We start from the raw sequence: 115,343 nt of genomic DNA on the forward strand, positions 1-115,343 counted from the left end.
CCACTCAGCTGTTCATCGCCGCCCAAACGCGCGATGGGCTCATTGGCATGTCGATGTGATCCACCGCCTTGCCACCCGAGTTCAGCGCATCCAGCACCGCGTTCACCACTGCGGGCGGCGAACCGATCGCGCCAGCCTCACCACAGCCTTTGACACCCAGCGGGTTGTGCGTGCAGGGCGTTTGGCTGGAGTGGTCGACCGCATAGAACGGAACATCATCGGCACGCGGCATGGCGTAATCCATGTAGGAGGCGCTCAGCAGCTGGCCGTTCTCGTCATATGCGCAGTTCTCTAACAGCGCTTGGCCAATTCCCTGACCGATACCACCGTGCACCTGGCCATCCACAATCATCGGGTTGACGATGTTGCCGAAATCGTCCGCGGCAGTGAACTTTTCGATGCTGACCTGTCCAGTTTCCGGGTCTACCTCAACCTCACAGGCATAGGCCCCTGCGGGGAAGGTAAAGTTGGCCGGATCATAGAACGCGGTTTCCTCCAATCCCGGTTCGACCTCCAGCGGGTAATTGTGCGGAACATAAGCCGTGAGGGTCACATCTCCCCAAGCAACCGATTTATCGGTTCCCGCGACACTAAACTGACCGTCCTTCAGCTCGATATCGGCCTCGGACGCCTCAAGCAGGTGCGCCGCGATCCGCTTGGCTTTCTCGATCACCTTCTCGGTTGCTTTGACCATGGCCGAGCCGCAAACCGCCAACGAACGAGAACCATAAGTGCCCATGCCGAATGGAATCTTGGAGGTATCGCCATGCACGATCTCAACCATCGACTCGTCAATGCCGATCATGTCAGCCACAACCTGCGGAAAGGCGGTTTCATGCCCTTGCCCATGGCTGTGTGCACCAACCATGACACTGATCGAACCGGTCGCGTTCACCCGAACGGTCGCCGCATCATAAAGACCCGCACGAGCGCCAAGCATGCCAACGATGTTCGAAGGCGCGATACCGCAAGCCTCAATATAGCAGTTGATGCCCAAACCTCGCAGCTTGCCCTTTGCCTCGCTTTCCGCACGACGCGCGGCAAACCCTGCAAGATCGGCCGCAGTCTCAAGCTTGTCCATCGTCCCGTTGTAGTCCCCGGTGTCATAGGTTAGCGCCACCGGCGTGTCATAGGGGAACTGGGTGACAAAGTTCTGACGGCGCAGGGCAATCGGATCGACGCCCAACTCGCGCGCAGCCTTGTCCACGACACGCTCCAGTTGAAATGTCGCCTCGGGCCGCCCTGCTCCCCGGTACGCATCCACCGGCACCGTATTGGTGAACATCGCCTTCACGTTCACCTGAATAACCGGCGTCTTGTAATTGCCCGCCATCAGCGTGCCGTGCAGCCATGTTGGAACCGAGCTTGAGAACGTCGACAGATAAGCGCCCAGATTGGCAAAGGTGTTGGTGCGCAGACCGACAAAGTTATTATCTGCATCAAGCGCCAGCTCGATGGTGCTGACGTGATCGCGGCCATGGGCGTCCGACATAAAAGCCTCGGACCGGCTGGACGACCATTTGACCGCACGCTTGCAGGCCTTAGCGGCGAAGGTGCAGAACGCCTCTTCGGCATAGTGGAAAATTTTGGTGCCAAAGCCGCCGCCGACATCCGGGGCCACAACGCGCACCTTATGTTCGGGCAAGCCCAGAACAAATGCACACATCAGCAGCCGGATCACATGCGGGTTCTGTGATGTTGTGTACAGCGTATATTCGTCCGTGCTGCGCTTGTATTCGGCTACGGCCACGCGCGGCTCCATCGGGTTCGCCACCAGACGGTTGTTCACAAGATCCAATGTGGTCACATGCGCCGCATTGGCGAAAACCTCATTTACCTTGGCATCATCAGCCTCACCCAACTGCCAGTCATAGCAGATGTTGTTCTTCAGATCGTCATGAACCAGCGTCGCGCCATCCTGCGCGGCGGCTTTCATATCCATGACGGCAGGCAATTCCTCGATGTCGACGTCAATCGCCTCGGCGGCATCACGTGCCTGTTCAAGACTGTCAGCGACAACCGCCGCAATCGGGTCGCCCACATGGCGTACCTTGCCTTGCGCCAGAATGGGGTGCGGCGGCTCTTGCATAGGCGCGCCATGCTTGTCGGTGACTTCCCAGCCGCAGGGCATCCCCCCCACACCTTCGAAATCTTTACCGGTGAATACCTTGACCACACCGGGCATACCCTCGGCGACCGAGGTGTCGACGCTTTTGATCCGTCCATGCGCGATGTCGGAACGCAGAAAATGTACATAGGCCTGGCCGGCCACGTTAATATCGTCGGTATAATTGCCGTCTCCGGTCAGAAAGCGCACGTCTTCGCGGCGCTTGGAACTGGCTCCGATGCCACTGTCTTTGGGCATTGCTTGTTCTCCTCCCAATAACGGATGCTTATGCACCCTTTGTCATCCCACGGGCGTCTCGCTTACGCCCGTAGCGGCATCATTCGGCAGCGATGCTGCTGACGTCCTGGCCTGACGCGGCCATGATCGCCTTGACGATGTTGTGGTATCCGGTGCAGCGGCACAGGTTGCCTTCCAGATACTTGCGGATTTCAGCTTCGGTCGGGCGCGGATTGTCTTTCAGCAACGCCGCCGTACTCATCACCATGCCTGGCGTACAGAAACCGCATTGCAACCCGTGATGATCCTGAAAGGCCTGTTGGATGGTGTTGAGCGAACCATCGTCGTTGGCCTGCCCTTCAATCGTGCCGACATCTGCGCCGTCAGCTTCCAGCGCCAGCATATTGCAGGATTTGACCGCCTCGCCATTCACATGGACCACACACGCGCCGCATTGTGCAGTGTCGCATCCTACATGCGTTCCGGTCAGCGACAGATGATCGCGCAGAAAACTGGACAGCAATGTCCGGCCCTCGACATCACCGCTCACGGATTTTCCGTTCACGGTCATTGAGACCTGTGTCATTCGCTCCTCCCAAAATGAAACTCCCTGGCCCGAGTTAAACACGGGAATTTTTGTTTGAGAACAAAAATATTTAGCGATTTGTCCAGGAGGTCATTTGGGTAGCCTTCATAAGTATTACGTTGACTCAGAAAGGCAAATTATCGCCGCGATGCCCGCGGTTGCGGCCGCGTCGGAATCTCTTTAAGCAATCCACCCACGCCCATTGCGGCAATGTCTGTTCCGGTCGTGTTGATTCCGCAGGCGACACGGGACAGCACCCAATCGGCCCCGTTCAACGCTGGTGACCGCGCGCATCCCGGCAACCCGATCACCGGTCGCGATCCTAGCGAGCCAAGAAATAGCAGATTGCCCGGATCGACCGGCATGCCGAACCGATCCACTTGCCCACCTGCAGCCCGCACCGCCTGAGGGGCGACATCAGCCACATCCGAGGTGGCCGACCCGGTTAGGATCATCGCTACCTGGCCTTGTATCTCAGAGACAGCTTGCGCAATCGCATCCGTCTGGTGCGGGACGATGCGGACATCGGTCATCTCCATCCCCAGTGCCTCGACCCGGCCCCGGATTGCGGCAATGCCTTTTTCATTCGAGGGCCCGCCAGGAATGTCGGTCACCACCAGCCCGGCTTTTTTGTAAACTGGTGTGGCAAGGCGGATGGCACCCTTTGCCACTTGTGAGGCTTCAAGAACATCCTCGCTTGGAACGGCATAGGATATGACTTTGATCGTCGCGACCATACCTCCGGCGCCCATCTGCTGATGTTGCGGCACGGTGGCAACTGTGATCATTGGGTTGACCTGATTGAACGCCTCAAGCGCTTCAACTTTTAGAACCACAACACCCGGCCCGTCCGCCAACAGGTTCACGCGCCCGGTGAACGGCTGGGTCACCCTTAGCGCGGCAGCTTTCGGATCAGGCGCCAGGGCATCGGCCAGCATTCCAGCGGCCTTGTCCTCATGACAATCTCCGGGCTCCAGCCGGGCGACCGTGACGGCCTCATACCCAGCGGCGGCCAGTTGTTCCTGATGCTCGGGCGTCAGAACGATCCCTTTGCGCAGCTTGGCGTCCTGGACCTGCACGGAATGCGCAAGGATGGCTCCGGCAGCTTGATCGACGGGAACGGGGCCGAACTTCACGCTTTGCCTCGCAGCACGGCTGTCATTTGCGCCAAAATGGCCACGGCGATTTCCGAAGGCCCCGCAGCCCCGATATCCAACCCGATAGGGCCATGAATGCGGGCGATCTGTGCGTCGGTAAAGCCGGCCTCTTTCATCCGTGCCACCCGCTTGGCATGAGTTCGGGTCGATCCCAGAGCGCCGATATAGAACACGCCCGCCTGCAAAGCTGATTCCAAGGCTGGATCGTCCAGCTTTGGGTCATGGGTCAACAGCACCACCGCCGTGCGCGCGTCCAAGCCCAGTTTGGCCACCGCCTCATCCGGCCAATCGGTCAAAATCTTCTCGCCCGGAAATCGTGCGTCCGAAGCAAAAGCGTCGCGAGGATCGATGATAGCCGGGTCATACCCGGCGATCCGCGCCATCGGCACCAACGCCTGCGCAATATGTACTGCGCCAACAATGATAAGCCGCAGCGGGGGATTATGGACCGCGACGAATGTTTGGCCATCTTCCTCAAACCCCGAACGGTCCATACGCAACCGGTCTGCATAAGCGTTGCGGCGCAGGGCTCGATGACTGGTTTCGATGTTCACTTCGTATGCCACGGGGTCACGCCCGGCACGCGCCTTAACCAGCTCACGCAGCATAGGTTCGGGCAGCACGCTGCCCACCGGCTCGACCAGAACCCGGATAGTACCACCACAGGCCAGACCCACGGCAAAGGCGTCCTCGTCGCTGACGCCGAATTCCAACAGGCGCGCTTCGCCTTCGTCGATCGCCTCCAGCGCCTCGACCACAACGGCGCCTTCGACACAACCGCCCGAGACCGAGCCTTCGATCCGTCCATCCGCACCTATGACCAGTTGCGCACCAACACGGCGCGGGGCACTGCCCCAGGTCTCCACCACTGTGGCCAGAGCTGTGGGCTGCCCTTCACTGAACCAGCGCAAGGCCGTTTCCGGGCTGTTGTCGAATCTGTCCATTAACACTCTCCGCCAGCGTTCTGACCCAACATAGGCAGGTTTCGCCATATGAAAAGGAAACCCGGTCATCAACTCTGTGCGTGAGTTCAAAGTTCGGAACCTTCGGCGCAATTTAGCCCGGATACCCGCCATAACCGCAAGGGATTGATTGTCACGGAGCCTGATTCTAGCTTACACGCGCGACTAGTGCATTCTAGTATGCGCATATTTTATTTTCGCAAGGGAGACAGAGACTTGAAACGCATTTTTACACTCGGAACAGCAATTGCCCTGTTGGCGTCAACCGCAGTCAGCGCGGACACATTCCTGCGTTATGGCGAAGTTGAAGGGTGGAAGGTCTTCATCGACCAAGAAAAGAAATCCTGCCTGATCGAGGCCGTAGATAGCGCTGAAAACGTGGTGCAGATGGGGCTGACCGAAGATCGTGGCGTAGGCTATGTGGGCGTATTCACCAAAGCCAAGACCGACATCAAGCGTGGCGAAAAAGAAGCCGTGGCGATTCTGCTGGGCGACAACGTTTATGTCGGCGAAGCCACCGGCATGAAGGGTAACATTACCAAGGGCTATTCTGGCGGCTATGTTCTGTCAGATGATCCCCAATTCGCTGAGGATATCGCAAAACAAAAGGTCATGATCGTGTTCCCGGAAAAGGAATTCGCCTTCACCGTTGATTTGACCGGCACCTACAAGGCCATGGAAATGGCGCGTAAGTGCAACGAAGAACAGCTGGGCTAAGGGTCAGCCGGAAAGCGCGGTCATCAGCCGCGCTTTCTCACCCATATCATCAGGCTTTGAGATTGCGGCGGCTAGGTCTTCCAGTGACGCAATTGAATGACCGGCGCGGAAACTGTCCACATGCGGCAGCATGGCCACCACGCCCTGCGCCTTGGGCATGAACCCATCCCAACGCAACAGAGGATTAAGCCAGATCAGGCGGCGAGACGACAGATGAAGCCGTTCCACCTCTCGACCCAAGGCGTCGGGGTCACCGCGATCCAGCCCGTCTGAGATCAGCAAAACCACCGCCCCCTGCCCCATAACCCTGCGCGACCAATCGCGGTTGAACGCGTGCAGGCATTCTCCGATCCGGGTTCCGCCCTCCCAGTCTTGCGCTTCGGCACCAGCCGCAGCAAGTGCTGCATCCACATCGCGTTGTTGCAAATGACGGGTGATGTTGGTCAGGCGTGTGCCAAAGGTAAAGGCATGCACCTTGGCCCATCCCGCCCCCTTGGTGTTCGAAACAGAGTGCAGGAAGTGCAAGATAAGCCGGCTGTATTGGCTCATCGATCCCGAAATATCACACAGCACCACAAGGTTGGGCCAACGCGGCTTGGGCTTTAGGCGGGCGATATCGCGCAGTTCTCCGCCTTGACGCATGGCCGCTCGTAAGGTCCGCGCACGGTCAATCCGGTGCCCCAGATGGCTGGCTTGCCCACGGCGAGATTCGATCGGCTTTACGGGCAAAGCCAATCGCGCCAGCATGCGTTTGGCCTGCGCGATCTCGGCAGTACTCATCTGTTCGAAATCCAGGCTGCGCAACAATTCCTCGGTCGACGCGGTTTTTGAGGCGTCGATCTCCAGCTCTGTTTCGCCCTCGCCCTCATCAACGTCTGGCGGGTCACGTTCGACTCCGTCCAACAACGCCTCAGCCGCACGCTTTTCGGCGGCGTCGGCCTTGCGTTCCTCTTGCACGCCACGGATCGCGGGCAACATCAAGGACATCATATGTTCAAGATACCGCGGGTCGCGCCAATACAGACGAAAGACCTGCGCGAACACCATGCGATGTTCGGGGCGGTTCACGAAACAAGCGTGCAAGGTCCAGTAGAAATCCTGTTTCTCTGTAAATCCTGCTGCCTGAACGGCACGTATGGCATCAACCACCCGACCTGTCCCGATGGGCAAACCGGCCTTGCGTAAGGCTCGCGCAAAATGAGTGATGTTTTGCGCCAGCTTTGGATCGTCGGGGATATCAAGCGGCAGTTGTTCGGCCATCAGGCCAATTCCAAATCAGCTTTCGCCTGATCCAAAATCCGCTTAGCCTCGGACCCCTGCAGCTTTTGAATGTCGTCTTGGTATTTCAGGATCGCGCCCAGCGTGTCGCCGATCACTTCGGGGCTTAGGTTGATCACGTCCAGCGCCAGCAAGCATTTGGCCCAGTCTACCGTCTCGGCCACGCCGGGTTTCTTGAACAAATCCTCGGTGCGCAGACGTTGGACAAAAGCAACGACCTCACGGCTGAGCGCCTCGGCCGCTTCGGGGGCTCTGGTGTGAAGGATTTCGATCTCACGGTCGAAATCGGGATAGTCGACCCAGTGATATAAGCAACGCCGTTTCAGCGCGTCATGCACTTCGCGCGTGCGGTTTGAGGTCACGATCACGATCGGTGGCTCGGGCGCTTTGACAGTACCCAGTTCGGGAATGGTGACCTGAAAATCGCTGAGCGCTTCAAGCAAAAAGGCCTCAAAGGGTTCGTCGGTTCGGTCCAGTTCGTCAATCAGCAGGACCGGCGCACCATTTTCGTCCGGGCGCATGGCCTGCAGCAATGGGCGCTCGACAAGGTACTCATCCGAGAACAACTCAGACTGCAAGGTCCCGCGATCTGCCCCGCCCGCCGCCTCGGCCGTGCGGATCGCCACCATCTGTGCCGGGAAATTCCATTCGTACACAGCCGAGGACGCATCCAACCCCTCGTAACACTGCAACCGGATCAGGCGTCGGTTCAGTCCGGCGGCCATTGCCTTGGCGATTTCGGTTTTTCCGACCCCGGCCTCACCTTCCAGAAACAACGGCCGGCCCAATTTTAGCGACAGAAACACAACCGTAGCCAAGGCCCGCCCGCAGACATAGCCCTGCGCGCCCAGCATTTTTTGAACGGCGTCGATGGAATCCGGCTGTGTCATGTCAATCTTCTCCTTCGCCTCAACTGGTCATGGCTGTGTACAAGCGTCAAGGCCATAGTCTTTCCAGACATACGGTGATCTGAGTCGTTGACAAGGTCTTTTCCGGCGGCGGGCTCTGTGCTAGCCGGTGCGCCATGACCGATAGCATCACGATCCGCCGCCCCGACGACTGGCATCTGCACTTGCGCGACGGCGCTATGCTGCAGGCCGTCTTGCCCGAAACCGCGCGACATTTTGCCCGTGCCATCATCATGCCGAACTTGGTGCCGCCTGTCGTGCGCGGCGATCAGGCCGCCGCTTATCGCGACCGTATCCTGGCTGCCCTGCCCGATGGCATGAGCTTTGAGCCGCTGATGACGCTGTATCTGACCGAAGACACCGATGCCGACGATGTCGCCGCCGCGCATGCCAGCGGGTTGGTTAAAGCGGTCAAACTGTATCCGGCGGGTGCTACGACCAACTCAGCCTCGGGTGTGCAGGACTTCAACAACGTGCGCCCTGTGCTGGAAAAGATGGCCGAGATCGGACTGCCCTTGTGCGTCCATGGCGAGGTCACCGACCCTGAGGTCGACATCTTCGACCGTGAGGCCGTGTTCATCGACCGTATTCTGGATCCGATCCGCAAGGCGACACCCGGGCTGCGCGTGGTGATGGAACACATCACGACCAAAGACGGTGTGGATTATGTGAAATCGAACGACGCAGATCTTGGCGCGACCATCACGGCGCACCACCTGATCATCAACCGCAACCACATTCTGGTCGGTGGGATCAAACCGCACTACTACTGCTTGCCTGTCGCCAAGCGCGAGGAACACCGACTGGCGCTGCTGGCCGCTGCGACCTCGGGCGATGCGCGGTATTTCCTGGGCACCGACAGCGCGCCGCATACGGATGCCAACAAGGAAATGGCCTGCGGTTGTGCCGGCTGTTTCACCGCGACAAACACAATGTCGCTGGTGGCCGAGATGTTCGAATCCCAAGGTGCGCTGGACAAGCTGGAAGGCTTCGTCTCGCTCAACGGGCCTGCGTTCTACCGCCTACCGGTGAACGAAGACACCATTACCCTGACCAAAGGCGCCCCCGTGGAATACCCGGACAAAATCGAGACCGAGGACGGCCCCGTGACGGTGTTTGAGCCGGGCTTCGCTTTGCACTGGCGCGTGGTTTAACCCGCCAGCATCCGTGCCAAATCGCGGGCGCGACCGCCGGTGCGCAGCATCGACCAGATCACGTCCGCCTCTTCGCCACCGATCAGCTTGCCTGCCTTGCCGCGCACGCGGTCTTCGCGATCAGACAGGGTCATCGGTGCCATCAGATCATGCGTCGCTTCAAGCCGTGCCCCGTCGCGGCGCAGCAGGGTCAGATGCGCCTGCGTTTCCGTCAGGGTCTCATCCGCCTCAACCGCGATCCTGTCGCGTAAGGATATCAGTCGCGGATCAGCACAGACCTTTTCCGAATAGCTGCCCGGCAAGGCCGTATCATGGCCAAGCGCCTGCATGGCGATCACGGTGCGATATGAAAACTTCGCCCCCAGCCCGGTCGTCGGAGACATCTGGTTACAAACGCTCATCCAGCGCGGGTGGGTCTTGATCTTGATCTCGGCCACTTCGGGTTCGGCGATATCCAGATCACGCGCGGCCTCAAGCGCGGCGTGTAGGCCGTGGCAACAGGCGTGGAACTTATGGCTGACTGTTTCGAACAGCCATTCATCGCCCAACCCATCTAAAGCGGTTTGCGCATCCGCCTGGCCGCTGTGGGTCGTACCAAACCCATACTGACCTTCCAAAGCGTTCATGTTCGGCGTGAAGCCTTTAGCGATCAGCAACGCTGCCTCGACCCCGGCCGAGGCCGCAAGCCCCGCATTATAGGGTTTACCCATTGTTCCGAATTGCGTCTTGAGGCCAGCCGCACGGGTGGCCGTCAACCCAAGCGTTTTTTGCATCTGATCCGCGCCGAAGCCAAGGATACGCCCTGCCGCAACAGCCGCACCGAACGCGCCTGCCGTAGCGGTTTGGTGAAACCCCGCCTGATAGTGATCCCGTCCAAGCCACAGCCCGACACGGATCGAAACCTCCATCCCCACCAGCGCGGCCTCAAGGAAATCGACGAGGATGCGGTCATCCCATTCGCTCAGCGCCAGCGCGGCGGGCAGAATCGCAACCGAAGGATGACCGATATGGGCAAAGTGCGTGTCATCGTAATCCAACGCATGCGACACGGTGCCATTAACCAATGCCGCCCCACGCAACGGCGCCGCCTCACCGCCAAAAAGATGCGCCTGCACGGCGCCCTCTTCGCCTAAGACAAGGTCACGGACCGTTTTAGAGACAGGCTCATCAACCCCGGCCCGACCTACAGCAATCCAGTCTAATACAGACAAAGACGTGACGACTCGCGTTTGCATTGTCGTCTCGACGGGTCCGGCAGCAAACCCTGCAAGTGATGTGGAAAAATCGCTCATGGGCGCAGTCTAGCGTGCGCCGTATGCGGGTAAAGACCTAGCCGTACAAATCCGCAGCACGGGTTTCGAACGCCTGCACGATCCGGTGCATGGCCTCGTTGAACACAACACCGATGATACCTTGCAGGATGGCGTTCTTGAATTCAAAATCCACATGGAAGGACACGTTGCAGCCCCCCTGAGGCGCGTCTGCGAACTGCCAATCGGATTTCATGTATTTGAACGGGCCGTCCAGATATTCCGTGTCGATCTTCATCTGATCAGGAAACAGCGTCACCCGGCTGCCAAACCTTTCACGGAAAACTTTGAACGAGATGATCAGGTCCGCCTCCATCACCTGCGCCTCGCCCGCGGCATAGGTCCGGCGAATACGGGCCGCGGCACACCAGGGTAGAAATTCGGGATACTTCGCCACGTCCGCGATCAGGTCGTACATCTGATGCGCCGTATACGGCAGGTGGCGGGTTTCCGAATGAGTAGGCATGGCGTCCAGTATTAACAGGTGACAATGGCGCGTGATTTCGTATGTTGCGCGCCAAAGATCAAGGGGGCAGCGATGAGCGACCGTGCATATGTGATAGATGAGATGATCTCGGCGAAGGCCATCGCCGCCCGGATCGAGGAGTTGTGTCGCGAAATCAGCTCTGAATACAAAGACACCGACAAGCTGGTCGTGGTCGGCCTGTTGCGCGGCAGTTTCGTCTTTATCGCCGACCTAGTGCGCGAGCTGGACCTGCCGATCGAGGTGGATTTCCTTGAAGCGTCATCCTATGGCGATTCAATGGAGAGCAGTCGAGAAGTTCGCATTCTGAAGGACTTGCGCGGCGCTATCGAAGGGCGCGACGTTCTGGTCGTCGAGGATATCGTCGATACCGGTCACACACTGAACCACGTCACCCATTTGCTGCAAAGCCGTAAACCCGCGCGACTGAGATCTATCGCTCTGCTAGACAAACCCAGCAGGCGCGAGGTCGATTTCCGATCCGACTGGATCGGGTTCGAGATTCCGGATGAATTTGTTGTGGGTTATGGAATCGACTATGCGCAGCGCAACCGAAACCTGCCATTCATCGGCAAGGTGCGCTTTACCGAGGATTGAGTTCACTCAACAAATTCTCAATTCGGAATATTAATGGACATTTGGGTGGACTGCGGATTAACCTCGCAAAATTATGGGAGGTTTTCGCACATGAAATTATTGCCAGTAGGTATTCTTGCCGCCAGCGCCGTAGTCCTGTTTTCAGGGTTTGCCGATGCCAAAGACAACAAAGGCAAGGGTAAAGGGGCGGACAAAGCCAAAATCGAAAAGCCGATTAAGTCCAACAACGGGGTCGCTGTTCCACCGGGACAGATCAAGCGGTACACGCGCGGCCAGAAACTGCCTGACGATTTGGATTTCGACTACCTTGATGATTTGAACGGCTGGAAGCTCAAACCTCTGCCCAAAGGGCAACGTTATATTCGTGTCGATGATGAAATTCTCTCGATCTCGAATGATACGCAAACCGTCATCGAAGCGGTTGGAATTGTCAGCGACCTTGTAAACTGAGCGTTCACCTCAGCAGGGATTGGATTGTCGCCACGAACACTGAGACCCCCACCGGTGTGAGTTCATCCGGGAAATCGTAATCCGGGTTATGTAGTTGCGGGTGCTTCTCACCCGACCCCAGCCAGAACATCGCCGCTTTAGCGTCTTTGCCAAACTGTCCGAAATCTTCCGAGAACTTTTGCGGGTAAGGTGTCACTTGACAGTTCACTCCTGCGCGCGCGCAAGACCCGCTTAGGATATCGACGGCGTCAGGTGCGTTCACACAGGCTTCGAACACATCTTCATAGGTGATCTCATATCCCAACCCTTGATCCGAAGCCGCCTGCGCAACCAGCGCTTCGGCCTCATCGATCAGGCTTTGCATCCGCGCATCAGCGACGGTGCGCAATGTCACCCACAGCTCGGCCCGGCCCGGCGCCACGCCAAAGGTCGGTTCACCAAGATTGACATGCGTCACGGTCGTCAGCGCGAAATCGGCGTCCAGCGAACCGTCACTTCCCAGCCCTGCCATTTGCGGCATCAACGCGGCCAGTGCCCCCGCCGGAGAGACACCATCCTGCGGCGCCGCTGCGTGCGAGGTCTTGCCCTTCAGAACAACCTTCATTCCGCGAGACGCGCAGTTTGCCGGACCCTCGCAAAGCAGAACGTCACCCAACGCCAGCCCGGGCAAATTATGCAGGGAAAACACATAATCCGGTGCAATTTCCATAAACTTAGGGTCCGCCCTATAGGCAATGGCCCCTTGCCCGGTTTCCTCGGCGGGTTGGAAGATCAACACCACCCGGCCTAGATGAGGGCGATTCTGGTTTAGATGGTCCGCAACACCCAGAACCATCACCATATGTCCGTCATGCCCGCACAGATGACCCTTGCCCGAAATGCGCGAGGCATAGGCTGCGCTGGACAGCTCTTGAATAGGCAAACCATCAAGCTCGCATCGAATGGCAACTGTCGGCCCGGCCTGCCCGCTGTCGAACACACCCGCCACGCCGTGCCCACCGATTCCAGTCAAAACCTGATCTGCGCCACGGGCACGCAATTCGTCCGCGATCCGAGCGGCCGTCAACTCTTCTTGGCCCGAAAGTTCCGGGGATTGGTGCAGTTCGTGACGCAGGCGGGTAAGCTGCGCGCGTGTGTCAGGTGTCACCCTTGCTCCAGCTTCTTCTGGCGTGCATCGCGCAGGCGGGCAAAATCGTCGCCCGCGTGGTAGGACGACCGGGTCAGAGGCGTTGCCGACACCATCAGGAAGCCCTTGCCAAAGGCTGCTTTCTCATAAGATGCGAACTCTTCCGGCGTGACAAAGCGGTCGACGCCATGGTGTTTCGGCGTGGGCTGCAGGTATTGGCCGATGGTCAGGAAATCGATGTCAGCGGCGCGCATGTCATCCATGACTTGCCGGACCTGCTGTTCGTCTTCCCCCAGACCGACCATGATGCCCGATTTGGTGAAAATCGACGGGTCCAGTTCCTTGACCCGCTGCAACAGGCGCAGCGAATGGAAATAGCGCGCACCGGGGCGCACTTCGGGATACAGCCCCGGGACGGTTTCAAGGTTGTGGTTGAACACGTCCGGCTTGGCTTCGACTACAACTTCCAGAACCGAGGGGTCACACTTCAGAAAATCTGGCGTAAGAATCTCGATCGTTGTCTTAGACGAACGGTGCCGTACGGCGCGAATGGTCTGCGCGAAATGCTCCGCCCCACCGTCGGCCAGGTCATCGCGGTCCACAGACGTTATGACCACATGGTTCAGCCCCAGTTTCTGCACGGCGTGTGCCACGCGTCCGGGCTCAAACGCGTCCAGATCATCTGGGCGGCCAGTGGCAATGTTGCAGAATGTACAGCCGCGGGTACAGATCTCGCCCATGATCATCATGGTGGCGTGGCCCTGGCTCCAGCATTCGCCCACATTCGGACACCCGGCCTCTTCGCAGACCGTAACCAGATTGTTCTCGCGCATGATTTTGTGAGTTTCAGCATAGCCCTTACCACCGGGTGCCTTTACGCGAATCCACTTCGGCTTTTTCGGTTGCGCATTGTCCTGACGATGCGCCTTTTCGGGATGACGTTGTTCGGGGATCTTCAGATCACGCACGGTTTGCTTTCCTGACTTTGGGTCATTTTGCTTCGACATAATATAAACTGCAGCGGTTAGCTACGCCACCCATGCATAGCTGCCATAACAGCGCACTATGCAATTGCAGAAGAACACCCAGCAAATCCCGACAAAGTTTCATTGAAAACAGCACGCTTTGATGCCTTCACAAGAATTCGCGTTCGCAGCAACAATCACGTTGAAGCCAATTTAGAACTGTTTTAAATCTTCGGCAGTTCACAGATGAATCACAGGAAATTGAGCATGAAATCCGGTACTAAACTGCCTGACGTAACCTTTCACACCCGCGTCCGTGACGAGGCTGTCGAAGGCCCCAACCCGTTCCGTTGGGAAGACAAGACCACTGCAGATTACTTTGCCGGTAAACGGGTGATCCTGTTCTCGTTGCCCGGTGCATTCACCCCCACCTGTTCGACCTACCAACTGCCCGGTTTTGAAAACGGCTATGCCGAATTCAAGGAAAAAGGCATCGACGACATCTATTGCATGTCAGTGAATGACAGCTTTGTCATGAACAAATGGGCACAGGACCAAGGTCTGGAAAACGTCAAGGTCATTCCAGACGGATCTGGAGAGTTCACTCGCAAGATGGGCATGCTGGTCGACAAGGACAATCTGGGTTTCGGCATGCGCTCGTGGCGCTATGCCGCCATCGTCAATGACGGTGTGGTTGAGGCATGGTTCGAAGAGCCCGGCCTGATGGATAACTGCCCCGAAGACCCCTATGGTGTGTCGTCCCCGGACAACCTTAAAAAGCACCTGAACGAAGCCAAAGAGCCCGCACTGGCCTAAGCTTCGCGCTAAATCAAAGCAAAGGCCCGCCAATGGCGGGTCTTTTCATTTCAGGCGCGTGTTGCGGTGACGATGTCCTCTCCGACTTGGCGGATGACCTGAGCCAGACCGTCGAACCAATCCTCGCCCACAGTCGATGCACGCCGGACCAGACCAACCGTTCGCGCCGGTTGCGGCGTGCCAAAGCGCAGCAGTTTCAATCCGGGAACAGCGTCAGATTCCGCGCGCGCGGCCAGTTCGGGCATGAGAGTCAGACCAAACCCCTCAGCCACCAATCGTGACAACGTCGCAAGCGATGACGCACCCATATTGATCAGGCCGCTGCTTCGATCCCGACCGCAGACCTCAAGCGCCTGATCGGTCAGACAGTGACCGTCATCAAGCAACATCAGTTGCGCGGTCTGCAGGTCCAGCGGCCGTAATGCTTCAGGGTTGGGGACCATGCCCTTCAAGCGCGCTGAGCTGCCAGCCAACAGGAAGCGATCCTGAAACAGAGGCAGTTCGAACAACTCACTCCCACCGGCGGGCAAAGCCATGACGCCGGCGTCGATTTCCCCGGCGCGCAGCATAGTCAGCAAACGCTCAGTTCTAGCTTCGCGCACCTGCACGCGCAACGACACATCGGACGATCGCAACCCAGCCAGCACACCCGGCAGTAAATACGGCGCGATCGTTGGGATGATCCCGATCGCCAACGACCTGTGCCCCCCAGAGCGATCCTTGGCAAACTGATCTAACCTGTCCGCCGCTCCAAGAACCTGACGCGCATGATCCAGCACGTCGCGCCCTAGCGGGGTCAGCAGAATATCACGCGCCTGACGTTCGAAAAGCGGACCGCCCAAACTGTCCTCTAACGCCTTGATCTGCACGGACAAGGCGGGCTGAGACACGTGGCACACCTGGGCGGCCCGACCGAAATTGCGCTGTTCTGCGACTGCACTGAAGTATTTCAGCTGTCTAAGGGTAAAATTCATAACCTTTGATTATCATCCATCCACCCAAGTGCAACCAAAACATATCGCGCCGTTAACCGATCATGCGATTGCGCTCGGACTGCCCTTCATAATGTCGCTTGAGCCGCTGCAACGCGATCCGCAACACGATCTTGCCCGAGCGCGCCGACCAGCCCATCCGCTTTTCCGCAAGCTCTAGCCCTTCGAGGTAGCAACAGCAGCGCAAAGCAACATCGCTGAGACCCGGACCCAGATCTGACAAAGCATGTTCAACCCGATCCCGAGCGTCCGACGCCCCGTGCCCAGCATGAGCTTCACTGTTGAAACCACCGCGCCCCCCTGCAGTCAGAAAATGGTCCCAATTCTGTGCGACCTGAGGGCCAATCTGCGCCAGTTCGAAATCCTCACGCAGGCGTTCGCCCGCCGCCACAAGTGTTTCATCAAGAAAAGGCTTTCCATCCCGATCTCGCCGACGTGCCAATGCGATCAGGGGGCTTTCCGCTGCACTATAGCGAATCCGCCGAGGCCGGTCGGGTTTTGCAGTCACGCTCTGACAGGGTGCCATTTGCGCTTGGAACGGCGCTTGTGCATCTGCCATTCCAAATTCACTACGCTCACGCGCTTTGTTCTCGGCCTCGGCAATAAGGCGACTCAGCGCCGTGCGGCCCGACGAAGAAATCCGATACCGCGAAATCCGTCCGGGATTGTTGCAGGAAATCCAGTCTTTCAGTGCCAGTGCCTGCGCAATCTTGCAATCCACAACGGCTGTTCGTGTGGCGCCGCTGTCTCCGGTGTCGCGGACCACCACGGCCTTGTCCATTTCCTCAGCCACCGCAAGCACTGACCCCGTTTCACACAAACGGCGCAATATTCGCAGTGCCTCGCGGTTGAATTCTTCGTCCTTGGCGGCGGCGGTTTCCTGTTCGGTCACAGCCAAGGCCCCGAATTGGATCGGGCCCGTGCCATCGGCTGAATCCGAGAAATGCGTTTCCGCCAGAGATTGCAGCGCGGCATCCACCAAGGGATCGTCCCGTCGCATTTCGATGCGCCTGATTTGTCTTAGTATGGTCGAAGCATGGCACCCTGCGGATCGCGCAATATCGCGGATCGACTGTCCGGTCTCTGTGTGGGCAAGGTATCGTTGTGCCCCCTCAGGTACCCAAGCCGGAATGGTGAATGCCATGTTGTTTTCCATAGTTACTTGCCCTCGTCGACACAACAATCTGTTTTCAATCGCCCCCGATGAATTTGTTAACCAATTCTAACTAGAGTTGCTTTCGTTACTCGTTCGTTAACCCGCAGCGACAAGGACCAGATTTGATTCAAAAACATAAACACTCATGAAGTCAGAGTTCGGCGCGAACCCAATCAAGGCAACACCCGCTTAGGTTGTGTCACACATTCAGGGACGTTCACTCACACAAGGGAACCCCGGAATGCAGGACCTGATGACCATGATTACCACCCTCCGCCGCCCTCGCCTGTTGGCACGAGCCGCGAAACACGGGGCGCAGGACTATGACCGGGATCGGCACCTGCAGCGCATCCTTGGCTATGGATCACTGCCTGGCACGGGTGCGGCACTGATGCGTCTGATGGAAATGGAGCGAGAGGTTAACGCGCAGCGCGTAGAAGAGGACGCAGCCTATTCGCTGGTCCGTCATTTGGACCTGCTGATCGCGTTGTTGGGCGAGGCGCAGCTGTTTCAGGCCAGCCGCGCCGTGCAATATCAGTGATCAGGTAAAGGCATCCGGCATGGATGCTTTTTTCTTGTCAATGTACTCGTTCAGAGCAGCATTGATTGCCGGGTCGAGTTGCGGTTGCTGATAGTTGGCCAGCAGATGCTCGACCCGGGCAGAGGCCAGTTGACGCGTGTCACGCGCGCCTTCATCTTCCCAGGTTTCGAACGGTTTGTAGTCCAGCAATTCCGACTTCCAGAACGCGTCCTTGAAGTTCGCCTGCGTATGCGCACAACCCAGATAGTGGCCGCCCGGACCAACCTCGCGGATCGCATCCATCGCCTGCGCATTCTCGTCGTAAGCCACGCCTTTGGCCAAGCCGTGCAGCACGCCCAGTTGATCCGCATCCATGACGAACTTCTCGAAATCCGCAACCAGACCGCCTTCGAGCCAACCGCAGGAATGCAGCATGAAGTTCACGCCTGACATCAGGCCCATGTTCAGCGAGTTTGCTGTTTCGTAAGCAGCCTGCGCGTCGGGCAGTTTCGAGCCACAGAACGACCCGGCCGAGCGGAACGGCAGGTTCAGGCGACGCGCCAACTGACCCGCACCATAGGTGACCATCGACGCCTCGGGCGTACCGAAGGTCGGCGCGCCCGAGTTCATGTCAATCGATGACACGAAGGCACCAAAGATTGCCGGGGCACCCGGACGGATGATCTGGCTATACGCGACACCGGCCAGAACTTCGGCCAGAACCTGCGTCAGCGTCCCTGCCACCGAAACCGGTGCCATCGCGCCACCCACGATAAAGGGAGAGATAATGCAGGCCTGATTGTTAGCCGCGTAAACTTCAAGCGAACCCATCATCACGTCGTCGAAGGTCATCGGCGAGTTGATGTTGGTCAGCGAGGTCATCACTGTGTTTTCCTGCACGAACTCTTTGCCGAACAGGATCTCGCACATCTCTACCGAATCCTGCGCCCGGCTAGGGTCGGTGACCGAGCCCATGAATGGCTTGTCCGACAGGGTCATGTGCGCCATCAGCATGTCCAGGTGACGCTTGTTCACCGGCACGTCGGTCGGTTCGCACACAGTCCCGCCCGAGTGGTGCAACCACTTGGACATGTAGGCCAGTTTCACGAACTTGTTGAAATCGTCCATGGTCGCATAGCGACGGCCACCTTGCGCGTCGCGCACGAATGGAGGGCCGTAGACCGGCGCCAGCACCAGATTGCGGCCCCCGATGACAACCGATTTCTCGGGGTTGCGCGCGTGTTGTTTGAACTCGCTAGGGGCAGTTTTGATCAGCTCGCGCGCCAGACCGCGCGGGATGCGAACACGTTCACCATCGACATCGGCTCCGGCATCTTTCCAGCGCTGCAGCGCGCCCGGATTGTCGACGAAGTTAACGCCGACCTCAGCCAGAATGGTTTCCGCATTGGTTTCAATGATCTCCAACGCTTCTGCGTTGAGGACCTCGAAATTCGGAATATTCCGTTCGATATATTTTGCAGTTTCGATTCGAACTGCGGTGCGCTCGGCCCTACGGGCGGCACCACCACCGCCTCTGGCTCTGCGTCGGGTGTTTGCCTCTGCCATGAGATAATCCCGTTAGTCATGTTCACGTTGCAAATCGTGTTACCGGAACCGCAGATCACACCAGACGTGGATTACGGCGCTATAGGGGTAAAAGCGACATGATCGCCTATTCGATGTCGTTTGAACCACTAATTCCTGACGCTCATGATAAAAGCATGAAACCGAAATCGCAAAAACCGTCTAACCGCTAGCTGAGCGAAAACTCCTTTACGCGACAGAATTTGGGTACGTTGCATTTCGCAAGATAGTTGTGAGAAATCTAAATTGAGGGGCTGACAAACCTCAAAGGTTTTTACGCATCGCAACCGAATTCCCGGCCACTTCAGTTTCGATCCAGCCGAGATGCGCGTAAATCGCCCTCGTATCCTGCATCAAACGATGGGTGCGCAATTCCATATGGGTGCAGCCAGCCTCGCGCGCTTCGGCTTCGGCGCGTGACAGCAGTTTTCCAGCGACACCTTGCCCTTGGGCCGACGGTGACACGGCCAGATTGATAACCTTCATCACAGCACCCTGTTGCGCAAACACAATCACACCAGCCAACCCATCATCACTGCGGGCCAGGACCACGCGACGTTCCGCAATATCTTGCGCCAAACCACTCGTCACATCAGGCAGATCATCAATAGAACTGCGCGCTTTGGCATAAGCCGCCCTGATGCAGTCTGTGACCGCCTCGACGTCATCCTGCGTTGCATCCGTGAAACGAATGACGGCCATTGATCCCATCTCCTTCCGCATCTGACTGAAATCGCCTTCATAACGCTTGCACATAACCGCCGCGCGACCTAAGAGCCAGTCATGAGCCAGACATCCCATGACCGCCTTCTGATCATCGACTTCGGCAGCCAGGTGACGCAGCTGATCGCACGCCGCCTGCGCGAGTTGAATGTCTATTGTGAAATCCACCCCTATCAAAACGTTACGATGGACTTTGTACGCGAAATGGCGCCCAAGGCCGTGATCTTCTCGGGCGGACCGGACAGCGTGACGCGCGAAGGGTCCCCCCGCGCCCCGCAAGAGATTTTTGACTATGGCGTGCCGATCCTTGGCATCTGCTATGGGCAGCAAGTCATGATGCATCAGCTTGGCGGCAAAGTCGAAAGCGGCCACGGCACTGCCGAGTTCGGTCGCGCCTTTGTCACTCCGAAAAACCAACTGGATATTCTGAACGGCTGGTTCGCGGATGGCGACGAACAAGTCTGGATGAGCCATGGAGACCACGTCAGCGAAATCGCCCCCGGGTTCGAGGTCTTCGGCACCTCACCCAACGCGCCCTATGCGATCACGGCTGATACCAACCGTCACTTCTATGCCGTTCAGTTCCACCCCGAGGTGCACCACACGCCCAAAGGCGCGAAACTGTACGAAAACTTCGTAAAACTGGCTGGCTTCAACGGCGATTGGACCATGGGTGCCTATCGCGAACAGATGATCGAAAAGATTCGCGAGCAAGTCGGCGACAAAAAGGTCATCTGCGGCCTGTCCGGCGGCGTCGACAGCTCGGTCGCGGCGATCCTGATCCATGAAGCGATTGGTGATCAACTGACTTGCGTGTTTGTCGATCACGGCCTGTTGCGCAAGAACGAGGCCGAAGAAGTCGTCGGTATGTTCCGCGACAACTACAACATTCAGCTGATACACGCAGATGAAAGCGACCTGTTTTTGGGCGAGCTGGACGGCCAATCCGACCCGGAAACCAAACGCAAGATCATCGGAAAGCTGTTCATCGACGTGTTCCAGAAACACGCTGATACGATCGAAGGGGCCGAATTCCTGGCCCAGGGCACGCTCTATCCCGACGTGATCGAATCGGTTTCGTTCTCGGGCGGCCCCTCGGTCACGATCAAATCGCACCACAATGTCGGAGGCCTGCCTGAAAAGATGGGCCTGAAACTGGTCGAACCCCTGCGAGAGCTGTTCAAAGACGAGGTTCGCGCACTGGGCCGCGAACTTGGCCTGCCGCAGAGCTTCATCGGGCGCCACCCCTTCCCCGGGCCGGGTCTGGCGATTCGCTGCCCAGGCGAGATCACCCGTGAAAAACTGGAAATCCTGCGCGAAGCCGACGCCATCTATATCGACCAGATTCGCAAACATGGTCTGTATGATGATATCTGGCAGGCTTTTGTTGCCATCCTTCCGGTACGCACCGTCGGTGTGATGGGTGACGGGCGCACATATGATTATGCATGTGCGCTGCGTGCCGTAACTTCGGTCGATGGCATGACCGCCGACTACTATCCGTTCAGCCACGAATTCCTCGGTGAGACCGCCACGCGGATCATCAACGAGGTCAAGGGCATCAACCGATGCACTTATGACATCACCTCGAAACCTCCGGGAACGATTGAGTGGGAATGACAATAAGCCGGGCTTTGACCCGGCTTTTTTGTTTAAGTCCTGCAAGAAACCCATAGGTTTTAAATTAGAATTCCGCGATTCCCGCAGGCAGGTAAATGGACAGCAGCAGACCGCAGATCGGCAAAGCCGCGCTTTGGATGACGGGGGCAATTGCTTCTTTCTCATCGATGGCGGTTGCCGGCCGCGAATTGAGCGTGGCCCATGATACATTCGAAATCATGTTTTACCGCAGCCTCGTCGGCATCTTCGTTGTAGCGGTGATTCTGACCCTGTCGCGCAAATGGGATCAGGTCTCGACATACAGACTGGGGCTGCACGGTGTCCGAAACCTGACGCATTTTATTGGTCAGAATTTGTGGTTCTACGCGGTAACCGTCATTCCTCTAGCACAGGTTTTTGCGCTTGAGTTTACGCAACCCATCTGGGTGATCCTGCTGTCTCCGCTGCTGCTGAAGGAACGGCTAACACCTGTACGCGCGCTGTCTGCCTTGATTGGTTTTGCCGGTGTCCTGCTTATTACCCGCCCCGGTGCCGTGCCTCTGAGCGCTGGTATTTTGGCTGCTGCTTTGTCTGCGGTATTCTTCGCATTTACAACGATTTCCACCAAAACCCTGACCCGTTTTGCAAGCATTGGATGCATCATGTTCTGGCTGACTGTCATGCAGGCTGTCCTGGGATTGATGGCCGCAGGGATCGATGGGCAGATCGCTCTGCCAACCGCGAGCACGATCCCCTTCCTGGTATTGATTGGGTTGGCAGGACTACTGGCGCATTATTGCATCACCAACGCTCTGGCTATTGCGCCTGCGACTGTGGTTGTACCGTTCGATTTTGTCCGCCTGCCCACAATTGCCGTGATCGGAATGATTCTGTACCACGAGCCGCTGGATCACTGGACGCTGCTAGGGGCCGTCGTGATCTTTTCGGGCATCTTTTTGAACGTGCACGCCGAAAATCGTAACAGTTTGGCAACAGTTTCCCGACACACTCACCCTGAATAACGCACCGTCACTAGTTGACGGTAATATAACCCTCAAGAAAGTATCGAGCACCACAAGACAGATCGGCCTTCACCACTCGATAGTCCGGTCTGAATAACAGGACACCTTTTGGGAGGACAGAATGAAAAAAGCGCTTCTACAGGCGTGCGCGGTGTGCGTTGGGACAACAGGAGCTTACGCCGGCGGTCTGGATCGTAGCGGACAGGGTGTCAATATCCTGTTCGAAGAGGGATCAGTTGTACAATTCCGTCTCGGCTATACTGATCCAAGCGTAAGCGGCACTCAAAATGGCGTGGATTCCGGCAATGTTGCCGAGTCATTCTTCACACCGCATTTAGCCTATAAACATGCTTTTACAGACAGGCTGGATTTCGCACTGGTCTATGATGAGCCGTTCGGCGCGGATATCGAGTATCCGTCAAACTACCCGTTGTCGATCAACCCGACAACGCCATTTGGTGGGCGCACAGATGTTCTGCGCGCCAAAGCAGATGTGGACGCAATTACTGCGCTTGTTCGGTATAAATTCGACGGTGGCTTCAGCGCTATCGGAGGTCTGCGCGCGCAACGTTTGAAAGCCAACGTGGCAGTGCCCGCCGCTGCGGGGTACGAAGTCGACACAGATTCTGACATCGCATTTGGGTATGTCGTCGGCGTCGCGTGGGAAAAGCCAGAAATTGCCGCACGTGTGGCTCTGACTTACAACTCAAAAATCACACACGATTTTTCCCAGACAGAGTCATTCAACTTCGTGCCGCCTGTATTCCCGCCTAGTGCGGTACTGGTCACAGCGGAAACCGAGTCTGAGATTGAATCACCTCAATCCATCAATCTGGATTTCCAAACCGGTGTAGCCCCCAAAACATTGCTGTTTGGTTCAATTCGATGGGTGGACTGGCCGCAAACTGTTTTTGCGCCGCCCAACTATGTCAACATTGTCGGGGATAACCTCGTCGACTACGAAGATGATACGTTTACGTATACGCTGGGGCTCGGCTATCAGTTCTCGGAAGAGTTTTCGGGTGCGGTAACTGCTGGATATGAAACATCCACTGGTTCCGAAGTCACAAATTTGGGCCCGACAGATGGGTTCTGGAGCCTTGGGCTCGGTGGAACCTACTCTCTCGAACGCGCTCAGATTTCCGGTGGTGTCCGGTATACAGACATTGGAGACGCCACTACCACCACCGGGGGAGAATTCAGCGGCAACAGCGCTTGGAGCGTCGGCTTCCAAATCACCTACTCGCTGGGCTGATCCGCAACAGAGTGAAACGTTGAACCCCGCCCTGCCGGCGGGGTTTTTCTTTGTGCGTTACCAAGATTTCAATTACCTCGGCCATTGCAGGCGCACAGGAACTTCACCGTGCTGCAACCTTGGGTTATGGACAATCTTCCACTTCCAACGGCGGTGGCGATTTCGGCACCTTCACCGGAGATTTCACTGTCGCTTTGAGCTTCGACAACGGTCTGCATTGGGGTTTGACGCCAAGTATTACAACGCCGATCCCGACAATTTTTCCGGGGATCTTTCCTTCTGAGATCTGGGCGCGACGCTGACTTACCAATTTGATAACTGCGGCGTTCTGGGTGGCTACCTCGACTATGCCGGGCTCGAAGCCTGGATCGGAGACTCGGATACATCCTCAAGCCTGCCAAACGGCACAGATTGGGCCGATTTCTGTGCGAGCTTCCGCTATCAAGTGTCGGACTATGCGGTATTCGGTGGTCACTATGTTCGCAGCGATGTGCCGGGTGGTGGTGTAAACCTTGATCTGTATTGCGTCGGCTTGGGTGGTTACTATTGATTCAACAACGGTTGGGAACTTACGCCAGTCTCGTGCATCAGTCGTTTAGCGACCTCGATTTGGACTCCACAACGCAGGGTATCGGCGCGGACTATAATCTGATTGAGACCAGCGAAGCTCTCGGACAAGTGTCTCTGGAACAGGCCAGAACGGATATCGAAATCGGCCGTGCAAGCGGCGATATCGATACCCTTCGCTTTGGTCTGACATTCCCCCTTAGCGGTCCCACCTCCTCCACTCTGTTCAACAGCGCAGCCCGCGCGTCTTGATGGCATTTGGGATCATAGGGCTGCTGAACATCGCCATTCCGTTTTCCGGGATGATTTGAGAGCAGTTGTATATCGATACCAGCCAGATCTCGTGCTAGAGGGGGCCGGTTAGTTTATTGGGGTGCGACCATTGTCAGGCAGCTGATCCCAAACCGTTCGGACACACGCGATTGACGCCACCCGCTGCCCGTTTTAGCAAGGTCGGAAAAAGGGATGGCGGAAGATGATCTACGGCTCGGCTAAAGACTGGCGCGATGCGGCGCGAAAAAAGGTGCTGTTCTTTGGCATGTCGGGCCTGGGCAAAACCTATGTGTCGAACGTGCTGCGCGACTCGGGCGATTGGTTCCACTATTCGATCGATTACCGCATCGGTACCCGGTACATGGGTGAATACATCGCTGACAATGCCAAAGCCGAGGCGATGAAAGTCCCCTTTCTGCGCGAATTGCTGTTGTCGGATTCGATCTTTATCGGCTCGAATATCTCGTTCGAGAACCTGACGCCTGTCGCCGCCTATTTGGGTAAGCCCGGAAATCCGGCGCTAGGTGGTTTGGAACTGCCCGAATACAAACGCAGGCAGGAACAATTCCGGCAGGCGGAGATTCACGCGCTTCTGGATACCGAGTATTTCATCGACCGGGCACAACGTCTGTACGAATACCCGCATTTTATCTGCGACACCGGCGGGTCGATCTGCGAATGGGTAGACCCGGAAAATTCTACAGATCACGTGTTGTCCGAACTGTCTCGCCAAACCTTGATGATTTGGATTCAAGGGGATGAAGATCACACGGCAGAGCTGATCAGCCGCTTTGATAAAGCGCCCAAACCGATGTCTTATCAGCCCGAATTTCTGGTCCGTGTTTGGGACGCCTATCTGACCCAGCATAACTGCCGATCCGAGGATGTAGACCCCGACGCGTTCATCCGCTGGACTTACGCGCAGGCGCTGGCGCATCGGCAACCCCGCTATCAGGCGATGGCGGACAATTGGGGTGTAACAGTCACCGCTGATGACATGCACAAGGTCCGTGATGCCTCTGATTTCGATGAGTTGATCGAACGCACCCTTGAGACCCGCGCAAACCGGGCTTAATTACCGCCTCTACACTGTAACTCCAAAGGCTTGTACCTGATGCCAATCAAGATCCCCTCTGACCTGCCCGCATTTGACGTTCTTACCCAAGAGGGCGTATCGGTCATGGCCGAGGATCAGGCAATGCGTCAAGACATTCGCCCCCTTCGGATCGGGTTGCTGAATCTTATGCCCAAGAAGATTCAGACTGAAAATCAGTTTGCCCGCCTGATCGGGGCGACTCCGTTGCAGATCGATTTGTCGCTGATCCGGATGACGGAACACCGCACCAAGAACACCGCGGCCGAGCATATGGCCGAATTCTATCGCCCTTTTCAGGAGGTGAAGGACGAGAAATTTGACGGGCTGATCATCACCGGTGCCCCGATTGAACATCTGGAATTCGACAACGTCACCTATTGGGACGAAATGCGCGAAGTGTTCGAATGGACGCAAACCAATGTGCATTCAACCTTTGGTGTGTGCTGGGGTGGAATGGCGATGATCAATCACTTCCATGGCGTCAAGAAACATATGTTGGACGCTAAGGCGTTTGGTTGTTTCCGGCATGCGAACCTTAATCCGGCCTCGCCGTTCCTGCGCGGGTTCTCGGATGATTGCGTGATTCCGGTCAGCCGCTGGACGGAAATGAAACAGAATGAGATTGATGCCGCTAACGGTTTGGTAACCCTGCTGGGTAGCGACGATGTCGGTCCCTGTCTGGTCGAAGATCGGAACCATCGTGCCATCTATATCTTCAACCATTTCGAATATGACAGCGATACGTTGAAACAAGAATACGACCGCGATGTTGCCAACGGCACGCCGATCAACGTGCCCTTGAATTACTATCCGGACGACGATCCAAGCCAGACACCACAGAACAGATGGCGCAGCCATGCGCATTTGCTCTATGGCAACTGGATCAGCGAGATTTATGGGACAACGCCCTATGATATCAATCGGATCGGTGTCGATCAGACCGATCTGAGGGCCTGATCCGGTGATGCGCGTCGGCCTCATAGCTTTGACTTTGCTAGTCTTGCTGTGGGCCCTCGCACTCTGGCGCGCCGGTCGGAATGAAGCCCGTGCCGAAGCCGCCTTTCCCCCCGAAGGTCAAATCGTCGAAGTCAACGGCATCCCAGTGCATGCGGTAGTGATGGGTGAAGGCCCGGATGTTGTGCTGATCCATGGGTCCAGCGGCAACACGCGCGACATGACGTTTGCCTTGGCTCCTATCCTGGCGGAAAACTACCGTGTGATTGTGTTTGACCGGCCGGGTCTGGGGTATAGCGCCAGCTTCAATCCGGACGGTGAAACCATTGAGGAACAAGCAGAAATTTTACAAAAGGCCGCGGCTCAACTGGGTGCGGAAAAACCTATCGTCGCAGGGCAAAGCTATGGCGGATCCGTCTCACTTGCTTGGGCTGTTACGCGGCCAGACAATATCTCGGGGTTGGTCCTGATCGCTGCTGCCGCCATCCCGTGGGAGACGCCTCTGGACGGGTTCAACACATTGGCGGCGACACCCACCGGCAATGTCACCGCCCTGCCCCTGATCACTGCCTTTGTGCCCGAATGGTACGTTGAAAAAGCTTTGGACAAGGTGTTCGCACCGCAGACCGCACCCGAAGGATATGCCGACCATTTCGGCCCCGGACTAACCATGCGCCGGGCTTCGATGCATGCAAATGCCAAGCAGCGCGCCAATTTGCTGGAAGAAGTCCGCGCCCTACAACCGCGATACGGCGAGATCGACGTGCCGACCGAGATCGTCCATGGTACCGCCGATGATACCGTTGGGTTGGGCTGGCATTCACATCGACTGATCGATCAAATCCCCGGCGCGGAACTGATTGAACTGCCTGGAATTGGGCACATGCCACAGGTCGTTGCTGCACCCGAAGTTGCTGCCGCCATCGACCGTGCCGCGCAACGTGCGGGTTTGCGTTAGGCCCGCCGCTAATCCATAGTAGGATATGGATTTTATGGCGAGGTAACACATGGCCCGTTCCGAAAAAGGCTCCATCGAAAAGTACTTTAAGAATGACGCCCCGAAAGAGGTGCGTTCGGCCATCGAAAAGTCCGAAAAAGGCGACATCCTGAACCCCACCTTCCCTTACGACGAACGAATGAAGCGTAAGGAATACGAAAAACAGATGGAAATGCTTCAGATCGAACTGGTCAAGATGCAGTCCTGGCTCAAGGAAACCGACCATCGCATATTGCTTATTTTCGAAGGTCGGGACGCCGCTGGTAAAGGGGGCACGATCAAGCGGTTCCGCGAAAACCTGAACCCACGCGGCGCACGCAATGTTGCGCTAAGCAAACCCTCGGACACTGAGCGCAGTCAGTGGTATTTTCAACGATATATCGCACATTTGCCTGCCGCTGGTGAGATCGTGTTCTTTGACCGCAGCTGGTATAACCGCGGTGTTGTTGAAAACGTCTTTGGCTTTTGCACAGCAGAAGAACGTGAACGGTTTTTCCGACAGGTCCTGCCGTTGGAAACCGGTTTGGTGAATGACGGGATCAAACTGTTTAAATTCTGGCTCAATGTCGGGCGAGCAGAACAGCTCAACCGTTTTCTGGCGCGTGAAACTGACCCACTGAAGCAATGGAAACTCAGCCCGATTGATATCGCGGGTCTGAACAAATGGGATGAATACAGCCAGTCGATCGAAGAAACCCTGACGCGCAGCCACACGGAACACTGCCCCTGGACCATCGTGCGATCCGACGACAAGAAACGCGCGCGGCTGGCGGCCATTCGTACGGTTCTGCACGCGCTGGACTATGACGAAAAGGACGAAGACGCCATAGGCGCGAATGACCCCGATATCTGTGGCGGGCCAGAGATTTGGGATGCGTGACAGGTGGTGGACGAATGTCTTTTCGCGAATTATGTCATGAATTCTATAACTTGAAAAAGGGCACCTGAAGCAGGAATGACAAAACGCGGGTATCACCACGGGAACCTGAAACAGGCTTTGATCGAGGCTGCCCTGTCTCTGATCGAAGAAAAAGGTCCGACCGGCTTTACCCTGTCCGAAGCGGCGAAAACCGCCGGCGTCACCCCCGCTGCGGTTTACCGGCATTTCCACGGGCGCGAAGACCTGATCGCCGAAGCCGCTCGGCAAGGGTTCGAGATGTTCTCGGATCTGATGCAATACGCCTATGACAAGGGCCAGCCCTCAGCGCTCGCCGCGTTCGAGGCGACAGGCCGTGCCTATCTGGCATTTGCCCGCAAACATCCTGGCCACTACATCGCGATGTTCGAAAGCGGGATTTCGATCAATCGAACACCTGAACTATCCTTGGCCGCAAACCGTGCCAAAGCAGTACTGGAGAAAGCGGCGGCTGATCTGTCGCAACACATTCCACCGGAAAAGCGCCCGCCCGCATCCATGTTCAGCGCCCATATCTGGGCCATGAGCCACGGCGTTGTTGAACTTTACGCCCGCAACACTGGCGCCAGTTCCCCATTTTCACCCGAAGACTTGCTGGAATCCGGCATCGGCATCTATTTGCGGGGTTTGGGGTTGGTGCCGCAGGACGACTGACAATCAGAACCTGCTCAGCGGCTGTGGTGCGCTGAGGCCAGAGGTGACGTTAATCAACTCCATTTCCCCCATGCCTTTGATATCCACGCGCCCGATATCCGCGACCTGGAACTCATCAATCAAGGCAAATTTCATCTCTTCTGGGGCGACGATATGCATTGGGTTTGCAAAGACTTGCAGGCGCGAAGCAATGTTCACAGCCGGACCGAACACGTCATAGACGTATTTCTGTATCCCAACGACAGAGCCCACCGCAGCCCCCATGCCCAAGCCGATCCGGGCCTGCCATTTATGCGGATGGCTTTCATTGCGCCGCTCCAGATACCGCAGGAAGCGAACGGCGCAATGTGCCACGGCCGTGGCATGATCCGGTGTCGCGTCAGGCATACCAGACACCGCCAGATAGGCGTCACCGATGGTCTTGATCCGCTCGCATCCGAATTGTTCGACGATACGGTCGAACGCAGTGAAGATGTCGTTCAACTCGCTTAACGTGACGGTTGGATCGGTCTTGGCGGCGAAATCGGTAAAGCCCACGAAATCCAGCATCACCACCGACACCTGATCATATAGCTGCGGCGTAACGACACCGAAGGTCTTGAACTCTTCATACACTGCCCGCGGCATAAGGTTTAGCAGCAACCGCTCGACACGCTCTTTCTCACGCTCCAATTCGCGCGTGTTGCGTTCGACCATTGTCGAGTAGCTATCGATCATGCTTTCCAGCTCGCGGATGCGAGTAATGTTCTGGCATTCCACAACCAAAACCTGTTCAGACAAGCCATTCGCGAGCGATACAGCCGTTGCAAAAATCAGCGTTCTGCGTTTTGGCTTGATCTGCAATTCGACTGTATAGCGAAGCCCCGATTGCTTGACGTCCTCCAATTCACGCTGATCCAAAGATGGGAGCAAATCCAGCAGGGTCTGTCCTTCGGTCGGAACCCCAAACCATTCGGCAAACGGCCCATTGTGAAACACAAAACTCAGGTCTGAGGCACGCACAACAGCCACGCCAACTCCGATCGCCCGCAGCAACTGTTCGTTTATCGCTGAAATACTCATGCGGCGTCACGGGTTACAATAATTGCGCGTTTGGATTCAATGGCGTTCAAGGCGATCTTGATGTGACCGTCTTCCATACCGTGCATAGAAAGGGCCTCGGCAAATAGTTCGGCCATCTCATCAAAATCCGCATGAGAGATATTCAGGTGTCGATGAACCGCCTCAATCCTGTCATCGCTAAAAGAAGCAGGACCACCAACCAGAGAAGACACGAACTTGGTCTGGTGATCGATCAGGCGCGGCATGTCGATGTCTTCGAAATGACCACCGATCTGATCGGAGTCCAATGCCATTTCATAGAACGTCATAACGATCCGACTGATCGTTTTGAATCCGCCGTATCTTTCATAGATTGTCTGACTCACACCGCACACCCAAGCTTCAACCACAAAAACACTGAAAGCTTATATCAAACTGACAGTTTTGTTAACGCTTATGCGAGGGTTACCAGATCAATGGTCACGAACGCCCTTTGGGCGGCGTATGTAACTAGTTAGACGTTCAGGTCTTCGGCGCAGGGAATAAAGCCGGCAAACCCACCCTGTGCCAACAACCTGTCCTGCCCGCCTGCGCGCCAATACAGTTTGCGCCGCGCGGCTTGCAGCTCGCGGCGTATACGGAACCCCAATGGCCCCTTGTCCAACCCGCTGTTGGTTTTCTGATCCTGCGACCGCTCGCTAACCTTTACAGGTTCGGCAGTCTGTTCCTGCTGCTTGGACCACATCATCTGTACCCCCACCGCCGGAAAACACTGACACATGCGCCAGTCGGGACGTGGGAGCGAGATAAAGTCGTCCAGATGGTCCGAATACTCCTCAGACCAGGACAGCAGTTTGCGACAAGCCGCTTGCGTCAGAATGTAGGCAGCAGAACTGGGGGCCATTTCCAACATTGGGCGAACTGGAACGTCTGCAATCGTCTCAAGCGGCCCGAACCGCATGGAACGTGGTGAATAATCCAGCTTGATCAGATCAAAACCCGCATCATCCGCCAGCAAAGCCGCGATGACGGCCCCGGCCTGAGCCGACATTTCAACGTCATCCTCAAAAATCGCAACCTTGCTCAGGTTCTGATCCACAGCAACCCGCCAAACGGCGCGGTGGCTTTCAAAGCAGGCGATTTCGCTTTGTGTAAGCCCCCATCGGGTACCGGAGCCGGGAACGTAGCAATTGTCATCCAGTGCGCCGGGTTGCTGACCGTCCACTGCGCTGAACCGCTGTGCGCCACGCAATCCTGTGTCGGCGAACTGACCTTCCATGAACTCGGCCCGCTCGGGCACCCGATCCAGGTTAATAAAATAGGCAGCAGCTCCCGATGGCAGTTCGTAATGTCCCACGGCGCATCCTTTCAAACACTGTCGTCAGATACACACCGCTGAGCCGGACAATCAACCCCACCAGGGCATGACCACGCTGACCCTTGCCGTCAACGTGAGGCAGGAAAGGCAGATCGCCCTTCCTGCCGATCCGATCAGGTGCTGATCGTGTTGTGTTCGGGGCCATAGGGGAAGCCGGTGATGTTTTCGGCTCCAGAATCCTCGACCACAAGGATGTCATGCTCGCGATACCCGCCTGCGCCTTTCTGGCCTTCGGGGATCCACAGCATCGGTTCAATGGATACGACCATACCGGGCTCCAGCACAGTGTCGATGTCTTCGCGCAGCTCAAGCCCAGCCTCGCGACCGTAATAGTGGCTGAGAATGCCGAAGGAATGACCATAGCCGAACGAGCGGTATTGCAGCAAACCTTCGTCAGCGAAGAACCGGTTGATCTCTTCACAGATTCCAGAGCAGGTCGCGCCAGGTTTGATCAGGCCCAGGCCCAACTCATGCGCAGCGACATTCGCCTTCCAGATGCGCAGGCTTTCGGGGTCGGGTTCACCCAGAAACAAGGTGCGTTCCAGCGCAGTGTAATAGCCCGAGATCATCGGGAACGTGTTCAGCGACAGGATATCGCCCTTTTGCAGCGCCCGTTTTGTGACCGGGTTATGCGCCCCATCGGTATTCAGACCGGACTGGAACCAAACCCACGTGTCGCGATATTCTGCATCCGGATAGGCGCGCGCAATCTCAGCCTCCATCGCGTCGCGACCGGCCATGGCGATCTCAATCTCGGTCGCGCCTTCCTGGATCGCGGCATGAATGGCCGCGCCACCGACATCAGCCGTACGCGCACCACCTTTGATCAGTTCGATCTCTTCAGCCGATTTTACCATGCGCGCGGCCATCGTATCCGGCGCGATGTCCACTAACTCTGGCCCGCCCAACATGTCCAACGCCGTATCGCGCATCGCCAGTGTCATGTGATCGCCCTCGATACCGATCCGTCCCGCAGACCCAATCAGGCCGGCCACCGCACGCCAATAGTTGTTCCGTTGCCAATCGGTATAGATCACATTCTCTTCGACCGAGCGCCGCCAAGGTTGGCCAGCGTCGATATTCGCCGAAACCGTGGTGCAGCTTTCTTGGGTGACAACGCAGCCATACGGGCGTCCAAACGCGCAATACAAAAAGCCCGAGTAATAGGCGATGTTGTGCATCGACGTCAGCAGCACCGCCGGGATATCACGTGTCGCCATCGTCGCACGCAGGCTGGCCAGACGTCGGTCATATTCTGCCTTGCTAAACGGGAGCGGCGCCTTGTCACCATTGTGGCTGGTGAAGAACTCGGGGCGATTGTTCAGGTCTTTCATCATCTCTCTCCTCAATGCCGGACAGGCAAAGCCCGGCCACAAGTCCCGGCGTTCAGGACAAGCGGCCTCGGGAACCGAGAGCCATGCACCCCGCGTTGCGTCACGACGCCATCGTGACCGAGGTGCATGGTGAAATCGCTAAATCAGCTTTCGAGTCGCGTCAAGCCGGGCTGAGACCCCGCAAGCGTTCAGACCGGCGCCGCAGCAGCTCGACCGTGGTCAGTAGCGCAATCGAGATCACAACAAGAATGGTCGCAACCGCCAGAATGGTCGGGCTGATCTGCTCGCGCAGGCCAGTGAACATCTGCCAGGGCAACGTTTTCTGACTGGCCGAACCGACGAACAGAACCACAACAACCTCATCAAACGACGTGATAAAGGCGAACAAGCCACCCGATATTACGCCCGGCAAGATCAGCGGCATCTGGATTTTGAAGAAGGTCCGTACTGGCCCTGCCCCCATATTCGCCGCGGCCCGTGTCAGGGATCGGTCAAACCCGACCAACGTCGCCGTCACCGTAATGATAACGAACGGAATACCCAGAACCGCATGAGCCAGAACAACTTTGATGTATCCGACAAAGTTCTTGTCCATGCCCAATGTTCCCTCCATGAAACGACCGATGTCGCTGTAGAAAAAGAACATACCCGTGGCCGAAATGATCAGCGGCACAATCATAGGCGAGATCAGGATACCCATGATCGCCCGACGACCGGGCACGTGCGACTGGCTGAGACCTATGGCAGCCAGCGTCCCCAGTGAAACCGATATGACGGTCGCGATTGGCGCGATAATCAGCGAGTTTTTGAAACTGCGCTGCCATTCATTGTTGGTGAAGAAATCACGGTAATGCTTGAGCGAGTAGCCTTCGGGGTCCAAACGCAACATCTCAGGCGTGAAGGTAAAGAAGTCCTGCGCGTTGAACGATAGCGGCAAAACCACAAGGATGGGCGTGATCAGGAACACGAAGATCGCGCCGCAGATAACCCGAAACAGGTAATGTCCAAACACCTGCTGGCCCGTCAAATAGGGCAGCAGCCTTTGCCGATAGCGCCCTTCGTACAGCCAGAAGATGAAGAAGGCAAAGAACCAACCGGCCAGCAAGCCGACGATCAACCCCGTGAATCCGGCGAACAGAAAACCGATCACCCCCATCCCAAGAATGGTGATCCAGCGTGCGACACGTTCATTGTCCAGAACCGTGATATAGACCCAGGCCAGCGCCGCCATCAGCGCGGCACCTATCAGGATGCCCAGCAGGGCACTGCCCTGCCCGGCCCCGACGAACATGCCGAGGAAACCTCCGGCGGCGGCGACTGTGGGCAGAACCATCGACAACGGCTTGCGGGATATTGGTGTAAGTGCTGCCATGGTATTTATCCCAATTTCACGTTATCGATGCCCACGATCTTGTCGTAGCACCAGTACAGAAGCATGACGACCGCCAGCAGGATCGTCCCCAACGCCGCAGCCAGTCCCCAGTTCAGCGAGGACGAGATGTGATACGCAATCCGGTTCGAGATGAAGACACCCTTGGTGCCACCCACGATCTCGGGCGTGATGTAGTAGCCAATGGCCAGAATGAACACGAGGATCGAACCGGCCCCAATTCCCGGAATGGATTGTGGGAAGTAAATCCGCCAGAAGGTAGTCCAGTTGGTGGCCCCCATCGACTTGGCCGCACGGGTATAAGACGGCGGGATCGTCTGCATCACCGAATACATCGGCAGAATCATGAACGGCAGCAGGATATGCGTCATCGCGACGATCGTGCCGATCTGATTGTTGATGATCACAAGTCGCGCATCATCTGCGACCAACCCAAGCCAAACCAGAGTTTCGTTAATGACACCTTGTTGTTGCAGCATCACTTTCCAAGCCGAAGTTCGCACCAGAAGCGATGTCCAGAAGGGCAACAGCACCAGGATCATTAGCATGTTCGAAACACGCATCGGCAAATTCGCCAACAGGTAGGAAACCGGATAGGCCAACAGGATACAGGACCCAGTAATGATCAGGGACATGAACAGCGTACGGCCAAACAGCTTTACAAGTATCTGCTTGTCTTCCGGCTGCGCAGCAACGCCGTCGGGCGTCAGCCTTAAATCGACGGCGGCAAGAAAATAACCGGGGGTCACGTTTCGGGAATGGGTCTTGATCACACGCCAGTTTTCGACGTCCCCCCATCCTTTGTCCGCGTCAATAAGCTTTTCTTTGAACGGCGCATCCGCTTCAGGGTCCCATTTCCGGATTTTTCGACCGGATTTACGGAACAGGGACGAGATGCCCGGTTCTTCATAGTTCAACCGTGATCCCAACCGGGTGTGTTTCTTTTCAGCAACCGCAACGATCATATCATTGACAAAGGCGTCATAGACGGCCTCGTCCGGCAGTTCGCCGCTTTTTTCATCCCAATTTTCCAACGCCACGACCGTCAGAGGCAGCGTTTTTTCCACGATACCGTTTTCCACCGAACGGAACAGCATCGACGCAATCGGAATTATGAACGAGAACAGAACGAACAGAAGAAGGGGCGCAATCAATAACAGAGCGCGCAGCTTTTGCCGTCTTAGTGAACGTGCCAGAGATTGCTTGAGCGGCGTTCCATCCGCGGCCAGCATCGGTCCTGCGTTTTGGCTTGCGTCAGTCATCAGTGCCCCTTGGTTTTATGGGTCAAGGGGCAGCGTGCCGCCCCCTGACTGGTTTTTTGAACTTGAAAGGTTACTGCGACAGCCAGGCCTGGAAACGTGCATCCAGATCATCGCGGTAGTCAGCCCACCATTCGTAGTTGTTCACAAAAGTGTTCTTCGCGTTACGCGGATCGGTCGGCATGTGCGGTGCCATGTCGATACCCAGATCGGCATGCTTATCGACCAGAGGCGCCGAGGATTTACGTGCCGGACCATACGAGATGTATTTTGCCTGATCCGCCAGACGCTGTGTATCGGACGAGAACCGGATGTAATCCAAGGCCCGTGCCTCACGCTCAGGGCTCAGACCAGCCGGGATCGCCCAGCCGTCCAGATCAAACATCTGCCAGTCCCAAGCCATGCCAACAGGCTGATTCTGCTCGACAATCATCGAGAACAGACGGCCATTATAGGTGGACCCCATAAAGATCTCGCCATCAGCCAAAAGCTGAACCGGCTCGGCGGCGGCCGACCACCAGATCGTCTGATCCTTGATCGTGTCCAGCTTGGCCAACGCACGTTCAACACCCTCTTCAGTTTCAAGCGTGTCGTATACGTCTTCGTAAGCTACGCCATCACAAAGCAGGGCCCATTCCATATTGGCGATTGGGCGTTTGTTGAGTGCGCGTTTGCCTGGATACTTCTCAAGGTCGAATACATCGCACGCTCCGGTCGGAGGCTCTACACCTTCCGGCACCATATCGGTGCGATAGCCGAAGGTTGTCGAGTATACGATCGTCGGAATATAGCAAGGTGAGACAAGTTGATCACCAAAGTCCTCAGATGCAGGTGTCCCATCGGGCGCAGGAGCCAGATGCACGTCTGGGTCGATTTCAATAATCAGGCCTTCGTCGCAGGCACGAATATTGTCAGCGGCTTCAAGATCGACAACGTCCCACGTGACGTTGCCCGCTTCGTTCATAGCGCGCAGCTTGGCAACACCTTCGGGCGAGCTGTCATCATTCAGAATGGTGACACCAGTCTTTTCCGAATAGGGCTCGTGATACGCTTTCAACTGCGATTTGGAATACGCGCCGCCCCACGAGACGATTGTCATCTCTTCGGCCATAGCGCCACCAGCAATTGCGGCAACCGCACTCGCCAATAGAGTGGTTTTGGTAACTTTCATTGTTAACTCCCTGTTATTCCCGTTAATTTTAGCTTTTCAGATCAGGTCACGGGGTGCCTGATCATCTGATATCCCGCGCGTCCGGGCAGAGCGCGCGGGTATTTCCTTGCTCAGGCGTCAAGCGCCCGGCAATCATGGGCCAGCCAGCCGATTTCAACCTCTTGGCCCGGCTGCAGTTTTACCGCATCCGGCGCGTTTCGGGTTTTGATGATGAAATCGTCGTTCCCCGCAACAGACAGGCGGAAGCGGAACACGTCACCCATATAGATGAATTCTTTGACCGTTGCCTTCAGCGTATGCGCGTCGGCGTGCAGACGATCTTTGTTGAACTCGACCCGTTCGGGGCGGATGGAAACCTTGGTCCGATCTCCCGGGTTGTGGACGTTTACCGGTTTGGCGTCAATCTCAGACCCATCGTCCAAAGCCACCACGCATGAATCGCCGTCGATGGATTTAACAACGCCTTCCAACGTATTGTTTTCGCCAATAAACTGCGCAACGAAGCTATTTTCGGGTTCTTCGTACAGAAGATCGGGTGGGGCCAATTGCTGAATGCGCCCATCATCGAACACTGCGACACGGTCCGACATCGTCAACGCTTCGGTCTGGTCGTGTGTCACATAGACCGTGGTGATCCCAAGCTCATGCGCCAGTCGGGTGATTTCAAACTGCATATGTTCGCGCAGCTGTTTGTCCAGCGCGCCCAGCGGTTCGTCCATCAGCACCAGTTCGGGTTCGAAGACCAGCGCCCGCGCCAAGGCGATACGCTGTTGCTGACCACCCGAAAGCTGCGCCGGGCGGCGGCTGCCAAAGGCCCCCATCTGAACCATATCCAGCGCGCGCTTGACCTTTTCCTCGCGCTGATCCTTGCCCATTTTCCGCACTTCCAAAGGAAAGGACAGGTTTTCGGCCACGGTCATGTGCGGAAACAGGGCATAGTTCTGGAACACCATCCCGATGCCACGTTTATGCGGGGGAATATTGTTGATCGGTTTCCCGTCCAACATGATCTCGCCATGTGTGGCGGTTTCAAACCCTGCCAACATCATCAGGCAAGTTGTCTTGCCAGACCCTGACGGGCCCAACATTGTCAGAAACTCACCTTTTGGTAACGAGAGGTTTAGATCTTTTACAACGAGTATTTCACCATCATAAGACTTCTGGACACGTTGAAACTCGACGAACGCAGCGTCATTGGACATATACCGACTTGGCTCCCTGTGCGGTCTGTTGGTTGCCCGGTTTATCCGGATCTCAAAGACCATTGGGGACATTTAAGGACATGCAGGGCGCGCCGCGCAACCAAAAATATATTTGAAGCACTACAATTTTGGATACGGTCACCCCTTCAATGATGCGAATTCAGTTCCCGCATGTGCCACGCAAGGCTTTGATTGCTGGACAAAACCGGCTTTCCTAACCGCTCCTGAATCTCACGGATCGCATCAAAAGTTCTTAGATTTGTGCAGCTTATAAAAATAGCTTCAACCGAAGAATCAGCACCTAGCTTGAGCGCTGCATCAACCACAGAGCGCCGCGAAATGCGCACAACTTTCGATTCTTCAGCCTCTCCGAACGAGCCGAAAACATCCATGGAAACCCCGTTTTCGGCGAATGCCCGACGTAATGGTTCGTTCACATCTTGTATATATGGCGACAGCAGCGCGAATTTTGAGACTCCCAAATGCGCCGCGCAGGCCGATGCAGCACGCAAGGGATTGGTGACCACACCGGCATTGCAGGTCTCTTGCACCATACGCTCGACCTGTTCGGATCCGATGACGGAACTGGCGGATGTGCATCCATATCCAACCACCTTGTAGGGGCGAATTTTCGGCAGCAAATCCGCCGCTGCGGGCAAAGCCTTTTCCATTTGCGCCAAGGTATCGGTCGTAACCTCTGCCCCACTTGGAATACGCGAGACATAGATCGGATAGGTTCGATCGGCGAAGTAGGCATTGAACTCGGGCTCAATGGTCTCATCCGTTTGCAAAACGATCAGGCCCATTGGTGAGGCAGCTGGATCATCCGCATCCAACGTATAGGGAAGATAGCTCATATCTGGGGCAACTCCGGGCCGACTCTTGGGCTGATAAAGCGCGGTGCGCCTTGCGTGATGACGATATTTTCTTCGTGGACCAGTATTTTATCGCCCACGGCGATGCCTGGCTCTAATGTCAGGACCATCCCGGGTTCCAATACCGTGTGATCTGATGGGATCAGAGAAGGCCATTCCGTCAACGACATGCCAAGGCCATGTCCCAACCTCCCTGCACCAGTGTCTTCGCTGTTTCGGGACAAGATCGCGTTCATTGCTTGGAACAGATCAGCTGCAGTTGCGCCTGGGCGTGCCGCTTCAAACCCCGCATCTGATGCTTCGATCAACGTGGCATAAGCGTCGCGCACTTGCGCCGACGTCTGCCCGACTGACCAATTGCGGTCGTAATCGCAAAAATACCCGTCCCACACCAAACCCGTGTCCAACATTAAAACATCCCCCGGCACCAATGCGGTTGGACGGGCTGGAGAGATCACGTCTGCATACCCGCCCTGCTCGGCCCCGCCAGCCAGATACGGCACCCAATCCGCGCCTTCCTCAAGGCACAGCATCTGAAAACGGCGGAACACCTCGTCCAGAGCAACATCTTCACCGGCGATCTCAGGCACGCGTTGAAAGGCCCTGCCCCCGATTGCGCAGGCGGTTTCGATCTTGGCGATCTCTGCCTCGGATTTCACCATCCGCAGCGCACGGAGAATACCTCCGTCGCTGCCCAGACGACGGGAACCCAACCTTTCCTGCAACCTGTTAAGATCGGCCAAAGGCATGCGAACATGGGTTTCGTGACCGTCCGGCAGACCGATTACCGCATCTGCAGGGCAGATTTCGCACAAAGCATCGGCCATCAGGCTAACACCATCGTCGGTCAAGTCCGGCGCGCTCCAGGTGCGAATGTCTTCGATCCAGGTTGTCGCCATCAATGCCGACCCGATCGAGGGGATGACAGCGATCGGTTTGCCAGTTGCGGGCACGATCAGGTACCACGGGCGCGTCGGGCTTTCCCAAAACCGGGTCAGATACCCTGTAAAATAGCGAACCTCGGGTTCTGTGGTCAGCAACAGCGCCGACAGCCCCTCTTGCGCCATCCGATGTTGCGCACGCTCGGTCCGCGACTGGAATTCGGACGCTTCAAAGCCCCTCATTCGGCAATCTCTGAGATAATGCACAGAACACGAGCATTTGGTTCGATGCCTAGACCCGCCCGCGCATCTGCATTCATCACGGCGGCAACCCCCGCCCCGCCCGAAGCCGTTGTAGCGATGCCAGCATCGGCCATTGCGGGAAGATGTTCAGTCACCTGCTCATCGGTTAGGGTCAGGAAACTGTCGGCATCCCTGGCCAATCCGTTCAAGGCAATCAGAGACGGTTCCTTGCAATCGAGACGCCCCATGACGCTGTCCGGACCATCGGCGAACACGCAGGCGCCAGCCTCAATACTGGCTTGCAAGGCCGGAGCTGCATCGGGTTCGACAACGATGATCTGAGGTTCTTGCCCCCAAGCCGTCCTCATATAGGCTGCGGCCGCTCCGGCCAAACCACCAACACCGGCCTGCAACATGATATGGGTCGGCACTTGCGGGCATTGGCGCACAGCTTCGGCGGCCATCTGCAGGTACCCCTCCATCAGAGTATGCGGCAGTTCGTAATACCCCTCCCACGAACTGTCCGACAGCAATATCCATCCGTTATCCTGTGCTGCTTTACTTGCGGCCTCCATGCTGGCGGCATAGTCCACGCCCTCGCGCACAACATCAGCACCCTGAGCGCGCAGGCGTTCGGCAAAGCTTTCGGGTACGGTGTCTGCGATATAGACGACAGAATTGGCCCCGAAACGGCTCGCACCGGACGCGACACTTAGGCCGTGATTGCCTGCGCTGGCGGTGACATAAGTCCGACCCGCCAGTGTCGAGGCGTCCGGGTTTTCCGCGATATCCGCCGCATGGCGCGCGATGACATAGGCCGCACCCAAGGCTTTGAACGACCCCAGATCCATCCGACCACGTTCATCCTTTGCCCAAAGGTGTGCGACATCGGCCAACCCCTTCACTTCGGTCAGAGGCGTTTCTTTGTCCGACAGGCAGCGTGCTATCAATTCTGAAGCGCGCGCGACATTGGTCGAAGGGTACGGCGCGGCCTCGATCAGTTTCTGGCCGCCGCGATGAGGGTTGGATGTGATTTTCAATTGAGCGTCTTTCCTGAGTTGCCCATTGACGTGATCGGATTCGTCAAGTTCTGTCAACAAAACTCGGTCACCACAGGAGCGTCCCATGGCCCATGCCAATCCGGCATTCAGCCCATCTGAGTATGATCGTCGGCTGGCAAAGACGCGTGCTGCCATGGCAGCAGCCGGTCTGGATGGGCTGTTCATTGAAGACCCGTCTAATATGACATGGCTGACGGGATATGAGGGTTGGTCATTCTACGTGCATCAGGGCGTATTGGTTCTGCATGACCGTGACCCGATTTGGTGGGGCCGCAATCAGGACGCCAACGGCGCGCGGCGCACGGTCTGGATGAAAGACGATCGGATTCGCGGATACGCGGATCACTATGTGCAATCGACCGTCCGCCACCCGATGCAGGACCTTGCGGCTGTGATCCGGGACTGTGGACTGGCAGCGGGTCGGATCGGTGTCGAATTGGACAACTACTATTACTCGGCCAAGGCGCATCTGACCTTGATGGCCGAACTGCCGCAGGCCGAATTGGCCGACGCGAATGGACTGGTGAATTGGCAACGTGCGGTGAAATCGGATGAAGAAATTGCCCTGATGCGCAAGGCCGCGCGGATCTCGGAACATGTTATCGACGGTGTGCTTGACCGGATCGAACCCGGCCTACGTAAGAACGAACTGGTCGCGCAGATTTACCACGATGCGATCCTGGGTGTGGGCGAGGATTGGGGGGACTATGCCGCCATCGTGCCACTGCTGCCTTCCGGCTCGGATGCTGCGGCCCCGCATCTGACATGGGATGGTGCGCCGTTCAAATCCGGCGAATGCACATTCTTTGAACTCTCTGGCTGTTACCGCCGCTACCACACGCCTTTCTGCCGCTCAGTTTTTCTGGGTCAACCACCCGATTATCTGTTGCGAGCCGAAGCGGCGTTGGTCGAAGGGCTAGAGGCCGGGCTGGACGCTGCCCGCGCGGGCAATCAGGCGCGGGATATTGCACTGGCTCTGGCTGCCCCATTGGAACGCGCCGGGATCGAACGCGGTGCGCGGTGCGGCTATCCGATTGGCCTCAGCTATCCGCCGGATTGGGGCGAGCGCACAATCTCTTTGCGCCCCGAGGATGAGACCGTTCTGGAACCCGGCATGACCTTCCACTTCATGCCCGGTCTTTGGATGGACGACTGGGGGCTTGAGATCACAGAGTCGATCCTGATCACCGAAACCGGAGCCGCGGAGTGCTTTTGCAACCGGCCCCGAAAACTGTTCGTAAAGCCATGACCCTGCTAAGAACCAAGGAAATCCTTGCGGACCTGATCGCCTTTGAAACGGTGTCCGCTGACAGCAACCTTGAGATCATCCGCTATTTAACCGAACGCCTTGAAGCTTTGGGCGCGCGCTGTATCGAAACGCGGGATGCAACGGGCAAAAAGGCCAATGTCTTTGCCACGCTCGGGCCGGAAATGGCGGGTGGCATTTTGCTGTCAGGCCATACGGATGTGGTTCCGGTGGCCGATCAGGACTGGACAACGAACCCGTTTGAGATGACCGAAAGGGACGGCAAACTCTACGGTCGTGGCACCTGTGACATGAAAGGGTTTATCGCCGCCGCGTTGGCCTTTGCCGAGACCTTGGACGTAAGCAAACTGACCCAACCGCTGCATTTCGCCTTTACCTATGACGAAGAAACCGGCTGTCTGGGCGCGCAGAACCTTGTCAGTGACCTATCCGAGCGCGGCATAGTGCCAGACATTGCCATCATCGGCGAACCGACCGAGATGCGCGTGATCGAGGGGCACAAGGGCTGCTTCGAATACACCACCAGTTTCGTTGGGCTTGAAGGGCATAGTTCGGCCCCTGATGACGGCGTCAATGCGGCTGAATACGCGGCGCGCTATATCGGCAAACTACTGGAGCTGCGTCATATCTTGAAATCGCGCGCGCCAAAGGGCAGCCCGTTTGAACCGCCCTGGACCACGGTCAATGTCGGGCGCATCTCGGGCGGTGTTGCCCATAATGTCATCGCCAGCAAAGCCGAGGTCGCGTGGGAAATGCGCCCCGTTCAATCCAGCGACGCCGAACTGGTCAGAAGCACTTTGTCGGATTACGTCAAGCACAGCCTGCTGCCTGAAATGCAGGCCGTCCACCCTGAAGCCAGCATCACGCAAGAAGCCGTGGCCGAGGTTGAGGGGCTTGAGCCCATGGACGAAAACGCCGCGCGCGAATTGGTGGCCGAACTGACCGGCGCCAATGGCACTGGCGTCGTCGCTTTCGCCACCGAGGCCGGCCTGTTTCAGCAACTGGGCGTACATGCCATTGTCTGCGGGCCGGGCTCGATCACCCAAGCGCACAAAGCGGACGAGTATGTCGAGATCGAGCAGCTTGATCTGTGCTGCCGAATGCTGAACCGCCTGGGCCGCCGCCTGATCGCTTAACCAGCTCCGTGTGTGCGGTTATAGGCCGAGCGCGCGGGTTGCACATGCGCGGCGCGCGCATCCTCGCCCGGATCATAGACCTCCATCACCAGCGGATAGCAGGCGGCAGCGTCCGAGGAATGCTCCGACGAACAATCCCCTCCGGGACAGGCCGAAAGACCGACGATCAAGTCGATCTCGGCGTAGAACTCAAGATAGTCGCCGGGGCGCACCGGGCTTGCCTTCATGAAATACTGCCCGGTGTCTCGGGTGAACCCGGTACACATGAACACGTTCAGGACGTCATGCACCAGCATCTCGGCCTCGTGCAACGGCAGGTTGCAATGGCTGGCCAGCGCACGGGTCAGGTTGGAATGGCAGCAATAATGGTAATCGTCGCCGGACAACAACCGCCCCGTATAGGGATCGCAGCGCGTGCCGATTACGTCATGGACCGAACCGCCGAACGCGTCGAACCCGTACCAATCCAGCGTATCATCGACGACAGTCGCCATTGGGCGCATGTTGGGAAAGCTCGACCACATGCGATCCCCGGTCGACAGATGGGTGCCGTGCAGAGCGCGGGTTTTGCCGGAATAGAACCGCTCGGACAGGTCGTGCTTGTTCCACATGTTCAGGTCGCCGACCTGCGGACCATCAACAGACAAGACCCGAACAAACGCCCCGGCGGGCACGTCGATACAGGCCGCATCACGCGGGGCTGCGATAGCCTCGGCGGTCTTGCTGGCCCCCTGCCGCAGTTTGGCCAACGCGGTCAGGTCCGGTTGCGTCAACGTCTCGGGCGGGTAGCAGATGACCGGTTGGATGGCCTTGCGATCATCTGCATCCGTTGGTGCCGCGAAGTTCGGGTTTACCAGTTTCATCAACGCTCTCCCCATGCTTTTGCACAGGCTTAGCGCATAATGAACGGGTTCGCCATCGGCTCTTGCGCGGTGTTGATCCAGGTTGTTTTGGTTCTGGTGTAATCCAATATTGCCTCAACCCCGGCCTCGCGCCCATAGCCCGATTGGTTGAACCCGCCAAAGGGCGCAATCGGTGAGATCGCACGATACGTATTGACCCAGCAAATCCCTGCTCTGATCCGTTTCGACACCCGATGCGCCCGCGCGAGATTCTGCGTGAACACGCCTGACCCCAGCCCATAAGGTGTGCTGTTCGCCAGCGCGATCGCTTCATCCTCGGTATCAAACGGCAACAGAGACATCACTGGCCCGAACATTTCGACCTTTAGCGTTTCTGTATCAGCCGAGGCGCACTGAACCAGTGTTGGCTTCATGTAATTCCCCGGTCGATCCGCGATCTCGCCCCCAAAGCGGACCGTCGCGCCCTGCCCGCGCGCTTTGGCCAGCGTTTCCTCGATCCGTCGCACCTGTGTTGCAGTGCAGAGCGGCCCCACATGCGTTTCCGCCTGCAGTGGGTCGCCCAGCCGGATGCCGCTGGCCTTTTGCTCAATCCGTTCGATCAGCGGTTCCAGAATGGATCGATGCACCAAACCTCGTGTTCCTGCTACGCAACTCTGCCCCGAGGCGCCAAAGTTCCCGGCGATCAGACCATTGGCCGCGCCATCCAGATCGGCATCTTCAAACACCAGAATCGGGGATTTGCCGCCCAGTTCCAATGAGGTGACAGCAAAGTTCTCGGCCGAGTTGCGCACCACATGCCGCGCAGTCTCTGGCCCACCCGTAAAGGCAATACGGTCAATATCCGGGTGGCGGGTCAGCGGAATGGCGCAGTTTTCAGCGTCACCTGTGATGACCGAGACGACGCCGGGTGGAAACCCGGCCTGTTCAATCAACCGCGCAAACTCCAGCATCGGCGCAGGCGCAATTTCTGAAGCCTTCAAAACGACCGAGCACCCCGCCGCCAGTGCCGGACCCAATTTGGTCGCCGTCAGGAACATCTGCGCGTTCCATGGCACGATGGCAGCAACAACTCCGATAGGTTCGCGGGTCGTAAAGACGTGCATGTCGGGCTTGTCAATAGGCAGAACCGTTCCTTCGACCTTATCCGCCAGACCCGCGAAATAGCGGTAGTAGTCCGCTACATAACCCGTTTGTGCCGAAGTTTCCGCCAGCAGCTTGCCGCTATCGGTCGTCTCCAGTTCACCCAACTTAGTCGCATGTTCGGCCACCAGATCGGCCAGCCGGTACAACAGCTTGCCTCGCGCAGTCTGCGTCATATCCCGCCACGCCGGATCGTCCAGAACGCGTTTGGCAGCCGCAACTGCGCTATCGACATCCGCGGCCGAGGCACAAGCGAACGTGGCCCATCCCTGCCCCGTCGCTGGGTTTTCTGATGTCATGACCTGTGCGTTTGACCCTTCGGACCATTTGCCATCAATGAACAGTTGAAAATGCGGAAGATTTCCCATGGTGGTCCTCACTGAAAAGCTGGCATAACGTCGTCGATGAACCGCGCCAGAGAGGCGCGTTTACGTTCGTTGGTCATGCCGCTGTCGACCCAGAACGAAAACTCATCATATCCCAGGTCCTCGTACCGTTTGATCCGGTCAATCACCTGCTGCGTGGTTCCTACGGTCAGATCGCGGCCCAGCTTTTCGGTGGTATACATCGGGTTGGCGTCCATTTCGGCCTGCGTGATCGGTTCGATCAAGCCCTGCTGGATTGGTCGTTTATTCAGGAACCACGCACCGAAATAGTTATAGTAGCGCCGCAAATCCTGAATGCCCTGCGCCACGTCGTCATCATCCTTTCCAACATAGGTGTGATGCAGCAACATGATCTTTGGACGCGGCCCCGCATAGGTGTCGCAGGCATCGTTGAACCGACCCATCAGCGTTTCGATCTCCTCCATGCCCTGCCACAGCGGCGTGACCTGAATGTTAAATCCGTTATGGACGCCGAACTCGTGGCTGTTCGGGTCTCGAGCGGCGATCCATATAGGCGGGCCACCATCCTGCAACGGTTTCGGGGCCGAAGTCGTGGCCGGGAAGGTATAGAACTCACCATCATGCGCGCAGTCCCCTCGCCAAATTTGCGGCAATAGTGGCGTAGACTCTCGCATCCTTTGACCGGCTTCCCAAGCGCCCATCTCGGGCATCAGACGCTCGTATTCAAAGGAATAGGCCCCGCGTGCAATGCCCAATTCGATCCGGCCCTTGGTGATCTGATCTGCCGCTGCGGCCTCACCGGCCAGCTTGATCGGATGCCAAAATGGCGCGACCACCGTACCCGTGCCAAGGCGCACATTCTTTGTGTGATGCGCCAGATCGACCAGAGACAGGAACGGATTTGGAGCAATGGTAAATTCCATTCCATGATGCTCGCCCGTCCAAACCGCGCGCATCCCGCCCTCATCGGCCATTTTCACCAGACTAACGAACTCGTCGTACAGAACGTCATGCGGCTGCTCCGGCGTCAGGCGTTCCATATGGGCAAACAGCGAAAACTCCATCAATCGGCTCCTTTAGCGAAAACTGTGAATGTCGCCGCGTTCGGCGTCGCCCAGATACAAGGCGAAATCCCCGGTCTGAACCTCGCGTGCAAAGCGGGTCATCATGTGGTGAATGCCTTGGGTGGCGAAGGTCAGGTTGGGCAGGTTCGCAACCGGTACCCACTGGGCATTCGTAGATGCGCAGGGCTGATCTGCTGACGCCAGGAAAAACGTATATTGCAGCTTGGTCTCGGCGTCATTGAACGACGAATAGACCTGTTCGATCCGCGCATGGATACCGCGTTCCGACAACCCCTGCGCCAGCCTGTTCCGTTGACCACCAGTCTCAGCACCCGAGACTTGAACCGGGCGAAACGCAGCGCCATGGCGTTCCAGAAGCACTTGGTCGCCAGCAGTAATTAACGCACCGCAAACCGTTGGGACTTTGGCGTCCATTTCGGCCTCAAGACCCAGGCTGAAATACGATCCGCCCACATAGCCCAATCCGTCGCCTGCAACGTGTGAGAATTCAAGCACACGGCCCATCAGGATGGTATGATCGCCTGCCGGAATGGCCTGATGGGTTTCGCAACAGAATTGCGCCACCGCTCCGTCGATCAGCGGCAAGTCATGCTCGCCGTTATGATGGGGAACTTTCGCGAACCGGTCGCCTTTATACCCTGCAAAAGTGTTCGAAACCTCTTGCTGACCTTCAGCCAGAATGTTGACGGCGAAATGACGGCAATCGGTGAACACTTCATAGCTGGACAGGAACTTGCCTGGGCACACCAGCAGCAGCGGCGGGTCTAGAGACACCGAGGAAAACGAGTTTGCCGTGAACCCAACCGGCACGCCATTTTCATCGCGGGTGGTCACCACTGTCACGCCGGTCATGAAGCTGCCAAAGGCATCGCGCAGGGCGCGTGGGTCCAAAGTAGTCATGTCAGGCACTCCTGAACAAAGGGCAAGAGCGTGGCGTTGACCTGCGCCGCATGGGTCATCGGCATCATGTGTGCTGCACCGGGGATGATCTCTACCCGCCCCTTTGGTGCAAGGCTGGCCATCTGTAGCGACATAACGGGGGTCGAGTTCGGCTCATCCGCGCCGGTCACAAACATGGCCGGACATGTAACCGCAGCCAACTGCGCTTCGGTCGGGCCGTCGCTTTCGGCAAAGACCGTATAGGCCGCCTTATAGGCGCGTGGATCGACCTCTTGCAGCCATCGCGCGCAGGCATCGCGTTCCGCTGATGCACTCTCTGCAAACCACCGGCGCAGAGTGACCGAGGCGTCGTTCGGCTGCTGCGCATCAAGCGCATGAGCCCGCGACAAGACTGCTTGTCGCGCCGCGAAGGAGCGCTTGTAGATGGCGTTCAGGGCCGCAACCCCTTTGACATTTCGATTGTCCGAGGCCGCTATTTGCGTCGCAATCAGCGCACCCATCGAATGCCCGATCAGCACCGCAGGCTCGTTCAACAACGCGGCAACCGGCGCGGCGTAGCTATTCAGTCCACTTGGCGCGGTAAATGCCGTTTCCCCGTGACCCAGCATGTCCGGGCAAACCACGCGATACCCAGCAGAAACCAAAGGCTCGATCTGCCCGCCCCATGCTTCGGCCCGCAGACCGACGCCGTGCAACAGCACGACCAGAGGCCCCTCGCCCACGTCAATCGCGGCCAGATCATCGAACTTAGACCGAGGCCGGGTTGTCCACGTCATGACCCAAATCCTTCAAGTCCTGATAACGATCCCCAATCCGATGGTGCGGACGTCCCGTCGTCGCGCCGCCCAGCACAATCACAACCTCATCAGCGCGCGGTGCGTCGGGAATGGCGAATTGCAGCGTCAGATAATGCGACCGGCGACCGGCATCGTTCTTGTCCATCAGCGGCACCATGATCGGTGCGTTGGCTGGCCCTCGGGTATTGGTGAAAGACAGGTAGGATTTCGCCCCAACCGCCTGCCGGAAATGATTACCGAAATGCAGCGTGTGGATCAGGCCCGAGGCATGCTCGACCTCTCCGTCCAGCCCGACAACACCGGCCTTACCATAGGCTTCGATTGCATCGCCGCTGCCAGCCAACGCAATCATTCGTCCGGTCAGTTCCTCACCTAAAACAGGGGCAAAGCTCAGAATCTCAGGCCTCAGGTCCTCGACATAACGTCCGGCCCATGGGTTGGTGACCACAGCCGCCACCGCGAACATCCGCCATGGGCGGTCTGCCTTGCGAAACCCTTCAACCAGAACCTCTTCGTCGTAGGTCACGATTTTTCGAATATTTGGCTGCACAAACGCCCCCTGTGATTGATTGGCAAACTATCCTCGGCCAGGGGCTGCTTTGACAAACGAAAGAACTTTGGTCTTAGGTATTAGTGACTCTAATATGTAGGTTACAAATGCCCAAAACCCTGCCCCCGCTCACGTGGTTCAGATCGTTCGAAGCCGCCGCACGACGGCTCAGTTCCACCGCAGCCGCTGATGAGATCGGCCTGACGCAATCCGCCGTCAGCCAACAGATCAGATCGCTGGAAACGCGGTTGGGTGTGGTGTTGTTTCACCGCCACGCGCGCGGCCTGTCGTTGACCGACGAGGGTCGCAAGCTGCTGCCACAGGTCGAAGCCGCGCTGGAGATGCTGCACGCGGCGGCGTCACCGTATCTGGCCGAGGAACGCGCGCGTCACCTTACCGTTGCGGCGTCGGTCAGCGTGCTGGAATGGGTGATATCCCCCGCGTTGCCGCAATTCCGGTCGCGAAACCCGGACACATCCGTCCGTTTTGTCAGCACGATCTGGCCGGATGAATACTCGGCCTCTCGCGCGGACATCGAAATACGGTTCGGATCTGCAAAACAGGTGGGTCGGGACGCAACCGAACTGTTGCCCAATGACCTGATCGCGGTGAAATCTCCCCAGTTGGACGGCGACTTGCCGGACCTGCCGTTGATCGAGGCGGTCGGCACATCCGGCAATTGGTCGTCCTGGTCCGAGGCAACTGGGTACACAATCCCAATCCCCACCTTCTACGTGGATTCTTACGGTCTCGCTCTACAACTCGCCACCACCGGAAACGGGGTGGCTTTGGTCAACGCTTTGGTCGCGGAACATGCATTACGCACCGGTCAGGTCATACGTGCCACCGAAGCTTCGGCCCCCGCAACCGAAGGATATTTTCTGGCGGTCCAACGCCGCTCGCCCGAGGTAGACGCATTTCTGGAATGGTTTTCCGGCGCACTGCCTGAGGTAAGTCGCGTTTAACGTCTGATTCAAACAAGTGGATGTCGCATCTGAGGATATCCAAAGGCCTTATTTTAGTGAATTCTGGCGAAAAAGGTCCGATTCATGCGATATTCCGGCTTCCGAGTCATCAAAGAGGCGCTCACCGGCCACAAAGGGTGGAAACCGGTCTGGCGTGAGCCCGAACCCAAGGCGCATTACGACATCATCGTCATCGGCGGTGGTGGTCATGGGCTGGCAACAGCGCACTACCTGTCCAAGGTCTATGGTCAGCGCAATGTGGCGGTGGTCGAAAAAGGTTGGATCGGCGGCGGCAATGTGGGGCGGAACACGACGATTGTGCGCTCGAACTATATGCTGGACGGGAATGAACCGTTCTACGAGTTCTCAATGAAGCTGTGGGAAGGGCTTGAACAGGACCTGAACTACAACGCCATGATGAGCCAGCGCGGGATCATCAACCTGTTCCACACCGACGGTCAGCGAGATGCTTATACGCGGCGCGGCAATGCGATGATCCTGAACGGTGCGGACGCTGAACTGTTGGACGCTGATCAGGTTCGTAAGGAACATCCCTATCTGAATTTCGACGATGCCCGCTTTCCGATCAAAGGCGGCTTGGTTCAGCGCCGCGCGGGTACTGCTCGTCATGACGCGGTGGCATGGGGGTTTGCGCGATCGGCTGACCTGCACGGCGTCGACATCATCCAGAATTGCGAGGTCACAGGCCTGCGGATTGAGAATGGCAAATGCCTGGGCGTTGAAACGACTAAGGGCTTCATCGGCGCGAACAAAGTGGGCTGCTCGGTTGCGGGCAGTTCCGGCCGCGTGATGGGAATGGCCGGGATGCGATTGCCCATCGAGAGCCACGTTTTGCAGGCGTTTGTGTCCGAGGGTCTGAAACCAGTTTTGCCCAGTGTCATCACCTTTGGCGCGGGCCATTTCTATGTCAGCCAATCCGATAAGGGAGGGCTGGTCTTTGGCGGTGATATCGACGGCTATAACACCTATGCCCAACGCGGCAACTTGCCCGTGGTCGAGGATGTTTGTGAAGGCGGCGTGGCCCTGATGCCCATGATCGGCCGCGCCCGCCTTTTGCGAATGTGGGGCGGTGTGATGGACATGTCGATGGATGGCTCGCCCATCATCGACCGTACGCCGGTCGAGGGGCTCTATTTCAACGGCGGTTGGTGTTACGGCGGGTTCAAGGCAACCCCGGCCTCGGGCCATTGCTTTGCGCATCTGTTGGCGAAGGACGAGCCGCACCCGGTCGCCACCGCCTACCGCCTCGACCGGTTCCAGACGGGCCGGATGATCGACGAAAAAGGCGTGGGCAACCAACCCAATCTGCACTGAGGGGACTGTACAATGATTATCAACCATCCCCTTTTGGGTCCGCGCGATGCCTCGGAGTTCACATATCTGGGTGATGCCTCACTGATCGATCGCCCGGACTGGCAGTCTGAAAACGCAGCTGAGGCGTTCTATGAATACGGCTATGTCCGCGACAACCCGGCCGGTGCGCATCAGGAACTGTGGTATCACGAGGCCGGAGACCGATCCTGGCTGGTCGTAACGCGCAACACGCTGACGCATGAGATTTCAAAGGTGGAACTGGCCCGTGACGTGGCCCGCGCACGGGGGCGATCCAAATGACGCAGACAAACCGGCTGAATGGCGGCCAGATCGACCGCAACACCTCTTTGTCCTTCAAATTTGACGGGCGCAGCTATACGGCGCATCCCGGCGATACTCTGGCCTCGGCCTTGCTGGCCAATGACGTGCGGCTGATCGGGCGGTCGTTCAAATACCACCGCCCTCGCGGGCTGCTGACCGCCGGGTCCGAAGAACCCAACGGCATGGTCGAACTGCGCACCGGTGCCCGCAAGGAACCCAACACCCGCGCCACAACAATTGAAATGTTCGACGGGCTTGAGGCGAAGTCGCAGAACCGCTGGCCCAGCCTGAAATTCGACGCGCTGGCCGTGAACGATATGTTCTCGAACTTCCTGTCGGCAGGGTTTTACTACAAGACCTTCATGTGGCCTGCCGCGTTCTGGGAAAAGCTCTACGAACCGATGATCCGCCGCGCCGCCGGTTTGGGATCGCTGTCGCAAGAGGCTGACCCGGATGAATATGACAAAGGGTTCCGTCACTGCGATCTGCTGATCATCGGCGCTGGACCCTCTGGCCTGATGGCTGCCCTGACCGCAGGACGTGCCGGGGCAGACGTTATTCTGGCGGATGAGGATTTCACCCTTGGCGGACGTCTAAACAGCGAGACCTATGCGCTGGGTGACCACAGCGCCCCGGACTGGGCGGCTCAAGCGGTTGCAGAGCTATCGTCTTTGCCCAACGTCAGGCTTATGCCGCGCACCACAGTCATCGGCGCGTTTGACCATGGCGTCTATGGCGCAGTGGAAAGGACTGGGGATCATTTAGCCACCCTACCAGTGGGCAAACCCCGTCAGATTCTATGGCGTATTTACACTCAAAAAGCACTGCTTTGTGCCGGAGCCACGGAGCGCCCCATCGCGTTCGAAAACAACGACCGGCCCGGCATCATGATGGCCAGCGCATTGCGAACCTATGCCAACCGGTTCGCTACCACCGCGTCGCAACGTGTGGCGATCTTTACCAACAATGATGACGGCCATCGCACCGCAGCCGATCTGCATTCCAAGGGCGTCACAATCACTGCCGTCGTAGATGTGCGCGAGGACGCACCTACCTGCTATGACTATGAGGTCCTGAAAGGCGCACAAGTTATTGATACCAAAGGCCGCCACGGGCTGACCTTTGTCGAGGTCGCCTTGGCTGACGGCTCAACCCGTACTCTGGAAAGCGGGGCGCTGGGCGTGTCCGGCGGCTGGAACCCGAACGTGCATATGACATGCCATCAACGCGGACGTCCGGTCTGGGATGACGCTTTGGCCGCCTTTGTGCCCGGAGAAAACCTGCCCGTCGGCCTGTCGGTTGCTGGTGCTGCAAACGGGGTGATGTCGACACATGGCGCCCTGCAATCCGGTGCGGAAGGCGCGGCCAACGCGCTGGAACTGACAGGTGTCCTGCCCGACTTGCCCGAAGCTGAGGATGCTCCTGTATCGCAAACGCCATTCTGGTATGTGCAAGGATGCAAGCGCGCCTGGGTGGATCAGCAGAACGACGTAACCGTTAAGGACGTCAAGCTCAGCTATCAGGAAGGGTTCCGATCAGTCGAGCACCTGAAACGCTATACCACGCTGGGCATGGCAACGGATCAGGGCAAGACCTCGAACATCACCGGCCTTGCGATCATGGCAGAGGTGGCCGGCAAGTCGATCCCCGAGGTCGGAACCACCATCTTCCGCCCGCCTTACACACCCGTGCCGATTGGCACTTTCGCGGGCCGGATGAAGGGGCAGGAATTTCACCCGACTCGCCTGACTCCCTCGCACTATTGGGCCAAAGAACGCGGCGCCGTGTTTGTCGAGGTTGGCAACTGGCTGCGTGCGCAGTGGTTCCCCCTGCCCGGTGAAACCCATTGGCGGCAGTCCGTGGATCGTGAGGTACGCCAAACCCGCGCCTCGGTCGGGGTGTGCGATTGTACGACACTGGGCAAGATCGACGTTCAGGGCACCGATGCGGCCGAGTTTCTGAACCGCATCTACGCCAATGGCTTCGCAAAGCTGGCCGTAGGAAAAACCCGGTACGGACTGATGTTGCGCGAAGACGGAATGGTCATGGATGACGGCACCGCTGCGCGGATGGCCGAGGATCACTTCGTCGTCACCACAACCACGGCTAACGCCGTAAGTGTCTACCGCCACATGGAATTTGCCCGCCAGTGCCTGTATCCGGACATGGATGTCCAGTTGATTTCAACCACCGAAGCCTGGGCACAGTACGCCGTGGCCGGCCCCAATTCGCGCAAACTGCTGCAAAAGATCGTGGACCCAGAGTTCGATCTTTCAAACGACGCCTTCCCGTTCATGGCCTGTGGCAACGTCACCGTCTGCGGTGGGCTACGGGCGCGGTTGTTCCGAATCTCGTTCTCAGGCGAGCTGGCCTACGAAATCGCGGTGCCCTCACGTTATGGCGACGCGCTGATGCGGCGGCTGATGGCCGAGGGTGAGGAATTTGACGTGGTGCCATACGGCACCGAAGCGCTGGGCGTGATGCGGGTCGAAAAAGGCCATGCCGCAGGAAGTGAACTCAACGGCACCACCACGGCACTGAACCTTGGCTTGGGCAAAATGGTGTCAAAGAAGAAAGACAGCATCGGCTCGATCCTGTCCGAACGCGAAGCTCTGGTCGAACCGGATGTCCTGCGACTTGTCGGGATCAAGCCGGTACAACCCGAGGATAAAGTTACCGCAGGCGGTCATCTGATGAACGCCGATGGCCCGGTCGATGCTGCCCATGATCAAGGGTATGTCACCTCGGCTGTCTACTCGCCGATCCTCAACAGCAATATCGGTCTGGGCCTCGTGAAAAACGGGGCCGAGCGGCTGGGCGAGAAAATGCGTCTGGTCTCACCCCTGACTGACCTGACCGTCGAGGTGGAACTTGTCTCGGCCCATTTCGTCGACCCTGAAGGAGAGCGTCTACGTGCATGATCTTGTTGCTATAACCGCCCTGGGCGGGACTGACCCGCACGTGGAGACCGTCGGAGGTGTCACATGTACCGAAGTGCCCGGCGTGGCGCTGGCTTCGGTCGCGGCCCGGATGGGGCAGGAAGACAATACTGCCACTTCTCTGGCCACGTTGATCGATGCCCCCACCCTCGATATTGGTCGCTGGGCCGGTACAACGATCAGCGCGTTCTGGGCCGGCCCCGGTCAATGGATGATTGAGGCCCCCTTTGACACCCACGAAGCGCTTGCCGAACAGGTCAAAACCGCCACGGGAGATGCCGCGTCGGTCACCGAGCAAACGGACGGCTGGACGCGGTTCGACCTGAACGGAGATCATATTACTGCGGTTCTGGAACTCCTGTGCCAGCTTGATCTGCGCAAGCTTGAACCAGGCAGCGCGGCGCGCTGTTCGATCCATCATATCGGTTGTTTTGTTCTGTGCCGAACACCCGAGAGCTTCAGTTTCTACGGTCCACGATCCTCGGCCGGTTCACTGCATCATGCCCTTTTGACGGCGATGCGCTCGGCACTTTGATCCATCGGTCAGACCGACGGGAGCGGCGCGTTATCTTCAACTCGAAAACGGTTGATTCTGCGGCGATCTTCGCTGGGGCTTAGCCCGAAAGCCGCCCGATAATGCGTCACCAGAGGCGCGACCGAACCGTACCCGACGGCTGAGGCGATCTGGGGTATCGGGTCTTTGGTATAAACCACCATCTGCCGGGCAGCCTTCATACGCATGGCGCGGTAATAGTGGCTGGGACTTTGACTGGTTGCCTGTTTGAAAGCCCGTTCGATCTGTCGGGGCGTCACCCCCATCTGCTGCGCCACCTCTGCCACGGAAATCGGCTCGCTCATATGCGCAGCGAACAACGCAACACTGCGGGAAACCAGAGGCGGCAGGTTATCGCCCGTGTCGGGCGCAGTTGCTCTGGGCACCTGCTGTTGCACACCGGCGCCGCGCATCATCGGGTGCTGGAACCAACAGGCGACTTCATGTGCAACGTCCCCACCCAGCCTATCCTGAATAAGATGCAATGCCAGATCAAACCCTGCCGCCGCGCCCGAAACGGTTGTTCGACTGGCATCTCTGACGATCACTTCACTGCGGGCATCCATGTCAGGGAATTCCGCTTCGAACGCGGCCTCATAACACCAATGAACCGACACCGGATGACCCTGCATGACACCCGACCGAACCAATGGAAAAACACCTGCGCTGATCCCGCCCAGAACCGTCCCGTGGCGGCCTAGACTGCGCAGGGCACCGTTGCCAAAACTCGGGTTGTCGAAGACCGAAGTCGGACTGCTGAGAAGGAAAATAATATCAATGTCCTTGCAGGCTGCCAGAGATCGCTCGGCTTCGAATCCGACACCTGCGCTGGATTGGACCTTTTGGCCATTCTCGGAAATCAGCGACCAGAGGAACGCTTCTTGCCCCGCGATTTCATTGGCCGCCCGCAGCGGCTCGATCACCGAGGTCAGGCAAGCCATGGGAAAGCCATCAAACAGCAAAAAGCCGATCTCGATTCTGTTTTCAGTCCGCATGGACCTGTCCTAGCAGGAAATCCACCGCTGCCCTAAGCGAAGTTTCAAGCCCAACGGATCAACCCGATGATGGCTGATGTTGCGTAAAACCCCTGTAGCAGCAAAAATGTCCAGCGACGGTCGATCACCGCCCAGGCTGTGAACAGACCCGACGACAATAGCAGAAGCGTAAACCCCAACAGCTCAGCCCCGATATTCGAGGCGATCAGCAAGGCATAGGCCATCGCCAACACGGACCCGGTGATTTCAAACACCGTAGTCAGACTGCGACGCGAGGTTTCGAGTTTTTCCATGCTTCACCCCTGTCCTGTCATGCGGTTTATCGGAGCGGGCTCAGTGATAAAAAAGGTCATTTTGGGCCTTTAATGTTTTGTCTTTTCTTGTGACTAGACCAAGATTATCATGTGACTCAAATGAATGATTGTCATTCTGTGATCTTATTTTGTCATATGGTGGAAAGTGAACGAACGCCTAGAAATTGACGCCCTACGCGCCTTGCTGGCCATTGCTGCACATGGTGGCGTGACCCGCGCGGCGGAACATCTGGCGTTGTCTCAATCTGCGGTCAGCCACAAAATTCGTCGGCTAGAGCAGGCGTTGGATTGTAACTTGCTGGCCCGCCGCGCCGGTAGCCCTTTGTTTACCGAGGCCGGTCAACGGCTGTGCGACTATGCGCGCCGGATCACCGATTTGCATGACGAAGCGTTGTCATCTTTGGGCAAGAAAGCTCTGACCGGAACCATCCGCCTGGGCATGACCGAGGACACCGCCACAAGCGACATCGCCCGAATTGTGGGTCGTTTCACGCGGTTGTACCCTGACATTCGTGTCCGCACCCGCACCAGTCAAAGCCTAAACGTGCAGTCCTGGTTGAAAGCCGGAGAGCTGGATGTGGCGGTGATGCAGATCTTTCGTAAGGACATTCTGCCTGACGATTTGATCCTGTTTGAAGACACGCTGCACTGGGTCAAGTCGCCGGAATTTCACCCGGATTTATCCTCGCCTGTGCCTTTTCTATCCTTCGATAGCCAGTGTTTTTATAAACAATGGGGCATGGGACAAAAGCTGCACCAGTTCGATAACGTTCTGGAGTGCCCGAGTGCGGCGGGCATCCAATCGGCGGTGCGGTCGGGTTTGGGTGTCGCATTGTTGAACGGAATGCACATCACTTCGGACATGGAAATCATCGACAAGCTTTTCCCTGTTCCGCCCCGTATCGCCTTTGTCGCGCGCACGCATCTAAAGCGCCGAAACCCGGCTGCAATAGCTCTCATTCAGGAAATCCGTAAAGAGGTTGAGACCACGATGCCTGTGACCGACGCAGGCTGAGTTAACTCGTCCCGAGATTGAACGCTTTGGACATACGTTCCCGGCGACGTTCAATCGACTTGTGAAACGCCAACTTGCTGAACAAAACAAGCGGGAACATCACCCGTTCACCTAGCCCGTCGATGATGACCAGCTTTCCGCCGCGTTCCTGCGCGCGGACGATGTTTTCAAACCCCATGTCACCGACAATGATCTGCCCTTTTTTGAGATCGTCCATCAGTTCCATGAACTCATCATGCAGCCGTTGGCGCGCCTCCCTGTCCGACGCAACCGCACGCTTTTCGGATTGCAGGGTCGGCGCAAGCCCACCATCTGAACCAGTCAGTTTTTCAACAACCAATGCCGGGCCTTGCGACGTCGGCGCATACCCCATGAACCGCGCGAGGCGTTCGATTTCCGGGCAGCCGCGATTCAACGCGGCCAGATATTCGTTCGCTTCTCGATTCCACTGCCGCAGATTGCCATAGCGCCAGGCCGCATATCGCGGAATCGCATGATGTCGAATAGGTTCATCCACCCGAACTTTCAACAACGCGCATTCAATTTCAGGGTGTTGGAAAATCTTGTAGTTGCGGCTTTCGCGCAGCGGGGTGTGGCCGCTTAGGTCAATCATGTCTGTCAGGTCCCAATCATGAGAAACGTGCGCCGCAAGGGCACTTAGTGCTAAAATCAGTGCCCTTCATAGGGCGTTCTGATTTCCGTGACAATTCACCTTTGTTTCAGCCTGAACTAGCGATGACGCTTCCTGAACCTGTTTGATCAACCAGTTCCGAACCGCCTCGGCGACCTTTGCCTGTCTGGGCGTGCGTTGGGTGACGACGTGGTACCCTTCTTGCACCGGGGTTGCAAAAGAAACGGGTTGGCACAAGCGCCCGGCCTCAAGGTCCCCAGCGACAAATTCCCGGTTGGCCAGCGCGATGCCCTGCCCGGCGATTGCAGCATCGATGGCCAGCGAAGTCTGGCTGAACGCCATGGTCTTTAGCCCGGATACAGGCACCTCTCCCAAAGCGGCCTCCAGAAACAGGGGCCACTGGCCATGGGTGTCTTCGAGCAGAACATGGTTGATCAGGTCTGCAGGCGACTGAATGGGGCTATGCCCTGACGCGAGATCAGGATGGCAGACAGCGATCAACTCTGCAGAAAACAAAGGCACGGAGACCAATCCCGGACCAAACGGTGGCTTACCCTGTCGGATCGCAATATCGACCCCGTCCGTCTGGAAATTCGCCAGCGTGTTCGACGCATCCAGACGTAGCCGGATATCGGGATGATCCTGTGCGAAATACCCCAATCTCGGCACCAACCACCGTGTAGCAAAAGAAGGGGTTGAACTGATCGTGGCAACAACGTCTTGCGGTGACAAGTTTGCGGTTGCCTCGGCCATCAAGTCAAAGGCGCGACGGAGCGGTGCAAGATAGGCCCGGCCCTCATCAGTCAGGGACAGCCCTCTGGCCTGCCTGTGGAACAGTTTGATTTGCAATATTTCCTCAAGCGACCGCACCTGTTGGGCCACAGCGCCTTGCGTGACGCCCAACTCATCAGCGGCCCGACTGAAGTTCAGATGGCGCCCTGATGCTTCAAACGCCTTTAATGCGTTCAAGGGAGGTAAATTACGCATGGTTAGGGATTCAACACAATAGATTTTCTACAAGGTTAAGGCAGAATTACTGATTGGTCAAACGTCGCCGCTGACGCCATTTTTCATCCTAAGTAGACACAATGAGGTGCAACATGACGGACAACAAAGTCGCAATCATTATGGGCGGCGGCAGCGGCATGGGCGCGGAAAGCGCCCGTCGTTTGGAAGCTGATGGGTTCAACGTCGCCATCCTGTCATCATCGGGTAAAGGCGAAGCTTTGGCGACTGAATTGGGCGGCATCGGCTTGACCGGCACCAACAGGTCCAGCGCAGACATGCAAAGGTTGGTGGACATGACCATGGACCGCTGGGGTCGCGTTGATGTGTTGGTGAATTCAGCTGGTCACGGCCCCCGCGCCCCGGTCCTCGAGATCAGTGATGACGACTGGCACGAAGGGCTAGAGGTCTATTTCCTCAACGCGGTAAGGGCCACGCGGATCATCGCCCCGATCATGATTGACCAAAAGTCCGGAGCAATCATCAACATCTCGACCTTCGCGGCGTTCGAACCCGACCCGGTGTTTCCAACGTCTGGTGTGATGCGGGCGGGTCTGGCAGCCTACACCAAATTGTTCGCAGACAAACATGCGACTGACAATGTGCGCATGAACAACGTGCTGCCGGGCTTCATTGACAGCCTGCCGGAAAACCCGGACTGGAAGGCCCGCATCCCGATGGAACGATATGGCAAGGCGTATGACGAAATCGCAGCAACCGTAGCTTTTCTAGCGTCGGACGGTGGAGCATATATCACCGGCCAGAACATCCGAGTAGACGGTGGACTGACACGGTCGGTGTAACACCGGCGACCGCCCTGCCCCGGCTCATAACACTGTACGGTCATTTGCTGTTATCCGCCGGGCTCTGGGACTGAGCCTTTTGACCGGCCCAAAGCCCGACATCGTCGCCGTCGATAATGATCGCCAGATCCCAGAATTTTCGGATCTCTTCTTCAGCGAACTGCGCAGCCATCGGTTCATCCGGTACGCGCTCAACGCGGAAGCCGAACTGCTCAAATCCGCTGTAATCTATGCGGCTTAGAATGACCGGATACACCTCGCGCTCCAACGCAGCTGCAGCAAGAAATCTCGCTACATTGTACACTGATTTCATGGGGCTCACGATCCGAACACCGATATGCGTTGGCCCGCCCTCATCCCGCTCCCAAAGAGCAACGGAAGGGATCAGGCCCACTTCAGGAAATACAACATTCCCGTGCGGCTTGGGTTCTTGATCGCCAGAGATCAGATCATCCAATTGAACAGGTCGTTTAGGCGTTGTTCTGCTTAGGATATCGTACCATGAAATATCTGTCATTTTCTGCACTTGGCCTCTGCAATGATTTCGGCCGCTTTCGCCGCCCCCGGTTCTGGCAATTCAATTTTATTCAACGCGGTCCGATAGACCTCCAGATCACCTTGATCCAAGCAGTCTGAAACCGTTCGCTCGAGTTTCATGAACTCTTTTTCGGTGATGATCGCGCACAGGTCGCGGTCAGCCAACGCCTGGGCGCGTCGTTCCTGATTGTCCAGATACGGTGCTGATTGGGGGATCAGGATTGCCGGAATCTTATTGTAAAGGATTTCGAGAACAGAATTATATCCGGCCGCCGAAATGACCAAATCCGCGGCCAGGCAAAGGGTTGTAGCCTCAAAGGTCTGAACAACGTGAGTATTTGACCAACCGAAGGTGGCCGGCTGAACCTTGCTGCCCGGCCAGGTTACGACAAGATGCAAACAGTCTGACCGGTCCTCAAGCATCCCGGAAATTGCCTGAAGTTGCGCCGACCGGTCCGACGCCACGCCGCCGCCTAACATGCTGACAACCAGATGATCAAACTCACGCCCGAACCGTTCAGCCAGCCGACCCCTAAGTCCTTGGCGTTCATCACCCGACTGGACCACACGGCGAAAGATCGGGCCAACGTTGCGAACGTGATCGCCGTAACTGTAGGTGTCGTTTAGCTCTTCAAAGGCTTCGGATGGCACTATGACCTTGTCGAATACGGCCTCACGCTGGAGCATTCTTGGCCTGGACCGCCCATCAGGCCACAACCCACGCCGTATCCAAACCGCCGACAAGTTGCGCTCAAGGATCGTTCGGTAGACGGAATCAAAGACATAGCCGCCGTCAAACACCAACCTGTCATTTTCCTGCAGAGCTGCGCCAAGTCGGCGGTAAGTCAGGATATCGTTGCCATTAAAGTTGGCTGATACTTCAGTCCGCTGAACCAGAGGGATACTGTCCATGCCTTCGCGGCGCACAAGTGGAACGCAGCTGGGAAAGGCCGCAAAAATCGGGGCTATATCATCCGGCAATTCTTTGGCAATGATAGCGCATCGCTGAGCGTGTCCCAATCCAACCCCGTTGGTTGGAAAAAACACTGTTCGCTGTGCCGTTCGAATAGGTTCGCGTTTTTGGGGCTTTAGGTCTGCTGCCTTTTCCAACCGGGAAATGTCCACCGAATGCAGCCACTGGGATTTTGTCGCCTGTTCAGCCACCCCGGCAAGGTTCTCAAGTATCTTCCCTGTGAGGTACCCGTCCAGCGCAAGCGGCGTTTTGGGCCCGATCAAAGCCGGGGCGCCGGAGGACACAATGGCCTCATCATCCGTGCAATCTATCGCGACCCCACCAGTGGCGATCAGCTCGACTGCAAGTGCGGCCATGCGAACCCCGGCGACACCATGACCAAACATCACCAGGACATCTGTCGTTTTTGCCAAAATACGGGCGGAAAGATCGGTATACAAAATAGTCGGCAGATCATGAAAGGGCGACTCATTGATCACCTTGTTCTGCGCCCCGTTGACGATAAGTTGCAGAGTATAGTCACTGCGATTGCTCATCCGGGCCAAGCAAGAGAGCGTCTCGGGCGCGTCAAGTTCCATGGACCCCAAGACCACGGCAACATTTGGCTTTTCGACTGCCAAACGAGCCGTTGGCCGAATGTCTGCGACCAAGGGACAGGCCGCCGAAGGTAACATCGAGCGCGGCTGGAAATCCGAAAGGTCCAACACCGTGGCTTCACGCCCAAGGGCATATGCCAGACGCGCCTTTGCACCGATATAACTTTGCTGCGTTTCGAAACGGCCCGTGGCAACCACTGGTACGTTTGCCGCCAGTTGCCTTTGCCGCAGGGACGCAAGAAGAAGATCATCAATCTCCTCGGCGCCAAGCACAAATACCCTTTCGACCTCATGCTCGCCCGGATCGACCAAAAACTTGGCAGCATCGTAAACCCGGCCGCGACCTGCGTCTTTCGGCAAGTATTCGGCATCGATACACACGTTAAAACCGCGTGCGGTCAGCTGATCGGCAAAGATCAATTGCGCATCAAAGGTCCGCAGCGAGCGCGTGCCAGCCTCAATGAAAATCATTTCATAACCCCGCTGTCTGCGGTCAGGACATTTGACAACATTGCCCTGAAACTCTCTGCCGAGTAACGCTCCAGCACCTTTTGCGACCGTGAGACCTGTTCATGATATCGCTGCGGGTCAGCGACCAGATCAGATATGACCCGGTCCACGTCGCCCGGATGACACGTAAGGACACCATCGCCGAAATTTGCCCCGGTTTCCGGATTGGTAAGAACCACTTTGCCAGCGGCCAGCGCTTCGGTCACGACGCGACCAAAGCTTTCTTGCCAGGTCGGCGCTGTAAAATAGACGTAGAAATCGATCATTCCAAAAAACTCGTCCACACTAATGGCGTCAAAAGGCAGCAAGGTCCAATGGGCCCGAAGAACACCCGCGTTCAGCATGGCATCAGCACCCAGAATGACATTGCTTTGAGAATGCTCGGGAAAGCACATGTCGAGGTCGGAAAGCGATGGGAACTTTTCAAACCCCGGTCGTGAATGCCTGCCCCGACGGTCCTGTGGCTTTTCGCACGGAGGACTTACATCCGTATGGCAGATGTTGAACCAGTCGGTGTCCCGAACCCTCCACTGCCTTGCTAAGCGCGAGCTGTCCAACCAATCGTTCACGGTCTTGCGATTATGGGGTGAAATCGGTGCCAGGGTTCGCTTCAGCACAAAAGATGACGCCTCAATCTGGTTCAGGCAGCCGGAAACGTCGAACCCTTCCTCGCCGCCCGGACGCAAGAAATTTTCATGCGTCACAACGATCAGATCACGGGCAAAAACTTTGGTGTTCAGTGCCTCGTTGAACTTTAGAAACGATGGATTGTGCAGGATCACGTAATCCGCACTAATACGCGGCGCATCCCAAATCAGCGGGATATGCAATTCGTCCAACACCTGCCGAAGTGCCGGCGCAACAGATTGATTTTCGCCAAAAGTTCGCGAAGTTATCGCGTGCACCTCTAGCGTTCCAAAGTCCACAGCCACCCGCAGTTCGGCCGCAACCGCTGCTGACGTTCCACCGGAAAACCGCGGTTCAATGATGTAGGCGATCTTTGGACGCACTGAGCAATTGATGGCCTCGAGCGCCGTCATAAGCTTTAATGCGCCAGCTCGTTGTCGGTCGCAGCAGCCGCGGTACCGGCTGTCGGACCGGCGGTATAGCCAAAGTTTAAAGTGCCCGTGGACGCGGCCTCGTAAAAGCTGCGCAATTCGACCGACAGTTCATCGGTTCCGGTCAGCAATCCGGGATTTCTTTCCAGATACGAGCGTAGCGCCTGGGTGTCATTGGCCGACAAGAGTTGATCGATGGCAAGGAGATGCTCAAGCGTGATCTCAGCGCGCGCATCCTGCGCCGTCGTTAGAAATAGTAGCGCGGTTACTATGCCAATAAGTCTGCTTTCAGTCATTTTACAAAAACCCGTCGATACTTTTTAACTTTTCACAATTCAACTTAGTCCTTCGCACTTACCCTATAATAGCGCCATTAGTTTGTCGTTGTCCTGAGTTTTTTCAGAACCTGACTTTTAAGGCGGTTAACCGGGCTACTTTGGGTTGTGGTCCGGCGGCTTTTCTTGGCCACCCGTTTGACCGGAGCTTGGCCAAGACCTTCGCCGGCCAAATACAATTCGATCACCCCGGTGGGTGTTTTGGATTTCGATCCCGTGAAATCGCGCAACAAGGCGCCTGCGTCCTTAGCAAGGGCGGCAGCTTTGGCCGCATCCTGTCTGTGATAAAACCGCACATTGGATTGGGATACTTTGTAACCAACGCGCGCCGTTCCGCTAAGTTCATGCCCTGTCGTTGTTAATTCAGCAACAAATGAGTCCACAGCATCATTGGGAATCTTGTTTGGCGCGTAGAGCCTGAATGACGCGCCGCCACCACTTGCACTCGGATTCGATGGCTTGGCGTCTTCGCTCGGTAGGGCCGCAATATCCTCGGTAGGCAATGCCGCGGGTGTGGCCGAATCCTGCGGGTTTGGAGTCTGTTTCAAAGTAAGCGCCTGTGGGATTGGCGGGCTAAGCGCCACGTCTTCCAGCAAGATCGAAGGATCAGATGAAACGACTTTCAAAGGACGCTCAGCAGGATTACCCGCCAAAGGACGATCTGGCTGAGGTTCCAGGATCCGAATTGACGGCAACTGGTGATCTTCTGCGGCTTCCAAAGCCACCGGAGATTGCAACGACACAAGCTGTGAAGACACGCTGGGCGCGCGCTGCGGGGGAATGATCTGGTCGATCGAAATCGTCAAAGGATCAATTTCTGTGGAAATCTCATCCACCAAGGCAATCCGCGTGGCGAAAAGCTCTGGTTCAAGTTCATAAGGCAGAAAACTCGGGTTTGCCTCTTGTTTTGGTAGGTCACCAGCCCCGCCCACCGGCAACAGCGGTGGTTCAAGCGCCGCAACAAATGACAAGACGCTAGGCGGCACGCTTGAGGTGCTGGGCTCAACAACCTCGGTGCTAGAAGAAACAGTAGTCTTACGCCGCGAGGGCGGGATCGGGTCAATCGAAATCGCCACTGGATCAAAGCCTGCAGAAACTTCGTCCAGCAAAGCGATCGACGTAGTAAAGAACTCTGGTTCGAACTCATAAGGCAGGAAACTGGGATTAGCCTCTCGTCTCGGCAAATAGCCAGCGCCGCCTACCGGTAGTAACGGTGGTTCAAGCGTCGGAACATACGACAGAACGCTAGGGGCCAGACTTGGAGTGCCGGGATCAACGATCTCGGCCGTTTCCGCCAACTCGGACTGAAGGGGCGCTGATGAGGCAAGATTGCTCAAATCCTGCGTCTCTTCCAATTCTGCGCCGGATGACGACGGCAATGATGACGCGTCGAACAAATCGGCGGAAATGACAGTTTCGCCCCCTGCTCCACTCGGCACATCAGGTTGCGATGGTCCGGTTTGGCCAAAATCGTCTGCCGCTGCACCATCAGTAGACCCAATAGCCGCGCTTTCAATCGGGTTCGATACACCCAATCCGAACAAAGTCAGAAATATCGAAGACGAAGCAACCACACCGATGGAGCATCCAAGGGCCACCAAGCTCCACCTGATCCTGCGCCGCGTCCGTTGGTGATCTTTCAGCTGTTGCAGGAGCTTTTTGGACAGGCGATGATCAACTTCCTCGGAAGACAGTATTAAACTTAACTCTGCCCTCGTCAGCGCGCTTAAGGACGCGTCTTCGCTGACCAGAGCGTCATCAGACGGGCCCGGCCTCCCTGCGCCCTTTTCTTCCAGAACGCTCTTGGCTGTTGCTTGGTCTGGTTTAGCAGCTGCACGATCAGTCTGTTCACGATTGGTCGGCTTGTCTTCCTGTCTCGGTGTCCGTGTAGAGGTTGCTTTGTCTCCGCCTTGCAGATCTCCCTGACGGGCCTCAGGACTACTGGGGTCTGCTTTTTTCGACTCGGCTGCACGACGGGCAAGCACTTCATTTCTTTTGTGTCTTGCTTCCTCTACCTGAGCGGACCATGGCTTTTGCTTGCTTTGGGCACGCTCATTTGTGGTTGATTGGTTGGTCCTACGGCGAACCGGTTTGGGTTGTTGACCCTCTTTGTTTTGCTGCGCAGGCGCCGAAAGGTTTTTTTCTCGTTCTACCCGCGCTTTTTCAAGCACCTTCTGCCACTCGGGGGATTGCACAAAATCATAGATATCCGCCGTTTGATTGGCAGTTTTCTTGGCAACTTTAGGTCGAGTTCTTGGGCCGTTAGCCTTTGTCATAAATTCCCCCGACTGGCCGCCGAAACAGGCCCTATTTTATTGTAAATTCGACAAACCGGTTACGCCTTAGCGCCGAAAATTCTAAAAGATTATGTTTAAACTATAAAAAGATGGCCACTCGAAAACAAGTCGACCGAACCCGCAATCGCCCTGTCACATAGGCAATTGGCCTTGTGAAATGGGTTCTCAGGTATCCGAAACCGTCCACCAAAGCGCCATTGATGCCTAGTGTTCCAAAAAATTTTGTTCCAATTCCTATTTCAAGCTAGGCTGTGGAAAATTGGTGGGGGCCACAGGACCACTCTGGTCGCACTGTCGGAGGAACTTAGCTAAACGCTTGGATTTTAATGGAAGATATCCAGAACCATCCGGACCTATTTACTCTGATTGACCACCCCGATCCTGCGTGTGGCAACATGGTCGTGGTGGACTGGACGCTCGGGAATTCGTGCAGCTATGCGTGCAGTTATTGCCCAAAGGCTTTGCACGACGGTTCGCTTGAGTGGCAGAAAACCGATGACGTTCTGAATCTGTACCGTCAATTAAATCGACACTATGTGGATGAATTAGGCAAGATTGTCTGGCTGCAGTTTACAGGCGGCGAACCCACAATGCATCCTCGCATCATTGATCTGCTAGGTCATGCGTCCGATATAGGGTTCAAGGTCAGCCTGATCAGCAATGCGTCGCGCACACTTCGGTTTTGGGAGATGATCAACAGCCGCCTGAACAGCGTTATCCTGACCTATCATGCCGAATTTGCAGAGCTGAGCCATTTTATCCAAGTGGCGGGTACGATGACTGACCGTATCACCGTTCATATTAACGTGACGATGCATCCAGATCGTTTTGATCAGACGCTTGAAGATGCGCGAGAATTACGCGCGGCGCTGCCCACCGCTTCGATTTCCTTGAAACCGTTGCGGAAAGATTTCGGAGTGCAGCTGTACGATTACACCGACGACCAGTTGCAGGTTCTCGCGGTGGGTTTGCCCTCGGACAGGGCCCCGGTTGGTGAAGAACCTCGATCACTGATGCGCGCAACCACGCGGTCGGGCCACACTGAGATACTCCGCCCCAATGACTTCCTTCTTAGGGATATGAACCGCTGGCGTGGATATAAATGCAACGTAGGGCTTGAATCCCTTCGGGTCCGGGGGAATGGCGAAATCTTCCGGGGCGTCTGCGGCGTTGGGGGCAAAATAGGGACTCTCGGCGACGCGCTTGACCTGCCTCGCGGTCAAATTCGATGCACAAAAGACGCATGCTCTTGTCTGGCCGACATCCTGATCCGTAAGGAGATATAACTTCCGCGCAATTAATAGGTCAAAGTTCAAATGCGGAAATCAGGTAAGGATGGCGGAGAGACAGGGATTCGAACCCTGGAGACGGTTTCCCGCCTACACACTTTCCAGGCGTGCGCCTTCGACCACTCGGCCACCTCTCCGTGCGCGCGATATTTGGACCATCGCCGGGGGATTTGCAAGGGGCGATTAAAGCGAAAATTCAACCTTCCGCAGTTCCGCCACAAACCCCGTTACAGCTCATCCCCATCACCGTCTGCAAGATCGGCCTCGGTCATGTCCGCAGGCTTGGAAGACAGGGGTTCGGTAGGTGTTCTTTCCGTTGCAGGTTCGGTTTTTTGCGCACGCCCCTGCCCTTGCAGCGTCTCAGGATTGCGCAGCCAGACATCGCGCTGTGCGAAGGGGATTTCAATACCTTCTTCGACAAACCGGCGGTTGATCTCGTGGTTCATATCCGATTTCACCGAAAGCACCCAGTTCACGTCGCGCAAGATGGCGCGAATTTCAAAATCCAGCGAATCCGCACCAAAGCCCTGAAACACCACGCTGGGCGCTGGATGCGCCAGAACCATCGGATGGGAATTGGCAATCTCACCTAAAATCTTCTCGACCACGCGGGTATCCGTGCCGTAGGCCACGCCAACCGGCACGATAACGCGCCCGATCGTGTTGCCCCGCGTGTAGTTCGTCACCACCCCGCTGATCAGGTCCGAGTTGGGAACGATCACATCAGTTCGGTCAAAGGTTTCAATCCGGGTCGACCGTACCGAGATATCGCGCACATAACCCATCATCCCATTCACATCGATCCAGTCCCCCTTGGAGATTGGGCGCTCGACCAGCAGGATGATCCCCGACACAAAATTCGACACGATGGTCTGTAGTCCAAAACCGATACCAACCGACAAGGCACCCGCGACAATGGCTAGCGAGGATAGATCAAATCCCGCCAACATGATGGCCACCAGCGCGGCCAGGAAAATCCCCACATAACCGGTGCCAGCAGCAATAGCGTTCTGACCGCCCGGATCGATACTGGTTTTGGGAAGCAACGAATTCCGCAGCCCGCTTTGCAGCAGCCGGGTCAGTCCGTAGCCGATGACAAACACGATCAGGAAGGTAAAGAAGTTTCTGGGCGAAATCGTAACGCCGCCAATGTCAAAACCAAGCAGCAAACGCGACCAGACTTCAAGCAAGTCAGTCTTTCGTGCGCCCCAATACAGCGCCAGAACCGGCAAGGTCAGAATGGCGATTATAAACCCGGCCAACACCGAAAACAGTGAGTCCCGCGCCGACTCACCTTGCCCGCTGAGCCAGCCGTAAACCGAGGTGATAAAGCGATGAAAGATCGTCAAAGCCGCAAACAGAACCAGCGTTTTCACCGCCGGGAAAACGATCCCCTCGGCTGCGTTGGTATATCCAATAGCCGCCAAAATCGGGCTCGCGATCCCCAGCAAAAAAATCGCCTTGCGCAGAAAGTCCATCAGCTGGGTCAGCCCGGCACTTCGCGGCGTTTCACCAGATTGCCCATCTTCGGCTTCCGGTTTTGAGGTCTGAATCCGGCGGATACGCAGAAGAACCAGCGCGGTTCCCACTACCACAGGAAAGCCGATAACGGCCCGGGTCGCGTCCGAAATGTTTTCGATCTGATCAAACAGCAGCCCGAATTCGTACACGATCAGGAAGATCGCCAGAATATCCAAGTATACCCGCAACTGCGTGACACTCTTGCGGGATAGCCGGTTAAAGTTCTGTGCCGCCTGCGAGATGTGAACCTGACGCCCGATCCAGTCGTAATAAAAGATAATCGCGGCCCAATAAGGAACATTCTGGATTAATAGCGTTCCGCGCAATCCCGGCAGGCCAGTCATGATGATCGCCTGAACCAGCAACCAGACACCCAGCCATGGCAGCAGAATCCGCAGCAGTGAAACCAGAAACGACCACACGCCGCTGCCCCGGCCGCCCAACTGCCGCAGATATTCACCGGCAGCCTCGGACCAGTAACGCCCGTAATACAGCAAAACCCCCGCAGCGACGGTTAGGAAGAAAATGCCCAGCCCGCGCTCTTTCAGGTGTTTTTGAACGATTTTGGTTTTCAGGTTCAGCGCAGATTCATTGATCAGGCCTCGCACAGCCTCGACAATATCGACCCAGGCTGGGCCCCAATAGACAGGGTTAAGCGGCGATACACCGCGTTCTAAAAGCTCTTTTGTCTGCCGCTCGCGCAACAGGCTGTCTATCTCGCTGATCAGGCCGTTGGCGCGGCTGAACGCTTCTTCCGAGATGATTTGCGGCACCTGCAGGCTGGTCAGTTGGTTTTCCAGATGCTCGCGAAGCTTGGCAATCTCTTCGGGTTCGGTCGCATCCCCTTCGGGGGCTGGTCCCAACGCCTTGATCTGCGCGTCCAGCGTCTGGATACGGTCGGTATTGGCGCCACGTGCATTGTTGAAATCCTCACGATAGTTGTGGATTTCAGCCCGCAGGTTTTCCAAAGCCGCGTTTGACGTGCGATCGGATTCGATATCCTTCTCGGCGCGATCCGCCGTCTCAAGCCAGTTCTGGTAATATTCGCTTTGCCGATCAGTCAACTGGGCGGCAACGGGGCCGCCCAGCATGGCAAAACAAACCAGAAGAAACGCAAGAAACAGGCGAACCTGCCGCAGCATCATACGTCCTCGAATACGCCAGGAATGCTGCGTGGGGCTTCGGTCATCCAATCTGGCACCGGCAGTTCCTTTTCACGCAGGAATTCGGGATTGAACAGTTTGGACTGATAGCGCGTGCCAAAGTCGCATAGGATCGTCACAATGGTGTGGCCCGGCCCCAGATCCTTGGCCAGACGCACCGCGCCCGCCATGTTGATCGCGGTCGACCCGCCCATAACCAGACCCTCCTCGCGCAGCAGATCAAAGATGTATGGCAGCGCCTCGTTATCGGTCATCTGGTACGAGAAGTCTGGCTTGAACCCTTCAAGGTTCTTGGTAATGCGCACTTGACCGATACCTTCGGCGATCGAGCTGCCCTCCATAGCGATCTCACCAGTGGTGTAGTACGAATACAGTCCTGCCCCCATCGGATCGACCAGAGCGATCTTGACGCCCTTGGGCTGCAACGCGTCGGCCACGCCGGCCAGCGTACCACCCGAACCTACAGCGCTGACGAAGCCATCAACCTTGCCGCCTGTCTGCTCCCAAATCTCGGGGCCGGTGGTTTCCACATGGGCCTGACGGTTGGCAACATTGTCGAACTGATTGGCCCAGATCGCGCCATTGGGTTCAGTCTGCGCCAGTTCCTCGGCCAGACGGCGCGAATAATGCACAAAGTTGTTGGGGTTGCGATACGGGGCGGCCGGAACCTGAACCAGTTGCGCGCCCGCCAGACGCAGCATGTCTTTCTTTTCCTCGGATTGGGTTTCCGGGATCACGATCACCGTTTTGAACCCCATCGACGCGCCCACCAATGCAAGGCCAATACCGGTGTTACCGGCCGTGCCTTCGACAATGGTTCCGCCGGGCTTCAGCTCACCGCGCGCAATTGCGTCCTTGATGATGTAGAGCGCTGCGCGATCCTTGACCGATTGCCCCGGGTTCATGAACTCGGCCTTCCCGAGAATCTCGCAACCGGTCTCTTCACTGATGCGCTTCAACCGGATCAGCGGTGTTTTCCCGACTGCGTCGGCAAGGTCTCGTGCAATGCGCATGGCGCCCTCATTTCATTACGTATCAACGAAGATTTACAGATGCCGTGCGACAACCACAAGCGGCGATAGTTAACCGCGCAAACGATCGCGATGCCGGGCCAGCCAATTTGCCATCATCAACAGGGGCAAATCCTTGAATTCGTTGTTGTCGACCTTTTGAAGGAACGCGTCATATGGAAGGATTTGTGTGCGAATATCCTCACCTTCCGTAGCAACTCCACCATTGTCGATGGTCCGGGTCAAATCAGCCAACCCAACATAAAGGTAGACATACTCGGTCGATGACCCGCTCGAGGAGTAGGCACCGCCCGCATATTCCAAGGCGCTCAAAGACACTTGCGCCTCTTCCTGCACTTCGCGATGGGCGGCCTGATCCGGCGTTTCACCGGGGTCGATCATGCCTGCTACCGGCTCCCACATCCACGGTTCGGGATCGTCGATCAGAAAAACCGGCGCGCGGAATTGTTCAACCAAAAGAACAGTGTCGCGCACCGGGTCATAAGGCAGAACAACGACGGCGGCCCCCTGCATCAATCCGCTCCGGTGCAGCACGGGACCCATCGTTCCGTCATGCTGGCGGTGCTGCACATCCAATTCTTCCACACCGAAATAATTGACATAGGCCCGCCGATGGCTTTGCACGATCACGTCTTTTGCGACGTCACGCGGATCGCCCGTCTGGCGTTTTCGCGCAGCCAGCTTAGCCCAAGCCCGGGTGCGGATCGGCGCAAAGTTACGAGCGATCGTGGTTGCGTCGACCTTGCCGTAATAGGCCAGCTCTTCTTGTGCAGCCAGCAAGGTCACTTCGGACCATTCATCAACCCAGGCCTGCAACGACCACGGCTTGTCTGGTGTCCACAATTCGGGTTCGGGAAAGAACACACTAGCCTCGGCGCGTGAGCCGTCAGCAACGTCCACACTGTGCGGGCTGAGATCATAGTCGAACCCACCTTCGTAAAAAGCCAATCGTTTCAGGTCTTCGGGGCTGAAACCCTGAACCAACAACCCCATGGCCTGACTGCCCTTTTCTGGAACAATCATCGGGAAAGCCTGCCCTGCCACGCCATAAACCGCATGGTCCGGCAAACTGGCCTGAGATATTTTTATTTGTGACAGCGGGTGGCCAAGCACACATTCCAGCAGCGGCAAATGCCTGAGCGTGCCGTAAAAAAACAAATCGGACACTAGAGTAAAGCTCGTCTAAATTCTGGTGAGTTATCGCCAGCGACGGCCGGCTTCTTCGGTTGCAAGCCCTGCGATAAGAGCTCCGATAGCCAAAGTCCACAGAATTTCCGGAACGATGAGCAGTTTGCCGTACTCCACACCAATCTGGAAAATGGCCGTGAGCGCCTCGAACGGGCCGTCATAGCGATGACGCATGGCCAGTCGGAACATCTCGTAGCAGCCCTGAACAAAAAGGGCCCAGAATACCAATGATACAACCCCAGCGATGCCATTATTGACCGCAGCGGTCCAGCCGCGACCAACGCGCTTTCCCATCACCTTCCAACCACAGGCCACCGCAATAATCATGTTGACATAGGTGAACCAGCCATAGTCCTTGCCCTCTTCGCCGTTGCTGATGATCATGCTCGACACGATAAAGGCCACTGCCAATAGGCATAGTGAAGCAACAAGTCGCGGCGCAGTGGGCATTCGGAATTTCCCTTTGTTAACTGGGTTTTGCTATAGTGATCTGTGTCACATCGCAGTTGCCAGTGTCAAAGGCCGCGCCACACGCGGTTAAATAATAGTTCCACATGCGCCGGAAACGCTCGTCAAAGCCCATTTCCGAAATTTCGTCCCATTTGTCGTTGAACGTCTCGTACCAACGACGCAATGTCAGGTCATAACTTTTTCCGAATTCCCGCGATTTCACGACGTTCAATCCTGCCTCTGCCACCTGCTGTTTCAGGATCGTCGGCGCGGGGAGCATTCCGCCGGGAAAGATATATTTCTGAATGAAATCAACGCCGTTCTTGTAAATATCCCAACGGTGATCGGCAACGGTTATGATTTGAAGGGTCGCGTGCGCACCGGGTTTTAACCGATCACGCACAGTCTCAAAGTAAACCGGCCAATATTTCTGTCCGACGGCTTCGAACATCTCAATCGAGGCGATGCCGTCATACTGGCCACGCTCGTCGCGATAATCTTGCAATTTGAACTCAACAAGGTCAGAAAGTCCTGCTTTTTCAATTCTTTGCCGCGCAAAGTTTAACTGTTCCTGGCTGATCGTCAAACCTGTGACCCGAAGGCCACGCTCTTTTGCGGCATATTCAGCGAAACCGCCCCATCCGCAACCGATCTCAAGGATGTGGTCACCGGGATTGGCACCCATTTCATCGACTAGGCTAGCATATTTCGCAGTTTGCGCTTTTTCCAGGCTTTCCTGCCCTGTTTCGAACAGCGCGCTGGAATAGGTCATCGTTTCATCCAGCCACAGCCTGTAGAAATCGTTCCCCAAATCGTAATGGTACGAGATGTTCTTCTTTGCTTGTCGACGGTTGTTGTTGTGCAACCAAAATCGAAGCCGTTCATAGGCTTGCACCAGGAACCTTCCGGTGAAATCGTCATACACCGTCTCGGTCCCTAAATGCACCAGATCCATGAACGATCGCAGGTCGGGCGTGCTCCACCCACCTTCTAGGTAAGAATCCGAAAAACCCAGCTCACCCTCTCGGATCAAACGCGCAAATACGTCGGGATCGTGAATGTCCACGCGCGCCACTGGCCCCGGCTTGGCACCTTCGGATCGGAACACGCGCCCATCGGGCAAAGCGATATCCATTCGCCCCGAACCCATCCGGTTCAACATTTTGAACACTTGAGCAAAGTATCTGGGCAGGTCTTTTTGCCCTTCAGTTGTCGTCAGGATCATCCGCTCTCCCCTGTGCGGCCGCAGTTAAAAGCTAGGCCGAGTTTGTGTTTCTGGCAAGTTTTCAGTTCCTTACCCGGTTTTTCGGCCTTCATAAGCCGCCAAGGCCCGTGCTCGGCCAGTGGCCAGATCAACCACTGGTGAAGGGTAATTTTCCGCCGGATCAAGCGCCCACGAATGCGGTACCGCCCGGAAATAAGCCACCGCCGTAGCCGAAGGCACGGTCTGCCCTTCGGCGATCCAGTGTTTTAGATAAACACCATCAGGATCAAATTTTTCCTGCTGTGTCAGTGGGTTAAATATCCGAAAGAACGGTGATGCATCGGGACCCGAGCCTGCAACCCACTGCCAACCCATAGCATTCGCCGCCGGGTCCCAGTCGATCAGGCAGTCGGCAAACCATTTCATTCCGATTTTCCAGTGCGTCATCAGATGCTTGGTCAAGTAGCTTGCGACGATCATGCGCGCCCGGTTGTGCATACGACCGGTCACATACATTTGACGCAACCCCGCATCGACAACAGGAATACCGGTGCGGGCCTGTCGCCAAGCAACAACTGAGGGATGATCGGCGTCCGTGTTCCACGGAAACGTATCCCATTCCGGTTTCCAGTTCCCGCTGAGCAAACGCGGTGTGTGATACACCAAGTGGTACGCAAACTCACGCCAAACCAATTGGCGCAAATAGGCGTCTGTCCCTTGCGTACCGTTCATCGCGGCCCGCTGAACCGCATGCCAGACACTGCGGGGGCCGATTTCGCCAAGCGATAGGTATTCGGACAGATCCGAGGTGCCCTCCAAATCCAAACAGTCCCGATCGTGCGAATAGTCTTGGATTCGGTCCAGAAACTCGTGCAAAGCCTCAAAGGCGGCATTCTCGCCGGGGCGGACAAAAGGTGCGACCACGGCTGCACCCCGGTTCATTGCCGCACCCAGGTTCCAACCGGTCAGGTTTTCCGAAGTCGGCCAATTCAAGGGTGCTTTGATCGACGACACGCCTTCAGGCGTGGCAACTTCTCGGCCTTGAACGGATCGCCACATCGGTGTGAACACACGAAACGGCTGGCCTGTTTTGGTTGCTACGGTCCAGGGCTCAAACAGTAAGTGACCCGCAAAGGATTTGGCCTCTACCCCCTGCTCTGCCAAAGCAGACTTGATGCGTGTGTCACGGTCGATGGCATCAGGATCATACGCTCGCGTCCAATAGACGCCGCTGGCTCCGGTTTCTGCGATAAGGTTCTGCAAAACAGTCAGCGCGTCCCCGCGCCGCAAGATTAACCGGCTGCCAATGTGCGACAGAGATTGCGCGAAGGCCTCAAGCCCCAGCCCAAGCCGCCATTTCGGCGCGGCACCGAGCGCTTGAGCCAAATCATCCAGAATGAAAACCGGCAGAATAGGACGACCCGTTTGGGCCGCTGCACTTAGAGCGGGATGGTCCGACAGGCGTAAATCCCGCCGGAACCACATGATGATCGGTGAATGTTTGTTTTCCATGACCGCCCGGATGTTTTCTTTGCATTACGAAGCCGAGCAGAAACCGGATCACAAAACGGCGTCAAGTGCGTCCAATAACTGATCAATTTCCTGTTGAGAGGTATAGTGCGTAAAGCTGACCCGCAACACGCCCTGATCCAAATCCACACCCATCGCCTGCAACGGGCGCACGGCGTAAAAATCGCCGCCTCCTGCCATGATCCCGTGTTCAACCAGATCGGTGGCCACGGCTTCAGCATTCCGGCTCAGCGATAACGCTACGGTCGGAGCGCGACGTGTAGCATCTGAGGTACCGATCAAGCGTACGGCATTTCGATCCTTGACCGCGTCCAATACGGGCTGCAGCAGCGCAACCTCCTGCCCGCGCATCAGGTCATGCACAAAGGCTCCACGTTCGGTTGCGTTACCCTTGGGGCCATTATGGTGGTCGCACAACAGATCAACGTAATCCGCCATACCTGCACTGGCCGCGATCTGAGCGTGATCCGGGCCCGCCGGGGTGAAACGCTTGTACAGCGCGTCTGCATTAAAATAGTGCGCCTGGTTTGGCAGCAGCTCACCAAGCGCACGCCTGATCACCATGCAACCCTGATGAGGACCGTAGGTTTTATAGGCCGAGAACAGATAGATATCCGGCCCCAGATCGCCGACATTTGGGAACCCATGTGGCGCGTATGAAACGCCATCTACACAGACAAACGCTCCCGCCGCATGGGCAATGGCGGTGATTTCGGTGACCGGGTTAATCTCTCCGACCACGTTGGAACAATGCGGGAAACAGACCAGACGCACCTTCTCGTCCAGCAGGTTCTCAAGATCCTGCGGGTTGAGCGAACCGGTTTCCGGGTCGATCTGCCATTCGCGGATTTCAAACCCGTCCTTGGCCAGACGCCGCCACGGTCCCGAGTTGGCCTCGTGATCCTGATTGGTGACAACGATGGCATCGCCCGGCTGCATCCATTGGCGAAATGCCTGCGCCAAAACATAGGTGTTCTGAGTGGTCGAGGGGCCAAAGCTCAGCTCATCTGTGTTCACGCCCAGAATCGCAGCCATGCGTGCGCGGGCTTCATCCATCTCTTCGCCTGCCAGACGGCTGGCGTCATAGGGGCCGTAGGGCTGCACTTTGCGTTGAGTATAGTAGCGCGTCAGCCGGTCCAGCACCGGCTTACAAGTGTATGACCCGCCTGCATTTTCAAAGAACGCCTGACCTTGCAGGCAGGGCTCGGAAAAAGCCGGGAACTGCGCCCTAACGAAATCGATATCAAGAGTGCCCATGGCACGTCGCTCCTTGCTCATGCTGCTTGTTCCGATGACGTGCCCGCGCATGATTTCGGACAACTCGGAAATCACGGCAGGTCTTCCAGCCCAGCCACAGCCCCAGTCAAACAAACAGAAGCACGGGCAGTCTTTCGGGACCAGATCTGGCAATCAAAAGACGCGGATACATAGCCAGCGGCCCTGAGCTCGGTCAACCCGGCATGAAACAAAAAAGCCCCGACGCTTGTCCGGGGCTTTCGAAGGGCTGAATTGGATTCAGCGGCGTCGCTTTTCGTTCGCAAGACCGATGAAGATCGACACGCACATCAGCACCAGAACGATCGCAAACGGGAAGCCTGTTGCAATCGCAGCAGCCTGCAGCGCACCCAGGCCGCCACCCAGCAATAGAACGATCGCGATTGCGCCCTCCAGAATGCACCAGAACACACGCTGCGCCGTCGGCGCATCGGTTTTGCCACCTGCCGTGATCGTATCAATCACCAACGAGCCGGAATCCGAGCTGGTGACGAAGAATACAACCACCAGAACGATGCCAACGAAGGACAGCAAACCTGTCATCGGGAATTGTTCAAACATGGAGAACATCTTGAGTTCTAGCGCAGCATCCGACAGGGCCTGCCCCGAACCGGACATAACCTGATCCAACGCGGCACCGCCAAAAACGCTCATCCACAAGGCGCCAACGACGGTTGGAATCAGGATCACGCAAGTCACGAATTCGCGCACGGTTCGGCCGCGCGAGATTCGGGCGATGAACATGCCGACGAATGGTGACCAGGAGATCCACCACGCCCAGTAGAAGGTGGTCCAGCCCTGCATAAAGTTGGTGTCTTCGCGACCGACCCAGTTCGACAGTGCAGGCAATGCGACGACGTATTCAATCAGGCTGTCGAAGAAGCCGGTCAGAATCGCCACGGTAGGCCCAAGGATCAGCACCAGCAGCAACAAGGCCGCGGCCAGGATCATGTTGGCCTCGGACAACCGCTTTACGCCCTTATCGAGGCCAGCAACCACTGAGATCAATGCGAATGCCGTGATCAGACCGATCAGCAGAACTTTCATCCCGTCCGTGATCGGAACATCGAACAGATAATTCAGACCAGCCAGCGCTTGCGTTGCACCCAAGCCCAGCGATGTCGCCAAACCGAAGATCGTGGCGAACACGGCTAGAACGTCAATGATGTGACCCAACGGACCCCATGTCGCCTCACCAAACAGCGGGTAGAACACCGACCGCATGGTCAGCGGCAGACCGCGGTTAAAGCTGAAGAACGCCAGCGCCAGTGCCACTACCGCATACACGGCCCAAGGGTGCATACCCCAGTGAAAAATGGTGGCTGCCATCGCCAACTTCTTCGAGGCTTCGGGGTCCTCTAGACCGGCACCTAACGGTGCCCAGTCGGTGCGAAGACCATCCTCGCCAGCGGCAACCCCGCCCAGCGACGACCCGTAATGCGAGATTGGCTCGGCCACGCCCCAGAACACCAGACCGATGCCCATACCCGCGGCAAACAGCATCGAGAACCATCCGGCATAGCTGTAATCCGGCTTGGCATCATCCCCGCCCAGACGGATCGAACCATACGGCGTGACGATCAGCAGTAGTGAAAACACGACAAAGATGTTCGCCGCAATCATGAACACCCAGTCGAAATTGCTGGTCAAAGCCGGTCGAAGCCACCCAAAGAACTCGCTCGCCTGCTCGCGGAACACCAGCGAGAAGAACACGAATGCAATGATGGTTAGCCCCGAAACGGCAAAGACCGGATTGTGGACGTCCAGACCCATGATCTGAACGTTGTCCTGACCGACTTCATAGTCGGTTTCCGTATTGTCGGACATTATCTTTCCTTCCCCTTATCGATGCGCAGGACATCCAATATCCGGATCGGCAAGGGCGTAACTGAGAAGACCACCTATTACTTAAAAACGACAAAATGCGTAAAAGTGACAGGCTTGCTTCATATGACGGCCATGACGAAAATCGGCTGACCGCCATAACGAAAATCGGCCGCTGTAAATGAAAACAGGCCGGGCAATCGCCCCGGCCTGCACACAAAAAGCTGTCGAAGGATTTAGCCCTGAACCTTGGTATAGGTCCCCTCACCCGCCAGAATTCCGCGGAACCCGCCCGGCTCATCCAAGCCAAATACGATCAGCGGCAGGTTGTTGTCGCGTGCCAGTGCAATGGCCGAGGCATCCATGACGCGTAACCGCTTGGCCAGCACGTCATCATAAGTAACCGTGTCATAGCGCACTGCGTCCGCGTGTTCTTTGGGGTCTTTGTCATAAACCCCATCCACACCGTTTTTGCCCATGAAAATCGCCTCACACGCCATTTCATTGGCACGCAGAGTCGCGGCGGTGTCGGTGGTAAAATACGGGTTGCCAGTTCCCGCAGCAAAAATGCAAACCCGCTTTTTCTCAAGGTGGCGCACGGCGCGACGGCGGATATAGGGCTCGCACACCTCATCCATGCGAATGGCTGAGATGACACGAGTGAACACACCGATTTCCTCAAGCGCCGACTGCATCCCCAGAGCGTTCATCACCGTGGCCAGCATGCCCATATAATCGGCTGTTGTGCGCTCCATCCCCTGTGCTGAACCGCTGAGGCCGCGGAAAATGTTGCCACCGCCGATGACCATGCAAATCTCGACTCCCAGATCATGCACCGACTTGACCTCTTGTGCGATGCGCTGAACGGTGGGGGGATACAAGCCAAACCCCTGATCACCCATCAACGCCTCGCCCGAGATTTTCAGCATCACGCGATTGTACTTGGTTTTGGCGGTCTCGGTGGATTCGAGGGTCGGGGAAAGGCTCATGTTGCGCTCCGGGCTGGCACGGGTTTATTTTCCGGCGCAAAATGAAGCAAAACCTCCGCAGGTTCAATGCGATTGGTGACGATTGAGGCAGCCCGAATGGACAATAACGACAGATCGCAGATTTGGGACCGCCTGCCCCCCATCCCCGACGACAAACCGGTGTTGATTGCGGGGCCGACCGCCTCGGGCAAATCGGCCCTGGCCCTGCAGATTGCCGAGACGTTCGGCGGCGTGATCGTCAATGCGGATGCGAGCCAAGTCTATGACTGCTGGCGTGTAATTTCGGCCCGCCCTTCGATCGAAGAAGAGGCCCGCGCGCCGCATCTGCTTTACGGCCACATCGCGTATGATCAGGAGTATTCGACGGGTCATTGGCTGCGCGAGGTAACGCCACTGCTGACCGGGGGGCAGCGCCCGATCATCGTGGGCGGCACCGGCTTGTATTTCTCGGCGTTAACCGAAGGGATGGCCGACATCCCCGCCACGCCGCTGGAAATCCGCGCCGAGGCAGATCAACTGGACCTGACCGCATTAATTGCTGGTGTCGATACGCGGACACAGGAACGGATCGACACGCAGAACCGCGCCCGTGTTCAGCGAGCTTGGGAGGTGCAGCGGGCCACCGGACGAAGCCTGAGCGACTGGCAGGCTGAGACACCGCCGCCCGTTCTGAATTTGACTGACACGGTTTCGATCGTTTTTGACGTGGATAAACAATGGCTTCTTGATCGCATCACCCGGCGGTTCGATCTGATGCTGGACTCTGGCGCGCTGCAAGAGGTCGAAGCGATGCGAGACCTCTATGATCCGACGTTGCCCGCCTTCAAAGCCATCGGCGTTCCTGAATTGCTGGCCTATCTTGACGGTCATCTTACGCTGGACGCCGCCAAAGAGCGTGCAACGATTGCCACCCGCCGATTCGCCAAACGCCAGCGCACCTGGTTTCGCGCACGGATGAAGAATTGGAATCAGATAGATTTCTCAAAACGATACAAGCCGTAGTTCAAACTTCATCTCCGAGAATCCTTTCCAGCGATTCCCAAAAACGCCAATTGTTTCGGTTCACGACAGTATACATCGCTTGAAATAAGACGCTGCAGGCCCGAGACAACAGCAAACACTCCCAGCCATGTCGTTTTTGTGCTATCTACGTCGATTTCGAACATTGACCTCATTTGAATTCTAGGGCGGAATAGCCCCATGGGGATGATGAAAATCCAACGAGTATTCCGAGAACCTGCTGTTCGCCTCAATATGGTCTGAACGGTTCCAACCTTCTTCAATAAAAAGAACATGTCACAGGGAGAGACATCGATGAATAAGCAAACCTTTACCGGAGCACCGATTCACTGGGCGGCAGAGATGCATGCTCAGGAATATCGGGACGGCAAATTAAGCCGGCGCGAGTTTCTGACCCGCGCCACGGGTCTGGGTGTTACTGCTGTAGGTGCTTACGGCATGATTGGCTTGGCAGCCCCTGTCCGCGCCGAGGGCGAAGATACCAGACAAAAAGGCGGCACCCTGCGCGTCCAGATGAGCGTTCGTGCCCTGAAAGACCCACGCACGTATGACTGGTCGGAAATGGGCAACCAAACCCGCGGCACAATGGAATACCTGGTCGAATACAACTCGGACGGTACATTCCGCGGAATGTTGCTGGAAGGTTGGGAAATCAATGATGACGCCACTGTCTACACACTGAAACTGCGCCCGGGTGTGAAGTGGACCAACGGCGATGATTTCACTGCAGATGACGTGGCACGCAATATTGCGCGTTGGTGTGACAAAAGCTCGGAAACCAATTCGATGGCAGGTCGCTTTGCGACCCTGATCGACGCGGACACCGGCCAGGCTATCGAAGGCTCGATCGAAGTTGTTGATCCGACGACGGTGAAACTGAACCTGCCAAGCTCGGATATTTCATTGATTGCCGGCATGTCCGACTATCCGTCGGCCATCGTGCATAGTTCGTTCAATGAAAACGACCTACTCAACAACGTCGGAACCGGTCCCTACATCCTTGAAGAGCTGGAAGTCGGGGTCAAATGCACATTGGTGCGCGCACCTGACCACACCTGGTGGGGTGAAGAAGTGTTTGGTCCCGCGACATTGGATCGTATCGAATATATCGACTACGGCACCGATCCGTCGGCATGGCTGGCAGCCCTGGAATCGGACGAAGTCGATATGCTGCACGAATCCGTGGGTGAATTCATCGATGTGATGGACGGCCTCGGCTATGAGAAATCCGAAGTGATCACCATGGGAACCCTCGTGATCCGTCCCAATCAGCTGGCCGAAGTTGACGGCAAACAGGTTTATGCCGACAAGCGCGTGCGCAAAGCTCTGCAAATGGCGGTGGACAACAGCGTTCTGCTTGAATTGGGCTATGGCGGTCGCGGCACGCTGGCTGAAAACCACCATGTCGGGCCTATCCATCCGGACTATGCAGAACTGCCCAAGCAAACGGTCGATCCGGCTGGGGCAAAAAAGCTCATGGAAGAAGCTGGCATGGCTGATTTCGAGCACGAACTGCTGTCGATTGACGACGACTGGCGCCGGAACACAACCGACGCTGTTGCCGCGCAGCTGCGGGACGCGGGCATCAATGTAAAACGCACGGTTCTGCCAGGGAACACCTTCTGGAACGACTGGACGAAATACCCCTACAGTTCAACCAACTGGAACCACCGCCCTCTGGGCGTACAGATCTGGGCATTGGCGTATAAATCCGGTGAAGCTTGGAACGAGTTCGGTTGGGCCAACTCCGAATTCGACGCCATCCTGACCGAAGCCCTGGCCATTGCCGACGCCGACAAACGGCGCGAAGTGGTCGCCAAAGGCGAGGCGCTGATTCAGGAAGAAGGCGTGACCATCCAACCCTACTGGCGCGCGCTGTATCGCCATATGAAAGATGGTCTGGTCGGAACCGATATGCATATCGCTTTCGAACATCACCACTACAAGTGGGGCTGGTCGGCCTAAAACCTGTCAGACAATCAACGGGGGCGCCTGATCCAGGCGCCCCTTTCCAGCCGCAGACAACCCGGCGTCAAGTCGGAAGTCCGAGGCCAGAAAATGGTCCAACGATCTGCGGAACACCCGAAAAACAGGGGCCATCATGGGACTATTCATCCTCCGACGGTTTGGCGTCATGCTGTTGACAGCATTGTGCCTGACGTTCGTGGTCTTCTTTCTGACCAACCTATACCCAAACTTGGAAAAGCTGGCCAAAACCCAGGGCAACCAACGGATGTCCGACGAACAGGTCGAGGCCTGGCTGGGTAATCGTGGCTACCTGCAACCCACGTTGGTCAAATATGGCCAATGGCTGGGCGTGGCACCGGGGTTTTCCAAAACTCTGGATGACGGCACATTCGTGGGCACCTGCACCCGACCCGGATTGACCGAGGAAACCACGCCCCGGTTTTGCGGCATCCTTCAGGGGGACTGGGGCTATTCCACTGTTTTCAAGGATGAGGTCGGCACCATTGTCGCCAAGCGATTGGGCAATACCGGCTACTTGATGATGTGGGTTTTGATCCTGATGGTCCCATCAGCCCTGTTGGTGGGCGTACTGGCCGGGATGCGCGAAGGCTCAGCGCTGGATCGGTCTCTGTCTACATTCTCAATCATAACGACGGCGACGCCAGAATATGTGTCGGGCGTGATCTTCATTGCCATCTTCACCTCATCCACCGTTGGTCTGAAATGGTTCAAAGGCACTGCAACGCAGGCGATGGACAATCCGACCTTCGAGAACTTTTTCCTGCCGGTACTGACCATTGCGTTGTATGGCATGGGTTATATCGCCCGAATGACCCGCGCCTCGATGACCGAGGTGATGACAGCGCAGTACATTCGCACCGCACGGCTGAAAGGCGTATCCTTCCCCAACATTGTCATGAAACACGCGCTGCGCAATGCGCTGATCGCGCCCTTTACCGTCATTATGCTGCAGTTCCCATGGCTGCTGAACGGCGTGGTGATTGTTGAGACGCTGTTCAACTACAAGGGCTTCGGTTGGGCACTGGTGCAGGCGGCGGGCAACAACGACATCCAGTTGCTGTTGGCGATTTCGGTCGTGTCGGTCTTTGTGGTGCTGTTGACCCAGCTGATCTCGGATATCGGCTATGTTTACCTCAACCCGCGCATTCGCATTTCTTAAGGAGGGTTAGAACATGGAACCACTTACCTGGACCGGCTCTATCGCCTTCCTGAACCCGCTGTTGATGATCGCAATCGCAGCCCTTCTGGTCTCCATCGTGACTTGGATAGTTGGCAGTATCGTACTGCCCGAGGCGCCGATGAGTGTGAATCTGGACGGCACGCTCAGCTCAGGATCGGGCATGCGTGGGTTGACGCAAAAGGCGCTGCGCTACAGCTTTGCTGCCTGTGTCGCGCTTGCCGTGGCCTATATCGTGCTAGGCATCGTGTTGGGTACCAGCGCGGGGATCATCGGTGCGATCTCACAGCAGTTTCTACCGGTCTGGCTGTCGCTGATCATCCTGTACGCCATGTCGATCGCGTTTAAGCGGCGTCTGGGTCTTTATGGCAAACTGTTCGACAGCCCCATCGGCATGATCGGCTTCGGCCTTGTGATGTTCTGGGTTTTCACCGGCATCTTTGGGGCACTGGACCTGATCGTTACCCATGACCCGCTGTCACAGATTTCTGGGATGAAAAACAAAGTTCCCGGAACACCTCTGCCCAGCCCGGAAGAGGGGGAATACACCTGGTATCTGTTGGGGGGTGACAACCTTGCCCGCGACGTCTTCAGCCGCATGGTCAAAGGTGCCTGGATCGTGGTGCAGATTGCGCCGCTGGCAACGTTGTTTGCCTTTATGGTCGGGATCACTCTGGGTCTGCCCGCGGGTTACTATGGCGGTCGGTTGGATACGTTCCTGTCCTTCCTGGCCAACCTTATCCTGGCCTTCCCGGTGATCTTGCTGTTCTACCTGCTGGTGACACCGGAAATCGTAGCGACGGGCGTGCCGAACTATATGGCAGCTGTGTTGTTCGTCTTTCCGATCCTATTCATAGGCGTTCTGCTGAATTCACGCTATTACACGCGACCGAATTTCCGCACACCGCTGCTGATCGGGGTGTTGGGCGTTGCGATCTGGTTCTACCTGTCGCTGATCTCGACCGGTGGTTACATCATCAATACAGATAGCTATCGCATCTGGGGACTGCCGACATATCTGGACCTGTTCGATATTCCTGGCGGCATCCTGGTGGTGTTCGTATCCGTTGTGTTCGTGAATTCACCCACCGTGTTCCGCATCGTGCGTGGTTTGGCGTTGGACATAAAGACGCGAGATTATGTGGCGGCGGCGCAAACCCGTGGAGAAGGCCCATGGTACATCATGCTGTGGGAAATTCTGCCAAACGCGCGCGGTCCGCTGATTGTCGATTTCTGCCTGCGAATTGGCTACACCACCATCCTTTTGGGAACCTTGGGTTTCTTCGGACTGGGGCTGCCACCGGAAAGCCCAGACTGGGGTTCGACGATCAACGAGGGGCGCAAGCTGTTGTCGATCTATCTGCACCCTGCCCTTCCGCCTGCGCTGGCCCTGTTGTCACTGGTTCTTGGATTGAACCTGCTGGCGGACGGCCTGCGTGAGGAAAGTCTGAAGGACTGATGTGATCGAGGCCGGGGGCCCTGCCCCCGGACCCCCGAAGTATTTTCGAAAAGATGAAAATGGTCGTTTGATCAATTTCATCAGGGAGTAGGAAACGATGAACAAACTGGCGGATTATGACGGTCCGATCCTCGAGATCGACAAGCTGTCGATTTCCTTCTTTACCCGTCTGCGGGAAATTCCGGCCGTGATGGATTTCTCGGTCAGTGTGCAACCGGGTGAAGCTGTAGGATTGGTCGGTGAGTCAGGCTGCGGCAAATCCACAGTGGCATTGGGTGTCATGCAGGACTTGGGCAAAAACGGTCGGATCGTCGGCGGCACCATCAAGTTCAAGGGGCGTGATCTGTCCGAGATGACCTCGGACGAGTTGCGCGACATTCGTGGCAATGAGATCGCGATGATCTATCAGGAGCCGATGGCCTCGCTGAACCCGGCGATGAAGATCGGCAAGCAGCTGATGGAAGTGCCCATGATCCACGAGGGCGTCGGCGCAGAAGAGGCCTATGCCCGCGCGCTTGAGGTGGTCACCGATGTACGCTTGCCCGACCCCGAACGTATGCTGAATTCCTTCCCCCATCAGTTGTCGGGTGGTCAACAGCAGCGGATCGTCATCGCCATGGCGTTGATGTCAAAACCAGCGCTGCTGATCCTGGACGAACCAACCACCGCGTTGGATGTGACGGTTGAGGCCGCCGTGGTAGAATTGGTCAAGGATCTTGGCAAGAAATACGGCACCTCGATGCTTTTCATCTCGCACAATCTGGGTCTAGTGCTTGAGACCTGTGACCGGTTGTGCGTGATGTATTCGGGTGAAGCGGTCGAGCGTGGCTCGATTCATGATGTGTTCGACGAGATGCAGCATCCTTACACGCAGGCGCTGTTCCGCTCGATCCCCTTGCCCGGCGCTGACAAGAACGCACGCCCGCTGGTGGCCATTCCGGGGAACTTCCCTCTGCCGCATGAACGCCCGCCGGGCTGTAACTTTGGTCCGCGCTGCGACTATTTTGAGGAAGGCCGTTGTGACGCGCAAAACATTCTGATGGAGCCGGTACCGGGCAATGATCGGCACCACACGCGCTGTCTGAAGTTCCAGGAAATCGATTGGAACGCACCGATCACCATGGCTGAACAGAAGGAAAAGGGCGAAATCGGGCGCACAATTCTGAAGATGGACAATCTCAAGAAATACTATGAGGTGGCCGCGAATGCCCTGTTCGGGGGTGGAGAGACCAAAGTTGTAAAAGCCAATGAAACGTTGAGCTTCGAGGCCCACGAGTCCGAGACACTGGCCATTGTGGGTGAATCCGGTTGCGGAAAATCCACCTTCGCCAAGGTGTTGATGGGGCTGGAAACGGCCACCGACGGTCAGATCTTGCTGGACAACCGCAATATCGAAGCTGTCCCGATTGAGGAGCGCGACACCAAGACCGTGGGCGAGGTTCAGATGGTGTTCCAGAACCCGTTCGACACACTGAATCCATCGATGACCGTAGGCCGTCAGATTATCCGCGCATTGGAAATTTTCGGCGTCGGAAATTCCGAGGCTGAACGTAAGCAACGTATGCTGGAACTACTGGACCTGGTGAAGCTACCCCGCGCCTTTGCGGATCGAATGCCGCGCCAGTTGTCGGGCGGACAGAAGCAACGTGTCGGTATCGCCCGCGCCTTTGCAGGGGACGCCCGCATTGTGGTGGCGGATGAGCCCGTCTCGGCCCTGGATGTGTCCGTTCAGGCGGCGGTGACTGATCTGTTGATGGAGATTCAGCGCGAGCATAAAACCACGCTGCTGTTCATCAGCCACGACCTGTCCATTGTGCGTTACCTCAGCGACCGGGTGATGGTGATGTATCTTGGCCATGTGGTCGAACTGGGCACCACCGATCAGGTCTTTGCGCCGCCCTACCACCCCTATACCGAAGCCCTGCTGAGCGCTGTTCCCATTGCGGATACGTCGATCGAGAAGCAGCACATCGTGCTTGAGGGGGATATTCCGTCAGCCATGAATCCACCGCCGGGTTGCCCGTTCCAGACCCGGTGCCGTTGGAAATCCGAAGTTCCGGGCGGGTTGTGTGAACGCGACGTACCGCCAGTGAAAACTATGGCCGATGGTCATCAGGTGAAATGTCATCTGGCCGAAGATATTCTGGCCCGTATGGAGCCGGTCATCAAAATCGCCGCGGAATAGGCTTCGAAATTGGTGCAAAGGGCGTCGGTTTCTGATCGGCGCCCTTTGGCATTACTTGAACAAATTTTCTCTTAAGCATTTTAGCTAAATGTACCTGGTCAAAAGAGACCTAAGCATCGAATTTAGCTCAACCGCCCCAGATAACCTTCACGTAGTTCTGGGTTTCCTTGTAAGGTGGTACGCCGCCATGTTTCTCAACCGCCTGAGGTCCGGCATTGTAGGCCGCCAGCGCCAGACGCCAGGATTTGAACTTGCGGTATTGCCAGGATAGATACCGCGCGCCACCTTCCAGATTCTGCTGTGGATCATGCGGATTCACACCCAAAAGCTGGGCCGTACCGGGCATCAACTGTGCCAATCCCAAAGCACCCTTGTGTGATACTGCATGTGGATTCCAACCGCTTTCTTGCTGAACCAGACGCAAGAACAACTCCTCCGGGACGCTATGTTTGCGCGCGGCCTGACGCGCCAGTGTCATATACTGACCGCGATACTTCCCGGTATAGCGTTTGTTGAACTTCGGCTGAGCCGTCTTGGGTTTAAGCCGCTCGGAATCCCGATACTGGGTTGCGGCGCGCGTGTCCAAAATCTTGGATTGTTTAAGGAAAATGTCCTTCCGGCTTTTGGTCGACAACGTTTGTGCGGCCACCGGAACCGAGACCAGAGCAACACATAAACCAACAAAACAACCAACCAGAAAACGCATTAAAGCCAATCTCGCTTAGTCAGGAACCTTATGGAGTATAGATATCTCAGTTTATAATGAAAGCATGGTTAACCGAACCTGAGTAATTTCTTGCTCAGTGTTGCATGCAGTAACTGTGTTTCAACCAAGACGCAGGCCGTATAGGGTCGCTGGGAAACACTGCGCCAGATTCGGCGCGCATACGTCAATTCAGAACGGGGAAATACATGGCGGGTTCAGTCAACAAGGTCATTCTGGTCGGAAATCTTGGCCGCGATCCCGAAGTCCGGACATTCCAGAACGGTGGCAAGGTTTGCAATCTGCGCATCGCCACATCCGAGACCTGGAAAGACCGCAACACAGGTGAGCGTCGCGAACGTACCGAGTGGCACTCCGTCGCGATCTTCAACGAGGGGCTTGTCCGCGTGGCCGAGCAATACCTGCGCAAAGGGTCCAAGGTTTATCTTGAAGGCCAACTGCAGACCCGCAAATGGCAGGATCAATCCGGACAGGATCGGTATTCGACCGAGGTTGTTCTACAGGGCTTTGGCTCTACCCTTGTGATGTTGGATGGCCGCGGCGAAGGCGGCGGCGGTGGCGGCCAATCGGGCGGTTACGGCGGCGGTCAGGCCGGGGGTGGATACGGCGATCCTTATGGCGCACCGTCCAGCGCCCCTGCCCCGGCATCCGGTGGAATCGACGACGACGAGATTCCGTTCTAAGCGTAGCGGAGGCAAATCATGACATGGTCCTTCTCACTCGGCCGGTTTCTGGGGTCCGAGTTGAGGGTCCATGTCACCTTTTTCCTGCTGCTGGCTTGGGTCGGTTTCGCCGCCTATTCCCGCGGCGGGCTGCCAGCCGCCATCGAAAACCTGATCTTTGTGCTGGCTTTGTTTGCCTGCGTCGTCGCGCATGAATTCGGCCATGCGCTGATGGCACGGCGATACGGCATCAAAACCCCAGACATAACCTTGCTGCCAATTGGCGGTCTGGCGCGGTTGGAACGGATGCCTGAAAAGCCGATGCAAGAGGTTTGGGTGGCCCTTGCCGGTCCGGCGGTGAATATCGTCATCTGGATCATTCTGGTCGCGCTGGGTGCCGGTATGCCACTTGAGACAATGGCGCAGATCGACACCACTGTTCCGGGTCTGTTGAACCGTCTGGCATATGTAAATTTGCTGCTGGCCGCCTTCAATATGATACCAGCTTTCCCAATGGACGGCGGGCGGGTGTTCCGCGCCTTGTTATGTCTCAAAATGGATCGGGTGAAGGCAACAAGGATCGCGGCAATCGCAGGACAGATCGTGGCTGTCGCCTTTGGCTTTTGGGGGCTGAGTACCGGCAACGCCATTCTGGTCCTGATTGCGGTTTTCGTATTTGTCGCCGCCAATTCCGAAAGTCAGGACGTGGCCATGCGTTCGGTCGCGCGGCGGGTTCTGGCGCGTGATGCGATGATCACTGAATTCCACGCCCTGTCCCCGTCCGATACGCTGGCGACGGCAGCGCAGGCAGTCATCCACACCACTCAGCACGAATTTCCCGTTTTGGATGATGATGGCGCATTGCTTGGGTTTGTCACCCGCGGTCGTCTTTTTGCAGCCCTAGCCGGGGAAACTCCGCGGTCCGACCCCGCCACGTCGGTCATGGAAACCAATATCCCAAGAGTGCAACTGACCAGCGGGCTTGAGATGGTTCTGGAAACGCTCCACAAGGGCGCACCGGCTATCGCCGTCTGCACGCAGACTGGTAAAATGGTCGGCTATATCACCCGGGAAAACATTGGTGAGTTGATGGTGATCCGGGGGCGCTGATCAGGCCGTCGCCAGGGCGTCTTCCAGCACGGATATCACCGCCTCACGCGGGACGTCCGATGTCACGAAAGCTTCACCGATCCCACGTGCCAGGATGAACCGCAATTGACCGTCGATGACCTTTTTGTCCTGCGCCATCAGATCGACTAAGGCTTCGGCCCCAGGCAGGTCGCCGGGGATGTCATTCAGATCGGTTTTCATGCCCATAGCGCGCAAATGTGCCCGCACGCGGCTGGGGTCTTCCTGTGAACACAGACCCAGGCGAGACGACAGCTCGAACGCCAGCGCACAACCAATGGCGACGCCCTCGCCATGCAGCAGACGGTCGGAATAACCAGTGGCAGCCTCAAGCGCGTGACAGAAGGTATGGCCAAGGTTCAGCAGCGCGCGGTCGCCCTGCTCGGTCTCATCCCGCGCCACGATATCGGCCTTCATCTGCACCGAACGGGTTACGGCCCGCACCCGTGCGGCCATATCACCGCCTGAGACATCCGTTCCGTTGGTTTCCAGCCACTCAAAGAACGCTGCGTCTCCCAGCAGGCCGTATTTCACCACCTCGCCATAGCCTGAAAGGAAATCGCGCTGGGTCATCGACCCCAACACCGAAGTATCTGCCAGCACCAGCGACGGCTGATGGAATGCCCCGATCAAATTTTTGCCCTGCGGCGCGTTGATCCCGGTTTTGCCCCCCACCGAACTGTCGACCTGCGCCAGCAGCGAGGTCGGGATTTGCACAAACCGTACTCCGCGTCGCAAAGCCGCAGCGGCGAACCCCACCAGATCGCCAATCACACCGCCACCAAAGGCAACGACGACATCGCGGCGTTCAATTTTCTCAGCCAGCAACCACTCTACAGTGCGTTCGAAATGCGGCCAGCTTTTGGTCGCCTCACCAGCGGGCAAAGTCAGCGACGTCATCTCGATCCCGGCGTGCGCTAAACCGTCACGCAAAGCGTCCAGATGCAGCGCGCCCACGTTCTCGTCCGTCACAACCGCCACTTTGGGCCGGTGCAACAACGGCGCGATCCGTGTACCGGCCTGAGCCAGCAATTCCGGGCCGATTTCTACATCATACGAGCGCTCGCCCAGCTCCACATGTACGGTTTGATGCATTACTTCCGTTCCAAAACATCGGGGCGTGTTGCCAGCGCATCCACCACCCGGTTCACCATATTCTCGATCGAGGTCTCGCCGTCGGACTCGGCGATCAAATCCGCCTTCGCATAAACCGGGACACGCTGTTCATACAAGCCGCGCAAAGTCGCATAAGGATCAGAGGTACGCAGCAAGGGGCGCGTGTCTTTGTGTTTGACGCGATTCCACAAAACTTCGAGATCGGCCCGCAGCCAGACCGAGACCCCGCGTTCCGTGATCATTGTGCGGTTCTGGTCCGCCAGAAACGCGCCGCCACCGGTCGATAGGATGCCTTTTTCCTCATCCAGCAAACGCCCGATAACCTGAGATTCCTTAGCGCGGAAAAACGGTTCTCCGTCACGTTCGAAAATCTCGGGGATGGTCATATTGGCTGCCGATTCGATCTCGGCGTCGCTGTCGAGAAAGGGAACGCCCAGCCGCGCGGCCAGCGCACGGCCCACCGCCGTCTTTCCCGCTCCCATCATGCCTACAAGTACAACCGTTTTGTGCAGTGCAAAGCCCGCATCTGTGTCCGAGCTGTGGGTGTTATGCTTAATTTCGCTCATTTCACTGTGAATGACGTGATCTTAGGAAAAATGCTAGCTATAACTATGACAAAAGAGAAAATTGGGGCAGCGTTGAGCAATGGGCCGTCTAATCAAGTTCCTGTTATATCTGATTTGCCTGGGTTTTATCGGGCTGGTGGCATATGCCTATCTTGGGCCGTTTTTCGGTGCGGATTTCTCGGCGCCGCAAGACGAGATACGAGAGCCGGTAATCCTGAATGTCGAATAAGGCCGCAGTGTTCGCACTGTGTTTGGCCGGTTCGGCGCAAGCGCAGCAGGAACCTCTTTCTGTCATTGATTGGTTGAGCAACCCGCCAGAAAACCTGCCGGGAACCGTTTTGCTGGAACCGCCCGTGACGCACACCGGTGTGCAGCCGGATGTCGAAGTCACACCGCTTGAGGCGCTGTCGCAACCGCTGGGGTTGGTGTCGTCCTCTGTAACGGGCCTGCCTGTGAGCCTATGGCAGAACAGTGATCCCGACCGGTTGGCGCAGCTGATCGCTCGGGTTCCTGTTAAGTACAACCCAGCAATGCAGCGGCTGTTATTCACTCTGCTATTGTCCGAAGCGCGGGCCCCTGCCGGGCCGAGTGCGGAGGAAACCCTCTTGTTAGCTCGCCTCGACCGCTTGATGCAGCTGGGTGCCGCCGATCCAACGCAATCGCTGGTGCAACTGGCCGGACCCACCGACAGCCGCGCGCGGTTTCAGCGTTGGTTCGATGCAACGCTTCTGACCGGGGATGAGGATCGCAGCTGCACAGCGCTCATCGCGCAACCGCACCTATCGCTGGATTATGCAGCCCAGATTTTTTGCAAGGCGCGCCGAGGCGATTGGAACTCTGCCGCGCTAACGCTTGAGGCGGCCCAAGCGCTGCAAGTCCTGCCCCCCGAGGATCTGGATGTGCTGGACCGCTTCCTGAGCCCCGAGCTGTTTGAGGATGCCGATTACCTTCCCCAGCCCGACAATCCCGATCCGCTGACTTTTCGATTGTTTGAAGCGATTGGCGAACGTTTGCCCTCGGCCCCTCTGCCGCGGGCTTTTGCCAACGCCGACCTGCGCGATGTGGCGGGTTGGAAAGCCCAGATCGAAGCGGCCGAACGCCTGACGCGAATTGGCGCGCTGACCCCTAACCAGCTTTTGGGCTTGTATACCGAGCGTGCCCCGGCGGCGTCAGGTGCGGTCTGGGACCGAGTGTCAGCTATTCAGAAATTCGAAAACGCGCTGGAAACCGGTAAACCCGAAGCTATCGCCATGGCATTGCCCCTTGTGTGGGATCAGATGCGCAGTGTCGGGCTTGAGGTTCCCTTCGCCGATTTATTTGCTGGTCGCCTGTCACAAGTCTCTCTGCCGGATGACAAAGCCGAAAACCTGCTGTGGCGTATCCTGCTGCTGTCCGATCTCTATGAAACCGCAGCCGAGTCTCCGCCGGACAAATCAGAAGATGCGCTTTTTCTAACCGCTTTGGCGCAAGGTGATCCGGGGCGTGCGCGCAGCCCTTCACCTTTGGCCGATGCGGTGGCTCAAGGCTTTGCCTGGGCGGCGCCGATCCCATCGGACATTCAGGCGATGCTGAACAACAACCAGCTGGGCGAAGCTATTCTTGAAACGATGGAAATGTTTGCTCATGGCGCCAGGGGCAATCTGGTCGATCTGACGGCTGCCATTGCGACCCTGCGCCGGGTGGGCCTTGAGGATACGGCGCGGCGTGCGGCCCTGAACCTTTTGATCCTGCAGGGCACATGATCATGGCGTCCCCGGCAACTACTGAGCTTTGGATTTCCTCCTTCCTGCAAGCGCAGGCTGCCGAGCTTGGGGCAGCCAACAATACCCTGTTGGCCTATGGCCGCGACCTAAAGGATTTTGCCGCCTGGCTGCAGCGCCGCAAATCCAACTTTGCCGAGGCTGAGCGGGATCAGATCGAGGCATATCTGATCGATTGCGACGCCCAAGGTCTGGCGCAGTCCACCCGAGCCCGACGATTGTCAGCGATCAAACAAATCTACCGTTTCGCGTTCGAGGAAGGCTGGCGCGACACCAACCCCGCCATTCAGATCAAAGGGCCCGGACGCCAAAAACGCCTGCCCAAAACGCTGGACGTGCCCGAGGTGGACCGGCTGCTGCAAGCCGCCCGGCAAACCGGGCGCACCAAGGCAGACCGGGTGCGGAATACCTGCCTGATGGAAGTTCTCTATGCCACCGGTATGCGGGTGACCGAACTGGTCTCATTACCTGTGTCGTCAGCTCGCGGTGATCCGCGCATGTTGCTGGTGCTGGGCAAAGGCGGAAAAGAGCGGATGGTACCCCTATCTCCGCCTGCACGCGACGCACTGGCGGTCTGGCTAAAGGTGCGGGATGAAGCCGAGGATCAAGTGGTTGCCGATGGCGGCCAGCGATCCAAGTTCCTGTTCCCCTCACGCGGCAAATCCGGGCATCTAACTCGGCATATGTTCTTTCTGCTGGTCAAGGAATTGGCTGTTCAGGGCGGCGTGTCACCGGAAAAAGTCACGCCGCACACGCTGCGCCACGCATTTGCGACGCATCTACTGGCCAACGGTGCCGATTTGCGGTCGATCCAGACCCTACTGGGGCACGCGGATGTGGCGACTACCGAGATTTACACTCATGTTCTCGACGAACGTCTGGCCGAGCTGGTGTTAGAGCATCACCCACTGGCGAAAGACCCCGACAACAAGGGCTAACCCCTTGATCCGCAGGGGGCGCGCCCCCATAACGGATGCAGCAACACCAACAACCAAGGACCAATGGAACCCTCTTCTTCTCTGATCGACGGCGCATTCTGGTTTACCACAGGCGCCATTCTGCTTTTGCTCGTCCTGTCGGGCTTTTTCTCGGGTTCTGAAACGGCATTGACCGCATCGTCACGCGGCAAGTTGCGGGCGCAGGCCGACAAAGGCTCACGCGGGGCGCAAAAGGCGCTGGACATCACCGATGACAATGAACGTCTGATCGGCTCGGTCCTGCTGGGCAATAACCTTGTGAATATCCTTGCCGCCTCGCTGGCCACCGCCTTGTTCACCCGGTTGTTTGGCGAAAGCGGCGTGGCGCTGGCAACGCTTGTCATGACTTTGCTGGTACTGGTTTTCGCCGAAGTTCTGCCCAAGACCTATGCCATTACCAACGCGGAAAAAGCGGCAGCATTGGTCGCGCCGATCATCAGTATTGTGGTGACGGTGTTTTCGCCCATGGTCGCAGCCGTACGCCTGCTGGTGCGCGGCGTCTTGCGTTTGTTCGGTGTTCGGATCGACCCGGACAGCAACATTCTTGCAGTACGTGAAGAGATCGCGGGCGCGCTGCAGCTGGGCCATTCCGAAGGTGTGGTGGAAAAAGAAGACCGAGACCGCATCCTTGGCGCGCTGGATCTGGGTGATCGGACGGTGGAAGAGATCATGCTTCACCGCTCGAACATCGAGATGATCGATGCCGACGACGCACCCGAGGCCATTCTGCAACAATGTCTGAAAAGCCCGCACACCCGTCTGCCCGTTTTCCGGGATGAGCCGGAGAACATTGTTGGAGTCGTTCACGCTAAGGACCTGTTTCGCGCCATGTATGCCCATGCAGGTGCCAGTGAAAGTGACACCAACCGGCTAAAAGAATTCGATATCTCCAAAGTGGCAAACGACCCGTACTTTGTGCCGGAAACCACGACGCTGGACGACCAAATGCGGGAATTCCTGCGGATGCACAGCCATTTTGCCCTGGTGGTCGACGAATACGGATCATTGCGCGGTTTGATCACGCTGGAAGATATCCTGGAAGAAATCGTGGGAGAAATCGCCGACGAATTCGATATAGAAGAAGACGTTCCGGTGACCCGCACCGAAGACGGGCAGTATCTGGTCGAAGGAGCAATGACGATCCGCGACGCAAACCGCGCGATGGACTGGTCATTGCCAGATGATGAGGCGAACACAGTCGCCGGGCTTGTCATACATGAGGCACAGATGATCCCGGTGGTAGGTCAGGTCTTCTCATTCCACGGGTTTCGGTTCGAAGTCACCGCGAAGGACGGCAACCGGGTGACCGAGTTGAAAATCCGACCGCTATAACTCGGCTAAAGAAAAAACCGGCGCCCACCATCGGGCGCCGGTTTCATTTCCGGGGTTACGCGAACCAGGTACGGCTGGCGACATAGCCATCCATCAGGTCACCGTTCGCATGTGCGGACCAACCCGTCACCTTGTCCGAATATCCGTCGATGAACTGATTGAACATCGGGTTGATCAGACCGCCCTCTTCCCAGACGATGCGCGCCATCTGGGCGTAGATGTCTTTGCGCTTGGTGGCGTCCAGCTCAGCACGGGCTTTCAATACCAGCGCGTCGAACTCTTCGTTCTTAAAGTTGGTGTCGTTCCAGTCTGCGGTCGACAGATAGCCAACCGACCACATCTGATCCTGCACCGGACGCCCACCCCAGTAGGATGCACAGAACGGTTTGTTGTTCCACACTTCCGACCAGTAGCCGTCCGCCGGCTCACGCTGAATCTCAAGCGGGATACCAGCCGCTTGTGCCGACAGCTGGAACAATTGCGCCGCGTCAAGTGCACCGGCAAACGCGGCGTCAGACACATGCAGAACGATGGGCGAGCCGTCATGACCCGACGCTTTGTAATGCTCAGCTGCCTTGGCCAGATCGAACTGGCGCTGCTCCATCGACGCATCGAACAGCGGATAGGCTTCGTTGATCGGAATATCGTTCCCGACCGAGCCAAAACCGCGCAGAACCTTGTCGACCAGCTCCTCGCGATTGATGGCGTATTTCAGCGCCAGCCGCAGGTCTTTGTTGTCAAACGGTGCGGTGTCGGTGTGCATGACAAAGATGTAATGTCCCCGGCCCGAGGTCGCGTTGATGGTAACACCCGGCGCGCGGCCAAACAGCTTGGCGGTACGCGGTGGCACCACGTTAATGGCGTGTACCTGTCCGGCCTGCAATGCTGCCGAACGGGCAGTGTCATCGTTCAGAACAAGGATCTCGTGGCTGTCATAATGGCCAACGTTTTCATCCCAGTGGTTGGCGAACTTCTCGAACGCATAGCGCACTCCAGGTTCATCTGCGGTCACCTTGTAAGCACCGGTCGAAACCCCCTCGCCGGGGTTATCGATCCCGCCACCCGGCTGCATGACCAGATGATAATCCGACATCAGATACGGCAGGTCTGCGTTGGGTGTGGTCAGCGTGATCACCACATAGTCACCGTCGATCCGCACATCCTCGATCCCGCGCATGATGCCCAAAGCACCCGACTGCGAATCTTCGTTCGAGTGGCGCGCCAGGGTCTGCTGTACATCTTCAGGCGTCAGTGTCTTGCCATTGTGGAATTCGACGCCTTTGCGGATCAGGAAAGTCCAGACCTTACCGTCTTCATTCGCTTCCCAGCTTTCGGCAAGGCTTGGCTCGATTCCACCATCAGCAGTGACCACGGTCAGTGTGTTGCCATAGGCCCGCAGCGCCTTGGCCGTCACATGCGACGCCGACAGCGCCGGGTCCAGCGAGTTGGTGCTTTCACCACCCGTCAGCCCCAAAACGAAATGACCGCCTTTTTGGGGCGTCTCGGCCAGACCGGCCTCGGCCCAGATCATGTTCGCAGCAGTGGCGGTCAGACCAAGTGCCGCAGCTTTGGCCATGAATTCACGGCGGCTCAACGCTTGGGGTTGGGGATCAAACTTGCTCATCTTATGTCCTTGTAGAGTAGTTACACAGGTTCCTTCCCGGACGCCTGGTAGATCGATTCCGTAACAGAACCGCGACACCCTTTAGCGGATGTTTTCCGCAGATGCGATTTGCTGCGGCGACACGTTTTGTCGCATTCGGAATTGCATCCTGATCCCCACTGATCAGACTGACAAAAACACTGACGGAGGCCTTCATGAAACTTGAAACCCGCGTAGCAGTTATTGGCGGTGGCGTCGTCGGTTGTTCCGTGCTGTACCACCTGACCAAACTGGGGTGGTCCGACGTCATGCTGCTGGAACGCTCAGAACTCACCAGTGGCTCAACCTGGCACGCGGCGGGCGGGTTCCACACGTTGAACGGTGACACCAACATGGCCGCGCTGCAGGGGTACACAATCCGCCTGTACAAAGAGTTGGAAGAGATCACCGGTATGTCTTGCGGTTTGCACCACGTAGGTGGCGTGACTTTAGCCGACAACCAGGACCGGTTCGACATGTTACTGGCCGAGCGCGCCAAGCATCGGTTCATGGGATTGGAGACCGAGATCGTCGGGCCGGACGAGATCAAGAAGATCGCGCCCATCGCCAATACAGACGGCATCATCGGTGCGCTGTATGATCCGCTGGACGGGCATCTGGACCCATCGGGCACCACTCATGCTTATGCCAAGGCGGCTCGGATGGGTGGGGCCACAATCGAAACGCATTGCATGGTGCGCGAGACCAACCAACGCCCCGACGGCACCTGGGATGTGGTCACCGATAAGGGCACCATTCACGCCGAACATGTAGTCAACGCCGGTGGCCTCTGGGCGCGCGAGGTTGGCGCGATGGCCGGTGTCTACTTCCCGCTGCACCCAATGGAACATCAGTATCTGGTGACAGATTCAATCCCGCAGATCGAAGCGATCATCGACGCTGGCGGAGAACACCCGCATGTCATGGACCCTGCCGGCGAAAGCTATTTGCGGCAAGAAGGGCGCGGGCTGTGCATCGGGTTCTATGAACAGCCCTGCAAGCCGTGGGCCGTCGACGGCACCCCGTGGGAGTTCGGGCATGAGCTGCTGCCAGACGACTATGACAAAATCACGGACAGTATCGAATTCGCCTATCGTCGCTTTCCTGTTCTGGCCGAAGCCGGGGTGAAATCGGTGATCCACGGACCGTTTACCTTTGCACCGGACGGGAACCCTCTGGTCGGGCCGGTACCGGGGATGCGCAACTACTGGTCAGCCTGCGGCGTGATGGCCGGATTCAGCCAAGGTGGCGGAGTTGGCCTGACGTTGGCGCAATGGATGATCGAGGGCGAACCGGAACGCGATGTCTTTGCGATGGACGTGGCCCGGTTCGGAGATTGGATCAGCCCCGGGTACACCCGCCCGAAAGTGATCGAGAATTATCAGAAACGCTTCAGCGTCGCCTACCCGAATGAGGAACTGCCCGCCGCGCGCCCAAACCGAACAACCCCGATGTACGATATTTTCAGCGATCTGGGCGCTGTCTGGGGTCAGCAATACGGATTGGAAGTCCCGAACTATTTCGCCCAAGGGGACGAGCCGGGCTATGAAACTCCCTCATTCCGTCGCTCGGACGCGTTTGACGCGACTGGGCGCGAAGTGCGCGCCGTTCGCAACAGTGTCGGCATCAACGAGGTCCACAATTTCGGCAAGTACCGCATTGCCGGCCCTACGGCCCGCGCGTGGCTGGATCGGATTATGGCCGGACGCATTCCACAACCTGGCCGAGTGTCTCTGACCCCGATGCTATCACCCAAGGGTAAACTGATCGGAGACTTTACCGTTTCGTGCCTGGCTGAAGGCGAGTTTCAACTGACCGCGTCATACGGCAGTCAGGCGTTCCACATGCGCCGGTTCCTGACACATCAGCAGAACGGCGTACAAATCGATAACATCAGCGACCGGTTGAACGGGTTTCAGATCGCGGGTCCAAAAGCAAAGCAAGTCCTGGACGCCTGCACCCGCGACAATGTTTCGGACCTCAGCTTTCTAGACGTGCGGCGTATGACCGTTGGCATGACCGACTGCATCGTGCAGCGGGTCAGCTATACCGGCGATCTGGGGTACGAGATTTATTGCGATCCGATGGCACAAAGACAGCTCTGGTGGGTTCTATGGCAGGCTGGGCAACCGCACGGGATGGTGCCGTTTGGAATGCGTGCGATGATGAGCCTGCGTCTGGACAAGTTCTTTGGCTCATGGATGAGGGAATTCTCACCTGACTATACCGCCGCGGAAACAGGTCTGGATCGGTTCATATCATTCTCGAAAAACGCCGATTTCATCGGCCGAACCGCCGCTGAGCAAGACCGATCGCAGGGCCCGGCGCGTAAATTGGTGGCATTTGAGGTGGACGCCGACGATGCCGATGTGAATGCGTATGAACCGATCTGGTTGGACGGTAAGGTTGTTGGCTTCTGCACGTCTGGCGGATACTCGCACCATGCCCAAAGATCGGTTGCAATGGGGTTCTTGCCCGTGGACCGGGTGACTGACGGACTGCAGGTTGAAATCGAAATCCTTGGTCAACTGTGTACGGCTAGGGTGATCTCGGAACCACTATTTGACGCAGATGGCGCGCGCATGCGGGGATGACTCTGCCCTGTTGCGGCGGCATGGTGGCGGTATGACACAAATACCCATAATTCTATTGGCCGCTGGGCAATCCAGCCGCATGGGCGGCCAGGACAAGCTGTTGCAGATCATCGACGGCCAACCCTTGCTACGTCGCGCGGTATTGATTGCCGGGCTAGCGGCACCAGTCATCGTCGCATTACCCTCCGCCCCGCATCCCAGATACGAAGCGCTTGATGGGCTGGACATGCAAAAGGTCGAAATTCCGGATGCCCAAGAAGGTATGAATGCCAGCCTGCGCGGCGCACTTGCGCACGTTTCTCCCGAAGCGAGCGGCGCAATGATCTTGTTGGCAGATTTGCCGGACATCACAACCGAAGATCTGCTTGCAGTGCTATCCGCGGTCCAGGCCCACCCGGACAACCTGATATGGCGTGGCGCCACAGAGGACGGCAAACCGGGGCATCCAGTCATCTTTGATCGCAGCCTGTTTGATCAGCTCGGCCGTTTGACCGGAGACGAAGGCGCGCAATCCGTGGTGCGCGCGCATGCGGACAAGGTGCATCTGCACGCCCTGCCCGCCCGACACGCATTGCTGGATTTGGACACGCCCGCGGATTGGGCGACATGGCGCGCAAAGCGGACCATCTAAAATCGACAGGTCTGAAAGTAAATCGGCCCGGTCGATAACGACCGGGCCGGTACCCAAAACAGGACTACCACTTTTCATCAATCCCGGAAACGCGGCCAATAATGTCTGTCGACACTCTGGCTATTCCGCCGCCGAACCTAAACAAGACCCCCTCGTTAACATGCCGCTCAGCGTTTCCAGTGACTGTGACAAGCCTTGGGCACCCCCTAGTGCCTTTGGCTCCCCCTCGCTTGGGCACATTCATCGTCACCCATCCGCTGGGTTCAAACAACGTAAAATTGGAAAGAACGGTTAATTTTGCCGATATCAGGATGGTTTTTCCGCAACATTTAATGACAGCGAATCAACCTTAAGATGAGTGTCATTTTTGCCCGAAACACCACATTTCACCATTAAGCATAAACCTAATGTGCTATCTGGTCTAAATGTTATAAATTGTTTTCGATAACCGCATTAACACTTGCAGATCGACACAACCAAGACGGTATCACCTGAAAATCGGAGTTTGCGACGGCTGACTTGTTAACGATTTTGATTCAATTCAACCTTTTTCGCACTTTGGCGTCCAAACCGGCAACAATCCACCGATTCGCGCTCAGTGATTCGCACAAATCCTCCGACTCCGGTCCTCGAACGTCGCGATAGAACCGCTAATTTGTGGCAAAATTAAGATATCTTAACAATTCGCTCAGGAAACACACAGAGTGAAGGCGCATCTCCTGTTTCAACGCGCGGCCGCACCCGCGTGATATAAACAGGAGATAAAAATGAGCATCCGCAAGTCCTCACTTCTTTTGCCCGGGACAGCCAGTTGGGTTGGCGCTGGCGCACTGAGCGCCGCATTGCTGGCGACCACCGCCCTGCCCTCGATGGCCGACGAAGCACTGGCCGATCTTGTTGAAAATGTATCGCCCTCGGTCGTCACCATCATCGCCGAACAAGGTGCCACACCGGTTCCCACGCAGGGACAGGAGTTTGACTTTGACCAACACCCGTTTGGAGAATTTTTCAAACGCTTCGGCGCGCCCGAAGGGTTTAACGCCCCGCAGCGTGGACCGGCACAAGGTCTGGGTTCGGGTTTCGTTTTGGATGAAGCGGGTTACATCGTTACCAATCACCATGTCGTAGACAATGCCGAGTCCGTAACAGTTCGCATGTCGGACGACCGTACGTTTGACGCCGAGGTTATTGGCACCGACCCGCTGACCGACATCGCAGTTCTGAAGATCGACGCAGATGAAACCCTGCAGGCGGTTGAACTGGGTGACAGCGAAGGCATCCGCGTGGGCGAAGACGTCGTAGCCATCGGCAACCCGTTCGGGCTGCATTCAACCGTGACGACCGGTATCGTATCGGCCAAAGGGCGCAACATCTCGCAAGGGCCGTATGCTGAATTCATTCAAACCGACGCAGCTATCAACAAAGGCAACTCGGGTGGTCCGCTGTTCAACATGGAAGGTGAAGTCGTTGGCGTGAATTCGGCGATCTACTCGCCCACCGGTGGCTCAGTGGGTCTGGGGTTTGCGGTGACATCAAACATTGTGGAACACATCGCGGCCGACCTGCGCGATGACGGCCAGGTCAGCCGGGGTTGGCTGGGTGTGTCGATCCAGAATGTCAGCCCCGAGCTTGCGGCAGCCATGGGCATCGATAGCTCAACCGGCGCGCTGGTTGCGGATGTTGTTGCCGACAGCCCGGCCGAGGGCGTTCTGCAACAGGGTGATGTCATTCTGACCTTCAACGATGAAGTGGTCGATTCCAGCAGCGATCTTCCGGTCCTTGTCGGTACCACCAAAGTGGGCACTGACAGCGTTCTGACCGTTCTGCGCGATGGCAAGGAACAACAGATCGAGTTGACCGTCGGCCAGCATCAAAGCGCATCGGCCCAGATTGATAAGTCAGTGGACGAAACCGTCTCGGGCACTGCTTTGGGCGTAACTATTGCACCGCTGACCGACACCAACCGCGCCGAGATGGGTGTGGCTGAAAATGTCGATGGTGTGATCGTCACTGACCTGAAACCCGATAGCCCGGCAGCCAAAGCCGGTCTGCAACGGGGCGATGTGATCGTGAAACTGGGCGGCCAGGAAACCGCAACACCGGACGCGTTGAAGGCCGCTCTGGACAGCGAAAAAACCGACCCCGCGCTTGTTCTTATCAATCGCGGTGGAAACCAGATCTTTGTAGCGGTGGAAATCGCCTGATCTGACACCAGCGCGCGCCACGTGATGGGGAAATCTGGCGGGCGCCTCCTCGGTGGTTTGAATTGTCCGCAAACCTCCGAGACTGCCGGGTGCGATACACCGCACCCGGCAGATTGATTAGCCAACCCATGTGCTTTGCCCAAAAATTGTGTTTAAATCCCGGTAGAAAGGAACTCGCATCATGAGCCGTCGCTTGCTGATCGTCGAAGATGATGAAGATACCCGAGAGTTCATCGCCAAGGGATTTGGCGAAGAAGGTTATGTCATCGAGCAGGCCGAGGACGGCCGGGAAGGTCTTTACCATGCCACCGATGGCGGGTTTGACGCGGTTGTTCTGGACCGCATGTTGCCGGGTTTGGATGGCCTGTCGCTGATCAAATCGATGCGTGCGGCGGGCGTTAAAACGCCGGTTCTGATGCTAACCGCCATGAGCGCCGTTGATGAACGTGTCAAAGGGCTGCGTGCCGGTGCGGATGACTATCTGGTCAAACCGTTCTCGTTCCAGGAATTGCACGCCCGGATCGAGGCCCTTCTGCGCCGACCGCAAGAGGCCGAGGAAAGCCCGACCCTGAATTGCCGCGACCTTGAGATGGACCTGCTGACCCGCAAGGTCACCCGCAACGGGCGCGAGATCACCCTTACCCCGCGTGAGTTTCAGATCCTCGAGTTTTTCCTGCGCCGGAAGAACCGCGTGGTATCGCGCACCATGCTGCTTGAGGGGGTTTGGGACTATCACTTCGACCCCAATACCAATGTGGTCGATGTCCATATCTCGAAACTGCGGCGTCAACTGGACGAAGGCGGCGAGCCGCCGTTGATTGAAACCGTCCGGGGCGCCGGTTACATGATATCTGATGGATAACCTTCGACTTTCCTTTAACAATTCACGCACACGCCTCGTACTGGCCAGCATGGTCCTCAGTACCTTGCTGACCGCGACCGTGCTGGCGTTGGTCTATGTAACGGCGAACCGCAGCATTGAAAGCGAGACACGCTCGGTCGTGTCGGCAGAGCTGACAGGGTTGGCGGATGAATACGAACGCCGAGGCCTGATCGGGTTGATGCGGGCGATTGAGCGGCGTCTTCCAACCGCCGCTGACCGCGATGCGTTATATCTTCTGACCGATCGCTTTGGCGTCAATCTGGCTGGCAACCTCAAACAATGGCCCGAGAATATCGCAGCCGGCAGCGGCTGGGTCGATCTGGAACTGCGCCGGGCCGAAAATGATGAATTGGTGCCCGTCTCGGCCGCCTCGGTTCGCCTGCCCGGCGGTGAACGCCTGCTGGTAGGACGCGACGCACTGGCGCGGCAGCAATTCGACCGGGTTCTGCTGCGGTCGGTCGGCATCGCGCTGGCAATTGCCCTAGCGCTGAGTGTACTCACCGGTTGGCTATTCACCCGCCTGGTCTTTTCTCGCTTGTCCGATATCGCCAACACGGCAGAGAACATCGTATCGGGCGACCTAACCCGGCGCATGCCCCTGCGCGGCACTGGGGACGAATTCGATCAGGTATCCGGGACGCTCAACACCATGCTGGACCGGATTGAGGAACTGGTTAGCAATCTACGTACAACGTCAAATTCAATCGCCCACGATCTGCGCTCGCCCCTGTCGCGGTTGAAGCAACGAGTTGAAACGCTGTCTGACCCTTCGAAAACGGATCAAGAGCGCGAGATTGATATCGCGCGGGCCAGTGTCGAAATCGACCATGTGTTGCGAGTATTGGGGCAACTGACCGAAATCTCACGCGCCGAAGCTGGTGTTGGTCGGGAACAATTCGAACCGGTCGATCTGCAGCAACTGGTGGCGGATGTAGTGGAGCTTTACGATCCCGTGGCAGTCGATCAGGGTATCCAGCTTGAGGTCACGGGCACAGCAGCGCCAATACCGGGGCATCGCCCGCTGTTGTCCCAGGCCCTTTCGAACCTGCTGGAAAACGCGATGCGCTATGCGCCGCAGGACACCACTGTCACGATCCACCTGTCCGAAGATGGTGCCTATTCAAATCTGAGCGTTCGCGATCGTGGTCCCGGCGTTCCGCAAGAAGACCTGCCGCGCCTGCAAATGCCGTTTGTCACACTGGACCCGGCCCGAACCGAGCGGAATGCCGGTCTGGGCCTAGCCCTTGTCGCTGCGATTTCCCACATGCATGGCGGCGCGTTTGAAGCCAGCAATTGTAATCCGGGGCTTGAAGCGAAAATCAAATTGGCGCGCAAACCCTAATTGGGTACGCCGTTGATTGCCATTGTCTTGTTTTTATAGCGTTTATCAGCAGTAACATCCTCACCGAACCAATCCGGCGGAGTGTAGGCCATAGCCTCGACTTCGGTCTCAAATTCCACCTCGACCAACTGCAGCGGGGCCAGATCGCCCTGAAACACGTCCAACTCAAACACGCGCCCGTCGGACAACTGGCCTGTGAAACGTTCCTTTTCCACCCGGCGCCCATCAGTTTCCGGCCAGAATGTTTCGAATTGCTCGGCCGTAATTTCAGCCTCACGCTCGACCCGCACCATCGAGCCGCCACCTTTGAGGGTTAGGAAGAACCGGTCATTCTTTTGACGCAGGCGCAGTTCGGTGGAATCGTCGGGCGCTGTCAAATATCCCTGCCGCACGACAGCTTTCTCTGCGCCGCTGAGGTCCGGCAGGTCCGCGACCAAAAACTTGCGTTCAATTTCCATGCTCATTTGCTTGAAATCACTCCGTTTTCCAATTCATCGAACAACGACTGATAGGCAGAACTGGCGTCTCTGCGACCAGCAAAGATACTGACCGGGGCGCGGTTTTGGCCCATACGTTCGATATCGGCGGCAAAAGGTATTTCGGTTTGCAGGAACCGTTTTTTGTACTGTTTACGCATCTTCTCCATCGTTTCCAGATGCAAGGTTTTGCGCCGCTGCACCATCGAAAAGAACGCCCTAATCTTTTTCTTGGGCAGCTTCTGTTGGTCAAAGAAGGCCACCAACTGCGCAAGCGTTCGCTCGGACAAAGTGGTCGGAATGACCGGCACCACGATCTGATCCGCCGCCTTAAAAACGTTCTCGGACAGGGTCGAAAAATTCGGGGGGCAATCCAGAATGATCACGTCGTAGTCACTGCCGGCGGCGGCCAGAGCCTTTTTCAACCGGGATCGCTTGTTTCGCATACGCGATAGGAATACGTCAAAGTCGCGGAAGGTCAGGTTCGCTGGCAACACGTCCAGCCCTTCGAAATCACTGGCCTTGATAGATTTGGTGAACCGGGAAACATCCTCGAAAAACCGCGCGTCGGTCAACTTTTTTGAAGGTTTTACCCGAAAATAGAACCCCGCCGCACCCTGCGGATCAAGGTCGCACAACAACACGGTGTACCCTGCTTGCGCATAGGCATAGGCCAAGTTTACCGAGGTTGCGGTTTTACCCACACCGCCCTTGTTGCTGTAGCAGGCAATGATCTTCACCAGTCAATCCTCCTTTTGGCGAAACAGGGCTCGGAACAGGTTCTGAATCTCCGGGCTATCGAAATGCTGAAAATTGGTAATCACGTGGTCACGCTCTGCTTTTTGGCGCTGATCGAGTACGGCGATCAGCCCTCCGGCGGCCATGGCAAGCGGCGCACTTGTCCGATTGCGGGCATCACTTTGAGTGGAAACAAAATTAAGCAGCGCCTCTTGTTGCACCGAATAGTCATTGAACAAACCCAAATTATCTTGCATTTTTTTCAATGGCTTAATGAGCGTTTTGAAATCACTCTTGTCGAACAAAGGCGCAAAGAACTCCATCAGATAGCGCAACTTCTTGCAATCTATCCGCAGTTCATGCACCGCCTCGTCTGGAGTTTTCGGGGTAATCCCACGGGCAAGCTTGCATACTTTTCGGTAGCGTTTCCAGATCAACGAACGGGCATAGTCATAAGCTTTGCGCTCGGCGTTGGGTCCGGTTTCCAACCGTTTAATATCAGCAAACAGTGCTAGAAGTTGCTTCATCTGTCTGCCATAGGCGGCACTGCGCAAACGCCGACTCAGCACAGCAAGTTCGCGGTTACGTTCTTGTTCAAACTTCACGAACATCGCCTCGATACCGGGATGAAGGTTGGACGGAATCAGATTGAAGTAAATGTCTTTTTCCAGAAGGTAGACATCCAAATCCCGCACCCGCCCCGTAGACGCCATCAGGTCCGAGAATTCGCGTTTTAGTGCGCTTGTCTGATCTGGCGAAAACACGCCTTTGAACAGGCTCAGCACGGACCGCACGCGCCTGAGCGAGACGCGATAATCATGCAAAAATTCCGTGTCTATATCCGCGACGATCCCTGCCTCATTCCGGCGCGCGACCTCCAGATAGGTGCGGATGATATCCACCGCCACTTCGATCGAGGGTTCCTGTTTGCCCAACTCGATATCGGGTTTGGCATTGTAGGCAGGGAAATCTGCAAAAAGGCCTTGCATGACCACCTCTGCACCTGACGCGCCAGCCGCCAATTCCCCTAACGCCAAACAGACCTTTTGAAAGGGGCGTTTATACCCGCGCAGGGGTTGAACGGTCAGGATCGTCACCTGCCCGTGGTGTGTGCCCAAAGTCAGGGCGCGGCCGCGAACTTGTGTTTTTTGCAGATCGTCCAATACGGCAAAGGTGCTGTTTTTGATGGTGCCAGAGCCGATACACATAAGCGCGCGCAACTTTGGGAAATCTTTCAACGTCGCGCGGACAGGTCCATCCGGCAGGTCCTGTACGAACATGCCTGTGCCGCAGCCATCTTGAAACAAAAAGTCCCTGTCGTTCAGCAGCTGCAACGAGCCGCCTGTTTCGATCAATAACCGCCCTTTGGCCCGTAACGACTGATCATGGCTGTCTAGCAGGTCAAAGGAGCGGGCAGCGGAAGGCGGTTCAAACGCGATCGTCAACCCCTTAACTAACCCTGAGAATTCGTCCTGGTAGAACTTGCCTGAAAGGACGAACACCCTGCGTTTCCGCCCCATCACCCGCGCCTCGTTTTCAAGGCATCAAGGCTTCGCAGCGCCGTGCCATCGAACTGCCAGCGCGGGTTCTTGCCGTGTCTCTTAGCGGCCTCCCGGTTCTTGAACATCGGCACCCTCATGACAGCATGGTGCCATGAAATCGCATACTATTCCGTCTGGCAAGCTTGATGTCTTTCTGACCGTGCGTCAGGTCGACAGCCCCTAAACACCCCGCTAAAAGTGGCGCATGTCCGACCCTATCTCCTCAATCCGCAACCTCGGCCCGGCTTACGAACAAGCCTGCGCCCGTGCAGGTATTCATTCGGCGCAGGAATTGCGCGAATTAGGTCCCGATAAAGCCTATTCCCGGCTTTTGCAGACAGGAACCAAGCCGCATTTCATCGGCTATTACGTGCTGGTCATGGGGTTGCAGGGCCGCCCGTGGAACGATTGCAAGGGCGATGAGAAAAAGGCCCTGCGGCAGCGGTTCGATGCCATTAAGGCCAGCGTCACCGCGATGCCTGAAACCCAGATGATCTCGGATCTGGATGCAATCGGTGTGCGGGTGTCTGCCGACGACCTCAAGCCGAAATAAAAAGAGCCGCACCCGTAAACGGGAGCGGCTCAAGAATCCGATCTGACGGCGGCTTAGCCGACCAGTTCGATGCCCGAGAAGAAGTAAGCGATTTCAACCGCTGCAGTTTCCGGAGCGTCCGAACCGTGGACCGAGTTTTCACCAACCGATTCAGCAAACTCGGCGCGGATGGTGCCGGGGGCTGCGTCTGCAGGGTTGGTTGCACCCATGACTTCGCGGTTCTTTGCAATGGCGCCTTCGCCTTCCAGAACCTGAACAACAACCGGAGCCGACGACATGAATTCGCACAGTTCGTCATAGAACGGACGCTCGGCATGCACGTCATAGAACTTGCCAGCCTGAGCTTTGGTCATGTGGATGCGCTTTTGCGCAACGATGCGCAGGCCGGCTTCTTCGAACTTGGCGTTGATCTTGCCAGTCAGGTTGCGGCGGGTTGCATCAGGTTTGATGATCGAGAATGTGCGTTCCAGTGCCATGTCGGCCTCTCCTTAACATAAGGCGCGGGGTCGCGCCGAAATCCATCGCGCGCCGCGTAGCACGGTCTGTCTGATATGAAAAGGACTATGATGTGCAGCGGCTCAGATCGTCTCGGGCAGTGGGTCCTGACGGTCAACCCAGCGCACATAAACCACGGCCAACAGTCCGGCAAAGCTGCATGCCCACATCATACCCAAAACCAGAAACGGCCCGTTGTCGGGGCTGACCCATAACCCGGTCAGCGAGGTCAGTATCGCCCCAAGCGCCACGATCATTGCACCTGACAAGCCAGCGGCGCTGCCTGCCAGTTTGGGCCGGACAGACATCAGACCGGCCGAAGCATTGGCGTTGGTCAATCCGTTGCCAAAGCCAACAAAAATAGCCGATCCGAAGAACACCCAGACCGAGCCCAGATCCGCAAGAAACAGCAGAAGACCCAAAAGTGGCCCAGTCGACGCGACGATGCGTCCGATCAGGATCATGGTTGTCAGTGGTGTTCTGGCGGCGATCCGACCCGTGATGAAATTCCCCACCATGAAGCCACCGGTGATGATGCCGATCCCCAATCCCAACATCGCGGGGCTTAGATCGAACCAAGCAGCGGCGACAAGGGGCGCGCCGGTGATGAAACTGTAGAACCCGCCGATCGAAAACGATGCACACAAGGCATAACCCCAGAACCGGCGAGCACGAAAAAGGTGGGGGTATTCACGCAACTGCGCCGCGAAGGTTGAAGAACGGTTGGTATTGGTCTCACCCATATCGACCCACAGCAACAGGAGCATCCCCGCCCCTAAGCCCGAGTACAGAACAAAGCCTGCCCGCCAGCCGAACAGGCCGTCCAGCGCACCGCCTAGCATTGGCCCAAGCATCGGGGCCAGCGCCATCGCCATGGCCACATAGCCCAGTTTGCTGGCGGCCTCGTTCGGCGGGTACATGTCCCGGATTGCGGCGTTCGACAGAACAGGCCCGGCAACCACAGCCGCCTGCAACAGACGAAAGCCCAGAAAGGCCCAGATTGATTCAGCCAAAACGCAACCAACCGAGGCCACAACAAAGACCGACATACAGATCAGCAAAACGGGCCTGCGACCAAATCGGTCGGACAGCGGCCCCATGATCAGTTGCAATACTGCAGACACCGCCAGATATCCGGCCACCGACAGGTTCACCAATGCATAGTCGACCTGAAAATCCCCGGCCATTCGGGCCAGCGACGGCAGGAACATATTCAACGTCAGCACGGAAATCGCCGTGGCGAACACCAAAGTGACCAGAGAGGGAGGCGAAGAAGCCGCGCGCATGTTAAAACCGTCAAAATCCAACCGGACCAGCGCTAGCACATAGGCTGACCGATGAACATGCCAACCCGCTGGCGGCGTCTGACATGCTCTGTTATGAGCGGCCCATGTTACGGATCGAAGACATCACCTATGCGGTCGAAGGCCGCCCCCTGTTTGACGGTGCCAGCGCCACCATTCCCGATGGCCACAAGGTTGGTCTGGTGGGGCGTAACGGCACTGGCAAGACCACTCTGTTCCGCTTGATCCGGGGCGAGTTGGCGCTGGAATCGGGCAATATCGTGTTGCCGAAACGCGCACGGATCGGCGGCGTGGCGCAAGAGGTCCCCTCGTCCGACGTGTCGCTGATCAACACGGTTCTGGCCGCCGACACCGAACGCAGCGCCCTAATGGCCGAGGCCGGCAGCGCGGAAGACCCCGCGCGCATTGCCGAGATTCAGACCCGGCTGGCGGATATCGACGCGTGGTCTGCCGAGTCCCGCGCGGCCTCGATCCTCAAGGGTCTGGGATTCGATGACGGAGATCAGTTGCGCCCCTGTTCCGACTTCTCGGGCGGTTGGCGGATGCGTGTGGCACTGGCGGCGGTGTTGTTTTCGCAGCCCGACCTATTGCTGCTAGACGAACCGACCAACTATCTGGACCTCGAAGGCGCACTGTGGCTGGAAAGCTATCTGGCGAAATATCCGCATACGGTGATCATCATCAGCCACGACCGCGGGTTGCTGAACCGTGCGGTGGGCTCGATCTTGCATCTGGAAGACCGCAAACTGACCTACTACGCGGTGCATTATGACAAATTCGCTGAACGCCGGGCGGAGCGACTGGCCCAGGCGGAATCTGAGAACGCCAAGGCCAAGGCCCGCATCGCTCACCTGCAAAGCTTCGTGGACCGGTTTCGGTACAAAGCATCCAAAGCCGTTCAGGCCCAGTCGCGCCTGAAGATGATCGAACGCATCCAGCTGGTCTCGACCCCACAAGAGGCCGCTTTGCGGGCGTTTTCATTCCCTGAGCCCGAGGAACTATCCCCCCCGATCATCCAGATCGAAGGCGGTGTGACAGGCTACGGCGAAACCGAAGTGCTGCGCCGTCTGAACTTGCGCATTGATCAGGACGACCGCATCGCGTTGTTAGGTAAAAACGGTCAGGGTAAATCGACGCTATCCAAGCTGCTATCCGACCGCCTACCCCTGATGGCGGGGAAGATGACCCGCAGCAACAAACTCCGCATCGGGTATTTCGCACAGCATCAGGTGGATGAGCTGCACGTGGACGAAACGCCGCTGGACCACCTGCGCCGTCTGCGCCCAGATGAGGCACCGGGCAAGTGGCGCTCGCGTCTGGCCGGGTTCGGGCTGAACGCGGATCAGGCGGAAACGCTGGTTGGGCGCCTTTCGGGCGGTCAAAAGGCCCGCTTGTCGTTGCTGATCGCAACCATCGAAGCGCCTCATATGCTAATCTTGGACGAACCGACCAACCACTTGGATATCGAAAGCCGCGAGGCGCTGGTCGAGGCGCTGACTGAATACTCCGGCGCAGTCGTTCTGGTCAGCCACGATATGCATCTACTGTCACTGGTTGCGGACCGGCTTTGGCTGGTCTCGGACGGAACGGTCAAACCCTTTGACGGAGACCTTGAGGCTTATCGCGCCATGCTGCTGGCCCGTGACAAACCGGTCAAAGAGAAACCCAAGGCAGCGAAACCCAAACGCCCTTCGCGTGATACGATGCAGGCCCTGCGCGCCGATCTGCGCAAATGCGAGGACCGGATTGAAAAGCTGACGGACATGCATGAGAAACTGTCCGCAAAACTAGCAGATCCAGCATTGTACGAAGACGACCGCATCAACGATCTGGAAACCTGGAATCGGAAATTTGCCGAAGTGGTTGAAGCCATGAAAAAGGCCGAGACTTTGTGGGTGGCAGCCGCCGAACGACTTGAACAGGCAGAAACAGCAGCATGATAGACAGCGCATTCCTTATCACCGCGTTCACGACGCTTTTCGTGGTCCTCGACCCGCCGGCCCAAACGCCTATCTTTGTGGCGTTGACCCAGGGCATGGACTGGCACACCCGTCGCTCAATCGCGATCAGGGCCTGTTTGACAGCAGGTGTGATTTTGGCCGCCTTCGCCGCCTTCGGTGAGGCCCTTCTGGGGTTTGTAGGCATCTCGATGGAAGCGTTTCGCGTCGCAGGGGGCGTTCTGTTGTTTCTGACCGCGCTCGACATGCTGTTTGAACGCCGCACCAAACGTCGGGAAAACAGTGCCGAGGAAGAGGAACATCCGGATCCATCGGTATTTCCGCTGGGTATTCCACTGATCGCTGGCCCCGGCTCGATTGCGACCATGATCCTGCTGGCAGGTCAGCAGCCCGGTATTCAGGGCTTGGCCGTGGTCGTCGGAGTAATGCTGGTCGTGTTGGCAATGGTCTTTGTGATGTATCTGACATCTGGGGCGGTGGCACGTGTATTGGGCAAAACCGGGCTGAATGTGTTGACCCGGCTGCTGGGTATGCTGCTGGCGGCGCTGTCGGTTCAGTTTATTTTGGACGGGCTCAAGGCCTTTGGTTTTGCGTCGTAAATCCCCATATAGATTAAAGTAAGCGTGGTAAGGGGTACGGCATGGACGGCGACAGCATTGGACGTTTGGTATATCTGGCCGTGCTTGGTGCGGCGGTGGTGGCGTGGTTCGTCTCGCAGAACCGTCAGTCTCTGAACAAGACCATGCAACAGGCGATGGCCTGGGTGTTCATTTTCGTCGGTGCCATTGCCGTTGTCGGACTGTGGGAAGACATCCGGTCAACCGTTGGCCCTGCCCCGCAGATGACTGTCACTGGCGAAACGATCGCGGTGCCTCGGGCACGTGACGGCCATTATTACCTGCCCGTTGTGGTGAACGGAGAGCCGATAACCTTTCTTGTCGACACCGGTGCCAGCCAGATCGTGCTGAGCGATCAGGACGCCCGACGCATTGGTATTGACCCTGACCAACTGAACTATCTCGGCCGCGCCTCGACCGCGAATGGAGAGGTCCGCACCGCACCCGTTCGGCTGGATAGCCTTGAGCTGGGGCCGATCACCGATCACAACGTCTCGGCCTGGGTCAACGAAGGCGATTTGCGCCAATCGCTGCTGGGCATGGATTATCTGCATCGCTTTTCGAATATCCAGTTCGCGGATGGCCGTCTGATCCTGTCTCGTTAAAGGGTCTGCGGCGGCATTTCCGAATTGAGAACAAAATAAGAACATGCTAGGCTGCGGGCATGTCTACAAACCTTCTTGGCCGCAAACCTGCGCGTGAGGCGCCGGGGCTGACCCTACACCCTCAGATCACTCTGCAACTGGCCCGCGTGCACGAGGCCTGCGGCCCCGCCCGGCGCAGCTTTGCCATGTGGTTGGCCGGTCAGGCGCAGGGGCCGGTGCTGTGGATTTCCCCAGCGTGGGAGTCCGGCCAATTGAACCCGGACGGGATGATGCCCTTTGCCGATCCTGCCCGGTTCCTGTTCGTCCGCCCCACCCGCGCCGAAGACCTGCTGTGGTGCATGGAAGAGGCGCTGCGCAGCGGGGCCATTCCGCTGATCATCGGCGACCTGCCGGGCGCACCAGGGCTGACGCCGGTGCGGCGCATGCATCTGGCTGCTGAACAGGGTGGCACGATGGGGCGGGCGCCGCTGGGGCTGCTGCTGACGCCCGGCGACGGTGGCGCGCAGGGGGTCGAGACCCGCTGGCACATGGCCGCGAACCATCAGGGCGAGGCCCGCCGCTGGACCCTGACCCGCCGCCGCGCCCGCGCCCTGCCTCCGGTCAGTTGGCACGCCACCCAGATCAAACCGCGCGCCGGGCTGAATCTGACCCGGACCGAAGCCGAAGATGTTTTGGTGTGACACATCACGCAGTTCACGCAACTTGTGACTGGCAAAAGCCGGACCCCCGACCTAGCGTGCCAGCATGAGCCATCCAATCCATGACAGCCGATATTCCTGGCTTCGCCTTCTGATCACGCTTGGCATCGCCATGGTGGCGAATGCCGGTATGTGGGCGGTGGTCGTGGTGATGCCCGCCATCGAGGTACAGTTCAACGCCGGAAGAGCCGAAGTGTCGATGCCCTACACGCTCGCCATGATCGGCTTTGCGTTGGGTAATATGTGGCTGGGGCAACTGGTGGATCGGCTGGGCGTGACCAAAGCGCTGATCGGGGCTTCTGTGCTAAGTGCAGTCAGCTATCTATTGGCGACATTGGCCCCGAACATGTTGATGCTCTCGGTGGCGCATCTATTGATGGGCTTGGGCGCATCCATCGGGTTTGGCCCCTTGATCGCGGACATTTCCCATTGGTTCATGCGGCGACGCGGGATCGCCGTCGCGCTGGTCGCCAGCGGAAACTACCTGTCTGGGGCCATCTGGCCCACCCTGCTGGCCGGAATTCTAGCCCGAGACGGGTGGCAGCAAGTCTATCTGACATTGGCCATCGTGACACTGATCGTTGTTATACCTCTTTCCTTACTACTAGGTCGTAAGGTTCCGGACGAAGCCCACAGTACTGCAGCAGCCACTGCTCAAATTAATACGCGCAGCGTTGGAATACCTCCGCGCACCCTTCAATACATCCTGGGTCTGGCCGGGATCGGCTGTTGCGTAGCCATGTCCATGCCACAAGTTCATATCGTGTCCTATTGCGTCGGGCTGGGCTATGGCCCTGCGGTCGGGGCCGAGATGTTGTCACTAATGCTGTTGGGTGGCGTCCTCAGCCGGATCGTTTCGGGGTTGGTCGCCGACAAGTTGGGTGGAATCAGGACCTTGCTTATCGGTTCTACCCTGCAATGCATCGCCCTGTTTCTATTCCTGCCCTATGATGGGATGGTCTCGCTTTATGTCATCAGTATGCTGTTCGGGCTGGCGCAAGGTGGGATCGTGCCCAGCTATGCCTTAGTGGTGCGCGAATACATGCCCCCGAAAGAGGCCGGCGCACGGGTGGGGTTCGTCCTCATGATGACCATCATGGGTATGGCTTTGGGCGGTTGGATGTCCGGGTGGATATACGACGTGACGGGAAGCTATCAGTTGGCCTTCGTCAACGGCCTTCTTTGGAACGGGTTGAACATCGCCATCCTGCTGGTGCTGCTGCACCGCTCGCGCCCTCG

The 115,343-nt window shown here is 57.1% G+C and carries 105 protein-coding genes and 1 tRNA gene (1 of these 106 cut by a window edge); 47 read left to right on the forward strand and 59 right to left on the reverse strand.

Features of this window, described 5'->3' with window-relative positions:
- Positions 1-4 precede the first annotated feature (4 nt).
- The 4 genes from ACR0M2_RS01175 to ACR0M2_RS01190 form a co-directional block, all read right to left on the reverse strand.
- Entirely contained in the window at positions 5-2,365 is a 2,361-nt protein-coding gene (locus ACR0M2_RS01175; RefSeq protein WP_480703821.1) for a xanthine dehydrogenase family protein molybdopterin-binding subunit, read from the reverse strand.
- Between the two features lie 79 nt (positions 2,366-2,444).
- Positions 2,445-2,930, reverse strand: coding sequence for a (2Fe-2S)-binding protein (locus ACR0M2_RS01180; protein WP_170358232.1), 486 nt, complete (start codon positions 2,928-2,930; stop codon positions 2,445-2,447).
- A 137-nt stretch (positions 2,931-3,067) separates the two neighbouring features.
- The gene (locus ACR0M2_RS01185) at positions 3,068-4,066 is read right to left on the reverse strand and encodes a molybdopterin-binding protein (protein WP_480703823.1); all 999 of its coding nucleotides are present in this window, start codon (positions 4,064-4,066) and stop codon (positions 3,068-3,070) included.
- Complete coding sequence (locus ACR0M2_RS01190) at positions 4,063-5,031, reverse strand: XdhC family protein (protein ID WP_480703825.1); 969 nt, start codon at positions 5,029-5,031, stop codon at positions 4,063-4,065. The genes ACR0M2_RS01185 and ACR0M2_RS01190 overlap by 4 nt, the downstream gene beginning before the upstream one ends.
- A gap of 234 nt (positions 5,032-5,265) precedes the next feature.
- Here ACR0M2_RS01190 and ACR0M2_RS01195 point away from each other — a divergent pair, with 234 nt between their 5' ends.
- Complete coding sequence (locus ACR0M2_RS01195; RefSeq protein ID WP_170375108.1) at positions 5,266-5,766, forward strand: hypothetical protein; 501 nt, start codon at positions 5,266-5,268, stop codon at positions 5,764-5,766.
- A 3-nt stretch (positions 5,767-5,769) separates the two neighbouring features.
- On the opposite strand, the gene ACR0M2_RS01200 is transcribed toward ACR0M2_RS01195, so the two are convergent.
- Together ACR0M2_RS01200 and ACR0M2_RS01205 are read right to left on the reverse strand one after the other, a co-directional pair.
- Entirely contained in the window at positions 5,770-7,026 is a 1,257-nt protein-coding gene (locus ACR0M2_RS01200; protein WP_170348540.1) for a vWA domain-containing protein, read from the reverse strand.
- Positions 7,026-7,934, reverse strand: coding sequence for an AAA family ATPase (locus ACR0M2_RS01205; RefSeq protein WP_480646522.1), 909 nt, complete (start codon positions 7,932-7,934; stop codon positions 7,026-7,028). The genes ACR0M2_RS01200 and ACR0M2_RS01205 overlap by 1 nt, the downstream gene beginning before the upstream one ends.
- Before the next feature lie 134 nt (positions 7,935-8,068).
- Here ACR0M2_RS01205 and pyrC point away from each other — a divergent pair, with 134 nt between their 5' ends.
- A complete protein-coding gene (pyrC, locus tag ACR0M2_RS01210) occupies positions 8,069-9,106 on the forward strand; it encodes a dihydroorotase (RefSeq protein ID WP_480703827.1) in 1,038 nt (345 codons plus the stop codon).
- On the opposite strand, the gene ACR0M2_RS01215 is transcribed toward pyrC, so the two are convergent.
- A complete protein-coding gene (locus tag ACR0M2_RS01215) occupies positions 9,103-10,398 on the reverse strand; it encodes an MmgE/PrpD family protein (protein WP_480703829.1) in 1,296 nt (431 codons plus the stop codon). The two genes, pyrC and ACR0M2_RS01215, sit on opposite strands and share 4 nt — an antisense overlap.
- A 37-nt stretch (positions 10,399-10,435) precedes the next feature.
- A complete protein-coding gene (locus ACR0M2_RS01220; RefSeq protein ID WP_480703831.1) occupies positions 10,436-10,882 on the reverse strand; it encodes a type II toxin-antitoxin system RatA family toxin in 447 nt (148 codons plus the stop codon).
- A 72-nt stretch (positions 10,883-10,954) separates the two neighbouring features.
- Here ACR0M2_RS01220 and hpt point away from each other — a divergent pair, with 72 nt between their 5' ends.
- Complete coding sequence (gene hpt, locus ACR0M2_RS01225) at positions 10,955-11,497, forward strand: hypoxanthine phosphoribosyltransferase (RefSeq protein WP_170513756.1); 543 nt, start codon at positions 10,955-10,957, stop codon at positions 11,495-11,497.
- Positions 11,498-11,530: 33 nt separating this feature from the next.
- Positions 11,531-11,947 carry a hypothetical protein gene (locus tag ACR0M2_RS01230; protein WP_226688518.1) on the forward strand — a complete coding sequence of 139 codons (417 nt, stop codon included), beginning with the start codon at positions 11,531-11,533 and terminating at the stop codon, positions 11,945-11,947.
- Positions 11,948-11,951: 4 nt separating this feature from the next.
- On the opposite strand, the gene ACR0M2_RS01235 is transcribed toward ACR0M2_RS01230, so the two are convergent.
- Together ACR0M2_RS01235 and lipA are read right to left on the reverse strand one after the other, a co-directional pair.
- A complete protein-coding gene (locus ACR0M2_RS01235; RefSeq protein WP_480703832.1) occupies positions 11,952-13,094 on the reverse strand; it encodes an amidohydrolase in 1,143 nt (380 codons plus the stop codon).
- Positions 13,091-14,041 carry a lipoyl synthase gene (lipA, locus tag ACR0M2_RS01240; RefSeq protein WP_480703834.1) on the reverse strand — a complete coding sequence of 317 codons (951 nt, stop codon included), beginning with the start codon at positions 14,039-14,041 and terminating at the stop codon, positions 13,091-13,093. Before lipA ends, ACR0M2_RS01235 begins: the two co-directional genes overlap by 4 nt.
- Before the next feature lie 264 nt (positions 14,042-14,305).
- On the opposite strand from lipA, the gene ACR0M2_RS01245 reads away from it, so the two are divergent.
- Entirely contained in the window at positions 14,306-14,854 is a 549-nt protein-coding gene (locus ACR0M2_RS01245; RefSeq protein WP_170348532.1) for a peroxiredoxin, read from the forward strand.
- Positions 14,855-14,904: 50 nt separating this feature from the next.
- Here the strand turns inward: ACR0M2_RS01245 and ACR0M2_RS01250 are convergent, their stop codons facing one another.
- Together ACR0M2_RS01250 and ACR0M2_RS01255 are read right to left on the reverse strand one after the other, a co-directional pair.
- Positions 14,905-15,828 (reverse strand): hydrogen peroxide-inducible genes activator, encoded by a 924-nt coding sequence (locus tag ACR0M2_RS01250; protein ID WP_170358212.1) that lies wholly within the window; start codon positions 15,826-15,828, stop codon positions 14,905-14,907.
- 52 nt (positions 15,829-15,880) lie between these two features.
- A complete protein-coding gene (locus ACR0M2_RS01255) occupies positions 15,881-17,002 on the reverse strand; it encodes a DUF6456 domain-containing protein (protein ID WP_480703836.1) in 1,122 nt (373 codons plus the stop codon).
- A 241-nt stretch (positions 17,003-17,243) separates the two neighbouring features.
- Between ACR0M2_RS01255 and ACR0M2_RS01260 the strand changes: the two genes are divergently transcribed.
- A complete protein-coding gene (locus ACR0M2_RS01260) occupies positions 17,244-17,543 on the forward strand; it encodes a DUF6477 family protein (protein WP_480703837.1) in 300 nt (99 codons plus the stop codon).
- On the opposite strand, the gene ACR0M2_RS01265 is transcribed toward ACR0M2_RS01260, so the two are convergent.
- Positions 17,544-19,088: a trimethylamine methyltransferase family protein gene (locus ACR0M2_RS01265; RefSeq protein WP_480703839.1), complete on the reverse strand. Its 1,545-nt coding sequence runs from the start codon at positions 19,086-19,088 to the stop codon at positions 17,544-17,546.
- 282 nt (positions 19,089-19,370) lie between these two features.
- On the reverse strand, positions 19,371-19,808 hold the full coding sequence (locus ACR0M2_RS01270; RefSeq protein WP_480646506.1) for a GNAT family N-acetyltransferase: 438 nt from the start codon (positions 19,806-19,808) through the stop codon (positions 19,371-19,373).
- An 81-nt stretch (positions 19,809-19,889) separates the two neighbouring features.
- Here ACR0M2_RS01270 and guaA point away from each other — a divergent pair, with 81 nt between their 5' ends.
- The 9 genes from guaA (at position 19,890) to ACR0M2_RS01315 (ending at position 29,162) form a co-directional block, all read left to right on the forward strand.
- Positions 19,890-21,449: a glutamine-hydrolyzing GMP synthase gene (guaA, locus tag ACR0M2_RS01275; RefSeq protein ID WP_425080733.1), complete on the forward strand. Its 1,560-nt coding sequence runs from the start codon at positions 19,890-19,892 to the stop codon at positions 21,447-21,449.
- A 95-nt stretch (positions 21,450-21,544) separates the two neighbouring features.
- Positions 21,545-22,450, forward strand: coding sequence for a DMT family transporter (locus tag ACR0M2_RS01280; RefSeq protein WP_480703840.1), 906 nt, complete (start codon positions 21,545-21,547; stop codon positions 22,448-22,450).
- A 121-nt stretch (positions 22,451-22,571) separates the two neighbouring features.
- Positions 22,572-23,705: an OmpP1/FadL family transporter gene (locus tag ACR0M2_RS01285; protein WP_170348524.1), complete on the forward strand. Its 1,134-nt coding sequence runs from the start codon at positions 22,572-22,574 to the stop codon at positions 23,703-23,705.
- Between the two features lie 609 nt (positions 23,706-24,314).
- Positions 24,315-24,524 carry a hypothetical protein gene (locus ACR0M2_RS01290; RefSeq protein ID WP_480703842.1) on the forward strand — a complete coding sequence of 70 codons (210 nt, stop codon included), beginning with the start codon at positions 24,315-24,317 and terminating at the stop codon, positions 24,522-24,524.
- Between the two features lie 223 nt (positions 24,525-24,747).
- Positions 24,748-25,620, forward strand: a complete 873-nt coding sequence (locus ACR0M2_RS01295) for an ATPase (protein WP_480703844.1) — start codon at positions 24,748-24,750, stop codon at positions 25,618-25,620.
- A gap of 39 nt (positions 25,621-25,659) precedes the next feature.
- Complete coding sequence (metA, locus tag ACR0M2_RS01300) at positions 25,660-26,598, forward strand: homoserine O-acetyltransferase MetA (RefSeq protein WP_170409634.1); 939 nt, start codon at positions 25,660-25,662, stop codon at positions 26,596-26,598.
- Positions 26,599-26,605: 7 nt separating this feature from the next.
- A complete protein-coding gene (locus ACR0M2_RS01305) occupies positions 26,606-27,553 on the forward strand; it encodes an alpha/beta fold hydrolase (protein WP_480703846.1) in 948 nt (315 codons plus the stop codon).
- Positions 27,554-27,602: 49 nt separating this feature from the next.
- On the forward strand, positions 27,603-28,472 hold the full coding sequence (gene ppk2 / locus ACR0M2_RS01310) for a polyphosphate kinase 2 (protein ID WP_170375068.1): 870 nt from the start codon (positions 27,603-27,605) through the stop codon (positions 28,470-28,472).
- A 75-nt stretch (positions 28,473-28,547) separates the two neighbouring features.
- A complete protein-coding gene (locus ACR0M2_RS01315) occupies positions 28,548-29,162 on the forward strand; it encodes a TetR/AcrR family transcriptional regulator (protein ID WP_170348518.1) in 615 nt (204 codons plus the stop codon).
- Between the two features lie 3 nt (positions 29,163-29,165).
- Here ACR0M2_RS01315 and ACR0M2_RS01320 read toward each other — a convergent pair whose 3' ends face one another.
- The 11 genes from ACR0M2_RS01320 to ACR0M2_RS01370 form a co-directional block, all read right to left on the reverse strand.
- Positions 29,166-30,224, reverse strand: a complete 1,059-nt coding sequence (locus tag ACR0M2_RS01320; protein WP_170348517.1) for an adenylate/guanylate cyclase domain-containing protein — start codon at positions 30,222-30,224, stop codon at positions 29,166-29,168.
- The gene (locus tag ACR0M2_RS01325; protein ID WP_170348516.1) at positions 30,221-30,589 is read right to left on the reverse strand and encodes a group I truncated hemoglobin; all 369 of its coding nucleotides are present in this window, start codon (positions 30,587-30,589) and stop codon (positions 30,221-30,223) included. The genes ACR0M2_RS01320 and ACR0M2_RS01325 overlap by 4 nt, the downstream gene beginning before the upstream one ends.
- Positions 30,590-30,717: 128 nt before the next feature.
- Positions 30,718-31,560: a glycosyltransferase family 25 protein gene (locus ACR0M2_RS01330; protein ID WP_170532926.1), complete on the reverse strand. Its 843-nt coding sequence runs from the start codon at positions 31,558-31,560 to the stop codon at positions 30,718-30,720.
- A 134-nt stretch (positions 31,561-31,694) separates the two neighbouring features.
- On the reverse strand, positions 31,695-32,915 hold the full coding sequence (locus tag ACR0M2_RS01335) for an aminopeptidase P family protein (RefSeq protein ID WP_480703848.1): 1,221 nt from the start codon (positions 32,913-32,915) through the stop codon (positions 31,695-31,697).
- 160 nt (positions 32,916-33,075) lie between these two features.
- Positions 33,076-34,287 (reverse strand): ABC transporter permease, encoded by a 1,212-nt coding sequence (locus tag ACR0M2_RS01340; protein WP_170348513.1) that lies wholly within the window; start codon positions 34,285-34,287, stop codon positions 33,076-33,078.
- Positions 34,288-34,292: 5 nt separating this feature from the next.
- Positions 34,293-35,567 carry an ABC transporter permease gene (locus ACR0M2_RS01345; RefSeq protein ID WP_170375062.1) on the reverse strand — a complete coding sequence of 425 codons (1,275 nt, stop codon included), beginning with the start codon at positions 35,565-35,567 and terminating at the stop codon, positions 34,293-34,295.
- A gap of 70 nt (positions 35,568-35,637) precedes the next feature.
- Positions 35,638-36,735 (reverse strand): ABC transporter substrate-binding protein, encoded by a 1,098-nt coding sequence (locus ACR0M2_RS01350; RefSeq protein ID WP_170348511.1) that lies wholly within the window; start codon positions 36,733-36,735, stop codon positions 35,638-35,640.
- Between the two features lie 110 nt (positions 36,736-36,845).
- Entirely contained in the window at positions 36,846-37,937 is a 1,092-nt protein-coding gene (locus tag ACR0M2_RS01355) for an ABC transporter ATP-binding protein (RefSeq protein ID WP_170348510.1), read from the reverse strand.
- 146 nt (positions 37,938-38,083) lie between these two features.
- On the reverse strand, positions 38,084-38,794 hold the full coding sequence (locus tag ACR0M2_RS01360) for a maleate cis-trans isomerase family protein (RefSeq protein WP_480703849.1): 711 nt from the start codon (positions 38,792-38,794) through the stop codon (positions 38,084-38,086).
- Positions 38,791-39,936 carry a M24 family metallopeptidase gene (locus ACR0M2_RS01365; RefSeq protein WP_480703850.1) on the reverse strand — a complete coding sequence of 382 codons (1,146 nt, stop codon included), beginning with the start codon at positions 39,934-39,936 and terminating at the stop codon, positions 38,791-38,793. The genes ACR0M2_RS01360 and ACR0M2_RS01365 overlap by 4 nt, the downstream gene beginning before the upstream one ends.
- Positions 39,933-40,976 carry a pyridoxal-phosphate dependent enzyme gene (locus ACR0M2_RS01370; protein WP_170358175.1) on the reverse strand — a complete coding sequence of 348 codons (1,044 nt, stop codon included), beginning with the start codon at positions 40,974-40,976 and terminating at the stop codon, positions 39,933-39,935. Before ACR0M2_RS01370 ends, ACR0M2_RS01365 begins: the two co-directional genes overlap by 4 nt.
- Positions 40,977-41,061: 85 nt before the next feature.
- On the opposite strand from ACR0M2_RS01370, the gene ACR0M2_RS01375 reads away from it, so the two are divergent.
- Both ACR0M2_RS01375 and argE read left to right on the forward strand, forming a co-directional pair.
- Positions 41,062-42,246, forward strand: a complete 1,185-nt coding sequence (locus ACR0M2_RS01375; RefSeq protein WP_480703851.1) for a M24 family metallopeptidase — start codon at positions 41,062-41,064, stop codon at positions 42,244-42,246.
- Positions 42,243-43,400: an acetylornithine deacetylase gene (gene argE / locus ACR0M2_RS01380; protein ID WP_480704211.1), complete on the forward strand. Its 1,158-nt coding sequence runs from the start codon at positions 42,243-42,245 to the stop codon at positions 43,398-43,400. The genes ACR0M2_RS01375 and argE overlap by 4 nt, the downstream gene beginning before the upstream one ends.
- Here the strand turns inward: argE and ACR0M2_RS01385 are convergent.
- From ACR0M2_RS01385 to ACR0M2_RS01410, 6 genes are read right to left on the reverse strand one after another with little or no spacing between them, the layout of a single operon-like run.
- The gene (locus tag ACR0M2_RS01385) at positions 43,397-44,263 is read right to left on the reverse strand and encodes an urea carboxylase-associated family protein (protein ID WP_480643730.1); all 867 of its coding nucleotides are present in this window, start codon (positions 44,261-44,263) and stop codon (positions 43,397-43,399) included. The two genes, argE and ACR0M2_RS01385, sit on opposite strands and share 4 nt — an antisense overlap.
- Positions 44,264-44,292: 29 nt before the next feature.
- Positions 44,293-45,771, reverse strand: coding sequence for an aldehyde dehydrogenase (locus tag ACR0M2_RS01390; protein WP_480703853.1), 1,479 nt, complete (start codon positions 45,769-45,771; stop codon positions 44,293-44,295).
- Positions 45,772-45,779: 8 nt separating this feature from the next.
- The gene (locus tag ACR0M2_RS01395) at positions 45,780-46,814 is read right to left on the reverse strand and encodes an LLM class flavin-dependent oxidoreductase (RefSeq protein WP_480703855.1); all 1,035 of its coding nucleotides are present in this window, start codon (positions 46,812-46,814) and stop codon (positions 45,780-45,782) included.
- Positions 46,815-46,826: 12 nt separating this feature from the next.
- Positions 46,827-47,735: a flavin reductase family protein gene (locus ACR0M2_RS01400; RefSeq protein ID WP_480703856.1), complete on the reverse strand. Its 909-nt coding sequence runs from the start codon at positions 47,733-47,735 to the stop codon at positions 46,827-46,829.
- The gene (locus ACR0M2_RS01405) at positions 47,732-48,511 is read right to left on the reverse strand and encodes an alpha/beta fold hydrolase (protein WP_480703857.1); all 780 of its coding nucleotides are present in this window, start codon (positions 48,509-48,511) and stop codon (positions 47,732-47,734) included. The genes ACR0M2_RS01400 and ACR0M2_RS01405 overlap by 4 nt, the downstream gene beginning before the upstream one ends.
- Entirely contained in the window at positions 48,483-49,082 is a 600-nt protein-coding gene (locus tag ACR0M2_RS01410; RefSeq protein WP_480703859.1) for an amino acid synthesis family protein, read from the reverse strand. Before ACR0M2_RS01410 ends, ACR0M2_RS01405 begins: the two co-directional genes overlap by 29 nt.
- Before the next feature lie 107 nt (positions 49,083-49,189).
- On the opposite strand from ACR0M2_RS01410, the gene ACR0M2_RS01415 reads away from it, so the two are divergent.
- From ACR0M2_RS01415 to ACR0M2_RS01435, 5 genes are all read left to right on the forward strand, one after another.
- Positions 49,190-50,047 carry a LysR family transcriptional regulator gene (locus tag ACR0M2_RS01415; protein ID WP_480703861.1) on the forward strand — a complete coding sequence of 286 codons (858 nt, stop codon included), beginning with the start codon at positions 49,190-49,192 and terminating at the stop codon, positions 50,045-50,047.
- A gap of 84 nt (positions 50,048-50,131) precedes the next feature.
- A complete protein-coding gene (locus tag ACR0M2_RS01420; protein ID WP_480703862.1) occupies positions 50,132-51,382 on the forward strand; it encodes a sarcosine oxidase subunit beta family protein in 1,251 nt (416 codons plus the stop codon).
- Between the two features lie 12 nt (positions 51,383-51,394).
- The gene (locus ACR0M2_RS01425; protein WP_480703863.1) at positions 51,395-51,682 is read left to right on the forward strand and encodes a sarcosine oxidase subunit delta; all 288 of its coding nucleotides are present in this window, start codon (positions 51,395-51,397) and stop codon (positions 51,680-51,682) included.
- Positions 51,679-54,624, forward strand: a complete 2,946-nt coding sequence (locus ACR0M2_RS01430; RefSeq protein ID WP_480703864.1) for a sarcosine oxidase subunit alpha family protein — start codon at positions 51,679-51,681, stop codon at positions 54,622-54,624. The genes ACR0M2_RS01425 and ACR0M2_RS01430 overlap by 4 nt, the downstream gene beginning before the upstream one ends.
- Positions 54,617-55,177 carry a sarcosine oxidase subunit gamma gene (locus ACR0M2_RS01435; RefSeq protein ID WP_480703865.1) on the forward strand — a complete coding sequence of 187 codons (561 nt, stop codon included), beginning with the start codon at positions 54,617-54,619 and terminating at the stop codon, positions 55,175-55,177. Before ACR0M2_RS01430 ends, ACR0M2_RS01435 begins: the two co-directional genes overlap by 8 nt.
- A gap of 8 nt (positions 55,178-55,185) precedes the next feature.
- Here the strand turns inward: ACR0M2_RS01435 and ACR0M2_RS01440 are convergent, their stop codons facing one another.
- A complete protein-coding gene (locus ACR0M2_RS01440; RefSeq protein ID WP_170375027.1) occupies positions 55,186-56,190 on the reverse strand; it encodes a GlxA family transcriptional regulator in 1,005 nt (334 codons plus the stop codon).
- Between the two features lie 44 nt (positions 56,191-56,234).
- The gene (locus ACR0M2_RS01445) at positions 56,235-56,483 is read right to left on the reverse strand and encodes a hypothetical protein (protein ID WP_170358151.1); all 249 of its coding nucleotides are present in this window, start codon (positions 56,481-56,483) and stop codon (positions 56,235-56,237) included.
- 166 nt (positions 56,484-56,649) lie between these two features.
- Between ACR0M2_RS01445 and ACR0M2_RS01450 the strand changes: the two genes are divergently transcribed.
- Positions 56,650-57,519 carry a LysR family transcriptional regulator gene (locus ACR0M2_RS01450; protein ID WP_226688538.1) on the forward strand — a complete coding sequence of 290 codons (870 nt, stop codon included), beginning with the start codon at positions 56,650-56,652 and terminating at the stop codon, positions 57,517-57,519.
- 1 nt (position 57,520) lies between these two features.
- Here ACR0M2_RS01450 and ACR0M2_RS01455 read toward each other — a convergent pair whose 3' ends face one another.
- Both ACR0M2_RS01455 and gcvA read right to left on the reverse strand, forming a co-directional pair.
- A complete protein-coding gene (locus tag ACR0M2_RS01455; protein WP_170358149.1) occupies positions 57,521-58,132 on the reverse strand; it encodes a YrbL family protein in 612 nt (203 codons plus the stop codon).
- 66 nt (positions 58,133-58,198) lie between these two features.
- Positions 58,199-59,137 (reverse strand): transcriptional regulator GcvA, encoded by a 939-nt coding sequence (gene gcvA / locus ACR0M2_RS01460; protein ID WP_226688539.1) that lies wholly within the window; start codon positions 59,135-59,137, stop codon positions 58,199-58,201.
- A 113-nt stretch (positions 59,138-59,250) separates the two neighbouring features.
- Here gcvA and ACR0M2_RS01465 point away from each other — a divergent pair, with 113 nt between their 5' ends.
- Positions 59,251-59,958 carry an SDR family oxidoreductase gene (locus ACR0M2_RS01465; RefSeq protein ID WP_170358145.1) on the forward strand — a complete coding sequence of 236 codons (708 nt, stop codon included), beginning with the start codon at positions 59,251-59,253 and terminating at the stop codon, positions 59,956-59,958.
- A gap of 40 nt (positions 59,959-59,998) precedes the next feature.
- Here the strand turns inward: ACR0M2_RS01465 and ACR0M2_RS01470 are convergent, their stop codons facing one another.
- The 5 genes from ACR0M2_RS01470 to ACR0M2_RS01490 all read right to left on the reverse strand — a co-directional run bounded on the left by ACR0M2_RS01470 (position 59,999) and on the right by ACR0M2_RS01490 (position 65,565).
- Positions 59,999-60,475, reverse strand: coding sequence for a hypothetical protein (locus tag ACR0M2_RS01470; RefSeq protein WP_226688540.1), 477 nt, complete (start codon positions 60,473-60,475; stop codon positions 59,999-60,001).
- On the reverse strand, positions 60,472-62,535 hold the full coding sequence (locus ACR0M2_RS01475) for a glycosyltransferase (protein WP_480703866.1): 2,064 nt from the start codon (positions 62,533-62,535) through the stop codon (positions 60,472-60,474). Before ACR0M2_RS01475 ends, ACR0M2_RS01470 begins: the two co-directional genes overlap by 4 nt.
- A complete protein-coding gene (locus ACR0M2_RS01480) occupies positions 62,532-63,614 on the reverse strand; it encodes a hypothetical protein (protein ID WP_480703867.1) in 1,083 nt (360 codons plus the stop codon). The genes ACR0M2_RS01475 and ACR0M2_RS01480 overlap by 4 nt, the downstream gene beginning before the upstream one ends.
- A 5-nt stretch (positions 63,615-63,619) precedes the next feature.
- Positions 63,620-63,928 (reverse strand): hypothetical protein, encoded by a 309-nt coding sequence (locus ACR0M2_RS01485; protein WP_170348487.1) that lies wholly within the window; start codon positions 63,926-63,928, stop codon positions 63,620-63,622.
- 77 nt (positions 63,929-64,005) lie between these two features.
- Positions 64,006-65,565 (reverse strand): hypothetical protein, encoded by a 1,560-nt coding sequence (locus ACR0M2_RS01490; RefSeq protein ID WP_480703868.1) that lies wholly within the window; start codon positions 65,563-65,565, stop codon positions 64,006-64,008.
- 1,025 nt (positions 65,566-66,590) lie between these two features.
- Between ACR0M2_RS01490 and ACR0M2_RS01495 the strand changes: the two genes are divergently transcribed.
- Entirely contained in the window at positions 66,591-67,550 is a 960-nt protein-coding gene (locus tag ACR0M2_RS01495; protein WP_480703869.1) for a radical SAM protein, read from the forward strand.
- 50 nt (positions 67,551-67,600) lie between these two features.
- On the opposite strand, the gene ACR0M2_RS01500 is transcribed toward ACR0M2_RS01495, so the two are convergent.
- From ACR0M2_RS01500 to pyrH, 10 genes are all read right to left on the reverse strand, one after another.
- A tRNA-Ser gene (locus ACR0M2_RS01500) sits at positions 67,601-67,690 on the reverse strand.
- A gap of 90 nt (positions 67,691-67,780) precedes the next feature.
- Positions 67,781-70,216 (reverse strand): DUF3772 domain-containing protein, encoded by a 2,436-nt coding sequence (locus ACR0M2_RS01505; protein ID WP_480703870.1) that lies wholly within the window; start codon positions 70,214-70,216, stop codon positions 67,781-67,783.
- On the reverse strand, positions 70,216-71,250 hold the full coding sequence (locus tag ACR0M2_RS01510) for a cysteine synthase A (RefSeq protein WP_170348483.1): 1,035 nt from the start codon (positions 71,248-71,250) through the stop codon (positions 70,216-70,218). The genes ACR0M2_RS01505 and ACR0M2_RS01510 overlap by 1 nt, the downstream gene beginning before the upstream one ends.
- A gap of 69 nt (positions 71,251-71,319) precedes the next feature.
- Entirely contained in the window at positions 71,320-72,435 is a 1,116-nt protein-coding gene (locus ACR0M2_RS01515; RefSeq protein WP_480703871.1) for an NUDIX domain-containing protein, read from the reverse strand.
- Positions 72,436-72,465: 30 nt separating this feature from the next.
- The gene (locus ACR0M2_RS01520; protein ID WP_170348481.1) at positions 72,466-72,906 is read right to left on the reverse strand and encodes a TrgA family protein; all 441 of its coding nucleotides are present in this window, start codon (positions 72,904-72,906) and stop codon (positions 72,466-72,468) included.
- Positions 72,907-72,922: 16 nt separating this feature from the next.
- Positions 72,923-74,131, reverse strand: coding sequence for a class I SAM-dependent methyltransferase (locus tag ACR0M2_RS01525; protein WP_480703872.1), 1,209 nt, complete (start codon positions 74,129-74,131; stop codon positions 72,923-72,925).
- A 69-nt stretch (positions 74,132-74,200) separates the two neighbouring features.
- Positions 74,201-75,622 carry a cryptochrome/photolyase family protein gene (locus ACR0M2_RS01530; RefSeq protein WP_480703873.1) on the reverse strand — a complete coding sequence of 474 codons (1,422 nt, stop codon included), beginning with the start codon at positions 75,620-75,622 and terminating at the stop codon, positions 74,201-74,203.
- 48 nt (positions 75,623-75,670) lie between these two features.
- A complete protein-coding gene (locus tag ACR0M2_RS01535; protein WP_480704212.1) occupies positions 75,671-76,897 on the reverse strand; it encodes an aminotransferase class V-fold PLP-dependent enzyme in 1,227 nt (408 codons plus the stop codon).
- Between the two features lie 258 nt (positions 76,898-77,155).
- On the reverse strand, positions 77,156-78,742 hold the full coding sequence (locus ACR0M2_RS01540) for a BCCT family transporter (RefSeq protein WP_170348477.1): 1,587 nt from the start codon (positions 78,740-78,742) through the stop codon (positions 77,156-77,158).
- Between the two features lie 233 nt (positions 78,743-78,975).
- Positions 78,976-79,728 carry a UMP kinase gene (gene pyrH, locus ACR0M2_RS01545; RefSeq protein ID WP_480703874.1) on the reverse strand — a complete coding sequence of 251 codons (753 nt, stop codon included), beginning with the start codon at positions 79,726-79,728 and terminating at the stop codon, positions 78,976-78,978.
- Positions 79,729-79,824: 96 nt separating this feature from the next.
- Here pyrH and miaA point away from each other — a divergent pair, with 96 nt between their 5' ends.
- The 5 genes from miaA (at position 79,825) to ACR0M2_RS01570 (ending at position 87,558) form a co-directional block, all read left to right on the forward strand.
- Positions 79,825-80,730 carry a tRNA (adenosine(37)-N6)-dimethylallyltransferase MiaA gene (gene miaA, locus ACR0M2_RS01550; protein ID WP_480703875.1) on the forward strand — a complete coding sequence of 302 codons (906 nt, stop codon included), beginning with the start codon at positions 79,825-79,827 and terminating at the stop codon, positions 80,728-80,730.
- 312 nt (positions 80,731-81,042) lie between these two features.
- Positions 81,043-82,713: an ABC transporter substrate-binding protein gene (locus ACR0M2_RS01555; RefSeq protein WP_480703876.1), complete on the forward strand. Its 1,671-nt coding sequence runs from the start codon at positions 81,043-81,045 to the stop codon at positions 82,711-82,713.
- Positions 82,714-82,849: 136 nt separating this feature from the next.
- Positions 82,850-83,896 (forward strand): ABC transporter permease, encoded by a 1,047-nt coding sequence (locus ACR0M2_RS01560; protein WP_170348473.1) that lies wholly within the window; start codon positions 82,850-82,852, stop codon positions 83,894-83,896.
- Positions 83,897-83,909: 13 nt separating this feature from the next.
- On the forward strand, positions 83,910-85,373 hold the full coding sequence (locus tag ACR0M2_RS01565) for an ABC transporter permease (protein ID WP_170348472.1): 1,464 nt from the start codon (positions 83,910-83,912) through the stop codon (positions 85,371-85,373).
- Between the two features lie 97 nt (positions 85,374-85,470).
- Positions 85,471-87,558 carry a dipeptide ABC transporter ATP-binding protein gene (locus ACR0M2_RS01570; protein ID WP_480703877.1) on the forward strand — a complete coding sequence of 696 codons (2,088 nt, stop codon included), beginning with the start codon at positions 85,471-85,473 and terminating at the stop codon, positions 87,556-87,558.
- Between the two features lie 127 nt (positions 87,559-87,685).
- Here ACR0M2_RS01570 and ACR0M2_RS01575 read toward each other — a convergent pair whose 3' ends face one another.
- The gene (locus ACR0M2_RS01575) at positions 87,686-88,264 is read right to left on the reverse strand and encodes a lytic transglycosylase domain-containing protein (RefSeq protein ID WP_480646444.1); all 579 of its coding nucleotides are present in this window, start codon (positions 88,262-88,264) and stop codon (positions 87,686-87,688) included.
- Positions 88,265-88,470: 206 nt separating this feature from the next.
- Here ACR0M2_RS01575 and ssb point away from each other — a divergent pair, with 206 nt between their 5' ends.
- Both ssb and ACR0M2_RS01585 read left to right on the forward strand, forming a co-directional pair.
- Positions 88,471-88,965: a single-stranded DNA-binding protein gene (gene ssb / locus ACR0M2_RS01580; protein ID WP_170348469.1), complete on the forward strand. Its 495-nt coding sequence runs from the start codon at positions 88,471-88,473 to the stop codon at positions 88,963-88,965.
- Between the two features lie 18 nt (positions 88,966-88,983).
- Positions 88,984-90,054 carry a site-2 protease family protein gene (locus tag ACR0M2_RS01585; protein ID WP_170358112.1) on the forward strand — a complete coding sequence of 357 codons (1,071 nt, stop codon included), beginning with the start codon at positions 88,984-88,986 and terminating at the stop codon, positions 90,052-90,054.
- Here ACR0M2_RS01585 and aroB read toward each other — a convergent pair whose 3' ends face one another.
- Both aroB and ACR0M2_RS01595 read right to left on the reverse strand, forming a co-directional pair.
- Positions 90,055-91,167, reverse strand: coding sequence for a 3-dehydroquinate synthase (aroB, locus tag ACR0M2_RS01590; RefSeq protein WP_480703878.1), 1,113 nt, complete (start codon positions 91,165-91,167; stop codon positions 90,055-90,057).
- The gene (locus ACR0M2_RS01595) at positions 91,167-91,754 is read right to left on the reverse strand and encodes a shikimate kinase (protein ID WP_170409554.1); all 588 of its coding nucleotides are present in this window, start codon (positions 91,752-91,754) and stop codon (positions 91,167-91,169) included. Before ACR0M2_RS01595 ends, aroB begins: the two co-directional genes overlap by 1 nt.
- 79 nt (positions 91,755-91,833) lie before the next feature.
- On the opposite strand from ACR0M2_RS01595, the gene ACR0M2_RS01600 reads away from it, so the two are divergent.
- From ACR0M2_RS01600 to ACR0M2_RS01615, 4 genes are all read left to right on the forward strand, one after another.
- Positions 91,834-91,983 carry a hypothetical protein gene (locus tag ACR0M2_RS01600; RefSeq protein ID WP_170348465.1) on the forward strand — a complete coding sequence of 50 codons (150 nt, stop codon included), beginning with the start codon at positions 91,834-91,836 and terminating at the stop codon, positions 91,981-91,983.
- A complete protein-coding gene (locus tag ACR0M2_RS01605; RefSeq protein ID WP_480703879.1) occupies positions 91,973-93,496 on the forward strand; it encodes a hypothetical protein in 1,524 nt (507 codons plus the stop codon). The genes ACR0M2_RS01600 and ACR0M2_RS01605 overlap by 11 nt, the downstream gene beginning before the upstream one ends.
- 2 nt (positions 93,497-93,498) lie before the next feature.
- Complete coding sequence (locus ACR0M2_RS01610; protein ID WP_480703880.1) at positions 93,499-94,452, forward strand: site-specific tyrosine recombinase XerD; 954 nt, start codon at positions 93,499-93,501, stop codon at positions 94,450-94,452.
- A gap of 63 nt (positions 94,453-94,515) precedes the next feature.
- Positions 94,516-95,823, forward strand: a complete 1,308-nt coding sequence (locus ACR0M2_RS01615; protein ID WP_170348462.1) for an HlyC/CorC family transporter — start codon at positions 94,516-94,518, stop codon at positions 95,821-95,823.
- Between the two features lie 55 nt (positions 95,824-95,878).
- On the opposite strand, the gene ACR0M2_RS01620 is transcribed toward ACR0M2_RS01615, so the two are convergent.
- Positions 95,879-97,447 (reverse strand): ABC transporter substrate-binding protein, encoded by a 1,569-nt coding sequence (locus ACR0M2_RS01620; protein ID WP_480703881.1) that lies wholly within the window; start codon positions 97,445-97,447, stop codon positions 95,879-95,881.
- Positions 97,448-97,641: 194 nt separating this feature from the next.
- Here ACR0M2_RS01620 and ACR0M2_RS01625 point away from each other — a divergent pair, with 194 nt between their 5' ends.
- From ACR0M2_RS01625 to ACR0M2_RS01645, 5 genes are all read left to right on the forward strand, one after another.
- A complete protein-coding gene (locus ACR0M2_RS01625; protein ID WP_480703882.1) occupies positions 97,642-100,059 on the forward strand; it encodes a GcvT family protein in 2,418 nt (805 codons plus the stop codon).
- 31 nt (positions 100,060-100,090) lie between these two features.
- Positions 100,091-100,690, forward strand: coding sequence for a nucleotidyltransferase family protein (locus ACR0M2_RS01630; protein ID WP_170548473.1), 600 nt, complete (start codon positions 100,091-100,093; stop codon positions 100,688-100,690).
- A 767-nt stretch (positions 100,691-101,457) separates the two neighbouring features.
- On the forward strand, positions 101,458-102,894 hold the full coding sequence (locus ACR0M2_RS01635) for a DegQ family serine endoprotease (RefSeq protein ID WP_480703883.1): 1,437 nt from the start codon (positions 101,458-101,460) through the stop codon (positions 102,892-102,894).
- A 181-nt stretch (positions 102,895-103,075) separates the two neighbouring features.
- Positions 103,076-103,756, forward strand: a complete 681-nt coding sequence (locus ACR0M2_RS01640; protein WP_170348457.1) for a response regulator transcription factor — start codon at positions 103,076-103,078, stop codon at positions 103,754-103,756.
- A complete protein-coding gene (locus ACR0M2_RS01645) occupies positions 103,749-105,119 on the forward strand; it encodes a sensor histidine kinase (RefSeq protein ID WP_170358095.1) in 1,371 nt (456 codons plus the stop codon). The genes ACR0M2_RS01640 and ACR0M2_RS01645 overlap by 8 nt, the downstream gene beginning before the upstream one ends.
- Here ACR0M2_RS01645 and ACR0M2_RS01650 read toward each other — a convergent pair.
- The 3 genes from ACR0M2_RS01650 to ACR0M2_RS01660 are packed head-to-tail and all read right to left on the reverse strand — an operon-like array spanning position 105,116 to position 107,355.
- Positions 105,116-105,583 (reverse strand): CYTH domain-containing protein, encoded by a 468-nt coding sequence (locus ACR0M2_RS01650; RefSeq protein WP_170374971.1) that lies wholly within the window; start codon positions 105,581-105,583, stop codon positions 105,116-105,118. The genes ACR0M2_RS01645 and ACR0M2_RS01650 overlap by 4 nt on opposite strands.
- Positions 105,580-106,335 carry a ParA family protein gene (locus tag ACR0M2_RS01655; protein ID WP_480703884.1) on the reverse strand — a complete coding sequence of 252 codons (756 nt, stop codon included), beginning with the start codon at positions 106,333-106,335 and terminating at the stop codon, positions 105,580-105,582. The genes ACR0M2_RS01650 and ACR0M2_RS01655 overlap by 4 nt, the downstream gene beginning before the upstream one ends.
- 3 nt (positions 106,336-106,338) lie before the next feature.
- Complete coding sequence (locus ACR0M2_RS01660; RefSeq protein ID WP_480703885.1) at positions 106,339-107,355, reverse strand: CHAD domain-containing protein; 1,017 nt, start codon at positions 107,353-107,355, stop codon at positions 106,339-106,341.
- A 724-nt stretch (positions 107,356-108,079) separates the two neighbouring features.
- On the opposite strand from ACR0M2_RS01660, the gene ACR0M2_RS01665 reads away from it, so the two are divergent.
- Positions 108,080-108,427 carry a TfoX/Sxy family protein gene (locus ACR0M2_RS01665; protein ID WP_170505042.1) on the forward strand — a complete coding sequence of 116 codons (348 nt, stop codon included), beginning with the start codon at positions 108,080-108,082 and terminating at the stop codon, positions 108,425-108,427.
- 53 nt (positions 108,428-108,480) lie between these two features.
- Here ACR0M2_RS01665 and ndk read toward each other — a convergent pair whose 3' ends face one another.
- Both ndk and ACR0M2_RS01675 read right to left on the reverse strand, forming a co-directional pair.
- A complete protein-coding gene (ndk, locus tag ACR0M2_RS01670; RefSeq protein ID WP_008757405.1) occupies positions 108,481-108,903 on the reverse strand; it encodes a nucleoside-diphosphate kinase in 423 nt (140 codons plus the stop codon).
- A 102-nt stretch (positions 108,904-109,005) separates the two neighbouring features.
- The gene (locus ACR0M2_RS01675) at positions 109,006-110,208 is read right to left on the reverse strand and encodes a multidrug effflux MFS transporter (protein WP_480704213.1); all 1,203 of its coding nucleotides are present in this window, start codon (positions 110,206-110,208) and stop codon (positions 109,006-109,008) included.
- Positions 110,209-110,312: 104 nt separating this feature from the next.
- Here ACR0M2_RS01675 and ACR0M2_RS01680 point away from each other — a divergent pair, with 104 nt between their 5' ends.
- The 5 genes from ACR0M2_RS01680 to ACR0M2_RS01700 all read left to right on the forward strand — a co-directional run.
- Entirely contained in the window at positions 110,313-112,166 is a 1,854-nt protein-coding gene (locus tag ACR0M2_RS01680) for an ABC-F family ATP-binding cassette domain-containing protein (protein ID WP_480703886.1), read from the forward strand.
- Positions 112,163-112,783, forward strand: coding sequence for a MarC family protein (locus ACR0M2_RS01685; protein WP_170348449.1), 621 nt, complete (start codon positions 112,163-112,165; stop codon positions 112,781-112,783). The genes ACR0M2_RS01680 and ACR0M2_RS01685 overlap by 4 nt, the downstream gene beginning before the upstream one ends.
- 41 nt (positions 112,784-112,824) lie before the next feature.
- Positions 112,825-113,406 carry a retropepsin-like aspartic protease family protein gene (locus ACR0M2_RS01690; protein ID WP_170348448.1) on the forward strand — a complete coding sequence of 194 codons (582 nt, stop codon included), beginning with the start codon at positions 112,825-112,827 and terminating at the stop codon, positions 113,404-113,406.
- A gap of 59 nt (positions 113,407-113,465) precedes the next feature.
- Positions 113,466-114,086 (forward strand): ImuA family protein, encoded by a 621-nt coding sequence (locus ACR0M2_RS01695; RefSeq protein WP_170348447.1) that lies wholly within the window; start codon positions 113,466-113,468, stop codon positions 114,084-114,086.
- Between the two features lie 64 nt (positions 114,087-114,150).
- Positions 114,151-115,343, forward strand: partial view of an MFS transporter gene (locus ACR0M2_RS01700; protein ID WP_170358083.1) — the 5' portion only. 22 nt of this gene lie beyond the right edge of the window; 1,193 of the gene's 1,215 nt are visible here — the first part of the coding sequence; its start codon is at positions 114,151-114,153; its stop codon lies beyond the right edge, outside the window.

The organism is Ruegeria sp. BE10 (assembly GCF_056538905.1).

What these genes read in the sequence shown, in the direction of transcription:
- ACR0M2_RS01175 (WP_480703821.1), bottom strand. Translation starts at nt 2,365, where the DNA reads ATGCCCAAAGACAGTGGCATCGGAGCCAGTTCCAAGCGCCGCGAAGAC.
- ACR0M2_RS01180 (WP_170358232.1), bottom strand. Translation starts at nt 2,930, where the DNA reads ATGACACAGGTCTCAATGACCGTGAACGGAAAATCCGTGAGCGGTGAT.
- ACR0M2_RS01190 (WP_480703825.1), bottom strand. Translation starts at nt 5,031, where the DNA reads ATGGACAGATTCGACAACAGCCCGGAAACGGCCTTGCGCTGGTTCAGT.
- ACR0M2_RS01200 (WP_170348540.1), bottom strand. Translation starts at nt 7,026, where the DNA reads ATGGCCGAACAACTGCCGCTTGATATCCCCGACGATCCAAAGCTGGCG.
- ACR0M2_RS01205 (WP_480646522.1), bottom strand. Translation starts at nt 7,934, where the DNA reads ATGACACAGCCGGATTCCATCGACGCCGTTCAAAAAATGCTGGGCGCG.
- pyrC (WP_480703827.1), top strand. Translation starts at nt 8,069, where the DNA reads ATGACCGATAGCATCACGATCCGCCGCCCCGACGACTGGCATCTGCAC.
- ACR0M2_RS01215 (WP_480703829.1), bottom strand. Translation starts at nt 10,398, where the DNA reads ATGAGCGATTTTTCCACATCACTTGCAGGGTTTGCTGCCGGACCCGTC.
- ACR0M2_RS01220 (WP_480703831.1), bottom strand. Translation starts at nt 10,882, where the DNA reads ATGCCTACTCATTCGGAAACCCGCCACCTGCCGTATACGGCGCATCAG.
- hpt (WP_170513756.1), top strand. Translation starts at nt 10,955, where the DNA reads ATGAGCGACCGTGCATATGTGATAGATGAGATGATCTCGGCGAAGGCC.
- ACR0M2_RS01230 (WP_226688518.1), top strand. Translation starts at nt 11,531, where the DNA reads ATGGACATTTGGGTGGACTGCGGATTAACCTCGCAAAATTATGGGAGG.
- ACR0M2_RS01245 (WP_170348532.1), top strand. Translation starts at nt 14,306, where the DNA reads ATGAAATCCGGTACTAAACTGCCTGACGTAACCTTTCACACCCGCGTC.
- ACR0M2_RS01250 (WP_170358212.1), bottom strand. Translation starts at nt 15,828, where the DNA reads ATGAATTTTACCCTTAGACAGCTGAAATACTTCAGTGCAGTCGCAGAA.
- ACR0M2_RS01255 (WP_480703836.1), bottom strand. Translation starts at nt 17,002, where the DNA reads ATGGAAAACAACATGGCATTCACCATTCCGGCTTGGGTACCTGAGGGG.
- ACR0M2_RS01260 (WP_480703837.1), top strand. Translation starts at nt 17,244, where the DNA reads ATGCAGGACCTGATGACCATGATTACCACCCTCCGCCGCCCTCGCCTG.
- ACR0M2_RS01265 (WP_480703839.1), bottom strand. Translation starts at nt 19,088, where the DNA reads ATGGCAGAGGCAAACACCCGACGCAGAGCCAGAGGCGGTGGTGGTGCC.
- ACR0M2_RS01270 (WP_480646506.1), bottom strand. Translation starts at nt 19,808, where the DNA reads ATGGCCGTCATTCGTTTCACGGATGCAACGCAGGATGACGTCGAGGCG.
- guaA (WP_425080733.1), top strand. Translation starts at nt 19,890, where the DNA reads ATGAGCCAGACATCCCATGACCGCCTTCTGATCATCGACTTCGGCAGC.
- ACR0M2_RS01280 (WP_480703840.1), top strand. Translation starts at nt 21,545, where the DNA reads ATGGACAGCAGCAGACCGCAGATCGGCAAAGCCGCGCTTTGGATGACG.
- ACR0M2_RS01285 (WP_170348524.1), top strand. Translation starts at nt 22,572, where the DNA reads ATGAAAAAAGCGCTTCTACAGGCGTGCGCGGTGTGCGTTGGGACAACA.
- ACR0M2_RS01295 (WP_480703844.1), top strand. Translation starts at nt 24,748, where the DNA reads ATGATCTACGGCTCGGCTAAAGACTGGCGCGATGCGGCGCGAAAAAAG.
- metA (WP_170409634.1), top strand. Translation starts at nt 25,660, where the DNA reads ATGCCAATCAAGATCCCCTCTGACCTGCCCGCATTTGACGTTCTTACC.
- ACR0M2_RS01305 (WP_480703846.1), top strand. Translation starts at nt 26,606, where the DNA reads ATGCGCGTCGGCCTCATAGCTTTGACTTTGCTAGTCTTGCTGTGGGCC.
- ppk2 (WP_170375068.1), top strand. Translation starts at nt 27,603, where the DNA reads ATGGCCCGTTCCGAAAAAGGCTCCATCGAAAAGTACTTTAAGAATGAC.
- ACR0M2_RS01315 (WP_170348518.1), top strand. Translation starts at nt 28,548, where the DNA reads ATGACAAAACGCGGGTATCACCACGGGAACCTGAAACAGGCTTTGATC.
- ACR0M2_RS01320 (WP_170348517.1), bottom strand. Translation starts at nt 30,224, where the DNA reads ATGAGTATTTCAGCGATAAACGAACAGTTGCTGCGGGCGATCGGAGTT.
- ACR0M2_RS01335 (WP_480703848.1), bottom strand. Translation starts at nt 32,915, where the DNA reads ATGAAAGACCTGAACAATCGCCCCGAGTTCTTCACCAGCCACAATGGT.
- ACR0M2_RS01340 (WP_170348513.1), bottom strand. Translation starts at nt 34,287, where the DNA reads ATGGCAGCACTTACACCAATATCCCGCAAGCCGTTGTCGATGGTTCTG.
- ACR0M2_RS01345 (WP_170375062.1), bottom strand. Translation starts at nt 35,567, where the DNA reads ATGACTGACGCAAGCCAAAACGCAGGACCGATGCTGGCCGCGGATGGA.
- ACR0M2_RS01350 (WP_170348511.1), bottom strand. Translation starts at nt 36,735, where the DNA reads ATGAAAGTTACCAAAACCACTCTATTGGCGAGTGCGGTTGCCGCAATT.
- ACR0M2_RS01355 (WP_170348510.1), bottom strand. Translation starts at nt 37,937, where the DNA reads ATGTCCAATGACGCTGCGTTCGTCGAGTTTCAACGTGTCCAGAAGTCT.
- ACR0M2_RS01360 (WP_480703849.1), bottom strand. Translation starts at nt 38,794, where the DNA reads ATGAGCTATCTTCCCTATACGTTGGATGCGGATGATCCAGCTGCCTCA.
- ACR0M2_RS01365 (WP_480703850.1), bottom strand. Translation starts at nt 39,936, where the DNA reads ATGAGGGGCTTTGAAGCGTCCGAATTCCAGTCGCGGACCGAGCGTGCG.
- ACR0M2_RS01375 (WP_480703851.1), top strand. Translation starts at nt 41,062, where the DNA reads ATGGCCCATGCCAATCCGGCATTCAGCCCATCTGAGTATGATCGTCGG.
- argE (WP_480704211.1), top strand. Translation starts at nt 42,243, where the DNA reads ATGACCCTGCTAAGAACCAAGGAAATCCTTGCGGACCTGATCGCCTTT.
- ACR0M2_RS01385 (WP_480643730.1), bottom strand. Translation starts at nt 44,263, where the DNA reads ATGAAACTGGTAAACCCGAACTTCGCGGCACCAACGGATGCAGATGAT.
- ACR0M2_RS01390 (WP_480703853.1), bottom strand. Translation starts at nt 45,771, where the DNA reads ATGGGAAATCTTCCGCATTTTCAACTGTTCATTGATGGCAAATGGTCC.
- ACR0M2_RS01395 (WP_480703855.1), bottom strand. Translation starts at nt 46,814, where the DNA reads ATGGAGTTTTCGCTGTTTGCCCATATGGAACGCCTGACGCCGGAGCAG.
- ACR0M2_RS01400 (WP_480703856.1), bottom strand. Translation starts at nt 47,735, where the DNA reads ATGACTACTTTGGACCCACGCGCCCTGCGCGATGCCTTTGGCAGCTTC.
- ACR0M2_RS01405 (WP_480703857.1), bottom strand. Translation starts at nt 48,511, where the DNA reads ATGACGTGGACAACCCGGCCTCGGTCTAAGTTCGATGATCTGGCCGCG.
- ACR0M2_RS01415 (WP_480703861.1), top strand. Translation starts at nt 49,190, where the DNA reads ATGCCCAAAACCCTGCCCCCGCTCACGTGGTTCAGATCGTTCGAAGCC.
- ACR0M2_RS01420 (WP_480703862.1), top strand. Translation starts at nt 50,132, where the DNA reads ATGCGATATTCCGGCTTCCGAGTCATCAAAGAGGCGCTCACCGGCCAC.
- ACR0M2_RS01425 (WP_480703863.1), top strand. Translation starts at nt 51,395, where the DNA reads ATGATTATCAACCATCCCCTTTTGGGTCCGCGCGATGCCTCGGAGTTC.
- ACR0M2_RS01430 (WP_480703864.1), top strand. Translation starts at nt 51,679, where the DNA reads ATGACGCAGACAAACCGGCTGAATGGCGGCCAGATCGACCGCAACACC.
- ACR0M2_RS01440 (WP_170375027.1), bottom strand. Translation starts at nt 56,190, where the DNA reads ATGCGGACTGAAAACAGAATCGAGATCGGCTTTTTGCTGTTTGATGGC.
- ACR0M2_RS01445 (WP_170358151.1), bottom strand. Translation starts at nt 56,483, where the DNA reads ATGGAAAAACTCGAAACCTCGCGTCGCAGTCTGACTACGGTGTTTGAA.
- ACR0M2_RS01455 (WP_170358149.1), bottom strand. Translation starts at nt 58,132, where the DNA reads ATGATTGACCTAAGCGGCCACACCCCGCTGCGCGAAAGCCGCAACTAC.
- gcvA (WP_226688539.1), bottom strand. Translation starts at nt 59,137, where the DNA reads ATGCGTAATTTACCTCCCTTGAACGCATTAAAGGCGTTTGAAGCATCA.
- ACR0M2_RS01465 (WP_170358145.1), top strand. Translation starts at nt 59,251, where the DNA reads ATGACGGACAACAAAGTCGCAATCATTATGGGCGGCGGCAGCGGCATG.
- ACR0M2_RS01470 (WP_226688540.1), bottom strand. Translation starts at nt 60,475, where the DNA reads ATGACAGATATTTCATGGTACGATATCCTAAGCAGAACAACGCCTAAA.
- ACR0M2_RS01475 (WP_480703866.1), bottom strand. Translation starts at nt 62,535, where the DNA reads ATGATTTTCATTGAGGCTGGCACGCGCTCGCTGCGGACCTTTGATGCG.
- ACR0M2_RS01480 (WP_480703867.1), bottom strand. Translation starts at nt 63,614, where the DNA reads ATGACGGCGCTCGAGGCCATCAATTGCTCAGTGCGTCCAAAGATCGCC.
- ACR0M2_RS01485 (WP_170348487.1), bottom strand. Translation starts at nt 63,928, where the DNA reads ATGACTGAAAGCAGACTTATTGGCATAGTAACCGCGCTACTATTTCTA.
- ACR0M2_RS01495 (WP_480703869.1), top strand. Translation starts at nt 66,591, where the DNA reads ATGGAAGATATCCAGAACCATCCGGACCTATTTACTCTGATTGACCAC.
- ACR0M2_RS01505 (WP_480703870.1), bottom strand. Translation starts at nt 70,216, where the DNA reads ATGCTGCGGCAGGTTCGCCTGTTTCTTGCGTTTCTTCTGGTTTGTTTT.
- ACR0M2_RS01510 (WP_170348483.1), bottom strand. Translation starts at nt 71,250, where the DNA reads ATGCGCATTGCACGAGACCTTGCCGACGCAGTCGGGAAAACACCGCTG.
- ACR0M2_RS01520 (WP_170348481.1), bottom strand. Translation starts at nt 72,906, where the DNA reads ATGCCCACTGCGCCGCGACTTGTTGCTTCACTATGCCTATTGGCAGTG.
- ACR0M2_RS01525 (WP_480703872.1), bottom strand. Translation starts at nt 74,131, where the DNA reads ATGATCCTGACGACAACTGAAGGGCAAAAAGACCTGCCCAGATACTTT.
- ACR0M2_RS01530 (WP_480703873.1), bottom strand. Translation starts at nt 75,622, where the DNA reads ATGGAAAACAAACATTCACCGATCATCATGTGGTTCCGGCGGGATTTA.
- ACR0M2_RS01535 (WP_480704212.1), bottom strand. Translation starts at nt 76,897, where the DNA reads ATGGGCACTCTTGATATCGATTTCGTTAGGGCGCAGTTCCCGGCTTTT.
- ACR0M2_RS01540 (WP_170348477.1), bottom strand. Translation starts at nt 78,742, where the DNA reads ATGTCCGACAATACGGAAACCGACTATGAAGTCGGTCAGGACAACGTT.
- pyrH (WP_480703874.1), bottom strand. Translation starts at nt 79,728, where the DNA reads ATGAGCCTTTCCCCGACCCTCGAATCCACCGAGACCGCCAAAACCAAG.
- miaA (WP_480703875.1), top strand. Translation starts at nt 79,825, where the DNA reads ATGGACAATAACGACAGATCGCAGATTTGGGACCGCCTGCCCCCCATC.
- ACR0M2_RS01555 (WP_480703876.1), top strand. Translation starts at nt 81,043, where the DNA reads ATGAATAAGCAAACCTTTACCGGAGCACCGATTCACTGGGCGGCAGAG.
- ACR0M2_RS01560 (WP_170348473.1), top strand. Translation starts at nt 82,850, where the DNA reads ATGGGACTATTCATCCTCCGACGGTTTGGCGTCATGCTGTTGACAGCA.
- ACR0M2_RS01565 (WP_170348472.1), top strand. Translation starts at nt 83,910, where the DNA reads ATGGAACCACTTACCTGGACCGGCTCTATCGCCTTCCTGAACCCGCTG.
- ACR0M2_RS01570 (WP_480703877.1), top strand. Translation starts at nt 85,471, where the DNA reads ATGAACAAACTGGCGGATTATGACGGTCCGATCCTCGAGATCGACAAG.
- ACR0M2_RS01575 (WP_480646444.1), bottom strand. Translation starts at nt 88,264, where the DNA reads ATGCGTTTTCTGGTTGGTTGTTTTGTTGGTTTATGTGTTGCTCTGGTC.
- ssb (WP_170348469.1), top strand. Translation starts at nt 88,471, where the DNA reads ATGGCGGGTTCAGTCAACAAGGTCATTCTGGTCGGAAATCTTGGCCGC.
- ACR0M2_RS01585 (WP_170358112.1), top strand. Translation starts at nt 88,984, where the DNA reads ATGACATGGTCCTTCTCACTCGGCCGGTTTCTGGGGTCCGAGTTGAGG.
- aroB (WP_480703878.1), bottom strand. Translation starts at nt 91,167, where the DNA reads ATGCATCAAACCGTACATGTGGAGCTGGGCGAGCGCTCGTATGATGTA.
- ACR0M2_RS01595 (WP_170409554.1), bottom strand. Translation starts at nt 91,754, where the DNA reads ATGAGCGAAATTAAGCATAACACCCACAGCTCGGACACAGATGCGGGC.
- ACR0M2_RS01600 (WP_170348465.1), top strand. Translation starts at nt 91,834, where the DNA reads ATGGGCCGTCTAATCAAGTTCCTGTTATATCTGATTTGCCTGGGTTTT.
- ACR0M2_RS01605 (WP_480703879.1), top strand. Translation starts at nt 91,973, where the DNA reads ATGTCGAATAAGGCCGCAGTGTTCGCACTGTGTTTGGCCGGTTCGGCG.
- ACR0M2_RS01610 (WP_480703880.1), top strand. Translation starts at nt 93,499, where the DNA reads ATGGCGTCCCCGGCAACTACTGAGCTTTGGATTTCCTCCTTCCTGCAA.
- ACR0M2_RS01615 (WP_170348462.1), top strand. Translation starts at nt 94,516, where the DNA reads ATGGAACCCTCTTCTTCTCTGATCGACGGCGCATTCTGGTTTACCACA.
- ACR0M2_RS01620 (WP_480703881.1), bottom strand. Translation starts at nt 97,447, where the DNA reads ATGAGCAAGTTTGATCCCCAACCCCAAGCGTTGAGCCGCCGTGAATTC.
- ACR0M2_RS01625 (WP_480703882.1), top strand. Translation starts at nt 97,642, where the DNA reads ATGAAACTTGAAACCCGCGTAGCAGTTATTGGCGGTGGCGTCGTCGGT.
- ACR0M2_RS01630 (WP_170548473.1), top strand. Translation starts at nt 100,091, where the DNA reads ATGACACAAATACCCATAATTCTATTGGCCGCTGGGCAATCCAGCCGC.
- ACR0M2_RS01635 (WP_480703883.1), top strand. Translation starts at nt 101,458, where the DNA reads ATGAGCATCCGCAAGTCCTCACTTCTTTTGCCCGGGACAGCCAGTTGG.
- ACR0M2_RS01640 (WP_170348457.1), top strand. Translation starts at nt 103,076, where the DNA reads ATGAGCCGTCGCTTGCTGATCGTCGAAGATGATGAAGATACCCGAGAG.
- ACR0M2_RS01645 (WP_170358095.1), top strand. Translation starts at nt 103,749, where the DNA reads ATGGATAACCTTCGACTTTCCTTTAACAATTCACGCACACGCCTCGTA.
- ACR0M2_RS01650 (WP_170374971.1), bottom strand. Translation starts at nt 105,583, where the DNA reads ATGAGCATGGAAATTGAACGCAAGTTTTTGGTCGCGGACCTGCCGGAC.
- ACR0M2_RS01665 (WP_170505042.1), top strand. Translation starts at nt 108,080, where the DNA reads ATGTCCGACCCTATCTCCTCAATCCGCAACCTCGGCCCGGCTTACGAA.
- ndk (WP_008757405.1), bottom strand. Translation starts at nt 108,903, where the DNA reads ATGGCACTGGAACGCACATTCTCGATCATCAAACCTGATGCAACCCGC.
- ACR0M2_RS01675 (WP_480704213.1), bottom strand. Translation starts at nt 110,208, where the DNA reads ATGCGCGCGGCTTCTTCGCCTCCCTCTCTGGTCACTTTGGTGTTCGCC.
- ACR0M2_RS01680 (WP_480703886.1), top strand. Translation starts at nt 110,313, where the DNA reads ATGTTACGGATCGAAGACATCACCTATGCGGTCGAAGGCCGCCCCCTG.
- ACR0M2_RS01685 (WP_170348449.1), top strand. Translation starts at nt 112,163, where the DNA reads ATGATAGACAGCGCATTCCTTATCACCGCGTTCACGACGCTTTTCGTG.
- ACR0M2_RS01690 (WP_170348448.1), top strand. Translation starts at nt 112,825, where the DNA reads ATGGACGGCGACAGCATTGGACGTTTGGTATATCTGGCCGTGCTTGGT.
- ACR0M2_RS01695 (WP_170348447.1), top strand. Translation starts at nt 113,466, where the DNA reads ATGTCTACAAACCTTCTTGGCCGCAAACCTGCGCGTGAGGCGCCGGGG.